This window comes from Mesorhizobium sp. KACC 23794, from assembly GCF_052180275.1.
Taxonomy (GTDB): Bacteria; Pseudomonadota; Alphaproteobacteria; order Rhizobiales; family Rhizobiaceae; genus Kumtagia.
The window spans coordinates 3,407,952-3,518,168 of record NZ_CP197465.1 but is presented as its reverse complement, the minus strand read 5'-3'; the positions used below and the strand labels follow the sequence as shown (position 1 = coordinate 3,518,168).

The 110,217-nt window shown below is 63.9% G+C and carries 113 protein-coding genes (2 of these 113 running past the window's edge); 52 read left to right on the top strand and 61 right to left on the bottom strand.

Features of this window, described 5'->3' with window-relative positions; translation table 11 throughout:
- The 6 genes from ACSBOB_RS17195 to ACSBOB_RS17170 form a co-directional block, all read right to left on the bottom strand.
- On the bottom strand, positions 1-407 hold the 5' portion of the coding sequence (locus tag ACSBOB_RS17195; RefSeq protein ID WP_442583595.1) for a DUF1801 domain-containing protein. The gene continues 31 nt to the left of window position 1, outside the view; only the first 407 of its 438 coding nucleotides appear in the window; its start codon is at positions 405-407; its stop codon lies beyond the left edge, outside the window.
- 59 nt (positions 408-466) lie between these two features.
- A complete protein-coding gene (locus tag ACSBOB_RS17190) occupies positions 467-952 on the bottom strand; it encodes a DUF1801 domain-containing protein (RefSeq protein WP_442583594.1) in 486 nt (161 codons plus the stop codon).
- Between the two features lie 33 nt (positions 953-985).
- Positions 986-1,396 (bottom strand): SRPBCC family protein, encoded by a 411-nt coding sequence (locus ACSBOB_RS17185; RefSeq protein WP_442583593.1) that lies wholly within the window; start codon positions 1,394-1,396, stop codon positions 986-988.
- Positions 1,393-1,716, bottom strand: a complete 324-nt coding sequence (locus ACSBOB_RS17180; protein ID WP_442583592.1) for an ArsR/SmtB family transcription factor — start codon at positions 1,714-1,716, stop codon at positions 1,393-1,395. Before ACSBOB_RS17180 ends, ACSBOB_RS17185 begins: the two co-directional genes overlap by 4 nt.
- Positions 1,717-1,854: 138 nt before the next feature.
- Complete coding sequence (locus tag ACSBOB_RS17175) at positions 1,855-3,741, bottom strand: ABCB family ABC transporter ATP-binding protein/permease (RefSeq protein WP_442583591.1); 1,887 nt, start codon at positions 3,739-3,741, stop codon at positions 1,855-1,857.
- A gap of 67 nt (positions 3,742-3,808) precedes the next feature.
- Positions 3,809-4,153, bottom strand: a complete 345-nt coding sequence (locus ACSBOB_RS17170) for an ArsR/SmtB family transcription factor (RefSeq protein WP_442583590.1) — start codon at positions 4,151-4,153, stop codon at positions 3,809-3,811.
- Between the two features lie 156 nt (positions 4,154-4,309).
- Between ACSBOB_RS17170 and ACSBOB_RS17165 the strand changes: the two genes are divergently transcribed.
- Positions 4,310-4,609, top strand: a complete 300-nt coding sequence (locus ACSBOB_RS17165; protein WP_442583589.1) for a putative quinol monooxygenase — start codon at positions 4,310-4,312, stop codon at positions 4,607-4,609.
- Between the two features lie 99 nt (positions 4,610-4,708).
- On the opposite strand, the gene ACSBOB_RS17160 is transcribed toward ACSBOB_RS17165, so the two are convergent.
- Entirely contained in the window at positions 4,709-6,550 is a 1,842-nt protein-coding gene (locus ACSBOB_RS17160) for a LysM peptidoglycan-binding domain-containing protein (RefSeq protein WP_442583588.1), read from the bottom strand.
- A gap of 266 nt (positions 6,551-6,816) precedes the next feature.
- Here ACSBOB_RS17160 and ACSBOB_RS17155 point away from each other — a divergent pair, with 266 nt between their 5' ends.
- The 3 genes from ACSBOB_RS17155 (at position 6,817) to ACSBOB_RS17145 (ending at position 8,973) form a co-directional block, all read left to right on the top strand.
- Positions 6,817-7,428: a TIGR00730 family Rossman fold protein gene (locus ACSBOB_RS17155; RefSeq protein ID WP_442583587.1), complete on the top strand. Its 612-nt coding sequence runs from the start codon at positions 6,817-6,819 to the stop codon at positions 7,426-7,428.
- An 11-nt stretch (positions 7,429-7,439) separates the two neighbouring features.
- Positions 7,440-7,850 (top strand): hypothetical protein, encoded by a 411-nt coding sequence (locus ACSBOB_RS17150; protein WP_442583586.1) that lies wholly within the window; start codon positions 7,440-7,442, stop codon positions 7,848-7,850.
- A gap of 100 nt (positions 7,851-7,950) precedes the next feature.
- The gene (locus ACSBOB_RS17145) at positions 7,951-8,973 is read left to right on the top strand and encodes a CorA family divalent cation transporter (RefSeq protein ID WP_442583585.1); all 1,023 of its coding nucleotides are present in this window, start codon (positions 7,951-7,953) and stop codon (positions 8,971-8,973) included.
- A 64-nt stretch (positions 8,974-9,037) separates the two neighbouring features.
- On the opposite strand, the gene ACSBOB_RS17140 is transcribed toward ACSBOB_RS17145, so the two are convergent.
- The 3 genes from ACSBOB_RS17140 to lon all read right to left on the bottom strand — a co-directional run bounded on the left by ACSBOB_RS17140 (position 9,038) and on the right by lon (position 13,540).
- The gene (locus ACSBOB_RS17140) at positions 9,038-9,850 is read right to left on the bottom strand and encodes a tetratricopeptide repeat protein (protein WP_442583584.1); all 813 of its coding nucleotides are present in this window, start codon (positions 9,848-9,850) and stop codon (positions 9,038-9,040) included.
- A gap of 811 nt (positions 9,851-10,661) precedes the next feature.
- Positions 10,662-10,934: a DNA-binding protein HupB gene (hupB, locus tag ACSBOB_RS17135; protein ID WP_442583583.1), complete on the bottom strand. Its 273-nt coding sequence runs from the start codon at positions 10,932-10,934 to the stop codon at positions 10,662-10,664.
- A gap of 197 nt (positions 10,935-11,131) precedes the next feature.
- Positions 11,132-13,540, bottom strand: a complete 2,409-nt coding sequence (gene lon, locus ACSBOB_RS17130; protein WP_442583582.1) for an endopeptidase La — start codon at positions 13,538-13,540, stop codon at positions 11,132-11,134.
- A gap of 339 nt (positions 13,541-13,879) precedes the next feature.
- Between lon and ACSBOB_RS17125 the strand changes: the two genes are divergently transcribed.
- Complete coding sequence (locus ACSBOB_RS17125; RefSeq protein ID WP_442583581.1) at positions 13,880-15,193, top strand: DUF1513 domain-containing protein; 1,314 nt, start codon at positions 13,880-13,882, stop codon at positions 15,191-15,193.
- Between the two features lie 137 nt (positions 15,194-15,330).
- Here the strand turns inward: ACSBOB_RS17125 and ACSBOB_RS17120 are convergent, their stop codons facing one another.
- The 4 genes from ACSBOB_RS17120 to ACSBOB_RS17105 form a co-directional block, all read right to left on the bottom strand.
- The gene (locus ACSBOB_RS17120; protein ID WP_442583580.1) at positions 15,331-16,794 is read right to left on the bottom strand and encodes a calcium-binding protein; all 1,464 of its coding nucleotides are present in this window, start codon (positions 16,792-16,794) and stop codon (positions 15,331-15,333) included.
- 276 nt (positions 16,795-17,070) lie between these two features.
- A complete protein-coding gene (locus ACSBOB_RS17115) occupies positions 17,071-17,805 on the bottom strand; it encodes a CatB-related O-acetyltransferase (RefSeq protein ID WP_442583579.1) in 735 nt (244 codons plus the stop codon).
- A 76-nt stretch (positions 17,806-17,881) separates the two neighbouring features.
- A complete protein-coding gene (clpX, locus tag ACSBOB_RS17110) occupies positions 17,882-19,153 on the bottom strand; it encodes an ATP-dependent Clp protease ATP-binding subunit ClpX (RefSeq protein WP_396645178.1) in 1,272 nt (423 codons plus the stop codon).
- Between the two features lie 298 nt (positions 19,154-19,451).
- Positions 19,452-20,084 (bottom strand): ATP-dependent Clp protease proteolytic subunit, encoded by a 633-nt coding sequence (locus ACSBOB_RS17105; protein WP_442583578.1) that lies wholly within the window; start codon positions 20,082-20,084, stop codon positions 19,452-19,454.
- Between the two features lie 261 nt (positions 20,085-20,345).
- On the opposite strand from ACSBOB_RS17105, the gene ACSBOB_RS17100 reads away from it, so the two are divergent.
- Positions 20,346-20,894 carry a hypothetical protein gene (locus ACSBOB_RS17100; protein WP_442583577.1) on the top strand — a complete coding sequence of 183 codons (549 nt, stop codon included), beginning with the start codon at positions 20,346-20,348 and terminating at the stop codon, positions 20,892-20,894.
- Between the two features lie 62 nt (positions 20,895-20,956).
- Here ACSBOB_RS17100 and cysE read toward each other — a convergent pair whose 3' ends face one another.
- The 4 genes from cysE to ACSBOB_RS17080 all read right to left on the bottom strand — a co-directional run bounded on the left by cysE (position 20,957) and on the right by ACSBOB_RS17080 (position 23,902).
- Positions 20,957-21,805 carry a serine O-acetyltransferase gene (cysE, locus tag ACSBOB_RS17095; RefSeq protein WP_442583576.1) on the bottom strand — a complete coding sequence of 283 codons (849 nt, stop codon included), beginning with the start codon at positions 21,803-21,805 and terminating at the stop codon, positions 20,957-20,959.
- Positions 21,806-21,970: 165 nt separating this feature from the next.
- The gene (locus ACSBOB_RS17090) at positions 21,971-22,744 is read right to left on the bottom strand and encodes an alpha/beta fold hydrolase (RefSeq protein WP_442583575.1); all 774 of its coding nucleotides are present in this window, start codon (positions 22,742-22,744) and stop codon (positions 21,971-21,973) included.
- Between the two features lie 21 nt (positions 22,745-22,765).
- The gene (locus ACSBOB_RS17085; RefSeq protein ID WP_442583574.1) at positions 22,766-23,284 is read right to left on the bottom strand and encodes a DUF192 domain-containing protein; all 519 of its coding nucleotides are present in this window, start codon (positions 23,282-23,284) and stop codon (positions 22,766-22,768) included.
- Positions 23,285-23,308: 24 nt separating this feature from the next.
- On the bottom strand, positions 23,309-23,902 hold the full coding sequence (locus tag ACSBOB_RS17080; RefSeq protein ID WP_442583573.1) for a cold-shock protein: 594 nt from the start codon (positions 23,900-23,902) through the stop codon (positions 23,309-23,311).
- Positions 23,903-24,126: 224 nt separating this feature from the next.
- Between ACSBOB_RS17080 and ACSBOB_RS17075 the strand changes: the two genes are divergently transcribed.
- Complete coding sequence (locus ACSBOB_RS17075; protein ID WP_442583572.1) at positions 24,127-24,567, top strand: VOC family protein; 441 nt, start codon at positions 24,127-24,129, stop codon at positions 24,565-24,567.
- A gap of 316 nt (positions 24,568-24,883) precedes the next feature.
- Here ACSBOB_RS17075 and ACSBOB_RS17070 read toward each other — a convergent pair whose 3' ends face one another.
- Positions 24,884-25,312, bottom strand: a complete 429-nt coding sequence (locus ACSBOB_RS17070; protein ID WP_442583571.1) for a VOC family protein — start codon at positions 25,310-25,312, stop codon at positions 24,884-24,886.
- 266 nt (positions 25,313-25,578) lie between these two features.
- Here ACSBOB_RS17070 and ACSBOB_RS17065 point away from each other — a divergent pair, with 266 nt between their 5' ends.
- The 5 genes from ACSBOB_RS17065 (at position 25,579) to ACSBOB_RS17045 (ending at position 31,285) form a co-directional block, all read left to right on the top strand.
- A complete protein-coding gene (locus ACSBOB_RS17065) occupies positions 25,579-27,111 on the top strand; it encodes an acyl-CoA carboxylase subunit beta (RefSeq protein WP_442583570.1) in 1,533 nt (510 codons plus the stop codon).
- Between the two features lie 93 nt (positions 27,112-27,204).
- Entirely contained in the window at positions 27,205-27,864 is a 660-nt protein-coding gene (locus tag ACSBOB_RS17060) for a hypothetical protein (RefSeq protein WP_442583569.1), read from the top strand.
- Positions 27,865-28,371: 507 nt separating this feature from the next.
- Entirely contained in the window at positions 28,372-29,232 is an 861-nt protein-coding gene (locus ACSBOB_RS17055) for a hypothetical protein (RefSeq protein ID WP_442583568.1), read from the top strand.
- A 162-nt stretch (positions 29,233-29,394) separates the two neighbouring features.
- Complete coding sequence (locus ACSBOB_RS17050) at positions 29,395-30,378, top strand: PfkB family carbohydrate kinase (protein ID WP_442583567.1); 984 nt, start codon at positions 29,395-29,397, stop codon at positions 30,376-30,378.
- Positions 30,368-31,285 carry a pseudouridine-5'-phosphate glycosidase gene (locus tag ACSBOB_RS17045; protein ID WP_442583566.1) on the top strand — a complete coding sequence of 306 codons (918 nt, stop codon included), beginning with the start codon at positions 30,368-30,370 and terminating at the stop codon, positions 31,283-31,285. The genes ACSBOB_RS17050 and ACSBOB_RS17045 overlap by 11 nt, the downstream gene beginning before the upstream one ends.
- 4 nt (positions 31,286-31,289) lie before the next feature.
- Here the strand turns inward: ACSBOB_RS17045 and ACSBOB_RS17040 are convergent, their stop codons facing one another.
- Complete coding sequence (locus tag ACSBOB_RS17040; protein ID WP_442583565.1) at positions 31,290-31,613, bottom strand: TfoX/Sxy family protein; 324 nt, start codon at positions 31,611-31,613, stop codon at positions 31,290-31,292.
- An 83-nt stretch (positions 31,614-31,696) separates the two neighbouring features.
- On the opposite strand from ACSBOB_RS17040, the gene ACSBOB_RS17035 reads away from it, so the two are divergent.
- Positions 31,697-32,194, top strand: a complete 498-nt coding sequence (locus ACSBOB_RS17035) for a GFA family protein (RefSeq protein WP_442583564.1) — start codon at positions 31,697-31,699, stop codon at positions 32,192-32,194.
- 296 nt (positions 32,195-32,490) lie between these two features.
- Entirely contained in the window at positions 32,491-33,444 is a 954-nt protein-coding gene (locus ACSBOB_RS17030; RefSeq protein WP_442583563.1) for an IS110 family transposase, read from the top strand.
- Between the two features lie 220 nt (positions 33,445-33,664).
- Here ACSBOB_RS17030 and ACSBOB_RS17025 read toward each other — a convergent pair whose 3' ends face one another.
- Both ACSBOB_RS17025 and ACSBOB_RS17020 read right to left on the bottom strand, forming a co-directional pair.
- Positions 33,665-34,927: a hypothetical protein gene (locus ACSBOB_RS17025; RefSeq protein ID WP_442583562.1), complete on the bottom strand. Its 1,263-nt coding sequence runs from the start codon at positions 34,925-34,927 to the stop codon at positions 33,665-33,667.
- A 176-nt stretch (positions 34,928-35,103) separates the two neighbouring features.
- Positions 35,104-35,928, bottom strand: coding sequence for a cell envelope integrity EipB family protein (locus ACSBOB_RS17020; protein ID WP_442583561.1), 825 nt, complete (start codon positions 35,926-35,928; stop codon positions 35,104-35,106).
- A gap of 138 nt (positions 35,929-36,066) precedes the next feature.
- Between ACSBOB_RS17020 and ACSBOB_RS17015 the strand changes: the two genes are divergently transcribed.
- The 6 genes from ACSBOB_RS17015 (at position 36,067) to ACSBOB_RS16990 (ending at position 41,746) form a co-directional block, all read left to right on the top strand.
- Entirely contained in the window at positions 36,067-36,531 is a 465-nt protein-coding gene (locus tag ACSBOB_RS17015; protein WP_442583560.1) for a RidA family protein, read from the top strand.
- A 10-nt stretch (positions 36,532-36,541) separates the two neighbouring features.
- Positions 36,542-37,270 carry a glycerophosphodiester phosphodiesterase gene (locus tag ACSBOB_RS17010; RefSeq protein WP_442583559.1) on the top strand — a complete coding sequence of 243 codons (729 nt, stop codon included), beginning with the start codon at positions 36,542-36,544 and terminating at the stop codon, positions 37,268-37,270.
- Positions 37,271-37,317: 47 nt separating this feature from the next.
- Complete coding sequence (locus ACSBOB_RS17005) at positions 37,318-38,544, top strand: GNAT family N-acetyltransferase (RefSeq protein ID WP_442583754.1); 1,227 nt, start codon at positions 37,318-37,320, stop codon at positions 38,542-38,544.
- 285 nt (positions 38,545-38,829) lie between these two features.
- Positions 38,830-39,255: an HIT family protein gene (locus tag ACSBOB_RS17000; protein ID WP_442583753.1), complete on the top strand. Its 426-nt coding sequence runs from the start codon at positions 38,830-38,832 to the stop codon at positions 39,253-39,255.
- A 62-nt stretch (positions 39,256-39,317) separates the two neighbouring features.
- Positions 39,318-39,878 (top strand): hypothetical protein, encoded by a 561-nt coding sequence (locus ACSBOB_RS16995; RefSeq protein WP_442583558.1) that lies wholly within the window; start codon positions 39,318-39,320, stop codon positions 39,876-39,878.
- Between the two features lie 251 nt (positions 39,879-40,129).
- Positions 40,130-41,746 (top strand): GMC family oxidoreductase, encoded by a 1,617-nt coding sequence (locus ACSBOB_RS16990; protein WP_442583557.1) that lies wholly within the window; start codon positions 40,130-40,132, stop codon positions 41,744-41,746.
- Positions 41,747-41,752: 6 nt separating this feature from the next.
- On the opposite strand, the gene ACSBOB_RS16985 is transcribed toward ACSBOB_RS16990, so the two are convergent.
- Complete coding sequence (locus ACSBOB_RS16985; protein WP_442583556.1) at positions 41,753-42,079, bottom strand: hypothetical protein; 327 nt, start codon at positions 42,077-42,079, stop codon at positions 41,753-41,755.
- Between the two features lie 40 nt (positions 42,080-42,119).
- A complete protein-coding gene (gene pdxR / locus ACSBOB_RS16980) occupies positions 42,120-43,604 on the bottom strand; it encodes a MocR-like pyridoxine biosynthesis transcription factor PdxR (RefSeq protein ID WP_442583555.1) in 1,485 nt (494 codons plus the stop codon).
- Positions 43,605-43,737: 133 nt separating this feature from the next.
- Here pdxR and ACSBOB_RS16975 point away from each other — a divergent pair, with 133 nt between their 5' ends.
- Both ACSBOB_RS16975 and ACSBOB_RS16970 read left to right on the top strand, forming a co-directional pair.
- A complete protein-coding gene (locus ACSBOB_RS16975) occupies positions 43,738-44,841 on the top strand; it encodes a mandelate racemase/muconate lactonizing enzyme family protein (protein WP_442583554.1) in 1,104 nt (367 codons plus the stop codon).
- Positions 44,838-46,328 (top strand): aldehyde dehydrogenase family protein, encoded by a 1,491-nt coding sequence (locus ACSBOB_RS16970; protein ID WP_442583553.1) that lies wholly within the window; start codon positions 44,838-44,840, stop codon positions 46,326-46,328. The genes ACSBOB_RS16975 and ACSBOB_RS16970 overlap by 4 nt, the downstream gene beginning before the upstream one ends.
- 159 nt (positions 46,329-46,487) lie before the next feature.
- Here the strand turns inward: ACSBOB_RS16970 and tnpA are convergent, their stop codons facing one another.
- From tnpA to xsc, 3 genes are all read right to left on the bottom strand, one after another.
- Positions 46,488-46,916 carry an IS200/IS605 family transposase gene (gene tnpA, locus ACSBOB_RS16965; protein WP_442583552.1) on the bottom strand — a complete coding sequence of 143 codons (429 nt, stop codon included), beginning with the start codon at positions 46,914-46,916 and terminating at the stop codon, positions 46,488-46,490.
- A 77-nt stretch (positions 46,917-46,993) separates the two neighbouring features.
- Complete coding sequence (locus ACSBOB_RS16960; protein ID WP_442583551.1) at positions 46,994-47,359, bottom strand: DUF4304 domain-containing protein; 366 nt, start codon at positions 47,357-47,359, stop codon at positions 46,994-46,996.
- A gap of 65 nt (positions 47,360-47,424) precedes the next feature.
- On the bottom strand, positions 47,425-49,203 hold the full coding sequence (xsc, locus tag ACSBOB_RS16955; protein ID WP_442583550.1) for a sulfoacetaldehyde acetyltransferase: 1,779 nt from the start codon (positions 49,201-49,203) through the stop codon (positions 47,425-47,427).
- Positions 49,204-49,567: 364 nt separating this feature from the next.
- Here xsc and ACSBOB_RS16950 point away from each other — a divergent pair, with 364 nt between their 5' ends.
- The 4 genes from ACSBOB_RS16950 to ACSBOB_RS16935 all read left to right on the top strand — a co-directional run bounded on the left by ACSBOB_RS16950 (position 49,568) and on the right by ACSBOB_RS16935 (position 53,667).
- Positions 49,568-50,695: an extracellular solute-binding protein gene (locus ACSBOB_RS16950; protein ID WP_442583549.1), complete on the top strand. Its 1,128-nt coding sequence runs from the start codon at positions 49,568-49,570 to the stop codon at positions 50,693-50,695.
- 139 nt (positions 50,696-50,834) lie between these two features.
- Positions 50,835-51,917, top strand: coding sequence for an ABC transporter ATP-binding protein (locus ACSBOB_RS16945; RefSeq protein ID WP_442583548.1), 1,083 nt, complete (start codon positions 50,835-50,837; stop codon positions 51,915-51,917).
- A 4-nt stretch (positions 51,918-51,921) separates the two neighbouring features.
- Positions 51,922-52,857 carry an ABC transporter permease gene (locus tag ACSBOB_RS16940; protein WP_442583547.1) on the top strand — a complete coding sequence of 312 codons (936 nt, stop codon included), beginning with the start codon at positions 51,922-51,924 and terminating at the stop codon, positions 52,855-52,857.
- Between the two features lie 3 nt (positions 52,858-52,860).
- Positions 52,861-53,667: an ABC transporter permease gene (locus ACSBOB_RS16935; protein ID WP_442583546.1), complete on the top strand. Its 807-nt coding sequence runs from the start codon at positions 52,861-52,863 to the stop codon at positions 53,665-53,667.
- Between the two features lie 61 nt (positions 53,668-53,728).
- Here ACSBOB_RS16935 and ACSBOB_RS16930 read toward each other — a convergent pair whose 3' ends face one another.
- Entirely contained in the window at positions 53,729-54,016 is a 288-nt protein-coding gene (locus tag ACSBOB_RS16930) for a Dabb family protein (RefSeq protein WP_442583545.1), read from the bottom strand.
- Positions 54,017-54,128: 112 nt separating this feature from the next.
- Positions 54,129-54,257, bottom strand: a complete 129-nt coding sequence (locus ACSBOB_RS16925) for a hypothetical protein (RefSeq protein ID WP_442583544.1) — start codon at positions 54,255-54,257, stop codon at positions 54,129-54,131.
- A 279-nt stretch (positions 54,258-54,536) separates the two neighbouring features.
- On the opposite strand from ACSBOB_RS16925, the gene ACSBOB_RS16920 reads away from it, so the two are divergent.
- The 4 genes from ACSBOB_RS16920 (at position 54,537) to ACSBOB_RS16905 (ending at position 58,596) form a co-directional block, all read left to right on the top strand.
- Complete coding sequence (locus ACSBOB_RS16920) at positions 54,537-55,871, top strand: NAD(P)/FAD-dependent oxidoreductase (protein ID WP_442583543.1); 1,335 nt, start codon at positions 54,537-54,539, stop codon at positions 55,869-55,871.
- Between the two features lie 12 nt (positions 55,872-55,883).
- Entirely contained in the window at positions 55,884-56,729 is an 846-nt protein-coding gene (locus ACSBOB_RS16915) for a DUF1365 domain-containing protein (protein WP_442583542.1), read from the top strand.
- 98 nt (positions 56,730-56,827) lie between these two features.
- Positions 56,828-58,084, top strand: a complete 1,257-nt coding sequence (locus tag ACSBOB_RS16910) for a class I SAM-dependent methyltransferase (RefSeq protein ID WP_442583541.1) — start codon at positions 56,828-56,830, stop codon at positions 58,082-58,084.
- Between the two features lie 80 nt (positions 58,085-58,164).
- The gene (locus tag ACSBOB_RS16905) at positions 58,165-58,596 is read left to right on the top strand and encodes a hypothetical protein (RefSeq protein WP_442583540.1); all 432 of its coding nucleotides are present in this window, start codon (positions 58,165-58,167) and stop codon (positions 58,594-58,596) included.
- 99 nt (positions 58,597-58,695) lie between these two features.
- Here ACSBOB_RS16905 and ACSBOB_RS16900 read toward each other — a convergent pair whose 3' ends face one another.
- Complete coding sequence (locus ACSBOB_RS16900) at positions 58,696-59,595, bottom strand: LysR family transcriptional regulator (RefSeq protein ID WP_442583539.1); 900 nt, start codon at positions 59,593-59,595, stop codon at positions 58,696-58,698.
- A gap of 123 nt (positions 59,596-59,718) precedes the next feature.
- Between ACSBOB_RS16900 and ACSBOB_RS16895 the strand changes: the two genes are divergently transcribed.
- Entirely contained in the window at positions 59,719-60,348 is a 630-nt protein-coding gene (locus ACSBOB_RS16895) for an FMN-dependent NADH-azoreductase (protein ID WP_442583538.1), read from the top strand.
- Positions 60,349-60,417: 69 nt separating this feature from the next.
- On the opposite strand, the gene ACSBOB_RS16890 is transcribed toward ACSBOB_RS16895, so the two are convergent.
- Complete coding sequence (locus tag ACSBOB_RS16890; RefSeq protein WP_442583537.1) at positions 60,418-62,397, bottom strand: bifunctional 2',3'-cyclic-nucleotide 2'-phosphodiesterase/3'-nucleotidase; 1,980 nt, start codon at positions 62,395-62,397, stop codon at positions 60,418-60,420.
- Between the two features lie 210 nt (positions 62,398-62,607).
- Here ACSBOB_RS16890 and ACSBOB_RS16885 point away from each other — a divergent pair, with 210 nt between their 5' ends.
- Together ACSBOB_RS16885 and ACSBOB_RS16880 are read left to right on the top strand one after the other, a co-directional pair.
- The gene (locus ACSBOB_RS16885; protein ID WP_442583536.1) at positions 62,608-64,014 is read left to right on the top strand and encodes a cytochrome P450; all 1,407 of its coding nucleotides are present in this window, start codon (positions 62,608-62,610) and stop codon (positions 64,012-64,014) included.
- Between the two features lie 100 nt (positions 64,015-64,114).
- Positions 64,115-64,723 carry a 5-formyltetrahydrofolate cyclo-ligase gene (locus ACSBOB_RS16880; protein ID WP_442583535.1) on the top strand — a complete coding sequence of 203 codons (609 nt, stop codon included), beginning with the start codon at positions 64,115-64,117 and terminating at the stop codon, positions 64,721-64,723.
- Here the strand turns inward: ACSBOB_RS16880 and ACSBOB_RS16875 are convergent.
- Together ACSBOB_RS16875 and ACSBOB_RS16870 are read right to left on the bottom strand one after the other, a co-directional pair.
- Complete coding sequence (locus tag ACSBOB_RS16875; RefSeq protein ID WP_442583534.1) at positions 64,689-65,960, bottom strand: NAD(P)/FAD-dependent oxidoreductase; 1,272 nt, start codon at positions 65,958-65,960, stop codon at positions 64,689-64,691. The genes ACSBOB_RS16880 and ACSBOB_RS16875 overlap by 35 nt on opposite strands.
- An 80-nt stretch (positions 65,961-66,040) precedes the next feature.
- Positions 66,041-66,514, bottom strand: a complete 474-nt coding sequence (locus ACSBOB_RS16870) for an Lrp/AsnC family transcriptional regulator (RefSeq protein ID WP_442583533.1) — start codon at positions 66,512-66,514, stop codon at positions 66,041-66,043.
- Positions 66,515-66,672: 158 nt separating this feature from the next.
- On the opposite strand from ACSBOB_RS16870, the gene ald reads away from it, so the two are divergent.
- On the top strand, positions 66,673-67,788 hold the full coding sequence (ald, locus tag ACSBOB_RS16865; protein ID WP_442583532.1) for an alanine dehydrogenase: 1,116 nt from the start codon (positions 66,673-66,675) through the stop codon (positions 67,786-67,788).
- Between the two features lie 196 nt (positions 67,789-67,984).
- Here ald and ACSBOB_RS16860 read toward each other — a convergent pair whose 3' ends face one another.
- The 4 genes from ACSBOB_RS16860 to sseA form a co-directional block, all read right to left on the bottom strand.
- Complete coding sequence (locus ACSBOB_RS16860) at positions 67,985-68,455, bottom strand: DUF1203 domain-containing protein (RefSeq protein ID WP_442583531.1); 471 nt, start codon at positions 68,453-68,455, stop codon at positions 67,985-67,987.
- Positions 68,456-68,564: 109 nt separating this feature from the next.
- A complete protein-coding gene (locus ACSBOB_RS16855) occupies positions 68,565-69,122 on the bottom strand; it encodes an OmpA family protein (protein WP_442583530.1) in 558 nt (185 codons plus the stop codon).
- A 92-nt stretch (positions 69,123-69,214) separates the two neighbouring features.
- Entirely contained in the window at positions 69,215-69,781 is a 567-nt protein-coding gene (locus ACSBOB_RS16850; protein WP_442583529.1) for a GNAT family N-acetyltransferase, read from the bottom strand.
- A gap of 1 nt (position 69,782) precedes the next feature.
- Positions 69,783-70,634 (bottom strand): 3-mercaptopyruvate sulfurtransferase, encoded by an 852-nt coding sequence (gene sseA, locus ACSBOB_RS16845; protein WP_442583528.1) that lies wholly within the window; start codon positions 70,632-70,634, stop codon positions 69,783-69,785.
- A gap of 102 nt (positions 70,635-70,736) precedes the next feature.
- Between sseA and ACSBOB_RS16840 the strand changes: the two genes are divergently transcribed.
- Positions 70,737-71,057 (top strand): antibiotic biosynthesis monooxygenase, encoded by a 321-nt coding sequence (locus tag ACSBOB_RS16840; protein WP_442583527.1) that lies wholly within the window; start codon positions 70,737-70,739, stop codon positions 71,055-71,057.
- A gap of 28 nt (positions 71,058-71,085) precedes the next feature.
- Here the strand turns inward: ACSBOB_RS16840 and ACSBOB_RS16835 are convergent, their stop codons facing one another.
- Together ACSBOB_RS16835 and ACSBOB_RS16830 are read right to left on the bottom strand one after the other, a co-directional pair.
- A complete protein-coding gene (locus ACSBOB_RS16835; protein ID WP_442583526.1) occupies positions 71,086-71,829 on the bottom strand; it encodes an alanyl-tRNA editing protein in 744 nt (247 codons plus the stop codon).
- Positions 71,829-72,914 carry a cysteine synthase A gene (locus tag ACSBOB_RS16830; protein ID WP_442583525.1) on the bottom strand — a complete coding sequence of 362 codons (1,086 nt, stop codon included), beginning with the start codon at positions 72,912-72,914 and terminating at the stop codon, positions 71,829-71,831. The genes ACSBOB_RS16835 and ACSBOB_RS16830 overlap by 1 nt, the downstream gene beginning before the upstream one ends.
- Before the next feature lie 227 nt (positions 72,915-73,141).
- Here ACSBOB_RS16830 and ACSBOB_RS16825 point away from each other — a divergent pair, with 227 nt between their 5' ends.
- Positions 73,142-73,786 (top strand): ChrR family anti-sigma-E factor, encoded by a 645-nt coding sequence (locus tag ACSBOB_RS16825; protein WP_442583524.1) that lies wholly within the window; start codon positions 73,142-73,144, stop codon positions 73,784-73,786.
- Here the strand turns inward: ACSBOB_RS16825 and ACSBOB_RS16820 are convergent.
- The 3 genes from ACSBOB_RS16820 to ACSBOB_RS16810 all read right to left on the bottom strand — a co-directional run bounded on the left by ACSBOB_RS16820 (position 73,783) and on the right by ACSBOB_RS16810 (position 77,572).
- Positions 73,783-74,982 carry an MFS transporter gene (locus ACSBOB_RS16820; protein ID WP_442583523.1) on the bottom strand — a complete coding sequence of 400 codons (1,200 nt, stop codon included), beginning with the start codon at positions 74,980-74,982 and terminating at the stop codon, positions 73,783-73,785. The genes ACSBOB_RS16825 and ACSBOB_RS16820 overlap by 4 nt on opposite strands.
- 271 nt (positions 74,983-75,253) lie before the next feature.
- A complete protein-coding gene (locus ACSBOB_RS16815; protein WP_442583522.1) occupies positions 75,254-76,684 on the bottom strand; it encodes a DEAD/DEAH box helicase in 1,431 nt (476 codons plus the stop codon).
- A gap of 342 nt (positions 76,685-77,026) precedes the next feature.
- Positions 77,027-77,572 carry a DUF1697 domain-containing protein gene (locus tag ACSBOB_RS16810; protein WP_442583521.1) on the bottom strand — a complete coding sequence of 182 codons (546 nt, stop codon included), beginning with the start codon at positions 77,570-77,572 and terminating at the stop codon, positions 77,027-77,029.
- Positions 77,573-77,633: 61 nt separating this feature from the next.
- Here ACSBOB_RS16810 and ACSBOB_RS16805 point away from each other — a divergent pair, with 61 nt between their 5' ends.
- Positions 77,634-78,209, top strand: coding sequence for a hypothetical protein (locus ACSBOB_RS16805; RefSeq protein WP_442583520.1), 576 nt, complete (start codon positions 77,634-77,636; stop codon positions 78,207-78,209).
- Here ACSBOB_RS16805 and ilvA read toward each other — a convergent pair.
- Positions 78,202-79,458: a threonine ammonia-lyase IlvA gene (gene ilvA / locus ACSBOB_RS16800; RefSeq protein WP_442583519.1), complete on the bottom strand. Its 1,257-nt coding sequence runs from the start codon at positions 79,456-79,458 to the stop codon at positions 78,202-78,204. The two genes, ACSBOB_RS16805 and ilvA, sit on opposite strands and share 8 nt — an antisense overlap.
- Before the next feature lie 168 nt (positions 79,459-79,626).
- Here ilvA and ACSBOB_RS16795 point away from each other — a divergent pair, with 168 nt between their 5' ends.
- Complete coding sequence (locus tag ACSBOB_RS16795) at positions 79,627-80,790, top strand: alpha/beta hydrolase (RefSeq protein ID WP_442583518.1); 1,164 nt, start codon at positions 79,627-79,629, stop codon at positions 80,788-80,790.
- Between the two features lie 102 nt (positions 80,791-80,892).
- Here the strand turns inward: ACSBOB_RS16795 and ACSBOB_RS16790 are convergent, their stop codons facing one another.
- From ACSBOB_RS16790 to ACSBOB_RS16775, 4 genes are all read right to left on the bottom strand, one after another.
- On the bottom strand, positions 80,893-81,384 hold the full coding sequence (locus tag ACSBOB_RS16790) for a GNAT family N-acetyltransferase (RefSeq protein WP_442583517.1): 492 nt from the start codon (positions 81,382-81,384) through the stop codon (positions 80,893-80,895).
- A 2-nt stretch (positions 81,385-81,386) separates the two neighbouring features.
- Complete coding sequence (gene gatB, locus ACSBOB_RS16785) at positions 81,387-82,889, bottom strand: Asp-tRNA(Asn)/Glu-tRNA(Gln) amidotransferase subunit GatB (RefSeq protein WP_442583516.1); 1,503 nt, start codon at positions 82,887-82,889, stop codon at positions 81,387-81,389.
- 175 nt (positions 82,890-83,064) lie between these two features.
- A complete protein-coding gene (locus tag ACSBOB_RS16780) occupies positions 83,065-83,706 on the bottom strand; it encodes a LysE family translocator (RefSeq protein ID WP_442583515.1) in 642 nt (213 codons plus the stop codon).
- Between the two features lie 22 nt (positions 83,707-83,728).
- Positions 83,729-84,052, bottom strand: coding sequence for a hypothetical protein (locus tag ACSBOB_RS16775; RefSeq protein ID WP_442583514.1), 324 nt, complete (start codon positions 84,050-84,052; stop codon positions 83,729-83,731).
- A gap of 386 nt (positions 84,053-84,438) precedes the next feature.
- Here ACSBOB_RS16775 and ACSBOB_RS16770 point away from each other — a divergent pair, with 386 nt between their 5' ends.
- Complete coding sequence (locus ACSBOB_RS16770) at positions 84,439-84,696, top strand: YjhX family toxin (protein WP_442583513.1); 258 nt, start codon at positions 84,439-84,441, stop codon at positions 84,694-84,696.
- 8 nt (positions 84,697-84,704) lie between these two features.
- On the opposite strand, the gene ACSBOB_RS16765 is transcribed toward ACSBOB_RS16770, so the two are convergent.
- The 4 genes from ACSBOB_RS16765 to ACSBOB_RS16750 form a co-directional block, all read right to left on the bottom strand.
- Complete coding sequence (locus tag ACSBOB_RS16765; protein WP_442583512.1) at positions 84,705-84,905, bottom strand: gamma-glutamylcyclotransferase; 201 nt, start codon at positions 84,903-84,905, stop codon at positions 84,705-84,707.
- Positions 84,869-85,057, bottom strand: a complete 189-nt coding sequence (locus ACSBOB_RS16760) for a hypothetical protein (protein ID WP_442583511.1) — start codon at positions 85,055-85,057, stop codon at positions 84,869-84,871. The genes ACSBOB_RS16765 and ACSBOB_RS16760 overlap by 37 nt, the downstream gene beginning before the upstream one ends.
- Positions 85,058-85,106: 49 nt before the next feature.
- A complete protein-coding gene (locus ACSBOB_RS16755; RefSeq protein ID WP_442583510.1) occupies positions 85,107-85,538 on the bottom strand; it encodes a CBS domain-containing protein in 432 nt (143 codons plus the stop codon).
- Between the two features lie 139 nt (positions 85,539-85,677).
- A complete protein-coding gene (locus ACSBOB_RS16750) occupies positions 85,678-86,397 on the bottom strand; it encodes a rhomboid family intramembrane serine protease (protein ID WP_442583509.1) in 720 nt (239 codons plus the stop codon).
- Positions 86,398-86,816: 419 nt separating this feature from the next.
- Between ACSBOB_RS16750 and ACSBOB_RS16745 the strand changes: the two genes are divergently transcribed.
- From ACSBOB_RS16745 to ACSBOB_RS16735, 3 genes are all read left to right on the top strand, one after another.
- Entirely contained in the window at positions 86,817-87,443 is a 627-nt protein-coding gene (locus ACSBOB_RS16745; protein ID WP_442583508.1) for a PAS domain-containing protein, read from the top strand.
- Between the two features lie 119 nt (positions 87,444-87,562).
- On the top strand, positions 87,563-88,180 hold the full coding sequence (locus ACSBOB_RS16740; protein ID WP_442583752.1) for a PilZ domain-containing protein: 618 nt from the start codon (positions 87,563-87,565) through the stop codon (positions 88,178-88,180).
- A gap of 432 nt (positions 88,181-88,612) precedes the next feature.
- The gene (locus ACSBOB_RS16735) at positions 88,613-89,218 is read left to right on the top strand and encodes a transglutaminase-like cysteine peptidase (RefSeq protein WP_442583507.1); all 606 of its coding nucleotides are present in this window, start codon (positions 88,613-88,615) and stop codon (positions 89,216-89,218) included.
- 108 nt (positions 89,219-89,326) lie between these two features.
- Here ACSBOB_RS16735 and ACSBOB_RS16730 read toward each other — a convergent pair whose 3' ends face one another.
- Positions 89,327-89,857, bottom strand: coding sequence for a gamma carbonic anhydrase family protein (locus ACSBOB_RS16730; protein WP_442583506.1), 531 nt, complete (start codon positions 89,855-89,857; stop codon positions 89,327-89,329).
- A 245-nt stretch (positions 89,858-90,102) separates the two neighbouring features.
- On the opposite strand from ACSBOB_RS16730, the gene ACSBOB_RS16725 reads away from it, so the two are divergent.
- Positions 90,103-90,837, top strand: a complete 735-nt coding sequence (locus ACSBOB_RS16725; RefSeq protein ID WP_442583505.1) for a hypothetical protein — start codon at positions 90,103-90,105, stop codon at positions 90,835-90,837.
- 65 nt (positions 90,838-90,902) lie between these two features.
- Here the strand turns inward: ACSBOB_RS16725 and ACSBOB_RS16720 are convergent, their stop codons facing one another.
- Complete coding sequence (locus tag ACSBOB_RS16720; protein WP_442583504.1) at positions 90,903-91,106, bottom strand: DUF3126 family protein; 204 nt, start codon at positions 91,104-91,106, stop codon at positions 90,903-90,905.
- Between the two features lie 134 nt (positions 91,107-91,240).
- Complete coding sequence (locus ACSBOB_RS16715) at positions 91,241-92,365, bottom strand: NAD(P)/FAD-dependent oxidoreductase (protein ID WP_442583503.1); 1,125 nt, start codon at positions 92,363-92,365, stop codon at positions 91,241-91,243.
- 103 nt (positions 92,366-92,468) lie between these two features.
- On the opposite strand from ACSBOB_RS16715, the gene ACSBOB_RS16710 reads away from it, so the two are divergent.
- The 5 genes from ACSBOB_RS16710 to ACSBOB_RS16690 all read left to right on the top strand — a co-directional run bounded on the left by ACSBOB_RS16710 (position 92,469) and on the right by ACSBOB_RS16690 (position 97,292).
- Positions 92,469-93,731, top strand: a complete 1,263-nt coding sequence (locus tag ACSBOB_RS16710; protein ID WP_442583502.1) for a cytochrome P450 — start codon at positions 92,469-92,471, stop codon at positions 93,729-93,731.
- Position 93,732: 1 nt separating this feature from the next.
- Positions 93,733-94,818, top strand: coding sequence for a hypothetical protein (locus tag ACSBOB_RS16705; protein WP_442583501.1), 1,086 nt, complete (start codon positions 93,733-93,735; stop codon positions 94,816-94,818).
- Positions 94,815-95,579, top strand: coding sequence for a transporter substrate-binding domain-containing protein (locus ACSBOB_RS16700; RefSeq protein WP_442583500.1), 765 nt, complete (start codon positions 94,815-94,817; stop codon positions 95,577-95,579). The genes ACSBOB_RS16705 and ACSBOB_RS16700 overlap by 4 nt, the downstream gene beginning before the upstream one ends.
- A 107-nt stretch (positions 95,580-95,686) precedes the next feature.
- The gene (locus ACSBOB_RS16695) at positions 95,687-96,898 is read left to right on the top strand and encodes a DmpA family aminopeptidase (RefSeq protein WP_442583499.1); all 1,212 of its coding nucleotides are present in this window, start codon (positions 95,687-95,689) and stop codon (positions 96,896-96,898) included.
- Between the two features lie 94 nt (positions 96,899-96,992).
- Positions 96,993-97,292 carry a hypothetical protein gene (locus ACSBOB_RS16690; RefSeq protein WP_442583498.1) on the top strand — a complete coding sequence of 100 codons (300 nt, stop codon included), beginning with the start codon at positions 96,993-96,995 and terminating at the stop codon, positions 97,290-97,292.
- 96 nt (positions 97,293-97,388) lie between these two features.
- Here the strand turns inward: ACSBOB_RS16690 and clpA are convergent, their stop codons facing one another.
- From clpA to ACSBOB_RS16675, 3 genes are all read right to left on the bottom strand, one after another.
- A complete protein-coding gene (gene clpA, locus ACSBOB_RS16685) occupies positions 97,389-99,869 on the bottom strand; it encodes an ATP-dependent Clp protease ATP-binding subunit ClpA (protein ID WP_442583497.1) in 2,481 nt (826 codons plus the stop codon).
- A 6-nt stretch (positions 99,870-99,875) separates the two neighbouring features.
- Positions 99,876-100,214 (bottom strand): ATP-dependent Clp protease adapter ClpS, encoded by a 339-nt coding sequence (gene clpS, locus ACSBOB_RS16680; RefSeq protein WP_442583496.1) that lies wholly within the window; start codon positions 100,212-100,214, stop codon positions 99,876-99,878.
- A 251-nt stretch (positions 100,215-100,465) separates the two neighbouring features.
- A complete protein-coding gene (locus ACSBOB_RS16675; RefSeq protein WP_442583495.1) occupies positions 100,466-100,795 on the bottom strand; it encodes a phasin family protein in 330 nt (109 codons plus the stop codon).
- 275 nt (positions 100,796-101,070) lie between these two features.
- Between ACSBOB_RS16675 and ACSBOB_RS16670 the strand changes: the two genes are divergently transcribed.
- On the top strand, positions 101,071-102,471 hold the full coding sequence (locus tag ACSBOB_RS16670; protein ID WP_442583494.1) for an SPOR domain-containing protein: 1,401 nt from the start codon (positions 101,071-101,073) through the stop codon (positions 102,469-102,471).
- Between the two features lie 92 nt (positions 102,472-102,563).
- Here the strand turns inward: ACSBOB_RS16670 and ACSBOB_RS16665 are convergent, their stop codons facing one another.
- Together ACSBOB_RS16665 and ACSBOB_RS16660 are read right to left on the bottom strand one after the other, a co-directional pair.
- On the bottom strand, positions 102,564-103,262 hold the full coding sequence (locus tag ACSBOB_RS16665) for a DnaJ domain-containing protein (protein ID WP_442583493.1): 699 nt from the start codon (positions 103,260-103,262) through the stop codon (positions 102,564-102,566).
- Positions 103,259-103,972: a VWA domain-containing protein gene (locus tag ACSBOB_RS16660; RefSeq protein WP_442583492.1), complete on the bottom strand. Its 714-nt coding sequence runs from the start codon at positions 103,970-103,972 to the stop codon at positions 103,259-103,261. The genes ACSBOB_RS16665 and ACSBOB_RS16660 overlap by 4 nt, the downstream gene beginning before the upstream one ends.
- A gap of 149 nt (positions 103,973-104,121) precedes the next feature.
- Between ACSBOB_RS16660 and ACSBOB_RS16655 the strand changes: the two genes are divergently transcribed.
- Complete coding sequence (locus tag ACSBOB_RS16655; RefSeq protein ID WP_442583491.1) at positions 104,122-105,381, top strand: DUF2865 domain-containing protein; 1,260 nt, start codon at positions 104,122-104,124, stop codon at positions 105,379-105,381.
- Here the strand turns inward: ACSBOB_RS16655 and gltX are convergent.
- A complete protein-coding gene (gene gltX / locus ACSBOB_RS16650) occupies positions 105,299-106,675 on the bottom strand; it encodes a glutamate--tRNA ligase (RefSeq protein ID WP_442583490.1) in 1,377 nt (458 codons plus the stop codon). The two genes, ACSBOB_RS16655 and gltX, sit on opposite strands and share 83 nt — an antisense overlap.
- 182 nt (positions 106,676-106,857) lie before the next feature.
- On the opposite strand from gltX, the gene ACSBOB_RS16645 reads away from it, so the two are divergent.
- A complete protein-coding gene (locus ACSBOB_RS16645; RefSeq protein WP_442583489.1) occupies positions 106,858-108,558 on the top strand; it encodes an NAD+ synthase in 1,701 nt (566 codons plus the stop codon).
- 17 nt (positions 108,559-108,575) lie between these two features.
- Positions 108,576-108,968: a GNAT family N-acetyltransferase gene (locus ACSBOB_RS16640; RefSeq protein WP_442583488.1), complete on the top strand. Its 393-nt coding sequence runs from the start codon at positions 108,576-108,578 to the stop codon at positions 108,966-108,968.
- A gap of 98 nt (positions 108,969-109,066) precedes the next feature.
- On the opposite strand, the gene ACSBOB_RS16635 is transcribed toward ACSBOB_RS16640, so the two are convergent.
- Positions 109,067-110,217, bottom strand: partial view of a low temperature requirement protein A gene (locus tag ACSBOB_RS16635; RefSeq protein WP_442583487.1) — the 3' portion only. 16 nt of this gene lie beyond the right edge of the window; 1,151 of the gene's 1,167 nt are visible here — the last part of the coding sequence; its start codon lies off the right edge, out of view; it ends in the stop codon at positions 109,067-109,069.

Below are 110,217 nucleotides of genomic sequence, written 5' to 3'. Positions count from 1 at the left end.
GCGGGGCGGGCGGTGTTCAATGCCACTGCGGCGCGAATGAGGGCCTTCAGTGCCTCTTCATCGATCTCCTCGCCTTCGCGGATGTCGATAGCGCGGCGGGTGTTGCCTTCCAGGCTGGCGTTGAACAGGCTTTTCGGGTCGTCCAGCGCGGCGCCCTTGGCGAAGGTCAGCTTGACGACGGCCTTGTAGGTCTCGCCGGTGCATATGATGCCGTCATGTTCCCACACCGGAACGCCCCGCCACTTCCACTCCTCGACGATTTCGGGGTCGGCCTGCCCGATAATATCCCGGACGCGAGCGAGCGTGGCGCCCCGCCAATCGCCCAGTTCGCGAATCCTTGCGTCGATCAGATCCGAGGGAGGTGCGGATGCCTTGGCCTGCGTCGCGGCGCTGGTGCTTTTTTTCATGGGTCGCTTTCCTGGTAAGTGCCGATCGATAGCTCTGTGCCGGCGCGGGCGTCCGGCGTTCACATCTTCTCGCCGGGCAAGTCGCTTGCCTGCTTCACCCAATCTGCAAGTTGCGCTTCGTCAAACGGATCGTCCTCGAAAATGTCGAGGTAGCGCACGTCCTTCTGCTTGGACCCGCCGGGCGGGAGCGGTCGAAGCGACGCGCCGCGGAAGAATGCCACCTTCACGTATCTCGTGAAGACGTGGATGCCGAGGAACCACCCCTGGCCTTCGATGCCGTAGAGCGGCGAGTTCCATTTGACCGCCTTGCTCACGCCGGGGACCGTGCGTTCGATGAGCGCGTCGAGGCGGCGGCCGATTTGGCTTTTCCAGCCAGGCATGGCCGCGATGTAAGCCTGCACGGGGGCGTCGCCAAAACCCTTGGCGATCTGCGGGTTGCCGCCCGAGAGGAGGACGACTTCGCCGGAATGCGGTTTCGGCGCCGCTTTGGACGGTTTCGAGGCTTTTGCCACGGTCTCTGTCCCCTTGGATGTTTTCCCGACCATGATGTTTGATGCTCCGCTTCGCGCGGGCAGACCTCACTCCATCCGCGCCAAGACCTGCCCCAAACTCTCGAGGAACCTTGGCCATCCGACCGTGGCGCCCCGGAGGTAAGGCTGCTGGTCCGGCCGGAAGCCCGACTGCTCCATGCGCAGAAGCGTGCCCGCGCCTGAGGGCGTCAGCGACCATGTGACGACGGACCGGAGATCCTTGGTATTCCACGTGTAGGACAAGGCCTTGTTCGGCTCGACTGTCCGCACCTCGCAGTCAACGGCGCCCCAGTCCGCGCTGAGATTGAAGCGGTGGCCGGCGACGGGCTCGAAATCGTTCTTCATCAGCCACTCCGCGATCAGGTGCGGCTGGGTGAGCGCGCGCCAGAGTTTTTCAGGCGGATGCGCCATCTCGCGCTCGACGATGACGGTGCGTATTTCGGCGGATGTCCCGCTCATTGGTCCATCCTTTTCAACAGGTCCTCAAGGCCGTCGAACCGGCTTTGCCAGAAACCGGACATCTCGCTCGTCCAGTCGACCAGCGGCGAGAGCGCGCCGGGCTTGGCGCTGTAATGTGTCTCGCGGCCCTGGTGCCGGCCTCGCACCAGCCCGGCCTGCTTCAGCACCCCGAGATGTTTCGAGACGACCGGCTGCGAGACGCCGGCACGCGCCGTCAGCGCTCCGACCGTCTTCTCCCCCTCGCGGCAGAGGCGCTCGAAGAGCGCCCGCCGGGTGGGATCGGCAAGCGTCCTGAACAGAATGTCCTCGACTTCCGACATTCGGGATCAATACCCCATTGGCTATGGATTAACGTATAGCCAATGAGCTATTTGTTCGTCAAGCGGGCAAGCGAGCGGGACAATCGGCCCGCATATGCATGCCGCGAGTCGTTCAAGGCTGGAGCACAAGGCGCCGCCCTACTCCACCTCCGGTGTGCGGCGGCGGACGATGACGCCGAGATCGTCCTCCTGGCGGGCGATGCGCAGGCGTTCCTCCGCCTCGGTCGCCTCGCGCTGGCGCGCCCACATCGAGGCATAGAGCCCCCCCCTGGCAAGCAAGTCGATGTGGTGACCACGCTCGGCGATCTGGCCGTCCTTGAGCACGATGATCTCGTCGGCGGAAATCACTGTCGACAGCCGGTGGGCGATGACAATGGTGGTGCGGCCGCGCGACACCATGTCGAGCGCCGTCTGTATCTCCTGCTCGGTATGCGAATCGAGCGCAGAGGTCGCCTCGTCGAGCATCAGGATGGGCGGCGCCTTCAGGATCGTTCGGGCGATCGCCACGCGCTGCTTCTCGCCGCCGGACAGTTTCAGCCCGCGCTCACCGACCATGGTGCGGTAGCCCTCCGGCAGGCGTGCGATGAACGGGCCGATCTGGGCGAGGTCGGCGGCCTGGCGGACATCTTCCTCTGAGGCGTCGACGCGGCCGTAGCGGATATTGTAGGCGACGGTGTCGTTGAACAGCACGGTATCCTGCGGCACCATGCCGATCGCGGCGCGCAGGCTCTCCTGCGTGGCACTGCTGATGTCCTGGCCGTCGATCAGGATCTGACCAGACTGGATGTCGTAGAAGCGGAAGAGCAGCCGCGAGATCGTCGATTTTCCGGCGCCCGACGGGCCGACGATCGCCACCGTCTTGCCGGCCGGCACCTCGAAGCTGATGCCTTTCAGGATCGCGCGGGCGGGATCGTAGGAGAAATGCACGTCGCGGAATTCGACGCGCCCCTCGCTAACAACCAGCGGCTTTGCACCCGGTTTGTCGGAAATCTCGGCGGGCACGTCGAGCAGGTCGAACATCTGCTCGATGTCGGTCAGGCCCTGCCGGATCTCGCGGTAGATGAAGCCGATGAAGTTGAGCGGCACGGAGAGTTGCATCAGCATGGCGTTCAAAAAGACGAAGTCGCCGATGGTCTGCGTGCCGGCCTGCACCTCGCGCGCCGACAGCAGCATGATGGCCAGCATGCCGGCGCCGAAGATGACGCCCTGGCCGAAATTCAGCCAGCCGAGCGAGGTCCAGGTCTTCGTGGCGGCGCTCTCGTAGCGGGCCATGGAATGGTCGAAGCGCTCGGCCTCCATGCGCTCGTTGTTGAAATATTTCACCGTCTCGTAGTTGAGCAGCGAGTCGATCGCCTTGGTGTTGGCATCGGTGTCGCTGTCGTTCATCTCGCGGCGGATGGCGATGCGCCAGTCGCTCGCCCAGACCGTGAACCAGGTGTAGAGCGCGACGGTGAGGGCGACGACAACGACGTAGATCCAGCCATAGGCGACGGCGAAGATCACCGCCGTCAGCGCGAATTCCAGGATGGTCGGCAGCGTGTTCAAGATGGTGAAGCGGACGATCGTCTCGATGCCCTTCACGCCGCGCTCGATGATACGCGACAGGCCGCCGGTGCGGCGTTCCAGATGGAAGCGCAGCGACAGATCGTGCATGTGGACGAAGGTCTTGTAGGCGAGCTTCCGCACCGCATACTGGCCGACGCTGGCGAACAGCGCGTCCCGCAACTGGTTGAGGCCGACCTGGATCAAACGCACGACATTATAGGCGATGACGAGGGCGGCAGGCACCAGCATCCAGTCCGGCAGCGGCGGCGTGCGGGCGTGGTCGCCGACCAGCGCGTCGGTCGACCATTTGAAGAAATAGGGTACGGCGATGAGGACGAGCTTGGAAACGACGAGATAGACCGTAGCCCAGGCGACGCGTATGCGCAGATCGCCGCGCTCGGCCGGCCACATATAGGGCTTCAAATTGATCAGCGTGCGCAGCGTCGAGCCGGACTCCGCCGAGACAGTCTTGTCGGCCAATTTTTTCTTCCCTGTTTCCGGAGCCGTTTCCGCCGCAACGGCGGCCGGCGCGGATCGTTGGTACAAACTATCCCAGACTCATGACGCGCGGTTCAGCGCACGCGGACGGCCGGGACGGACAGCAGGCGGCCGCCAGGGCGGTGACGTGTTTTGCAGTGCCGGACAGCGCCTCATGGTCGATCTCGTATATGGAACGCTGGCGCTCCTGCCGGACCCGCACCAGCCCCGCCTCGACCAGCACCTTGAGATGCTGGGACACCGTGGATTGCGCGAGGTCGAGCCGTCCGACGACGTCCTTGCAGCAGCAGCGATCGCCCTGTGACAGATGTTTCACGATCTCCAGCCGCGCCGGATGGGCGAGCGCGCCGAGCCGGACGGCCAGCCGCTCGGAAGTGGCCGGATCAGGCCTCATGGCTGAGATCGAGATCTTGCATCGTTTATCGACGATAAACGATGAAACTTGAAACAGCAACGGCTGGGAGCATGCTGTTCCAATTTTTGTCCCGCACCGCGCGGATGATCGCGCAAAGGCGCGGTTTGTGAGAAGCTTGGGCAAAGGAGGAGCGTCATGCTGCTGATCACCGGGACGTTCCGCATCCGGCCAGAGAAACTCGCAGAGGCAAGGCCGGTCATGGAGACCATGATTCTTGCCAGCCGAGCGGAGGACGGCTGCGTCAACTATTCCTACGCGGTCGACCTCCTCGACGGCGGGCTGGTGCATGTCGCCGAGGCATGGCGGCACCGCGCGGCGCTCGACGCACATTTTGCATCCGCCCACATCGCCCGCTGGCGCGCCACCTGGCCGACGCTCGGCATCACAGACCGGGATTTGACGCTGCACGAGGTCAGCGCGTCACGAGCAACGTGAGAGAATAAGGAGACCGTTTCAACGGTTCCGGGCCGCAACCGTCGTCGGTCAACAGCGGCAGATCGAAATCAACGAAGCTGTTATCGCAGTTCCGTATCCCTACTGCCGCACCACCGGCGATATCGCCTGTTCGCCAAGCGTGGTCATGTCGGCCTCCTCTCCCTTTTCCGTCTTGCTCGGCACCGAAAACACCTGGCCGGGATAGATGCGGTCCGGATCGTCGATCTGGTGCTGGTTAGCGAGATAGATGGTCGAATAGCGAAGGCCGCGGCCGTAGACGCGGTGCGAGATGCGCCACAAGGAATCGCCGCGGCGGATGATGACCGATCCGCCGACATTCTCCAGTTTTGGCGAAAGCGTCTCCGTCGGCGCGGCGGCCGTTTCGGTCTGGCCGGCGGGCGCGGGCTGGGTGGCCGCCATGCCCGGCGCGGAACCGGCGGTCTTTTCGGGCGCTGCGGCGGCGACGGCGGGCTGCGTCGCGCTGTCTATCGCCGGCGCTTCGGTGGCCGTGGGGTGAGCCTCATCCGACTTGCCCAGGCGCGGTTGCGTCCCTTTCGCGACGACCTCGCCGGCAGGCGGCGCATCGGGCTGCGGCTGGGCCGCGGCCGGCCTCGGCTCGTCGGGAGAAGCGACGGCGGCGACGTTTTCGCCGGCCTCGCGCTCGAACGGCACGGCGGCGCGCGCCACCACCTGCGCCCCGTCGGGACCAAGCGCGTCGACACGGATGATGTAGTCGCCCACCGGCAGGTCGCGTTCGGCCTCGATCAGGAAACGGCCTGCGGGCGAGGTTTTGGCGTCACCAAGCAGGATCTCGTTGGCATAGCCGCGCACGACGCGGCCCGCATCGGCGGTGCCGGCGACGAAGATGCGGCGGCCTTCGATCTCGACGGCTTCGACTGCGACCCTGGTTTTGCCCGCCGGCTGCTGCTGGGGCTTGGCAGGCGCCGGATCGGGCGTCGCCGCGGCGACCTGCTGCTCGCTTCCGGCAATTGGTTTCTGCTCCGGCGCGGCGGCATCGGGCGCGGGCTGTTGTTTTGCCGTCGTGTCGGCTGCCCCCTGGTCTGTCGTGGCGGCGTCGGCCGAAGACTTGCCTGATGCCTCGCTATCAGCGGCGGCCTGTTGATCGGCGGCGGCCTGTTGATCGGCAGCGGGCTTGTTATCCGATGCGACGGGCGGGTTGGCGTCGGCCTGGGCTGTAGAGCCGGCAGTCGAAGGTCCGGAGTCGGCAGCGGAAGTGACCGATGGATTGGCCTGCTTCGGCTCTGGCATGGTGATCAGTTGCGAGGGCTTGCCGGGCTCCTCGACCAAGGCAAGCACCTGCCCGTCCGACGAGTCGGGGATCGACACGACAGCCGTCTCGGTGGACATCGCCACGACATTGTCGGCCGTGGTCGACCGAAGCACGATCTGGTAGTCGCCGGGCTTCAGCGGCTCGTCGAGCACGATGGCGAAATCGCCGCCCGCTCCGGCGATGGCGCTGCCGATGACACGCGAGCCGATGATGGCCTCGACCTTCGCGTTGGGCGCGGCACGGCCGGCGATGACGATCGACCCGTCGGCCTCGACGCGCACCAGGTCGAAGGCCGGGGCCTCGACCTTGGGCTCGGGCTTGAGTTCAGCGGCAGGCGGCTCGGCGGCGGAGGCCGGGGCCGTTTCGCCGGCCGGCGCCGGCGGGGTTGACGCGGCGGGCGCGTCGCCGGCCGGCGGCTTGGGGACCTCGACCGAAGGCGCCTGCGTACCAGCCGGCGCGGTCGGGTTTTCCACGGTCGCTTCCGAGGGCGGCAGGGCGGCAAGTTTCTGGGCTTCCGGCGCTGCATCGGTCACCGCCGGAACCTGCGGTTTCAGGAAGGGATCGAAGACGCCCGCGACATAGGCGGTTCCGCCCACGGCAACCGATCCCCCCGCCAGGAACAACAGTACCTTGATCGGTGAAAGTGCCATATTCCGTTTGCCCCTTAGCGAACTTCCGATACAGGCGACGCCGGGCTTGACAAGGCTGTCCCGCGGCATCCTGGGGCTGCGTACCACCGTACGACCGGCCCTTCGCCTCGCGCCGCGACAAACGCCCCATTTCCCCTGGGCATGGCCTTTTTCTACAAGGTCCTTTTGCCACCTAAGCGCGGTCTAGCCTGTTTTGGCGGCAGCGACAAGGAAATGCCCGTTTTCTTCCCTTGACCGGAACGGCCGACGCACTAACCAATCACAGCATGAACACGATTCGATCCGTCTGCGTCTACTGCGGCTCGTCGCCGGGCCGGAGCGACATCTACATGAAGGCCGGCCATACGCTCGGGCGATCGATCGCCGAAGCAGGCCTGCGCCTTGTCTATGGCGGCGGCACCAAGGGGATCATGGGTGCTGTCGCCGACGGCGCGCTCCGAGCCGGGGGCAAGGTGACCGGCATAATCCCGCGCTTCCTTCTCAACCGGGAAGCGACGGAAGCAAGCCTCGGCAAGTTCGACGACATCGTCGTCACCGACAGCATGCATGAGCGCAAACACAGGATGTTCCAGGAATCCGACGCCTTTGTGGCGCTGCCGGGCGGCATCGGCACGGTCGAGGAGATCGTCGAGATCATGACCTGGGGCCAGCTCGGCCACCACCGTAAGCCGATCGTCTTCGCCAACATCGCCGGTTTCTGGCAGCCGATGCTGGCGCTGATGGACCATATGCGCGTCGAGGGCTTTATCCACACCGGCCATCTCGTGCAGCCGCTGGTGATCGACCGCGCGGAGGCGATCGTGCCGGGAATTCTGGTCGAAGCCGCCAACACCGGCACGCCGACGGAGGGGGACGAGGCGGTCATCGACAAGATGTGAAGGTGGTGGCCATGGCCGATTTCGACACGCATGATGCGATCTTCCATCGGCTGCTGGATTTTTTGGCCCGCGTGCCTGCGGTTTCTCGCAACGACACTCCGTCGCGCGGCTTTGGCACCGGCATCGACAATGGCGTGTGGTGGGTGAAGTTTTCGCTCGATATCGATCATCCGCTCGCCTGGAACGCCGTCCAGGAATTTGGCCACGTGCTGAACTATCTTTTCCTTGACGAGCCGTTGCCCACAGTGTTCAGGCCGGTTTCGCCGCCGCCCTATATGAACGGCGGACCGAGAGACTTTCTGAGCTGGGTAATCGAATGTCCGACAGAGCGAATGGCTCCCGATACGGTCGCGGAATGGCTTGAAGGCCGTCTTCCCCGCCCAATTGACGATATTTCTCAATGGTCGGTGGACGAGGAATAAGGCTGTTGGCAATCCCTTCCTTCGTCACGCATGCGAAGCGTGCGGCGTGATAGAGAGCGTCGTGTTATAGACATCTGACCGACGACGACGGACCTGTGCCATGGACGACATCACGCGATCCGAAAAACTTGCCGCCGAGCAGCGCGAAAACCTGCTTGCAAAAGCTACGCCGGACGAGCACGGGCTGTTCTTCATCTATCATTTCGACGCGAACGGTTTCCAGACTAGGGACCCGGCGGCGTCCAGCTGGTCGTGGCGCAGCTATCACATCACCGACGCCCGCGCCCGCAACGAGATCGCCGCGGAGGGCGCCCTGCCCGACCCGGTGCGCGAAGCGTTCCTGAGTTCGGGGTTCGACTGCCACATCGACCTCGAGGATGCCTGGCTCTATGGCGACCTGCCGGATCTGCGCCACGACTATTCGAAGGAAGCGCGTGGACGCGGACATTTCCGCTTCGCTTTCGACGCCAAGATGCTGATCGGCGCACGAAAGCAGCCGCTGCGCTCGGTCGACGCCATCCGGACGGTGATCGACAAGCGGTCGCGCGCCTTCCGCTCGCCGGCCGACCTGATCGAGGCGGTGATGAACCAGTCGCTCGACCGCATCAGTGCCGAGCTTGCCGAGATCGGCGACCAGCTCGACGGCATCGAGGATCGCATTGTCTGTGACGCATGGCACAATGAGCGGCAGTCGCTGGTCGACGTGCGGCGCAAGCTGGTGGTGATCCACCGGCAGATGGCCAGCCTAACCGGCCTGTTCAAACATCTGGACCACGCGCACCGGCACGACCTGTCGGAAACGCTGATCGACATGACGGCGCGCCTTTCGCACCATGCCTTCATGGTGCACCATGACAGCGAGCAGTTGCAGGCGCGCGCAAGGCTGCTGCAGGACGAGCTGATGGCAAAACTGTCGGCGCAGTCGAACCGGCTGCTCTACATCTTGTCGGTGATGACCGCCGTGCTTTTGCCGATGACCATCATCTCCGGCCTGTTCGGCATGAATGTCGGAGGCCTGCCCTTCGTAGGCTACGGCGCCGGTTTCTGGGTCGTCACGGTGCTGTCGCTTGGCGTCGCGTTCGGCACGCTGTATTTCGTGCGGCGGCTGGGCGACGGAATGTAGTGGGCATTGACCCTGCGTCCTTGAGGTTTGCCTGCCAAGGACGCACCAAAAAAACGCGGCAAATCTACTGCGTGCCCTTGGTCAGATAATCTTCCGCCAGGGCGATCGCCGTGCGGCGGTCGGACTCGGGCGCGAGCGCGAACGCTTCCTCCTGCATGCCGCGGATCCAGCCCTTGTCCGAGGCCGGGGCGCGTTCGAGCGCGGCGGTCATCATCGCAAGCCCGCGCACCACCTTGCCGCTCTGGAACAGCAGATTGCCAAGCGTCGCCTGCGCGCCGGCATGGCCCTTCTCGGCGGCAAGCTGCAGCCAGCGGCCGGCCTGCTGGACGCTCTTCTTCACGCCGTCGCCCTTGAGGAACATCTTGCCCATCTCGAACTGGGCGTTCGGATTGCGGTAGTTGGCGGCGGCCCGCATGTAATATTGCTGGGCGGCGGCCGCATTGGCCTCGACGGGGCTGCCGGGAATGCCGCTCTGCCAGTAGCTGCCCAATGCCACCAGCGCGTCGGACATGTAACTTTCCTCCGGGCTGCCGGGCTCGACGTCCTGATCGGCGATCTCGCTGAAGAACTTGAACGCCTCGTAGTCGTTACGGTCGACACCGTCGCCCTCGGCATACATGCGCGCCAGCTTCCATGTGGCGCCGAGCTGGCCCTTTTCGGCGGCGTAGCGGTACGCCTCCACAGCCTGCTCCTTGTGGCCGCTCTTGTAGGCGCTGAAGCCGAACTGGAAGACCGCCCACGGGTTGGACTGCGCTTTCACCTCGCCCTTGTCGTCGAAAATGCGCTCGTCGAAGGCGCGCGCCGGCCCGGCCGCCAGAATGGCCCCAGCCAGAAGCGCCGTCATCACACCCGATTTCACAACTGACGAACTACGCATTGCAGTCTTTTTCTGAACTCCCGGTGGCGGGCCTTGAGAAAACAAAAGCGCTCACCCCCGACGTGACATTCCCAAGGCCGACGACCCGCAACTGCCGGCCACCCGCCATGCCTGTTCCTCTCATGCGCGCCGCACCGCGACGCGAAAGGGACCGCGCGACAGCTCGCCCGGCACGGGCAAGATGCCCGCACGCCGCCGACTGCACTCCACGGTCCCCTGAAATATCGTACCGGTCACCCGAGACACGGCTGCCGAAACTGGAAAGGCTCTGGATCACGTCCAAGCCGAACCCGTCGACCACCCGACAATGCCGGTCCAATTCGACCAAAGTGGGGCGACCGCCCCTCGTGCCATGCGTATCGGCTGCAATCCTCAGGCAAGCCTTGCCGGCTACCGGGTGTTTCAGGCTTGTGCCATTACGAATCGACTGACCCAGTCGCATCGCGCTTACCGCGCCATCGCCGAGGCAGGACTTGAAAGGTACAAAACCGCGCATTCTTTTCCTGGCCGCAGTGCCGGCGGCTACGGGTCGTCCCGGGCCCCGCCGCAAGACCTCTTCCGGGTGCTCCGGGTTTATGGCGGGAAGTGGGCAATTTTGCCCTGCCCTTTTCTACCGCAATCCTTCTTGAGAAACTGTTGCTGAATCGTCACAAATCGAGCGGATGACGTTGCTTGACAGCGACTTGGCCGGGCGGCGGCACGCCGGCCTCGCTCATGGCCGCAAAAAACAAAACCCCGCCGAAAACGACGGGGCTGTCAATTTCCGGAACCGGACCAAGTCCGGCTCCAGAGAGAGAATGGTTTCAAAGGCTCAGTTGACGGCGTCCTTGAGACCCTTGCCGGCGGTGAACTTCGGCACGGTACGCGCCGGGATCTGCACTTCCGCGCCGGTCTGCGGGTTGCGGCCGGTCGAAGCGGCACGCTTGGAAACGCTGAAATTACCAAAACCGACCAGCCGCACGTCGCCGCCGGACTTCAACTCCCCGGTGATCACCGAGAACACTGCCTCGACCGCGGACTGAGCGTCGGTCTTGGAAAGCTTGGCCGACTCTGCAACCGCGGAAACCAGTTCGTTCTTGTTCATCAATAGTTCCTTCCATGAGAAATCCGGGACCAGGGATGCAACCGCCGGATAACGGACCTTATCGGAGTTTCTTGTTCCAAGTCTCCCTGCCGGGGCGCCACGCCAACGCGGCAGAAATCCCGGAGTTCCGCCGTTTGTCACATGAAAAAGCCGGGCGCAAGGCCCGGCTTTCCGATAGTCGCGCATTCCACCAAGAATTAGTGGGCGAGCGCCTTGCCTGCATCCTCGCCGGGCTTGGTTGCAACCGCCTCGACCGGCTCCGTCCACTCGATCGGCTCGGGCATGCGGACCAGCGCGTGGCGCAGCACCTCGCCGACCCGCGAAACCGGCACGATCTCCATGCCGCTCTTCACGTTGTCGGGGATCTCGGCAAGATCCTTGGCGTTCTCCTCGGGGATAAGCACCTTCTTGATGCCGCCGCGAAGTGCGGCCAGGAGCTTCTCCTTCAGACCGCCGATCGGCAGCACCCTGCCCCGCAGCGTGATCTCGCCGGTCATGGCGATATCGGCCCGCACAGGAATGCCGGTCAGCACGGAGACGATCGCCGTCGCCATGGCGACGCCAGCCGACGGCCCGTCCTTGGGCGTAGCACCTTCCGGAACGTGGACGTGGATGTCGCGCTTGTCGAACAGCGGCGGCTCGATGCCGAAGTCGATCGCCCTTGAGCGGACATAGGACGCCGCCGCCGAGATCGATTCCTTCATCACATCCTTCAGATTGCCGGTGACCGTCATCTTGCCCTTACCGGGCATCATGACGCCTTCGATCGTCAGCAATTCGCCGCCGACCTCCGTCCAGGCAAGACCCGTGACCACGCCGACCTGATCGTCCGATTCCGCCATGCCGAAGCGGAAGCGCGGAACGCCAAGATAGTCCTCAAGGTTCTTCGCCGTGATCTTCACCGACTTCTTCTTGGTCTTGATGATCTCGGTGACAGCCTTACGCCCGAGCTTCATCAGCTCGCGCTCGAGGCTGCGCACGCCGGCTTCCCGCGTGTAGGTCTGGATGATGCCGCGGATCGCCTCGTCAGCGACCGAGAACTCCTTCGGCTGAAGCGCATGGTCGCGCGTCACCTTCGGCATCAGGTGCCGCTTCGCGATCTCGACCTTCTCGTCCTCCGTGTAGCCGGCGATACGGATGATCTCCATGCGGTCCATCAGGGGCGCAGGGATGTTCAACGTATTGGCGGTGGTCACGAACATCACGCTCGACAGGTCGTATTCGACCTCCAGATAGTGATCCATGAACGTTGCGTTCTGCTCCGGATCCAGCACCTCAAGCAGGGCCGACGACGGATCGCCGCGGAAATCCTGGCCCATCTTGTCGATCTCGTCGAGCAGGAAGAGCGGGTTGGACTTCTTGGCCTTCTTCATCGACTGGATGACCTTGCCGGGCATCGAGCCGATATAAGTCCGCCGGTGGCCGCGAATCTCGGCCTCGTCACGCACACCGCCCAGCGCCATGCGCACGAACTCGCGGCCGGTCGCCTTGGCGATCGACTTGCCGAGCGAGGTCTTGCCGACGCCGGGAGGGCCTACGAGGCAAAGAATCGGCCCCTTCAGCTTCTTCTGGCGGCTCTGCACGGCGAGATATTCGACGATGCGATCCTTGACCTTGTCCAGGCCGAAATGATCGGCGTCCAGCACTTCCTGCGAAAAGTTCAGGTCCTGCTTGACCTTCGAGTTCTTCGACCACGGGATCGACAGCAGCCAGTCGAGATAGTTGCGCACGACGGTGCTCTCGGCCGACATCGGCGACATCGAACGCAGCTTCTTCAGTTCGGCTTCCGCCTTTTCCCGAGCCTCCTTGGAAAGCTTGGTCTTCTTGATGCGCGCCTCGATCTCGGCGGCCTCGTCGCGGCCGTCCTCGCCCTCGCCAAGCTCCTTCTGGATCGCCTTCATCTGCTCGTTGAGGTAGTACTCGCGCTGCGTCTTCTCCATCTGGCGTTTTACACGCGAGCGGATGCGCTTCTCCACCTGCAGGACGGAGATCTCGGCCTCCATGAAGCCCATCGCCTTCTCGAGACGCTCCTTGACGGAGAGCGTGCCGAGCATCTCCTGCTTCTCGGGGATCTTGATGGCGAGATGCGAGGCGACCGTGTCGGCGAGCTTGGAGAAATCCTCGATCTGGCCGGCAGCGCCAACCACCTCGGGGGAGATCTTCTTGTTCAGCTTCACATAGTTCTCGAAGTCGGCGATGACGGAACGCGCCAGGGCCTCGACCTCGATCTCCTCTTCCGCCGGCTCCTCGAGCACGACGGCACGCGCCTCATGGAAATCGGTACGCTCGGTGAAGCCCGATATCTTGGCGCGCGCGGTGCCTTCGACCAGCACCTTGACGGTGCCATCGGGCAGCTTGAGCAATTGCAGGACGTTGGCCAGCGTGCCGATGTCGTAGATCGCATCGGCCTCCGGATCGTCGTCGGCGGCATTCATCTGGGTGGCGAGAAGAATCTGCTTCTCGGCGCCCATCACCTCCTCCAGCGCCTTGATCGACTTTTCACGCCCGACGAAGAGCGGCACGATCATGTGCGGGAACACCACGATGTCGCGCAGCGGGAGGACTGCGTAGACGCCGTTGCCGGGTGTGCGGGGTAGTTTGGCCATTTTAAAACCTTTCTTCCGCGGCCGCGTCAGCCAACCGCGAATCTCATACTAGCGGGCACAAGCCTCTCCGCCTATTGCCGAATGGTGCGGCCCTGTTAGCACGGAAGGAAGCCCCTGACTTCACCGTGATAGTTGGCGTTGCGCCGACCAAAGATCAAGGGCGTGTATGCAGCCGTCATCGCCGGCCCAAGCCTACAAGCTTTCGGCTTGATCGCAACCGCATCTTCCGCGACACTCCGGTGCTTAGAGGGTGGCAGTGCAGAGTTCGAAGAGCATGTTCCTTTCCCGTGTTGAGTCCTGTGTCGAGCGCTGCGCTCCTCGTGCCGAAACCGCCGTCCTGTGAAGATCGACCGACGTGGACTGCTGACCGGCGGCGCGCTGCTTGGTCTCGCCGCGGCGACGCCGGCGGCGCCGGCCGCGCCTCCCGAAGCGCGAAAGCCGGGCGCCGTCCCGCGTAAGCTCAAGAACGTCGCCGTCTATGTGCCGGGCTATTACCCGGACCACGCCTTCGCCAATGGCAAGCCCGTATCGGGCAACCGGCGCTTCAACCGAGACCTTCCCGACACGAACGGCCTGCAGAAAATGCTGACGCGCATCGGCTTCGACGGCTCGATACGGCAGACGCTGCTGCCGGTCGCCGCCCACGACGTCGAGGTCGCCCCTGACCGCTCGATCGGCGTCTTATGTTCGATGGACGGCCGCAACCATACCGCCTTCGACCCCGACACGCTGGAGATGGCGGCCCTTGCCCCGTCCTTCTCGGAAGGCTGGAACGGCGGCGGCCACGCCGTCTTCATCGACGGCGGCAAAACGGTCGTCATGTCCGAGCGCGCGCCCACCGCCGTCTACCAGGGCAAGCCGGAGGCGCATTACGGCCGCCTGACCATCCGCGACCCCAAGACGCTGAAGATCGCCGACAGCTACTCGACCCACGGCATCGACCCGCACGATATAAGGCTGACGTCCGACGGCAAATACATCGTCGCGGCCAACTATGGATCGACGGTTTCGGCCAAGACCGGCGCCCATACCGTGCCGCGCACCGTCGTCGAGGCATCGATCACCGTCGTCGAACTGTCGAGCGGAAAGCTGGTCGACAAGCGCAAGACCGGTCGCGGCAAGGTCGAACTGCGCCATCTAGCCGCCGGAAACCTCGACCGCATCTTCGCGATCCAGGCGCTTTACGGCAGCGACCGGGAGGATGCGCGCATCCACGCCGAAGATAACGTCGCCTACGAGGCCGACATGACGACCGAACCCGGTCAGAACTACATGCCAGTGGCGACGCTGAAATACGACGCCTCGCGCAAGACGATCGGCAAGATGGGCGACCGCACCGCCAACAGGCTTATGCGCCACGGGCTCTCCATCCGCTACGACGAGCGCCACGACCAGGTGCTGGCAAGCTACCCCACCACGCACCAACTGATGATCTTCGACGGCGCGACGGGCGCGATCGTCGATCGCGTCGACACGCGCATCTTCGGCATGCGCTATCCCTGCGGCATCACACTGCTGCCCGACGGCGTGCACTACGCCGTCACCGGCCACTGGGAGAACCTGTTCGTATTCGAGCGCGGCTCGCACCGGCTGGTGCGCGAACTCTGCCGTTACCCGATGTTCTTCGGCCACAGCCACATCACGTCGGCGTAGCGCCGGCCGGTCAAGGCCTGCGGCTTCAGGTCAGGCCGAACCGAAACTTGTGGCGGTCTGGATCGTGCAACGTGCCCAAGGTACGGAGCGCCAAAAGCCCAAAACCCCGCCCGTTGCAGGTCTGCCTCGCCTCGATCTCAGATCACCACGAAATCCGCATTGGTGAGAATCGCGTTGTTGGTGATCGTCGCGAATTTTATCGCCGCGAAACCCGTGCCCGATCCGTCGGCGTCGTAATAGAGGTTGCCGGTGCTCTGCTTGTAGATGATGCGGTCGCTGGCATCGATCGGTGCGGCGTCCATGTTCTTGAAGGCCGAAGCCGCCAGCGTGCCGAGCGTCGTCAGCGCCGTGAAGACCACCTTGTCGAGTTGCACCGTGTCGGCGGCGACGTTGTAGTCGGTGACGGCATCGACATTGGTCGTGGCGTTCAGCTTCGAGTTGAAAACGAAGACGTCCTGACCGGCGCCACCGCTCAAAAAATCCTTGCCGCCATACCCCTTGATGATGTCGTTGCCCCCGCCTCCGGCGATGGCGTTGACGGAATTATTGCCGAAAAGCCGATCGGCAAAACCGCTGCCGGTCAGGTCCTCGACCTGGATATAGGTGTCGCCCGCGGCCTCGCCTGTGTTGATGGACGGGTTGGCAAGGCTTGCGACCACGCCCGCGGTCGCTTCGGCATAAGAGGCGGTGTCATTGCCGTCGCTGCCGTCGAGTTCGTCGGCGCCCGTCCCGCCGATCAGAACGTCGTCGCCAGAGCGGCCGGCGAGGCTGTCGCTTCCGGCAAGCCCCCGGAGCGTGTCGGATCCGAGGTTGCCGTCGATTCTGTTCGCCCCGGCATTGCCATGGAGCGTGTCGTTCAAGGTAGAGCCGCGCAAATTCTCGATCGAATTGTAGGTGTCGCCGGCAGCGTTCCCGGTGTTGAGCGTCGGATCGGTCAGGCTGACGGTGACGCCTGTTCCCGAATCCGAATAATCCGCGACATCGATGCCGGTGCCGCCGCTGAGATAATCGGCGCCCGGGCCGCCGCCGCGCAGGAAATCGTCGCCGGCGCCGCCGAACAGCTTGTTGTTGCCGCCCGCGCCGAACAGTTCGTCGTTGCCGTCATTGCCGAAAATGGTATCGGCCAGGTTCTTGCCGTGGAAGAAGTCGCCGTCGGCGCTGCCATTGTAGGTCCAGGGCAGCACGAAGAAGATATTCTCGATCGGCACGGAATTGCCGGTCTGGAAAGCTGTGATGAACGAATTGCGGAAGGTCACGCCATCAATGGCAAGGCCGGTGATGTCGAACAGCGACGAAGAGGTGACGACATTGCCCTGGGCCGTCCCGTCGAGGATGACGCCGACGCTGGTTATCGTTCCGCCGTTCGGCAGCCCGTCGGCGCCGTAGGTGATGCCGGTTCCCTTGACAACGATGCCGCCCGGCCGAATGTCGAAAGCGCCCGGCGAGCCGGCGGCATCGGCGCGGCCCCAGACGAAGCCGGTCGCGGTCTTGAACAATATGTCGCTGCCCGCTTCTTTCTGGGCGGCCTGGGTGAGTTGAAAGCTCAACATGCCGCCGAGCCCGAGCACATCGGAGTCGGCGATCTGGTTGACGGTCGGCATGCATTTTCCTCCGGCCTGCCGGTCCGGATTACAGTCGCTTCGGCCTACGCCGCCCGCGTCCGCGAAGTCCGGCACCCATGAAGTTTCAGGCGACCAGAAATTGCCGGGTTTACGGCGAAAATTGGACAGTTGCACAAATTTATGCTGCAACAGTCACATTTTAGATTATGCAGATGTCTCAAGCCGCTAACCCGCGCCTCGCCCGCGCGTCCGAGGAAAGGTATTTTCAGGGAAACCAACATCCGCTGCTACGGGAGAGAAGTCCCGCCGGCTTGCTCACCAAAGCCGGCTGCGCTGCTTTACCTCGCACGTCCCCGCACCGGTGATACGGATCACCGTGGCCGGTATCGGCTCCAGCGTGCCGGCGGCAATGCGTTTCTCGACGTCGTCCAGCGCCCGCGCAGCGTCGTTGAAGCGGACGCCCAGCAGGCTGTCGGCGGTATAGTCCCACCACTTCACGCGCTGCATGCGGGCAATGGTCGAGGCGTCGAACCGGTAGCGGATGACCTTGGCCGGCACGCCGACCGCCACTGCATAGGCGGGAACGTCCTTGGTCACGACCGCCCCCGCGCCGATGATCGCGCCGTCGCCGATCGTGACGCCTCGGGCGATGACGGCGTTGGTCCCGATCCAGACATCGTTGCCGATCACCACCTGGGCCGCGCCGCGCGGCGGCTTGAGATAGACGTGGTCCGGCTTCCTGGACCATTTCCGCGACACGGCGGCGCCTCCGTACTGGAACGGATGCGTCGACATCCAGTCGGTCGGGTGCTCGCCGCCGCCGATCACCACGCCGTTTGCAATGGAACAATAGCGGCCGATCGACCGGACGCCGCCAAGGTTGCCCCCGGCGCGCACATAGGTGTTGGCGCCAATGGAGCCGCTCATGCTGACCTCGCCGTCGAGATTTACGGGAGGCTCGCATTCCAGCGCCGCCTTTGACCAGAGCAAGGTGGTGGCGGCGAAGTGGATACCTTGCCCGGCGCAGAGTATCCTGAAGGTCTTCTCCATCCTCAGCCCCCCTTGCCCGTCCTTCAAAAAAAACGGCGCCAAGCGGCGCCGTTCCGGTCTCGTCGAGGCACCCGTATCAGGCGGTGGCGCCCTTCTTTTCCTTCTGCTCGGAATAGATGTAGAGCGGCCGGGCGCTGCCGGTCACCACCTCTTCCGAGATCACTACTTCCTGCACGCCTTCCAGCGCCGGGAGTTCGAACATCGTGTCGAGCAGGATCGCTTCCATGATGGAGCGCAGGCCGCGCGCGCCGGTCTTGCGCTCGATGGCGCGCTTGGCGATCGCCGACAGCGCATTCTCGTGGAACGTCAGTTCGACATTCTCCATCTCGAACAGCCGCTGATATTGTTTCACCAGCGCGTTCTTCGGCTCGGTCAGGATCTGGATCAGCGCCGGCTCGTCGAGATCCTCCAGCGTCGCCAGCACCGGCAGGCGGCCGACGAATTCCGGGATCAGGCCGAACTTCAGCAGGTCTTCCGGTTCGACGAGGCGGAACACCGCACCCGTGCGCCGGTCTTCCGGCGAAGCGACGGTGGCGCTGAAGCCGATCGAAGTTTTCCGGCCGCGATCGGAGATGATCTTGTCCAGCCCGGCAAACGCGCCGCCGCAGATGAACAGGATGTTAGCGGTGTCAACCTGCAGAAACTCCTGCTGCGGGTGCTTCCTGCCGCCCTGCGGAGGAACCGACGCCACCGTGCCTTCCATGATCTTCAAGAGCGCCTGCTGTACGCCCTCGCCCGACACGTCGCGGGTGATCGAAGGATTGTCGGACTTGCGCGAGATTTTGTCGATCTCGTCGATATAGACAATGCCGCGCTGCGCCCGCTCGACATTGTAGTCGGCCGACTGCAAGAGCTTCAGGATGATGTTCTCGACATCCTCGCCGACATAACCCGCCTCGGTCAGCGTCGTCGCGTCGGCCATGGTGAAGGGGACATCGATGATGCGGGCCAGCGTCTGGGCGAGCAGCGTCTTGCCGCAGCCGGTCGGGCCGATCAGAAGAATGTTCGACTTCGCCAGTTCGACGTCGTTGTTCTTGGTGGCATGCGCCAGCCGCTTGTAGTGGTTGTGGACGGCGACCGACAGCACGCGCTTGGCGTAGGGCTGGCCGATCACATAATCGTCAAGAACCTTCAGTATCTCCTGCGGTGTAGGCACGCCCTCGCGCGACTTCACCATCGAGGTCTTGTTCTCCTCGCGGATGATGTCCATGCAGAGTTCGACGCACTCGTCGCAGATGAACACCGTCGGGCCGGCGATCAGCTTGCGCACTTCATGCTGGCTTTTGCCGCAGAACGAGCAGTACAGCGTGTTCTTGGAGTCGCCGCCGCCGGAACTGACCTTGCTCATAATATCCAAGTCCTTTTAGTGCCGCCTCGCCGGCGAAGCGGCCAAGCGTCGGCATCGAGTATTAGCCGCGGAAACGCCCCAACGCCAGCGGTTTGGCGCATACGGGGCTTCCGCACGAAACCCATTTCAGAAGGTGCGGCTGCGGTCGCCCTGATTGCACGCGAAGCTAAGCCGTCGAAACTCAACATACGTTTAACGTAGGTCGCGCGCCCCGTCGAGGGAACAGCAAAATGTGTCCGAATTGCCGCAGTCCGCGTCAAAAAAGTGTCATCGGCCGCGCGTGTCGGACGTGTCCGCATTATCCCTGCTGGGCGCTTTCCGCCGCCTCGCGGCTCGAAATGACCTTGTCGATAAGGCCGAAATCCTTTGCCTCGTCGGCGGTCATGAAGTGATCGCGGTCGAGCGTGCGCTCGATCTCCTCATAGGGCTTGCCGGTGTGCTTGACGTAGACCTCGTTGAGGCGGCGCTTCAGCTTGACGATGTCCATGGCGTGGCGCTCGATGTCGGAGGCCTGGCCCTGGAAGCCGCCGGAGGGCTGGTGCACCATGATGCGGGCGTTGGGGGTGGCGAAGCGCATGTCCTTGTGGCCTGCCGTCAAAAGCAGCGAGCCCATGGACGCCGCCTGGCCGATGCACAGCGTCGACACCGCCGGCTTGATGAACTGCATGGTGTCGTAGATCGCCATACCCGACGTCACCACGCCGCCCGGCGAGTTGATGTAGAGGTTGATCTCCTTCTTCGGGTTCTCGGCTTCCAGGAACAGCAGCTGCGCGCAGACCAGCGTCGCCATGCCGTCCTCGACCGGACCGGTGATGAAGATGATGCGTTCCTTGAGCAGCCGCGAGAAGATGTCGTAGGCGCGCTCGCCGCGATTGGTCTGCTCGACCACCATCGGCACGAGGTTCATGTAGGTTTCGACGGGGTTCTTCATCGGGCGTCCGTTGTTTGGGTGAATCGCCTTCCCAGGCGGAATCGTGCTGCGTTTCGTTGTTCCGTAGATAGGATGCCGCCTCCGCCTTGCGCAAGGCCGACCATTCGAAGCGGCAAAGTAACCTTGCCCGTTAACGAAATCTTAAAATTCCACTTTCCCGCGACGCAGCCTTCACTAATGTACACGATCAGTTGCGGTAAGGCGTGTCAGGGGTAAGTGATGGCTTTCAAGCCTGTTTTTTGCGCAGCGGTCGCGGGTTCTATGATGCTCGCAGCCGTTTCAGAGTCTTTCGCCGGCGGCAAGGCTGTCGCCTGTTATGAACCCTATCAGACGGCGCCGGTCTACGACACCGTCTATGAGAACGAACTGGTCAATCCGGGCAGCCAGTATGTCGAGACGACGCCGGCGATCTACGGCACGCGCAAGCGCCAGGTGCTCATGCAGCCCGAGCAGGTCAGCTACCAGATCGTGCCGGCGGTGGTGCAGACACGCTACCGCACGGTGAAGGTCGCCGATGGCGGCTATTCGTGGGAGTGGCGCTGGATCAACGGCCGCAAGGTCCTGTGCAAGATCAAGCACAAGGCGCGCTACGAGCAGGTCGCCGAGACCGTCGTCGTGCAGCCGGAATACAAGCGCCGCGTCGTCATCCCCGCCGAATATGGCTACGAACTCGAGCAGGTCGTCCTCCAGCCCGAGCAGCGGCGCGTCGTCGACGTGCCGGCAACCTACCGCACGGTTGCCCGCAAGGTGCTGGTCGCCGAAGGCACCACCGGCTGGAAGCGCGTGAAAATCCGCCGCCATTGCGGCTGATCGCAACGCCGGGCGCATGATCCATGGAAGAACGGGGCGGCGCAGGTCCGCCCCTATCCCATTCAGATGTCGAAGCTGATGACGTGGTCCATCGTCTGCGACGGCAGGAACTGGTCCATCTGCCTCGACGGACGATCGCAGCCGGTCTCGCCGACGACCCGCGCGGGAACGCCCGCTACCGTCTTGTTGTGCGGCACGGGCGACAGCACGACCGATCCGGCCGCGATCTTCGAGCAATGGCCGACCTCGATATTGCCCAGAATCTTTGCGCCGGCGCCGATCAGCACGCCGTAGCGGATTTTTGGATGCCGGTCGCCGCCGGCCTTGCCGGTGCCGCCCAATGTCACCCCGTGCAGGATCGAGACATCGTCCTCGATCACCGCCGTCTGACCGACGACGAGACCGGTCGCGTGGTCGACGAAGATGCCCTTGCCGATCCTCGCGGCAGGATTGATGTCGGTCTGGAAGACGGCGGACGACCGGCTCTGCAGATAGAGCGCAAAATCCTGCCTGCCCTTGTTCCACAGCCAGTGCGCAAGGCGGTGGGTCTGGATGGCGTGAAATCCCTTGAAATACAGGACCGGCATCAGGAAGCGGTCGCAGGCCGGGTCGCGGTCGTAATAGGCCTGGATGTCGACGCGCACCGTGGTCGCCCAGTCCGGCGTCTCCAGCAGCATGGCCCGAAAAGTCTGGCGGATCAGGTCGGATCCGACATCCGCATGGTCGAGACGCTCGGCGATGCGGTGGATCACCGCGTCTTCCAGCGTCTCCTGGTTGATGATCGTCGAATACAGGAAGGCCGACAGCAGCGGGTCACGCGACACCGCTTCGAGCGCTTCGCTGCGCACCGAACTCCAGATCGGATCGACCGGCTGCACTGCAGTCGGCTTCATCAGGTTCATCGTGCTCATCGAATGCCTCCGTCCCGGCCGAGCTTCGCGCGCCTCTATACTCCCGAACAGAGCGCGCTTGAACTCAAATTTCTTCACCCTCTCGTCAAATGGATTGGATTGGCGGCTTTTCAAGAACCCTTGGCAGCGGCTTCCGGCGATCCTCCGGATTTCCAGACTGGATTCCTAGAGGGGATGGGCGGCCAAAAACTCCAGGACCCGCTTCTTGAAAGTGCGGTCGCCGACCGACAGCATATGGTCGCGGCCCACGATTTCGAACGCCGCGGCGTTCGGCATCAGCGCCGCAAGCTCGGCCGCCGAGCCGCCGATATCGTCCTTCGTGCCGACGGCGACCAGCGTCGGCTGCGCGATGCGCGCCATCTCGTCCTCCGTCAGCAAGGTCCGCGACGTCATGATGCAGGCCGCAAGCGCGCGCCGGTCACTCTTCGTCTGGTCGGCGAACATGCGGAATGTCTTTCCGCGCTCATGGGTTATCAGCGACGGGTCGGGGGCCGACAGCGCCTCGGCGATCGGATCCCAGTCGCCGACGCCGTCGACCATGCCGATCCCCAGCCCGCCGAACACCAGCGTGGCGACGAGCGCCGGTTCGGCCAGCGCCAGGAAGGCGGAAATGCGCGCCCCCATGGAATAACCCATGACGTGAGCCCGGCCGATCCCCAGGTGGCGCAGCAAGGCCGCCGCATCGCCCGCCATCTTCTCAGGCGTATAGTCCGCCGGCTCATAGCTCTTCGACGACTGGCCGTGGCCGCGATTGTCGAAGGCGATGACGCGGTAACCGGCCTCGGCCAGCGTCTTCATCCAGCCGGGGTTGACCCAGTTGACCTGCAGGCTGGAGGCGAAGCCGTGGACCAGCAGGATCGGCTCGGCCGCCCCTTCGCCCTGGGGCGCGCGATCGACGTAAGCGAGGTCGAAACCCTCGTGCTGGAAAAATGTCGTCAATCTCGCCTCGTTGCCTGGATGTCAGCCGGGATTGCTGGCGCCAGCCGCGTGATTGATCGCGGGGTGGCGCAGTTCGGTGCCGGCGACGATGCCCGCCTTGGCCGCTATGCCCGCCTTCACCTCCAGCACGAAACGCACGGGAACGCCCGGCGAGATCGTCGCTTCGGAAAACGGCTCCCCCTGCTTGATCGCCCGCACCGTTCCGTCCTGGGCGATGAAGATCAGATCGAGCGGCAGCGGCGTGTTCTTCATCCAGAAGCCGACCGGCTGCGTCTGCTCGAAGACGAAGAGCATGCCGCGATCCTCGGGCATGGTCTCGCGAAACATCAGCCCGGTGGAACGTTCCGCCGGATCATCAGCCACTTCGATGCTGAACGATTTCACGCCCGACGACGTGATCGCGGTCAGCGGCGTCGAGTCGACCGGCAGGCTCTGCGCCTGGCTCGTCGCGGTGATCGTCGTCTGGAAAAAGAAGAAAAAAGCAACCGCCGCCGCGACCAATGTCGCGGTTCCGGCGAAAATCCACGGCTTGCGGGGCATCGGAACTCCGTTGGTGTCCGCACGTCAGTGCGAAGACGGCAGGGTTCCGATATCGGGATGAATTTCGGCGGCCATAAGGCCTTTGTCGCCGCGGCCGAACCGCACCAGCACGACCTGGCCCGGCCGCAGTTCCGCCAGCCCGTAGCGGCGCAGCGTCTCCATGTGGATGAAGATATCCTCGGTCCCCTCGCCGCGCGTCAGGAAGCCGAAACCCTTGGTGCGGTTGAACCACTTGACCAGCGCGCGCTCCAGCCCGCTCTCGGCGGTGACGCTGACATGCGTGCGCTGTTCCGGCATCTCGGCCGGATGCACAGCGGTCGAATTGTCCATGCTGACGACGCGGAAGGCCTGCATGCCGCGCTCGCCCTTCCTGGCGAGACAGACGACCCGCGCACCCTCATGCGCTGTCTGGAAACCGTCGCGGCGCAGGCACGTTACATGGAGAAGGACATCGCCGGTGCCCTCGTCGGGCATGATGAAGCCATATCCCTTGGCCACATCGAACCATTTGATGGCGCCCGAGACCTCGACCACACCTTGAACCTCGTCACCGTCGAGGTGCTGCAGGGCGTCGCCGATTTCCAAGCCTCGCCCCATCGAAGAGGCTTTGTCCCCCATCCGAACGCACCTTTCCTGACAAAACACACGTGATTCTTGGCACAGAATAACATCGCCCGTTCGGGCCAGTGCAAGGCCTGATCTGCCATTTTTTCACCTTGGCGCAGGCGGATTGCCGGCTATCATCGCGTAACGGCAACACTTGCATAAAACACTGGTATCTGCGCGTCATCGGCCGGTCTCGGTCCAGCGTCGCATCCCGGCTTGAATAGGAAAGGAATACAATGCGTTACCTTCACACCATGGTGCGAATCACCGATATCGACGCCTCGCTCGACTTCTATTGCAACAAGCTCGGCCTGGTGGAGGTACGCCGCCACGAGAACGAGAAGGGCCGGTTCACCCTGATCTTCCTCGCCGCGCCCAAGGACAAGGGCACTTCAGCCGCCAGCCGCGCGCCCGAACTGGAGCTCACCTTCAACTGGGATCCGGAAGTCTATACCGGCGGCCGCAATTTCGGCCACCTCGCCTACAAGGTCGACAACATCTACGAGACCTGCCAGCGGCTGATGGACAAGGGCGTGACGATCAACCGCCCGCCCCGCGACGGCAACATGGCCTTCGTCCGCTCGCCCGACAATATTTCCATCGAACTGCTGCAGGAAGGCGACCCGCTGCCGCCGCAGGAGCCGTGGCTTTCGATGCCGAACACCGGCGTGTGGTAAAGCTGAAAACGGGTTGGTAAGGGCCGTCGAAAGGACGGCTCACACCCGATACGGCAAGCTCACATCAACTGGTGTTGTATTGACCGTCCGCGCGGCCCCTCACCCGCCTGCCGGCACCCTCTCCCCGTGAAGGACGGAGAGAGGGCCGCCAGCTCCGACGTCTTCGCAAATCTCTTCGGCAATGCTGGTTGGCGAAGACGGATATGACAGCCGACTTCTCCCCGTTCTTTACGGGGAGAAGTGCCCGGCAGGGCGATGAGGGGCGGCGCAGACAGTCAAAACAAGCAACCTTTGGTATCAGGCTGCTGTCTGCCGATCAGGCGGCCGCGGCGGCCTCTCCGCCCGCCACCGCGGCCGGGTCCATCCAAAACACCTCCCACACATGGCCGTCGGGGTCCTCGAAGCTGCGGCCATACATGAAGCCGTGGTCCTGGCTCGGATTGGGATCGGCCGTGCCGCCCGCCGCGCCCGCGCGCGCCACCACCGCATCGACCTCGTCGCGGCTTCCAGCCGAAATCGCGATCAGGAACTGGCTGGTCTTATGCGCGTCGGCGATCGGCCGCGCCGTGAAGCTGCTGTATTTGTCGTGCGTCAGCAGCATGGCGAAGATCGTCTCCGAAAACACCATGCAGGCACCCGCGTCGTCGGAGAACTGCGGATTCTTGGTCCCGCCGACCGCCTCGTAGAATTTGATGGAGCGTGGCAGGTCGGTCACCGGCAGGTTGACGAAGATCATTTTTGGCATTCCAGCTTTCCTCTTTTCTGCTCGCCCCATCTGGGCCTCGCGTGGTCGCGCGGCCGCGCGCCGATTGATCGATACGCCGCAAGGACGAACGCCGTTGTAGAAATCCGACACGGCGAATTGAAAAAACAATCGATGGCACGACCATAAAAAATCGAAGCCGTTGTCGGCAATCCCGAAGTGCTTGCCTTGCCAAAATGGTGCCGCTACACCCAAAACCTCGGTGGCAAGCGTTGCCCCGCATACGTGCCCCACCGGGAGGATCTGCAATGAAGGACGTCCTTGAGGAACTCGCCCGCCGCCGCGAGATCGCCCGGCTCGGCGGCGGACAGGCCCGCATCGACGCCCAGCACAAGCGCGGAAAGCTGTCGGCGCGCGAACGCATCGACATTTTTCTCGACGAAGGCTCGTTCGAGGAGTTCGACATGTATGTCGAGCACCGCTCGACCGACTTCGGCATGGCGGGACAAAAGATCGCCGGCGACGGCGTCGTCACCGGCTGGGGCACGATCAACGGCCGCCCCGTCTATCTGTTCGCCAAGGATTTCACCGTGTTCGGCGGCTCGCTGTCGGAGGCGCATGCCGAGAAGGTGATAAAGGTGCAGGACATGGCGCTGCGCAACCGCGCGCCGATCATCGGCCTCTACGACGCCGGCGGCGCCCGCATCCAGGAGGGCGTCGCGGCGCTGGGCGGCTACGCGGAAATCTTCCAGCGCAACGTGCTCGCCTCCGGCGTCATCCCGCAGATTTCCGTCATCATGGGCCCCTGCGCCGGCGGCGACGTCTATTCCCCGGCCATGACCGACTTCATCTTCATGGTGCGCGACACCAGCTACATGTTCGTCACCGGCCCGGACGTGGTGAAGACCGTGACCAACGAGACGGTCACGGCCGAGCAGTTGGGCGGCGCCTCGGTGCACACCACAAAAAGCTCGATCGCCGACGGCGCCTACGACAACGACGTCGAGGCGCTGCTGCAGATGCGCCGGCTGGTCGACTTCCTGCCCGCCTCCAACACGTCGGACCTCCCCGAGATCGAGTGCTACCAGTCGGTCACCGACCACGACATGTCGCTCGACCGGCTGATCCCGGACAACGCCAACAAGCCCTACGACATCAAGGAACTGATCCTGAAGACCGCCGACGAAGGCGATTTCTTCGAGATCCAGCCGAGTTTTGCAAAAAACATCGTTACCGGCCTCGGCCGCATCGAAGGCCGCACCGTCGGTTTCGTCGCCAACCAGCCGATGGTGCTGGCCGGCGTGCTGGACAGCGACGCCTCGCGCAAGGCGGCGCGCTTCGTGCGTTTCTGCGACTGCTTCAACATCCCGATCGTCACCTTCGTCGACGTGCCCGGCTTCCTGCCCGGCACGGCGCAGGAATATGGCGGGCTGATCAAGCACGGTGCAAAGCTGCTGTTTGCCTATGCCGAGGCGACCGTACCGAAGATCACCGTGATCACCAGAAAGGCCTATGGCGGCGCCTATGACGTGATGGCGTCGAAACATCTTCGCGGCGACATGAACTATGCCTGGCCGACCGCGCAGATCGCCGTGATGGGCGCAAAAGGCGCGGTCGAGATCATCTACCGCAAGGACATCGGCGACGCCGACAAGATCGCCGCGCATACAAAAGCTTACGAGGACCGCTTCCTGTCGCCCTTCGTCGCCGCCGAGCGCGGTTACATCGACGAGGTGATCATGCCCCACTCGACCCGCCGCCGCGTCGCCCGCGCGCTCCGGATGCTGCGCAACAAGGACCTGCAGAACCCCTGGAAGAAACACGACAACATTCCGTTGTAACGCGCGCCGGCAAATCCTGCCCCGCGTCTCGCACAAGACTGTCCGAATACAAACCAATACAATACAGTTCCTCCCGGCGAGGGAGAATCACTCATGATGTGGACGGTATTGAAGGCAGCCGCTGTGGTCGGCGTCTGCCTGGTTGCGGCGGGCTGCCAGACCAAGGGTATCTATGCCAGCATTCATGACGCTGAAATCGTCGACGTATCGGTGCAATACCAGTCCAAAAACGTTCCGCCATCTGTCGCCCCGAGATTGCGCGACAATCTCCGCGCCCGCTTTGCCGCGATGCCGAAGACCGGCCCCGAGAAATGCGTGTCGGTGGTTATCGCCGAGTATCACCTCAAGGACCCTGCCCTGTCGCTGCTGGTCGGCGATTCCAATCGCATGACCGGAACCGTGCGGTCGGTCGACAAGGCGACCGGCAAGGTCGACGGCGACGCACGGGTGATCGCCCTGGACACCTACGCCATCAACGGTGTGATCGGCGCGGTGCAGGCGGCCTCCCAGGATCCCGGCAAGGCCGAGCAAGCGCTGACCGCCGGCCTGGAGGACAAGGTCGTCGCTGCCGTCTACGGCAGCGAGGTCGCGAAAATCCGGCCGCCGCGAACGGCCGCCCCCGCGGTCCCATCGGCGCCTGCCACGACCGGCGCGGTGCAGGCCGCCTCGCAGGCGGCAGCCGCCAGACCGCAGCATCCGGCTGCCGTTGCACCGGCGACGGCGGCATGTCCCGCGACAACCGTGCAAGGTTGATACCCGGGCCTGTGTCGACGCAACCGGGCAGGTCGGACCGGCTTGGCCGGCGGATGGCCCGGCCGATGCATTTTTGGTGCGGTTCGCCGAGAAGGACGCGGCAAACGAAGCTGCCGCGCTCGCGGATGCTTCAAATCTCGACCCTCCGCGCCGCCCCTCACCTGCCTGCCGGCGTCCTTCGGACCTCCCCGTGAAGGACGGGGGCGAGGACAGCCTGCCGCACGCTCTCCGCAAATCTCCAACGGTCAAGGTTGGCGAAATCGGTGAAGCCTGGCCATCTCGCCCCGTTCTTACGGGGAGAGATGTCCGGCAGGACAGTGAGGGGCGGCGCCCACAGTCGAGGTAAGGTGCACTCGGTATGATGCTGGAATTGCAAGAGAAAGCCTCTTCGCGGATCTCCCAGCCGCCATCCCTGTCAGCATCCGTCAGGATCATTTTCCCGAATAATTTCCCCGTCTCTCCGATCACAGCGATAATCCCCATCGCCTGTGCTGGAAGGAAGCAGCGATGGACTGGAATGCGGCAGTCGACAAGAACCGGGAAGCGCTGAAGCGTGTGCTGGCCATGCTCGTCGCCATGGCCGGGCTTGGCGCTGGGGGACAGTTTACTTTCTTTCGGCAGGAAGGCCTAAGCAGTCCAGAAGTCGTGCGGGCCGAAAAAAGTAAACTGTCCCCGGCGCTTACCCTTCCCCGTAACCTGCATCGCGCCATCGCAAAACTGCTGCGACCGGCCGAGGCGGCGGTGCGGCGGCTGATCATCGTGGCGGCGCGCGGCCTGGTGGTGACCTTGCCGCCGCCGCGTCCGCAACAACCGAAGCCGAAACCCATCGAGCCGCTGCTGCGCGGTTTTGGCATCGCCGTCACCGTGCCGCGCGCTGAACTCAGGCGCATCGCTGCGGCCCGGCGAGCCGCCGAGATCCGCGCCGCCCGCCCGAAAAAACCCAGCCTGCCGCTGTTCGATCCGCTGCGGCCCTGGAGCGTCCGCCCGTGGCCGGCGGCGGCCAGCGGCGCGCCGTCCGGCATGCCGTTCCGACGCCTGCCCGGCGACGATCCGGTCGACGCGACGCGCATCGCCTTGCGCCTGCAATCGCTGACCGCTGCCCTCGACGACCTTCCGGGCCAGGCAAAACGCTTTGCCCGCTGGCGGGCGCGGGCGGCGGAGGCTATCGCCATGGAGGCACAACGCCAAGACGCCGGGATCGCGCCATTCAAACGAACCGGCAAGCCGGCGAGGTTCCAGCGGATATGGCCACTAAAGCCCGGCCGCCCTCCGGGCTGGCGGCCAAAATCCACCCATGAGGTTCAGGACGTGCTGGAGGTCGTCCACGGGCTGGCACTGTGGGCGATGGAGAAGCCGGACACGTCCTGATGACGGCGTTGCCGGACATCACAAGCGAAGCATCGACGGCCGGCGCGGATTTTTCGCGGCCTGGCGGCGATCCGTGCTGCACAGCAAGCAGCATTGCCCATCGGTTGGCGAAGCCGGCCGAACCTGCTTAGGTCCCGGCGGATCCATCGAGAATCGTTCGGCATGAGCGCAGGCAGGCAAAAGACCATCCTCGGCATAGGCGGCGCACATATCGACCGGCGCGGCCAGATGAGCGTCGACTTCGTACCGGGCGCGTCAAACCCCGGCACGATGCGCGAGGATGTCGGCGGCGGCACCTTCAACGCGCTGCGCAACGCGGTGCAGCGCGGCGTCGACGGGCGGCTGCTGTCGGTGCGCGGCGGCGACGCGGCGGGCGAGACGGTCGCCCGCGCCATCGCGGCGGCCGGCATAAAGGATCTTTCCGTCACCTTCCTCGACCGCCGCACGCCGAGCTACACGGCGCTGCTCGACCGCCGGGGCGACGTGATTGCAGCACTCGCCGACATGGGTCTCTACGAACTCGCCCTCGGCAAGCAGTTGCGCCGCGCCTCGGTGCGGTCCGCCGTGGCCGAAGCCGACGCTGTTTTCACCGACGCCAATCTCTCGGCCGACGCGCTCGCCCGCATCCCGAAACTCGCCGGCGAAAAACCCATATTCGCCATCGCCATCTCGCCGGCCAAAGTTTTGCGGCTGAGGGCGATGCTGCCGGCGCTTGCCTGCCTGTTCCTCAACATGCGCGAGGCCGGCGCGCTGACCGGGCTCGGCCCCGATGCGCCCGCGCCAGTAATGCTCGATGCCATGAAGGCGCTCGGTCTCAGGCGCGCCGTCCTGTCCAACGGACCCGGTCCGGTTGCGGCGCTCGACGGGGAGACGCTGTTTTCGATCACGCCGCCTGCCCCGCGTGCAATAAGCGACGTGACCGGCGCCGGCCACGCGCTTGCCGGCGCGGCGGCGGCTGCCCTGATGCGGGACGTGGCCTTTGTCGATGCGGTGCGCGAGGGCATGGCGGCGGCGCTGCTCGCGCTGGAAAGCGCCGACGCGGCGCCTGTGCTCCCCCGCTCCGCCTTCGACGCCGCGCTGGCCCTTGTCCCGCCGGCCGAAGCCCGGCATGAGGCGCCGAACAAAGGAGAGACCTATGTCGCCTGACACGGCCATGGCCCATATCGACATTTTCGCCCCGGTCGCCGAGGCGCTGGCGGCCGGACGCCCGGTGGTGGCGCTGGAAAGCACCATCATCACCCACGGCATGCCCTGGCCCGACAACAGCCGCATGGCCGAGAATGTCGAGCGTATCATCGCCGATGAGGGCGCGACCCCGGCGACCATCGCGGTCATCGACGGCCGCATAAAGATCGGCCTGTCGCCTATCGAGCGCGAAGCGCTGGCGAAAACGCAAGGCGCCATGAAACTGTCGCGTGCCGACATCGGCTTCGCGGTCGCCGAGCGGCGCACCGGCGGCACGACCGTCGCCGCAACCATGATCGCGGCGCGGCTCGCCGGCATCTCGGTGTTCGCCACCGGCGGCATCGGCGGCGTGCACAAGGGCGCCGAGACGAGCTTCGACATCTCGGCCGATCTCGACGAGCTTTCGCGCACCCCGGTCATCGTCGTGTCGGCCGGCGCCAAGGCAATCCTCGACATCGAGAAGACTCTGGAAGTGCTGGAGACACGCGGCGTGCCGGTGGTCGCCTACGGGTCCGACGTGATGCCGGCCTTCTGGTCGCGCACCTCGCCCTACCCCGCGCCGCTCAGGCTCGACGCGCCGGAGGCCATCGCCCATTTCTTCAAGACCCGCCGCGCGCTCGGGCTCGACGGCGGCATGCTGATCGCCAATCCGGTGCCGGAGGCCGACGAGATCCCGGCGGAACGCATGGCCGGCTACATTGCGAGGGCACAGCAGGCGATGACCATGCAGGCCGTTTCGGGCAAGCGGGTGACACCCTTCCTGCTGCAGACCATTTTGGACCTCACCGGCGGCGAGAGCCTGAAGACCAACATCGCGCTGGTGGAGAACAACGCCCGGCTGGCGGCAAGAATCGCGAAGGCGCTCTGACCGATCAGCGGGCCGCCCGCAGCCCGGCTTCATAGGATTTGCGCGCCCAGCGCGCCATTTCATCGGGATCGTCGACCGCGTCGTCGGGCACGGTCCAGTACGGCATGGCCACGCGCTTGCCATGGCGCGAGCCCGTATAGGCCCACTGCGTGCAGCCTGCCGCCTCGAACTCCGCGGCCACTTCCGCATCGGCCTTCAGCATCAGTTCGCCGCGCAGTTCTATGGCGACGATCACGCCTTCGAAATAGATGCCCTTGCCACCAAACAGCCGCTTGATCGTTATCGGGCCGAGGCGGGAAAACAGGTCGGCGATGGCGTCGTTGTCCATCGGCGTATTATGACATCGGCCTTCGCATCTGTCATCGCCGTCCCGGCCGGCGGATGCGCGAGGTCCGCAACAGGAGACATGCCTTGCCCCTTCTTCTCAAAGGTTCCTGCCGCTGCGGCGCCGTCGGTTTCGAAGTCGAGAGCCACACGCCCGTCCCCTTCATGCTCTGCTATTGTTCGATCTGCCGGAAGCAGCAGGGCGGCGGCGGATATGCGATCAACCTCGGCGCGGTATCGGAGACGCTGAAGGTCACCGGCCAGCGAAACCTCGGCCTCTACCGCGCCAAGATCGAGGACGACGAACGCACGCGCTGCGAGGTCTCGACGGGCGAACGCCGCTTCTGCAACCAATGCGGCTCGGCCCTCTGGCTCTACGATCCGACATGGCCGGACCTGGTGCACCCCTTCGCCTCGGCCGTCGACACCGACCTGCCCAAGGCGCCCGAGCGTGTCCACATCATGCTGAAATACAAGGCTTCCTGGGTCGAGCCCAACATCCGCGAGGGCGACAGGAGCTTTGACCTCTACCCCGAGGATTCGATCGCGGACTGGCACAGGAAACACGGCGTCTGGGTGGATTAGCGCAGCGCCTCATCATCCCGATCGTGCGTCCTTCGAGGCTCGCCCGCGCAAGTTGGCGTTGCATCTTCAGCGTCGTGCGGGCTCGCGCCTTGTATTAGCGAGATTGTGTATTGTTTGGGTGTTCCGTGAAGGGGACGGTGCGGCCCGGGTGGCCACCCGGGCCGCACCGCCGGCCGTCGGATCGCTCGCACCCAAGCCTTGAGGGCTGTTCCTGAGCGCGATCGCGGCCGGCTCTTCATCGGACCCGGATGGTTGAATGAACCTTGGGTTCGCATCCCAAGGCAGGGTCGAGGAAGATGGACAAGTCTAGCATGAAGGTGGCCGGCATCGATACCGGCAAGCAGAAGCTCGACGTGGCGCTGACCGGCGTCGAGGAGCAATTGACGGTCGACAATGACGCGGCCGGGCATAAGCGGCTGTCGGGCTGGCTGCGCGGCCACGGGGCCGAGCGGGTGGGCATCGAGGCGTCGGGCGGCTACGAGAGCGCCGTCGTGGCGTTCTTGCGCGCGGCCGGCTTTACGGTCATCCGCTTCCAGCCGGCGCAGGTGCGCGCCTATGCCGGCTTCAGGCTGCAGCGGGCCAAGAACGACCGTATCGACGCGGCGCTGATCGCGGCCTGCGCGGCGGCGGTCGACATCGTGCATGCCGCGCCCGATCCCAGGCTGGAGCCGCTTGCCGAGCACCTTACCCTGATCGACCAGATCGGGGAGGACATCGCCCGCTTCAAGACCCGGCGCGAGGCCGTGCGCGACGCTCAGCGCCGCAGAAGGCTCGACCGCGAGATCGCCCGGCTCGTGGCCTGGCGCACGCTCGAACTCAAGCGGCTGGGCGGCATCCTGCGCGCCCATGCCGATCTCGCCCGCCGCCTCGAGCTGGTCATGAGCGTCGACGGCGTCGGCGAACCCACGGCAATCGCCTTCCTGGTGCGCGCCCCCGAACTCGGCCAGATCGACCGCGAGGCCGCCGCCGCCATTGTCGGCTTCGCTCCCTATGACGACGACAGCGGCGGACGCCACGGCCAGCGCCATGTCGCCGGCGGTCGCAAGCGCCTGGCCAAGAGCGTCTATGCCGCCGCCCTGCCCGCCGCCTTCCGCTGGAACGCCGAGCTCATCGCCTTCTACAAACGCCTCGTCGCCAACGGCAAACCCCACAGGGGCGCCCTCGTCGCCTGCGCAAGGAAGCTCGTCATCTTCGTCAACACCGTCCTCGCAAGGGGAACACCATGGGTCGCAAAACAAGCCAGCACTTAATGGTTGCTCAGGATGAGGACCGTAGGCGCAAAGGCTTAATCTGAACCGCTTGGCTGCACTCTTGATCGCTCACCTGGTGACGATGTTGTCGGCTGCGGAGATCCGCGCCGGCCTCTCCATTCGGCGCTCAGTACTGACAGTCCTCATCCTGAGGTGCGAGTCCGCACGACGGCGGAGGCTATACAAATTACCTTGGGCGGGCGAGCCTCGAAGGACGCACCTAAAAAATTCCAAACCCTGACTGATCGAAAAACGGATTCGGATAGCTGCGCAATCCGCCGGCGTTGCTCAGATCGGCATTGATGCCGTCCAGCGCGCTTTGCAGCCGCCGGCGCAGTTCATCGATCATCCCTTCCGCATCCCCGCGAAAATCATGCACGGCGATCGGCGCCGGCACGCGGATGATTGCCCGGCGCGGGCCGACCGGCTGCGGCACGAAACGGTTCAGATTGTCGCGGAAAGTGCCCGCGCAATAATCGTTGCGGATGCGCTTGATGTGTTCCGCCGCCTGCTCCTGCGTCATGGTCGGGTCTGCCCAGGCGAACGGCCCGAGGCGGCACAGCCGTTGCAAGGTATCGGCGGCGGTCTTGACCGCTTGAGCCGTCGTCGCACCGTCCCCGCTTGAGCTTCGCAGCCACCGCCGGGCGGCGCGCAGCAATTCGGGACGGCCCGGCACGGCGGTGGTTCCGATCAGGTCCGCAAGCCTTTGGGAAAAATCCACGATCAGCGCTTCCAGCCGCCCGGCGACAGGCTGGGCGCGGTCCGGGGCCACACCGGCTTTCGCCTCGTCGCGCGCCAACAGCGCCTCGTATATGGCGTAGACGCGATCGGCCGGAGTAGCATCGCGATCAATGTTTTCAATCGACAGCCGCTGCTCGACATAGGCGCATTCGGCCCGCAATCCGGCGTCGGCATCGTGCAAAAACACCAGTTTCCAGACGACGGGCGCAATCCACGCCTCGAATGCCGGGTCGGCGACGCGCCCTTGCGCCAGCGCCGCGACCGCCATCTCGGCGGCACCGGGCAGCAGCGGCGCGACCCAGTCGCCATGCCATCCGACGGCCCCCTCCGGATGCAGCAGCACGCCCTTGCCCTGCACCGCCCAGTCGACCGAATGCCGGCGGGCGCTGTCGCTGTTGCCGGGAATCTGCGCGATCAGATTGTTGGCCAGCCAGAATTTCTGCGCGAGGCCGCCGAGACCGTTGACGACACTGTTGGTCGCCCAGGAGGCGGTCAGCGGCGCGACCTTCGATACGATCTCCTTGTCGATCATCCAGTCGGTGAAGAACTCCGGATGGTTGGGCGTCAGGAAGGTCGCTCTGCGCTCACCGCACACCGCCGCCAGCCGCGCCCTGTCGGCATCCGGAAAATCGATATGGCGCACATTGGCGATGCTGCGGATGCCGGCGACGCGGTTGAGCACCGGCACGTCGCGCAGCAGCGGAAGGCCCTTCAGCATCAGCGCCCGGTTCACGGGCGTCATCAGCCTGATCAGAAAACGATTGGGTCTCGGCGCGACGAAAGTGTTGAGACGGTTCTGCTTTTCCCCCACACGCCGCCCCCTATCCGCGCCGGTTCAAGAGCACCGGCTCACGTCCTGCGAACGGCAGGCCCGGCGAGACGATGCGGAAACGGCCCAAGCAGGCGTGCCCGCAAAAGCTATTTGCAGGTCTGCTGCGGCGTGTCGAACACCGACAGGTTGACCAGCTTGCCGGTCATCGAGAAGTCGCCATAGTCCATCGTCAGGTCGCGGGTGATGCCGTTCTCGTGCAGCTTGAAGGCTATCCGGTACTCCGGCACCTCTTCGCCGCCATCGTTGGCTTCATCGAAATACGCGATGTCGACCGGCCAGTACTTGTCCGTGGCAAGCTTGTTCAGGGCTCCGAGCTCGGGATCGTTGGCGGCGGCGTCCGTCTTCTTGCCGACGATGACCGTCGTGGTCATCACCTTGTCGCCATTCTCCGAGCCGTCGAAGAGATTGGTTTCGTAGAAGGTTTCGCCGGTGTTGGCCTTGTTGATCAGTTCCTCGAGGTGCTGCGTCGGGAACTGCGTCTTGCGCAGGTCGATGCTGTTCTTCTCCGGCTTGTCGATCTCGACCTTCAGGCCGTCGGCCTCGCGCGTCGCCGTGCCCTTCAGCTCCTTCTCGAGCGCCTGGTCGGTGAAGGATTTTGTGACGAAGGAGAAGGATTTGCCTCCGCCGTCCTCGAAAGTCGTGGTCTGCTGGTCGGTCACGCGCGAATTCTCGCCCGTGTCGATGCGGGTGACGAAGCGGAAATTGACCGTATAGCCCTCGCAGGGCGAGCCGTTGAACTCATAGACCATCCGGCCCTGCAGGCCGGTGATGCCGGAGCGGTCGGATGCCTTGTCGAGTGCGAGGTCGTAGACGGCGCGATGCGAGATCAGCGGCGCGGCGGCGAGCGCTGAAGTCGCCGCAAATGCGGAGGCTCCGATGGAGGCAAGGGCGACAAGGCGCGATGCGCGCATGAAAAACTCCGATCGGTCCGACAAGAACAGCCCTCGATTTAGGCCGATACTTCTAAAAAAGTCATGGCGGAAGCGAGGCAAAAGTTGCAGGTTCCTGCCTCGAAACGACCTGCTTGAAGATAGAGATAAGGAATGACGATGGGCGACACAATCGAAAAGCGGCTGGGCGAACTCGGCGTGGTCCTGCCGGTCGCCGCGGCACCCGCCGCCAACTACCTGCCTTTCATGCGCAGCGGCAATCTGGTCTTCACCGCCGGCCAGCTCCCGTTGAAGGACGGCAAGCTGGTCGCCAGCGGCCTGCTCGGCCGTGACGTCGACGTGGCGACCGGCAAGGAAGCCGCAAAATACTGCGCGATCAACATTTTGGCGCAGGCCAAGGCCGCGCTCGGCTCGCTCGAAGCCATCGGCAAGGTCGTGAAGATCACCGTCTTCGTCGCCTCGGCGCCCGATTTCACCGAGCAGCACCTGGTTGCCAACGGCGCCTCCGATTTCCTCGTCGCAGTTCTTGGCGACGCTGGAAAACATGCGCGTTCGGCGGTCGGCACGGCGTCGCTGCCGCTCAACGCGCCGGTCGAGATCGAAGCCATCATCGAAGTCGCATAAGGCCTTGATCATGAATGATATTTCATGGCTGACCGAGCGGCCGATCGCGCATCGCGGCTATCATGACCTGAACAAGAATATCTGGGAGAACACGCTTTCGGCATTCGGCCGCGCCATCGACAACGGCTATGCGATCGAGTGCGACGTTCACCTGACTTTGGACGGAGAAGTCGTCGTTTTCCATGACAACGACCTGCGCCGCCTTGCCGGACAGGAAGGTTTTGTCTGGCAGAAGACAGCCGCCGAGTTCGGCGCGCTGCGGATCGGCGGGACGAAGGACCATGCGCCGACGCTCAGGGAAATGCTGGATTTCGTCGCGGGCCGGGTGCCGATCGTCATCGAACTCAAGGGCATTCCCGGCCACGACGAGGGTCTTGTCGCCAAGGTCGGGGCCTTTCTGAAGGGCTATAAGGGCGAGGTCGCGATCATGTCGTTCGACCATTGGCTGATCCGCGATTTTCCGCGATACATGCCCGGCGTGCCTTCAGGATTGACCGCCTGGGGACACCAGCAGCAGGAGATCGAGGCGCATTTTTCCATGCTGGCCTACGGAATTTCCTTTGTTTCCTACGCCGTCGAGCAGTTGCCGAACCCGTTCGTCAGCTTCGTCCGCGACCGGCTCTCCATGCCGGTGATCAGCTGGACGGTGCGCGACCAGGCGGCGGTCAGGCACAGTTTCGAGCACGCCGACCAAATGACCTTCGAGGGTTTCGAACCGCAAAAGGTTGGGCTTGCGTGAAATGGCCCTTGCCGCGCCGCTTTCGCAGTGCACATAACATTGCGATGATGCAGCGCAGCACAGACGGCGGCGACGCTTCCGCCACCGGCCATACGATCCGCATCGCCGGGTCGATGGGCGATTTTTCCCGGACGGAATGGGAAAACCTCGCCGGAACCACCCGCGATCGCGCCGAAGGTTCTGGGTACAACCCATTCCTTTCCTTCGACTTTCTTCGATCCCTCGAAGAATCCGGCTGCGCCGTCGCCCGCACCGGCTGGCAGGCAAGCCACCTGCGGCTGGAGGATGGCAAGGGCGCCCTCCTGGGAGCCGTGCCGGCCTATCTGAAGTCGCATAGCCAGGGCGAATACGTGTTCGACCAGGGCTGGGCCGACGCCTTCGAACGGGCCGGCGGAGACTATTACCCGAAATTGCAGGTCTCGGTGCCGTTCACGCCTGCGACAGGACCGAGATTGCTTGTTCGTCAAGGGCTTGACGAAGATTCCACGCGCAAGACTCTAGCCGGCGGATTGCGGGCGGTGACGGACAGGCTCGGCGTTTCGTCGGCCCACGTCACCTTCGCCAATGATGAGGATATGAAGGCCCTGACCGACGCGGGATATTTGCGCCGCACCGACCAGCAATTCCACTTCTTCAACGACAACTATCTGAACTACGACGATTTTCTGGCCTCGCTGGCATCGCGCAAACGCAAGGCGCTGAAGAAGGAGCGGCGCGAGGCGGTGGCCGCCGGCATCACCATCGACCGGCTGACCGGTAGCGACCTGACGGAAAGGGCATGGGACGATTTCTTCGGTTTCTACACGGACACCGGGGGACGGAAATGGGGACGGCCCTATCTAAACCGCAGATTTTTCTCGCTGATCGGCGAGCGGATGGGAAAAGATATCCTCCTGGTGATGGCAAAGCGCGCCGGGCGGTATGTCGCGGGCGCAATCAATTTCATCGGATCGGACACGCTCTATGGGCGCAACTGGGGCTGCATCGAAGACCATCCGTTCCTGCATTTCGAGGTCTGCTACCACCAAGCCATTGATTTTGCGATCGAAAGAAAACTTCGCGTGGTCGAGGCCGGCGCCCAGGGCGAGCACAAGCTGGCGCGCGGCTATCGTCCGGTGACGACGCAATCGGCGCATTACATCGCCCATCCCGGATTGCGCAACGCGGTCGACGACTATCTCAGGCGCGAGCGGCAGGAAGTGGCGCGCACCAGCGAATATTTCGAGCACCACACGCCGTTCCGCAAGGAAAATCAGGAGCTTGAGCGGGAATAGCAAGGAGCGCACCAGTCCCCCGTAGGGCATCGTTTCGGCAGTTCCGAAAATCCGTGAAGTCCGGAAGATCGTTGTTTTCCAGCCTCTTGGCAGAGAGACGGCTGTGTTTCACCGCACCTGGCTTCATTCCGGGCTGCTTTTCGCCGCGACTCTCTGCGCGTCGGTGCGGAAATGCTTCGCGCCACAGCCCGAAACATTGCCGCGGCATTATGGTTGCGGCTGGCGGCCGGCGGCGCGATTCGTTATTGCCAAAAACACCGCTCCCCGTTGCCCGAAGGTTCTGCCATGACCGCCGCCTACGACCCCGACAACGTCTTCGCCAAAATCCTGCGCGGCGAGATTCCCTCCCACAAACTCTACGAGGACGACGCAACCATCGCCTTCATGGACATCATGCCGCGGGGCGAAGGGCACTGCCTCGTGATTCCGAAGGAGCCGTCGCGCAACATTCTCGACGTCGCGCCGGACAGCCTCGCGGCGGTGGTAGTCACAACCCAGAAACTCGCCCGCGCGGTGGTGAAGGCGTTTTCTGCGGACGGCGTGACGGTCCAGCAATTCAACGAGCCGGCCGGCGGCCAGGTCGTCTTCCACCTCCATTTCCACATCATCCCCCGCTTCGATGGCGTGGCGCTGAAGCCGCATACCGGGCAGATGGAGAAGCCTGAGGTGCTGGCGGCGAATGCAGAAAAAATTCGGCAGGCGCTTGCTTAAGAATAGCTTCCTAATCGTCATCGGGCTGCCTGTCGGCAGCGGACAAAGGCGGGGAGTCTCGGGTGGCTGAAACTGAATCCTACCTGTCAGAAGACGACCTGACAGAGATACTTGTCGAACTGGTGGAAATGGGCGCCAGAATTGCTTTCGACATGACTGCAGACGAAAAGATTGAGTACCTAGACCAGACCAACATTTCGAGGGCGGTTGCCAAGACATCCAATAATATGGCGGTGAAAATGGAGTCGTTTGCAACCGACGAGCCAAAACTCATCGTCTATCGAAGGGAGGTCACGTGGCATCAGTTTTCCGACCGCGAGGGCGACGGGCATATTAGAATACGTTCGTACTCAGTCGACGCCAATCCAGAGAGATTGATATATCTTAGTATTGGATATATTTCATTTTATACCAGAGCAAATGGAGAACATATTTCTCCGCACCCCAACCTGATCGCTGTATACAAAACGATATCGGGAATAATCAAAAGAAAATGCAAATTAATTAAACGCCAGGACATAAGAAATATTCATGTATCCAAGCGAATCATCTCGTCCAATGACGATTTTCTGAATACCATCATTATGCATGGCGTCGTTTATCTCGGGCATAGACGGCAATAAAATCGACTTCCTGTATCGACCGGGCGCCCGACGCCAACCAAGCTAACCACTTCCCTTCTTAGCCCTTCCGCGACTGGGCGTGGTCGCTCGCCGACAATGACTACCAGCCCCGCCATGCGTTGACGGAAGCTCTCCGCCCGTTCCGTGCCCCATCTCAAGCGGCTTGATCTTTTGCCGGGAATGGTTGGCCACGGGTGGACGCGGGCGTTCTATGTCACGCTGGCAGGATCGGTTGGCCAGCGGTATTCGGCATGGAGCGTTTCGACTTCGTCATCGTCGGCGGCGGCACGGCCGGCTGCCTGCTTGCCGACCGGCTGACGGCATCCGGTAAGTTCACCGTGCTTCTGCTGGAGGCGGGCGGCAGCGACCGGCGCTTCATGGTCCGCATGCCGATCGGCTATGGCGACAGTTTTTACAATCCAAAAGTCAACTGGATGTATTCGACTGGTCCGCAGGAAGCGCTGAACGGCCGCTCCAGCTACTGGCCGCGCGGAAAAATCCTCGGCGGGTCGAGTTCCATCAACGCCATGGTTTTCGTGCGCGGGCAGCGGCGGGATTTTGACGACTGGAAGGCGGCCGGCAATCCGGGCTGGGGTTTTGACGATGTACTGCCGTATTTCCGGTCCTTCGAGACGTTCCATGGCGCGCCTGATTCCGCGCGCGGCCGCGACGGGCCGCTGAGCGTCATCGATCCGGCGGCGCAGGTTCATCCGCTCTGCCGGGATTTTCTGGCCGCCGCAGAGCAGGCCGGCTATCCGCGAACGCCGGATTACAATGCGGCGCGGCAGGAGGGTGTCGGAGTCTACCAGATCACTACGAAGTCCGGCATGCGGGCGTCGTCGGCGACCGCCTTCCTCGCGCCGGCCATGCGGCGGCGGAATTTGAAGGTCGTGAGCGGCGCCTTCTCGACCCGCGTCCTGTTCGAGGGACGCCGTGCGGTCGGGATCGACTATGTCCTGGCCGGCCAAAAGCTGACGGTTCGCGCCGGTCGCGAGGTGATCCTGTCGGCGGGCGCCGTCAATTCGCCGCTGCTGCTCCAGCATTCCGGCATCGGCCCCGGCGCCCTGCTCCGGCGCCATGGCGCGCCGGTCGTCCACGACCTGCCGGCGGTCGGCGAAAACCTGCAGGACCATCTCGGCATCGACTACCTCTACCGGTCGCGCAAGCCGACGCTGAACCACGAATTGCGCGGCTGGCTCGGGCGCGCAAGGCTCGGCCTGCGCTACCTGCTGTTCCGCGACGGGCCGCTGTCGCTCAGCGTCAACCAGGCCGGCGGTTTCGTGCGCACCGATCCCGCGCTGCCCGATGTCGACATGCAGCTCTATTTTTCACCGGTCAGCTACAGCAAGCCGAAGCCGGGCGTGCGGCGGCTAACCTTGCCCGATCCTTTTCCGGGCTTCTTCATCGGCATATCGCAATGCCGCCCGAAGAGCCGGGGTTTCGTCGCGCTCGGCTCGCCCGATCCCTTCGCGCCGCCGGTGATCGAGCCCAACTACCTTTCCGACCCAGACGATATGCGGGGCCTGCTGGCCGGCGTCCGCCTGATCCGCCGCATCGCCGCCCAGCCGGCGATGCGCGAGCTGACCGCCGAAGAGATGCTGCCCGGTCCTGCCGCCGTCGACGAGGATGCACTTGTGGACGATATCCGGGCGCGCTCCGGCAGCGTCTTCCACGCCTCCTGCACATGCCGGATGGGGCCGGACGACCGCGACGCCGTGGTGGACCACCGGCTGCGGGTGCACGGGCTGGCCGGCCTACGGGTGGTCGATGCCTCGATCTTCCCGACCGTCACCTCGGGCAACACCAACGCGCCGACCTTCATGGTGGCGGAGAAGGGCGCGGCGATGATTTTGGAAGACAATGAATAGGCAGGTCTAAGCTCTGGCGGCCGTCAGAAGGTAGGCGTCTATCACTTCGGGATCCTCGTCAATCGAATCGACGCCTTGGAGATTTGTTTCGGCAACACGGTCGATGTCGACGCGATTTCTCGACCAAAAGGTGCGGGAGTCGGGCGTTACGCCGTACGGCCCACGCGAGCCGCCTTCGAGACCAAGCATCTGGAAACCGCGCTCGGCCGCCATCATGCAAATCATGCGGCTTGCATCCCGCGTGAACCATTCGTTGGAAGGCCCTTCCCAACGGAAATAATCCTCCGGGTCAGCCCGCAAGCGTTTTGAAAATGGCCAATCCTCAGTCATCATACACGATATGATGGAATGGCGAAAACGGCCATCCGCCCGTTCATATCGTCTCCAGTACCCGCGCCAGTGTCTCCACCCCCTTGCGGATGGCGCGCGCGCCGATGGCGCTGACCCCGAGCACAAGACCCTTTTCGGCGATCGGCTCGATGCAGAATCGGCCGAGCGTCGAGACGGTGAGCCCTGCCCTGCCCGCCGCGGCCTCGACCAAATCCTCTTCGTGGCGCGGCTGGACAAAACGGCCGACAACGTGGAACCCGGCGGCCGACGGGGCGACGTCGAGCAATCCACTGAGGTGTTTTCCGGCCTCCTCATGGAAAACCGCGTGCCGCTCGCGGTAGATGTCGCGCATGCGGCGCAGATGCGTGGCGAAATGCCCTTCGCTCATGAAGGCCGCCATGACCGCCTGCATGCTTGACGGCACGCCGTGCAGGAAGGCGCCGGAGATGCGCTGGAAGATCGGCACCAAGGGTTTTGGCGCAAGGTAGAACCCCAGCCGCAGCGACGGGAACATCGACTTCGAAAACGTGCCGACATAGATGACCCGTTCGGCGTGGTCGGCGCTTTTCAGCGTCGGCAGCGGCCTGCCGTCGTAGCGGAACTCGCCGTCATAGTCGTCCTCCACCACCCAGGCGTCGCGGTCGTTGGCCGCCCTCAGCAGATGCGCGCGGCGATCGAGGCTCATCTCGGCGCCGGTCGGGTGCTGGTGCGAGGGGGTGACGAAGGCGAGGCGGAAATCCGGTGCAAGGCGCAAACCGGCTTCTACTGACAGCCCCTCCCGGTCGACCGGCACCGGCACCATCGAGGCGCCGCAGGCGATGAAGGAGTTGCGCGCGCCTATGGCGCCCGGGTTCTCGAACCAGACGGCGTTGCCGCGATTGAGCAGCACACGGCCGATCAGGTCGAACGCTTGCTGCGCGCCGTTGACGATGAAAATCTGTCCGACGTCGCAGGCGATGCCACGGCTGCCGCTCAAATGGTCGGCGATCGCCTGGGGAAGCGACGCAAGGCCGTTGGGGTCGGAATAACCCATGACGGTTTCGCGGGGCTCGCGCCAGTGTTTCGCCGACAGCCGCGACCACACCGCGAGCGGGAAGGCATCATAGTCCGGCAGGCCGGTGATGAAGGCGCGCGGCTTGCTCGGATGCGCCAGCCGCTGGAAGAATCTCGGCGAGGCTTCCGCGATCAGGTCGGCGAGTTTTGTCGTGGCCGGCCGCTCGTTGTCGACAACCAGCCGGGCGTTGGGTTTTTGGGCTCCCGCCGTGTCGGAGACAAAGGAGCCGGAGCCGGTGCGCGAGACGATCAGCCCTTCCGATGCAAGCCGCTCGAACACGGCGATGGCGGTTGTGCGGGAAATGTCGAGTTCGGCGGCGAAGGTCCGGCTGGACGGCAGGCGCTTGCCGGCCGCCAGGCCGCCTGAGACGATGAGTTGCTTGACGGCGTTGTAGACCTGCGTGGTCACCGATTTGGCCGAGGCGCGGTCGACCGAGATCGCGAACAGCAACTCGCCCCCCGAACGCTTCACCATTCCTGCCTGCACCCATATGCCCGCGCGCGCAAAAGATCGGTTCGCGCAATTTTCGAAAATGGACCTTACACGCGGCCCATATCGCCGGGATAGAGCCTAGGTCCGGCCCCGACGGGCGACAGGCGAGCGAAAAATGCGCATAGACCGCATCGAAACCTTCTCGACCCAATTCATCGGCTTCGTGCGCATCACGACCGAGGACGGCGGCCAGGGCTGGGGCCAGGTCTCGACCTACAATTCCGACATCACTTCCGCCGTGCTGCACCGCCAGGTGGCGCCCTATGTGCTCGGCGTCGAATTCGACGACATCGACGCGCTGACCGACCGGGTGATCGAGCGCGAGCACAAATTCCCCGGCTCCTACATGAAACGCGCGCTGGGCGGCCTCGACACCGCGATCTGGGATCTTCGCGGCAAGCAGGCGGGATTGCCGGTCACGAGCCTGCTCGGCGGTTCGCCGGGCCGGCTGCGCGCCTATGCGTCCTCGATGAAGCGCGACATCACGCCGGCGCAGGAGGCCGAGCGGTTCAGGCGGCTGCGGGGCGAGTTCGGCTTCGACGCCTTCAAGTTCCGCGTCGCCGCGGAATACGGCCATGACGTCGACGAATGGCCGGGCCGCACCGAGGAGATCATCCCGACGATCCGCAAGGCGCTGGGCGACACGGCGGCGCTGCTGGTCGACGCCAATTCGGGTTTCTCACCGCGGCGGGCGATCGAGGTGGGCGGGATGCTGAAGGGCAACGGCATCGAGCATTTCGAGGAGCCGTGCCTCTACTGGGAACTTGAGCAGACGAGAGAGGTCGCGGATGCACTCGACATCGCCGTCTCCGGCGGCGAGCAGGACTGCGAGATCGCCACCTGGCGGCACATGATCGACATGCGCGCCGTCGACATCGTGCAGCCCGACATCCTCTATCTCGGCGGCATCAGCCGCACGCTGCGCGTCTGCCGCATGGCGCAGGCGGCCGGCTTGCCGATCACCCCGCATGCCGCGAACTGGGGACTGGTGACGCTGTTCACCATGCACCTTTTGCGCGCCATCGAAGGAGCAGGAAAGTATCTGGAGTTCTCGATCGAGGGGCCGGATTATTATCCGTGGCAATACGGCCTGTTCCGAAAATTCCCCTATGACGTGGTGGACGGCCACGTGACGGTTTCCGACGAGCCAGGATGGGGCATCGAGGTCGAGCCGGAATGGCTGGCGAAGTCGACATACCAGGTAAGCGAACGCGCATGAGCGAAGACCATCTGTTGCGGGAGGCGCAGCGTGCCGGCAAATTGCCGGGACTGCCCCAAAACCATTTCATCGACGGCGCGTGGCGGGCCTCGGCCGGCGGCGGCATGATGGAAAGTTTCGATCCCGGCAGTGCCAGCCCGCATGCATCGTTCGCCGCCGGCGACGCCGACGACGTGGCGATTGCCGTCGCCTCCGCGCGGCGCGCCGGCGAAGGCGCATGGAAAAAAATCCTGCCGCGCGAGCGCGGGCACGTCCTGTCGCGCACGGCCGACCTGATCCGCCAGCACGGCGAACGCCTCGCCATCGCCGAGGTTTTGGACAGCGGCAAGACGATTTCGGAGGCGCGCGGCGACGTGGCGGGCGCGGCGCGCTGCTTCGATTATTACGCCGGCGCCGCCGACAAGAACGAGGGAAAGAGCTTTCCGCTGGGCGAGGATTACGCCTCGTTCTCGATCAACGAGCCGGTCGGCGTGACCGCGCATATCATCCCTTGGAACTACCCGCTATCGACCACGGCCCGCAGCGTCGCGCCGGCGCTGGCCGCCGGCTGCACGGCGGTGGTCAAGCCGGCCGAGCAGACGCCGATGACGGCGCTGATCCTGGCCGAACTGCTGCATCAGGCCGGACTGCCGGACGGCGTCTGCAACGTCGTGACCGGTACGGGCGCGGCAGTCGGTGCGACGCTCGCCGCGCATCCGGATATCAGTCACATCACCTTCACGGGATCGACCGCGACCGGCATCAACGTCATGCAGGCGGCGGCGCGCAATGTCGCCTCCGTCACGCTGGAGCTTGGCGGAAAATCGCCCAATGTCGTGCTGGCCGACGCCGACCTCGACCTTGCGCTCGACAACGTCGTCGGCGCGATTTTTGAGAATGCCGGCCAGATCTGTTCGGCAGGGTCGCGGCTGGTGATCGAACGCTCGATCCACGCCGAGTTCATCGAACGCCTGGTGCAGCGCGCCAAAACCCTGCGCATGGGGCACGGCCTGTCGGAACGCGTCAATTTCGGCGCGATCAATTCCGCCGAGCACCTGGCAAAAGTTTCTTCCTTCCTCGACGGCGCCAGGGCGCGCGGGCTTTCCATCGCCACCGGCGGCCGTGCGACAGTCGACCCAGGCACTGGAAAAGGCTGGTTCTTCGAGCCGACGGTCGTCGACAATGCCGGCTGGGACGATCCTGTCGTACAGGAAGAGATTTTCGGCCCCGTGCTGGCGGTACAGGTGGTCGACGACTTCGACGAAGCCATCGCCGCCGCCAACTGTACCCCGTATGCGCTGGTCGCCGGCATTTTTACGAGGGACCTGTCCAAGGCGCACCGCTTCGCGCGTGACGTCGATGCCGGCCAAGTTTACGTCAACGAATATTTTGCGGGCGACATCGAGACACCGTTCGGCGGCAACCGAAAGTCCGGCATAGGCCGGGAAAAGGGGCTGATCGCGGTGCAGAGCTACTGCAAGGTAAAGTCGGTGACGATCAGGGTCTGAGCGCTAGCGCAACTCGATCCCCTCAAGGCGACCATGACGGCTTGAACCACGAATCAAGGGAACCCCTTCGCTTGTGAATGCTCCACCGCCTAAGAGGCGGTGGCTTCGGGTTACGGCTCAAAGCCGGATCGGTCCGCCGTCGGCGGACGCGGCATTCACTCACGTCACGTTGAACTCGTCATCGGGCTCGGGTGGCATCTGGTTCTTAATGTACTCCATCCACATCTCGTCCGTGACGTTGCCGCTCGTCGTCACCCAATAGCCCCGCGCCCACAGATGCTGACCCCAGTAGCGCTTGCGCAATATCCCGAACTCACTCAGCAACTTGTGCGAACTGCGCCCTTTCAGGTGCTGCACGGCGCGCGATACAGACAGGCGCGGCGGGATCGAAAACAGCATATGCACATGGTCACGGTTGATCGACCCGGCGTGAATGACCATCTCGTGCGCTCGCGCAGTCTCCCGTAGCAATTCTCGGCAGCGGTTGCCGACATCACCGCCAAGCACCGCGTAGCGGTACTTCGTCACCCACACCAGATGATACTTACAGTCCCAAGCTGTGGGGCTGCCACGCTTGTACGCTTCCATAAAGCCAATCTACACAGGATGCGACTCAATCCCAGCCGCCTAAAGGCGTGGGGTTTCCTGATCCCCTATCGGGGACTCTAAACTTGGCCATCGAGAAGCCTTTGCAGTGGTAGCGTCGCCAATCCCAGCACATTCTCCGAAAGCATTGCTTGGCGCAGTTCATGCAGCGATTGCAACCTGTCCGCCAGGGCGAAGAGGTCAGCTGAATCGTCCACGCGCATCCTAAAATGGAACTTGCTCGCGGCAATAGATGGCGGCTCACCGAACGCGAGAGGCCAGAGTGCGAAGTTGAGGTAGTTGGCACCGGTTGACCATGCTGACTTTTGCAGATTGACCAGTTGCACAAAATCGCCGGTCCTTCGAACCCAGTTCTGCTTTCCGCGCCTGACGAAACCATGGCCGATTGCATCGGCATCCAGTCTTTTAGGGTCTATCCAAGCCACGGTACGCTCCAGGCAAGGCGATAGCCTCCAACTGTGCTCGTTTGATCTAGGCCGAAAGCCGCCCCTCACCCCATACGCTGCCGCTTCATGTCCCCCGGCTCGATCCCCGCCACCACCACCGGCGCCTTCATCGCGTCGCGGCGGAAGGGTTCGCCGAGTTCCTGGTTGAGGATCACCTCGATGAAGGTCGTTTTGTTCTCCTTCATTTGCGCCTCGACGGCCGCGCGCAAAGCCCCCGTCAGGGCGTCCATGCTGCGGACCTGCACGCCCTTCAGCCCGCAGGCTTCGGCGATCTTGGCATACTGCACGTCGGGCGAAAGCTCGGTGCCGACGAAATTGTCGGCGTACCAGAGCGTCGTGTTGCGCTTCTCGGCGCCCCACTGGAAATTGCGGAACACCACCATGGTGATCGCCGGCCACGGGTCGCGCCCCACCGCCGTCATCTCGTTCATCGAGATGCCGAAGGCGCCGTCGCCGGCGAAGCCGACCACGGGCACGTCGGGGCAGCCGATCTTCGCGCCGACGATCGATGGAAAACCGTAGCCGCAAGGGCCGAACAGGCCGGGCGCCAGATATTTGCGGCCCTTTTCGAAGCTCGGATAGGCGTTGCCGATGGCGCAATTGTTGCCGATGTCGGAGGAGATGATGGCATCCTTCGGCAGCGCCGCCTGGATGGCGCGCCATGCCATACGCGGCGACATGCGGTCGGGCTGGCGGTTGCGGGCGCGCTCGTTCCAGGTCGTGCCGGGGTCGTCGTCCTCGTGATCCATGGAGGAGAGCTGCTGCAGCCAGGCCGAGCGCGTGCGGTGGATTTCCGCCTCGCGCTCGGCGCGGTCGGCGTCGCCCGCCTGCGGCCCGAGCCGATCCAAAATCTGCTCGGCGACCTGGCGCGCATCGCCCTGGACGGCGACGGTCACCTTCTTGGTGAGGCCGATGCGGTCGGAATTGATGTCGACCTGGATGATCTTCGCGGTCTTCGGCCAGTAGTCGATGCCGTATCCCGGCAAGGTCGAGAACGGATTGAGCCGCGTGCCCAGCGCCAACACCACATCGGCCTTGGCGATCAGTTGCATGGCGGCCTTGGAGCCGTTGTAGCCGAGCGGCCCGACGGCCAGCGGATGGCTGCCTGGAAAGGCGTCATTGTGCTGATAGCCGCAGCAGACGGGCGCCGACAGTTTTTCGGCGAGGCGCCGAGAGGCGTCGATTGCATTGCCGAGCACCACGCCGGCGCCGTTCAGGATCACCGGGAACTTTGCCTCCGACAGCAGTTTCGCCGCCTCGGCGATCGCCGCCACGCCGCCGGACGGACGCTCCAGCCGCACCATCTGCGGCAGTTCGATATCGATCACCTGCGTCCAGAAATCCCGCGGCACGTTGATCTGGGCGGGCGCCGAGCCGCGCCAGGCCTTCTCGATGACCCGGTTCAGCACCTCGGCGATGCGCGAGGGATCGCGCACCTCCTCCTGGTAGCAGACCATATCCTTGAACGCCGCCATCTGCTCGATCTCCTGGAAGCCGCCCTGGCCGATGGTGCGGTTGGCGGCCTGCGGCGTCACCAGCAGCAGCGGCGAATGGTTCCAGTAGGCGGTTTTTATCGGCGTGACGAAATTGGTGATGCCCGGCCCGTTCTGGGCGATCGCCATGGCCATCTTGCCGGTGGCGCGGGTGTAGCCGTCGGCCATCATGCCCGCATTGCATTCATGCGCGCAGTCCCAGAAGGTGATGCCGGCCTTCGGGAAGAGGTCCGACACCGGCATCATCGCCGAGCCTATGATGCCGAAGGCGTTGTCGATGCCGTGCATCTGCAGCACCTTGATGAAGGCCTCTTCCGTGGTCATCCTCATAGGGTCGTCCCTCCCGCATCCGCCGTCCGGCGCATTGTTTTGCGCAAGGCTATGGCCCCGCGCCAGCCGTTGCCAGCCCTTTTTGCAGCTTATCCCGCCGCTGATTGAGCACTGACCGCCATTCGTCTTCCAAGTGCCGCGATTGACTTTCGCAGTGGTCTGTCATTTTGTTGGGAATGGCAGTGTCTGGAGGGTAAATCCGCTACCAGACTGTCGAATGGCAAGCTTCGCCGGCTTGCAGGGAGCGTCACGGCGTCGTTATCGAAAGACGCCATAACAAAAGCGCCAAGGGAACGCGCGCTTTCGACCAGCCGGCTGCACGAGGCACGAGAACTGATCTCTGGAACCCAATGGGAGACTTCAAATGACTAGATTTATCAAAACCGTAAGCCGTCGCACCTTCCTGCAGACCACCGCGGCAGGCGTCGGCATGCTGGCGGCGCCCGCCATCATATCGAGCAAGGCGCTCGCCTCTTCCGGCGAAGTGAACTTCACCGGCTGGGCCGGTTATCCCAAGCTCGCCGAAGTGGTGTTCCCCGCCTTCACCAAGGCGACCGGCATCAAGGTCAACTTCACCGAGCTTCCCGACCAGGACGCCATGTTCGCGCAGGCCAAGGTAGCGCTCGAGGCCGGCGGCATCGACGTGATCGAGCCGACGATCGACCGCTGGGGCGGCTGGAACTCGAACGGCCTGCTGCAGCCGCTGGACGAGACGAAGCTGGCGATGGCCAACTACCTGCCGGGCCTGGCCGACGGTTCGGCCGGCGAGCGTTCGCGCCTCGACGGCAAGCTTTATTACGTGCCATCCAACTGGGGCACCGAGTCGCTGGTCGCCAACGAGGCGAATGCGAAACTGTCGTCGCCGCCTTCGCTTGGCGACCTGTTCAAGGCGGAAAACCAGGTGGTGCTGCGTCCACATTCGACGCTCGCCGCGATGGGCCGCTATCTCGACGCGCAGGGCAAGCTGCCGCGCCCGTGGATCGACAGCTATTCCGACATGGGCGCCATGGTGCAGTTGTGGGACATCGCGCTGGCCGAGGCGATCAAGGCCAAGGGCAACGTCGTGCAGTGGTGGTCGGGCGAGAACGAGGCCAATGCCGGCTTCACCGCCAACGGCGCGACGCTCGGCCTGTGCTGGGATTCGACCGGCTACAATCTTCGCAAGGACGGCTACAAATACATCTCGCCGACCGAAGGTGCGTTCGCGTGGCACCAAGGCTTCGTGATGATGAAGAACGCCAAGAACGTCGAGCAGGGCCTTGAGTTCATGAAGTTCGTCTCCACGCCGGAAGGCGCGGCGGGCTGGGCTACGGCCTTCTCGTCCAACCCGGTGGGCAAGGGCGCGGCCGATCTGATGGATCCCGACGTCAAGGCCTACTACAACGGCACCTTCAACGACGAAGCGTTGGCGAAGCTGTGGTGGTGGCCGGAGCAGACGGCCGAGTTCATCTCCAAGCGCGGCGAATATGCCGACAAGTACAAGGCCGCCTAAACAGCGATCTCATGATGCCGCCGGATTTGGAGGGAAATCCGGCGGTTTTCATGTTGCACTGCGAAATACTTCTGCGATAGCCTGACCTATAATTAGAACGGCGGACACAAGCCCGCGGCCAAGAGGGGTACGCGCACGCATGAGCGCGGGTATTGAGCTCGACAATGTGAGCTGCGACTTCGGCCGCTTTCGCGCCGTCGACCATGTCAACGTTTCGATCAAGCCAGGCGAGTTCTTCTCGTTCCTGGGGCCATCGGGATGCGGCAAGACGACGATCCTGCGCATGATCTCGGGTTTCACCGAGCCGTCCGAAGGCGTCATCCGCATCGGCGGTAAGGACATGCGCGGCCAGCGCCCCAACCAGCGTCCGACCGCCCTCATCTTCCAGAATCTCGCGCTGTTCCCGCTGATGCCGGTGTGGGAGAACATCGCCTTCGGCCTGGAGGTGCGCGGCGAGGACAAGGCCAAGCGCCGCGCCCGCGCCGAGGAATTGCTGCGCTTGGTCGATCTGCCGGGCGCAGGCGACAAGATGGTCGGCCAGCTCTCCGGCGGCCAGAAGCAGCGCGTCGCGATCGCCCGCGCGTTAGCCGTCGAACCCTCCGTCATGCTGCTCGACGAGCCGCTGTCGGCGCTGGACCTGAAGCTGCGGCAGCACATGCGCGCCGAACTGCGCGCTATCCAGAAGCGCACCGGGGTCACCTTCATCTACATCACGCACGACCAGGGCGAGGCGCTGGCCATGTCGGATCGCGTCGGGGTGATGAGCCATGGCGTGCTGCAGCAGGTCGCCGGTCCGCGTGACATCTACAACAGCCCTGTCAACGGTTTCGTTGCCAGCTTCGTCGGCGAGATGAACATCTTCTCGGGCGACGTCGGACAGGCGGCGAATGGCTATGCAATGTTCGCGACGCCGCACGGCGCGTTCCGCGCCCGGCTGGGCGAGGACGCACGTGGCGCGCCGGTAAAACTCTACGTCCGCCCGGAGCATATCGTCGTGTCCGCCGATGGCGGCGGCGAGAATGTGGTGGCGGCGACGGTGGGCGAGATCGCATTCGAGGGAAACTTCATCACCGTGTCGGCGGTGACGGATTCCGGCGCGAACATGACCGCGGAACTGCGCAACGACGGTTCGGGCATCATGCCCGAACGGGGCGCGCGCATATCCATGCGCTTCGATCCGGCGCATGCCATGATCCTGCCGGACGAAAGCAGGCGGGCATAGGACGATGGAGCACCTGCTTCGCCGCTACGGCGCGACGCTTACCGGGGCCTTCTTCCTGCTCACCGCATTCTGGCTGCTGGCGCTGGTCGTCCTGCCGAACATAACACTGTTCGAATCGTCGTTCCGTCCCTATCTGCCGGTCGTCGACGTCGGCGGGCCGAAGGATGTTTATACCTTCGCCAACTACCAGAAATTCCTCAACAATCCGGTGGATACAAACATTCTGGGCATAACGTTCCAGATGCCGATCCACATGAAGACGTTCTTCAACACCGTCATCTTCTCGGCGATCGTCACGGTCATCACCTTCCTGATGAGCTACCCGCTGGCCTATTACCTCGCCAAGGTGGTGTCGCCGGCCTCGCTGCCGACGCTGATCTTGCTCCTGTTCATCCCGCTCTGGGTGTCGGAAGCGCTGCGCGCCTTCGCTTGGTACATCATCCTGACTTTCAATGGGCCGCTCAATGCTTCGCTGGTCGGTCTCGGGCTTCTGGACCAGCCGATCCGCTGGCAGAATGGAGTGCTGACCCCCTACGACGCGATCGTCATCGGACTGGTCTACACCTACGTGCTGTTCATGCTGTTCCCGATCTACGGCTCGATACAGTCGCTGGACCGCAACCAGATCGAGGCGGCCGAGGATCTCGGCGCGAAATGGTGGCAGACGCATTGGCGGGTTGTCCTGCCGCACTCCAAGCCGGGCATCGCGTCGGGCTGCGTCATCGTGTTCATGCTGGCCGCCGGCTCGCTGCTGGTTCCGACGGTTCTGCCCTCGACATCGTCCAACTGGTTCACCCAGACGATCCAGGTGCTGATGCTGGAGAGCCAGGACTGGAACTCCGGCGCCGCCTATTCCTTCCTGTACATCGTGCTCTGTACGGTCGTCGTGACGCTGGTCATGTGGCTGTTCAAGGTCAAGCTCAGCGACATCGCGAGGTAGGCCATGAACCAGCGGCGCAACCTGCTCGGCCAACTCTATCTCGGCGCCTTCCTGCTCTATCTGTTCGTGCCCCTGGTGATCATGGGCGGCGCGGCCTTCAACGACAATCGGCTGCCGTCGATCTATCCGTGGAAGGGTTTTACCCTCCGCTGGTTCTCCGACCTGTTTAACGATCAGGTGATGTGGACGTCGCTGGTCAACACGATCCTCGTCGCGCTGGCGGTCGTAGTGATCTCGCTTCCGCTCGGCCTGGCCGGCGCCATCCTGGTCAACTCGATCTCGGGCAAGGTACGCGGCCTGCTCTACGGCCTGCTGGTGGCGCCAATCCTGATGCCGGGCGCGGTCATCGGCATCTCGACGCTGCTGTTCTGGAACCAGTTCAGCGTGCCGTCCGGCCTGCACCTGTCGGTGCTCGGGCAAGTGTCCTACATCGCCGCCTTCGTGATGCTGCTGGTGCTAGCGCGGCTGCAGAGTTTCGACCCCGCGCTGGAGGAAGCAGCGCTCGATCTCGGCGCCAGCCACGGGCAGGTGCTGCGTCGCATCCTGCTGCCGCATCTCTATCCGGCGCTGGGCGCGGGCGCGGCGATCGCCTTCTTCCAGTCGATCGAGAATTTCAACGTGACGCTTTTCACGCGCGGCACTTCGAATACTTTGACCGTCTACGTCTTCTCCAAGGTGCGCAGCGGCATCACCCCGACCATCAACGCGCTGGCGCTGATCCTGATCAGCGTCACCATCGTCTGCGCCATCTGGTACGAGATTTCCAGGCGCCGCGCCGAACGGAGGGCGCTCGCACTCGAACGGGCCTAGGACCACGGTCCAACCCGTATAACCCGACCTTACCGACCGGATTGCGGACGGCAGCCGCGCTTCAGCGCGCCACGATGTCGGCGGAGAACCGCAATTCCCTGAGCGGTCTGACCTTGCGCGTCGTCTCCGCATAGGTCGGGTGAGACTTGTAGGCGTTCAGCGCAGCCTCGTCGGCGAACTCGGCATAGACGACAACATCGACCGTGTCGCAGAGCGGATCGACATTCATGTTCCGGCTCACTTCGAAGTGGCTCGAATGCGGGATGCCAGCCAGGTTTCGAAGGCCAGCCTCGACCGCCGCGACATCCTCGGGACGCTTGGCACTGAAGAATACGATGTGACGGATCAACCCAGCCTCCGCGATGGTCGCGTAGCGTTCTTTTGATGCGCCAGCGCCGGGGCGTCAATGCGGTCGGTCCCCGCGATCCTGCGGCGGAGAGGCGCAGCAGCGTGGACCAGGATCACCCGGTCACGGTGCGCACCACCGAACTCACCGCACGAAGAATGCCGTCCAGATAGCGGCCCTCATAATACGCGCCGTCCCAGATGATTAGGAAGGTGAGTATGCAAACTCCGATCACCCAGCGCATGTGCGTTCCCGTCCAGCTCGCAGGCCGAAAGGTGGCCGGGAGCAACAATGCCACGGCAACGGTAAAGCTTCCGTCATCGACCGGAATCGCATCGGATCGGCTGGCTCGATCCGTCGATGGTTTTGCCGCCGATCCCTCGCCTGATCGGAAGGCTCGCCACCTGCGAACTCGTCTTGCGTATCGCGGCGGCGGCCAAATCCACTTTACCAGCCCGCGCGTATGAAACTTGCCGGCAACAGTTCCGTACCTGTTGTCGACCACAGGCACACGGGGACAAGCATGAATGTACGGCCGCTATTTCACAGGGGAACCGGAGGCCGGCAGCGCGTTGCCGTTGTCGGGTCCGGCATTTCCGGTGCGGCCGCGGCCTGGGCTCTGCACCCATCCTGTGACGTCACCCTCTACGAGGCCGCGGCGCGGCCGGGCGGCCACACCGCGACGGTCATCGTCGATTACGACGGCACGGCCGTGCCGGTCGACACCGGCTTCATCGTCTTCAACGAGCTGAACTATCCCGAGCTCACGGCGCTCTTCGAGCATCTCGGCGTGGCGACGCATGCCAGCGACATGGGCTTCTCGCTGTCCGTCGACGACGGCCGGCTCGAATGGTGCGGCCAGAATATTCGCGGCATCTTCTCGCAGAAGCGGAATTTCTTCTCGCCTGGCTTCCTGTGGATGCTGCGCGAGATCCTGCGCTTCAACCGGCAATGCGTCATCGACCGCGATTCCGGTTCGCTTGGAAATGCGACGATCGGAGAATATCTCGAAAGCCGGCGCTTCTCAGCGGCATTCCGCGACAACTACCTGATCCCGATGGCCTCGGCGATCTGGTCGACGCCACATGCAAAAATGCTCGACTATCCGGCGGCGCGTTTCATCGGCTTCTTCGAAAACCACCGCCTGATCCACCGCGAGCGTCCGCGCTGGCGCACCGTGACCTTCGGCGCGCACAATTACCTGAAAAAGCTGCTCCAGCCGCTGGGCGGCAGGGTCCATCTCGGAGCAGCGGTGCGCTCGATCGTCCGCGATGCGTTTGGCGTCACGGTGTGGACATCGGACGAACCCGCCCAGCGCTTCGACCAGGTGATCGTCGCCGCCCACTGCGACCAGGCGCTCGCCATGCTCGGCGACGCATCGGACCTCGAGCAAAAAATCCTGTCGGCAATCCCCTACCGGCCGAACCGCGTGGTGCTGCACTGCGACCCGCGGCTGATGCCGAAGCGGTGCAGCGCCTGGTCGGCATGGAACTACATCGGCACGTCGCGCCCCGGCGCCAGCCAGGACGTCAGTATCACCTACTGGATGAACAGGCTGCAGGGGATCGCCGAGGAAAGGCCGCTCTTCGTCTCGCTCAATCCGATCGTGGAACCCCGCGCCGAACTCGTCTTCGGCGAATGGAGCTTCGATCATCCGCAGTTCGACAAGGCGGCACTTTCCGCACAGGCGCGGCTGAGCGACATCCAGGGCGTGCGCCGAACCTGGTTCGCCGGCGCCTGGACCGGCCAGGGGTTCCACGAGGACGGGCTGCGCTCCGGCCTGGATGCTGCCGTCGCGCTGGGCGCGGAGGTTCCCTGGCGCAAGACCCCTGCCCCGCTGCCGCTGGCGGCGGAATAGCGGGAGTTCGCGATGGCCGGCGGCACGCGCATAAGCACCATGGCGGAAAATGGCCCGCCGCCCGCGGCGGCCGGAACGCTTTATCCCGGAAAAGTCATGCACGCGCGGCTGAAACCGTTCGGCCACCGCTTCGTCTATTCGGTGTTCTCGCTGCTGGTCGACACAGACCGGCTGGACGAACTCGCCCGCACGTCATGGCTGCTCGGCGTCAACCGGGCGGGCATCGCCTCTTTCCACGAGAGCGACCACGCAGAGCGCGAGGGCGAGACGGTGCGGCAGTTCGCCGACCGGCTGCTCGTTGAAGCAGGACTGGACGAGCCCGCGGCGAGAATCCTGCTGCTGGCCTATCCGCGCATCCTTGGCTACGTCTTCAATCCGATCTCGGTGTATTTCGCCTATGACGGCGACGGCAGGCTGCTGGCGCTGATCTACGCGGTGCGCAACACGTTCGGCCAGCGCCACACCTATGTTGCGCCGATCCGTCCAGGCGACGTCAGCCCGGCGGGCGTGCGCCAGACGCGCACAAAAATCTTCCACGTCTCGCCTTTCGTCGAGATGGGCGCGCGCTACCACTTCCGCATCCTGCCGCCCGGAAGGATTGTTCGCCTGCGCATCCACGAGATGGCGGGCGGCGAACCGCTGCTGTCGGCGACCTTCAACGGCCACGCCACGCCGCTGACCGGCGCGAACCTTGCGAGATGCCTGGCGCGGTTCCCGCTGATGACGCTGAAGGTCATGGCCGGCATCCATTGGGAGGCGCTGAAACTCTGGCTGAAGGGGGCAAGGTTTCGTCGCAGCCCGCCGCCGCCGTCCCCCGCAAGTTTTCGCGATGAGGGAGCCATCGAAGCCGGCGAATAAATGCGACGCAAGACGAGGTTGCAGGAATCCCGCTCTCATATCATTGTGCGCTCCGGGCAGCATCCTGGATGCGCACGGGTTTGACACAGGAACGGGCAATGAGCAGGGAAGGCAACACGGGCGATATCGCCGGCAACGCAGTCGACCTTACGGAGCATAATTTCGCCGAAGTGGCGCGCACCCTGCCGGGCAAGGCACGCCGCGTCCTGGCGACCGCGCTCCACCTGCCGCGCGGATCGCTGACCATCAACACGCCGGAAGGCCGCCGCTTCAAGATCGAGGGCAAGGCCGAGGGGCCGACCGCCGAGGTCGTCCTGCACAATTGGCGTCTGCCCGGCCGCGCCTTCACCGGCGGCACGATCGGCGTTGCTGAATCGTATTTCGACGGCGACTGGGACAGCCCCGACGTGACCACCTTCCTCGAGCTTTTCGTGGTCAACATGGAGATGGGCGAGAAGGTCGCCGGCGGCGCCAGCCGGCTGCTCACCGTCTTCCAGCGCTTCCGCCACTGGCTGAACGCCAATACCCACAAAGGGTCGAAACGAAACATCTCCGCCCATTACGATCTCGGCAACGCTTTCTACAGCGAGTGGCTCGACCCGACGATGACTTATTCCTCGGCGATCTATACGGAGGGCGCCAACGACCTCGAAAGCGCCCAGCGCGCCAAATACAGGGCGCTGGCGACCGACATCGGCATCACCGGCAAGGACCATGTGCTGGAGATCGGCTGCGGCTGGGGCGGCTTCGCCGAGTTCGTCGCCCGCGAGATCGGCGCCCGCGTCACCGGCCTGACCATCAGCCGCGAGCAGCACGACTTCGCGCAGAAACGAATCGCCGATGCCGGGCTTTCCGACAAGGTGACCATCAAGCTGCAGGACTATCGCGACGAGACGGGAACTTATGACCGCATCGCCTCGATCGAGATGTTCGAGGCGGTCGGCGAGAAATACTGGCCGGTGTTCTTCTCCAAGGTGAAGCAGTGCCTGAGGGCCGGCGGCACGGCCGGCATGCAGATCATCACCATCAACGAAGAAGCCTACCCGATCTACCGCGCCCGCCCGGACTTCATCCAGCGTTACGTCTTTCCCGGCGGCATGCTGCCGACGCCGCGCATCCTGAAGGCGCTCGGCGCGGAGCAAGGGTTGAGGCTGGCGCGCGAGCGCATCTTCCCGCAAGACTATGCGCGCACGCTGGCGGAATGGCGCGACCGGTTCCTCTCCTCGTGGGAGCGCATCGTGCCACTCGGTTTCGACGACCGCTTCCGCCGCCTGTGGGAGTTCTACCTGCATTACTGCGAGGCCGGGTTCCGCGCCGAATATATCGATGTCAGACAAGTGATCTACCGCAGCTGATCCCGGCTGAAACCAAGCCTGCCCCGGCGCGTTGCCTTCTGAAGCGGTTCGAAGCCGCATGACAGAATCAGGAGGTTCCCATGAGAATGACTCTTGCTGCAGCGGCGATCCTGCTGGCCGGCGCCGGTGCCGGGTGGGCACAGACGCCAGGCGGTTCCTGCGGCGACGTGATCAACAATCCGGCTGCAACTTGCCCGTCAGTGATGGCGCCCAGCGCCGGTGGATCGTTCAATTCGGGAACGGCGAGTTCAGGCGGATCGGGCGGCCCTGTCATCGACAATGAGGTGACCGGTTCGATCATCGAAGACGACACGCCGAACCCCACCCTTCCCAGCGTGGGCGCATCCAGGGAAATGCCGCCGCTTGAGGTGCCCATCGACCCGCTCGGCCAGAATGTCGGACAGAACCCGTATGGCGGCGGCAACCAGATCGGCATTCCGAGAACCGCGCCCTTCGGCAACAATGGGATAGGCTTGTCCTCGGGCGGAATCACCTCGCCGTCGATCAAGTAACCACACCTACCTTCGTGGGGCGGACTGCTGGCCGGATGCCGGCGGCTTTTGCGGCAAGCGCAATCTCATACCAACGGTCAATGCCAAAGGCCGTTGGTATCACATGTCCCCGAGCCGCTGCTTGAACCGGTCGATCAGCCAGCTGGCTGCCGGGCCCGGCGGCTTGTCGGCGCGATGGAAAGCGTAAAGCGAATAGGGCCTGACAGGATAGGGCTCGAGGTCGAGCACGACGAGGCGACCAGCGGCCACGTCATCGGCGATCATCCATGACGGCAAGCCGCCCCACCCGAGGCCGGACAGGATGAGCCGGTATTTCGTGTTCATGTCGGTCATGCGCCACGTGCGATAGGCGAACACGCCGAAGTCGCGGCCTTTGGTCATCTTCGTCGGATCCGAGACGACCAACTGGATATGCTCGCGAGCCGCCGACAGCGGCACTCGCCCAGGATAGACTGCCAGAGGATGACTAGGCGCCGCCACTGGTGTCATGGAAGCGCTGCCGATCCGGATGGAGACGAGGCCTGGCGCCAGCACCACGGGCGGACCGCCGAAGGTGACGTCGCTCTGCCGCTCCAGAAGCTGATCCCACACGATGCCGAGCGCGCCGACGCTGAGAACCAAGGCAACGGTAGGGAACTGGGCTTCGAAGGCGTTCAAGACATCGATCAGCGCAGGCGACGGCAGGGTCACGTCGACGGCGATGGAGAGCTCGGCTTCCAGCCCGGCATGCAGCCCCTCCGCAAGAGCACGGATATCCTGAAGGACGCCGATCATGCGACGGGCATCAGGCAACATCGCCTCGCCCGCCGCCGTCAGCGTCGGTTCGCGCGTGCCGGCACGGGAGAAGAGTTTCAGCTCCAGCTGCGCCTCGAGGTTGGCGATGGTGTAGCTGATCACCGACTGCGCCCGGTTCAGACGGCGCCCTGCAGCCGAGAAACTGCCTGTCTCGGCAATGGTCAGGAATGTCAGCAACTGGTCGAGGGTCGGATTGGCCTGCATGATGCATCCAAAATATCGATATGTTGGATAGAGATTTTCCCGATTTTTATAATGGATAGCGCCTCCTATCTCAATGCCTGGCGGCCCGAGACGTTGGCCGGTCATGATTGAAGGAAAACGGCAATGTCCATTCTGCTTGTCACATCGAGCCCGCGCGGCGAAGCCTCGCTCTCCACGAAGGTTGCAACCGAACTCGCCGAGGAACTGCACAAGGCCCTGCCCGGCAGTTCCGTCGTCACCCGCGATCTCGTGAAGAACCCGCTTCCGCATATCGAGCCGGCCTATGCGTCCGGCATCTATACGCCGCCCGAGTCACGCGACGCCCACCAGTCGGAGGTCGTAGGCGTGTCCGACCACGCCATCGACGAATTACTGTCTGCAGATCACATCATCCTGTCGACCGGCATGATCAATTTCGGCATTTCCTCGACGCTGAAATCATGGATCGATCACATCGCCCGCTCCGGCAAGACGTTCTCCTATGGCGAGAACGGCCCGAGGGGCCTCGTGACCGGCAAGAAGGTCTATATCGTGCTTGCGTCGGGGGGCATCTATTCCGAAGGCCCGTCGGCGGTATACGACTTCGCCATTCCCTATCTGAAGTCCGTCCTCGGCTTCATCGGCATCACCGACGTCGAAGTGATCCGCATCGAAGGCGTAGGAATGGGCGAGGATGCGGTCAGCCAGGCGCTGGCGAAGGCCACCGCCTCGGTCCGGGAACTGGCGGCAAGGCCCTTTGCAAAGGCGGCCTGACCGGAGAGGACTTGCCTCCCCGGCCCGTTGCTGCATCCCGGCTGGGAATTGCCTTGCAACTCGCTTCCGTCACCCAAGCGTGATGCGGTACTTCGCAAACCCGTTCTCGCCGTCGCCGGCCGCCTCGATCTTCACCGCCTTCTGGTCGGCGATGAAATCCTTGGCCTTGGGGCCGGTCTCGAACAGCACCGAGGTGTTCGCCAGCGGCGAAAAGCTCCAGTTGGCATCAGCCGAGGGATTGATCGTGCCTTCGGCGATGATGTAGCGCACGATCACGTCGCGATTTGTATCCGGCGCCTCGAAGATGATCTTCGAGGCGTTGATCTCCGGGAAATTGCCGCCGCCGCCGGCCCGGTAATTATTGGTGGCGACGACGAACTTTTGGGCCGGGTCGATCGGTTTTCCGTCGAACATCAGGTCGGCGATGCGCTCGGACGAGGCATTTACCACCCCACCCTTCGGATCGTATTTCGGCGGCTGCGACAGGTCGATCCTGTAGGTAACGCCGTCGATCACGTCGAAATTGTAGGACGGGAAATCGAGGTTGATCAGCGCCTGGTCGGCTTTGCCGGCCTCGACCGTGTTGAAGATGCCGGCCGACATCTCCAGCCACTCCTTCACCTGCGCGCCGTTGATTTCCACGGCGCGCACCGTGTTCGGATAGAGATAAAGGTCCGCGACATTCTTGATTGCGATGTCGCCGGCGGGGACATCGGTATAATAATCCGGCCCGCCGCGCCCGCCCGACTTGAAGGGCGCCGCTGCCGACAGGACCGGCAGGTCCTTCCACTGCGTTTCCTTGAGCAGGTCCTTGATGTACCAGGTCTGCGCCTGGCTGACGATCTGCACGGACGGGTCGTCGGCGACCAGCGCGAAGTAGGAATAGAGCGGCGCGGAGGTCTTGCCGACCGGCCGCCTGACATAGGCGAGCGTCGCCTCGTGGTCTTCTTTCAGCGCCTCGACGATGCGCGGATCGTCAGCGACGGTGGCCTTGTTCTTGTTCTCGACGCGCTCATAGATCGGCCGCGCTTCCGACGTCGCCGAAACGATCCTCCATTTCGAGCCGTCGCGCTCCAGCAAGAGGTCGATCAGGCCCATATGCGAGCCCCAGAAACCGCCCATCACCGCGGGCTTGCCCTGCAGCGTGCCGGCGGCCGTGTCGACGCCGGCCAATTCCTGAAAATCCTTCTTGCCGGGGAAAACAAGATGCTGGTGACCGGTGAAGACGGCATCGATGCCCTCCACGCCGGCGACGAAGAAGGAAGCGTTCTCCATCATGTCGCCCTGCTTCACGTCGATGCCGGAATGCGACAGCGCGATCACGACGTCGGCGCCCTCCTCCCTGATCTGCGGCACCCAGGCTTTCGCCGCCTCGACGATGTCGCGGGTGACGACGTTGCCGGTCAGGTTCTTGGCGTCCCACAGCATGATCTGCGGCGGCACGAAGCCGATGACGCCGATTTTTATCGGCTGTTCAGAGCCGGAGCCGTCCTTGATGGACTTTTCGAGGATGACATAGGGCTTGAGATAGAGCTTGTCCTCGCGCGGATTGGCGGCGAGTTCGGTTCCGCGCACCAGATTGGCGCAGACGAAGGGGAAATTCGCTCCCGCCAGCACCTTGTCGAGGAACGACAGGCCGTAGTTGAACTCGTGGTTGCCGAGCGTCGAGCATTCGTAGCCGAGCAGGTTCATGCCCTTCATGACCGGATGGAGATCGCCCTCCTTCATGCCCTTCTCATAGGCGATGTAGTCGCCCATCGGATTGCCCTGCAAAAGATCGCCATTGTCGATCAGCATGGCGTTGGTGGCTTCCTTGCGCACCGCGTCGATCAGCGAGGCCGTGCGCGACAGGCCCATCGTGTCGTTTGGTTTGTCGGCGTAGTAATCGTAGGGCAGCACGTTCACATGGATGTCGGTGGTCTCCATGATGCGCAGATGCGCCTGGTTGGCCTGGGCGCGGGCCGAAAACGGATGGAGCACGATGAGCGCCGTCGCGGCGGCACCGCTCGCCAGGAACGAGCGGCGGGAAAGAGACAAGGAACCGGACATGTTTTCTCCTCGAAGATAAGTCGGCAAACGACCCCAGCCTGAAGCCCAAGTCTTGCGCCGATCATCGCCCGAGTCCAGCAGATACGGGTGACCATGGCGTGACAGCGGACGACTTGTCGACCGCGCGGGAGCCAGTACGGGCCTTGTTGACACCGGCAAATGCGTGGCCCAGTCTCCGTTCCTCCAGGGTGACAAAGCGAGGCGCCGCACGTGACCCAGCTTTCTCCGCAGGTCAGCCCGACCTTACTGCCGCGTCGGCCGCAACCCAGCCGCCCGCCCGGCCCGCGCGGCATTCCGCTGCTCGGCAACTCCTTGCAGTTCGGCCGCGACGAACTCGGCTTCCTCACCCAGACGCAGCGCATCTTCGGCGACCTGGTCAGCTACGATCTCGCCGGATGGCCGTCGGTACTGGTCAACAGATCGGACGACATCGAAAAGATCCTGGTCAAGGATCACCAGAATTTCATCAAGAACCGGGTCATCTGGCGGCATGTGACGGCGGTGTTCGGCAAGGGATTGCTGACCGCCGAGGGCGAATTGTGGCAGCGCAACCGCCGGCTGGCGGCACCCGCCTTCGCAGGCCAGCAGTTGCAAGGGTATGGACCCGACATCGTGGCGCTGGCGAGGAGTGCTGCCGGCGGATGGAAGGCTAGCGAAATCCGCGACATGCATGCGGAGATGATGGCGCTGACGCTGCGGATCGCGGCCAAGGCCTTCATGAACTCCGAGGTGGAGCAGGACATCGCCGACATGGACCATGCCGTCCACGACCTCACGGTCGAGATTGCTTCCAGGTTCAAGCGGCCCGTGGTCATTCCGGACTGGGTGCCGCTACCCGGCCACATCCGCTACCGGCGCGCCATCGCCACCGGCGAGCGGATCATCGCCCGCATGATCGACGAACGCCGCGCCCACGGCTACCACGGCCGCCAGGATTTCCTGTCGCGGCTGATGGCGGCAAAAGACGAATCCGAACAAGGCATGTCGGACAGCCAGTTGCGCGACGAGACCCTGACGCTGCTGCTGGCCGGCCACGAAACGACGGCGCTGGCGCTTTCGTGGAGTTTTTACCTGATCGGCCAGGACGCCGAGGTAGCGCAACGGCTCGCCGCCGAAATCGACGAGGCGCTGGGCGGCCGCGACGCGACGGCGGAGGACCTGCCGCACCTGAAATTTACGGAAAGCGTGGTGCTGGAAGCCATGCGGCTCTATCCGCCGGCCTGGGCGATCGGCCGCGAATCCACCGGCCCGTTCCATCTCGGCGGCTATGAGTTCGGCCCCGGCACGACCATCTTCATCTCGCCCTGGGTGCTGCATCGCGACCCGCGCCATTTCGAGGATCCGGAAACTTTTCGGCCGGAACGCTGGCTGGACGGGCTGGCGCGGCGGCTGCCGAGGTTTGCCTACATGCCGTTCGGCGGCGGCCCGCGCATCTGCATCGGCCAGCGCTTCGCCATGATGGAAGCCATCCTCGTCCTCGCGACGATCGTCCAGCATTTCGGCGTGGAATGGCAGCGCGACCGGCCGACCACACTGTTTCCATCCATCACCTTGCGCCCCAGGGACGGAGTGTGGGTAAAGCTGCTGCCGAAAGAGGCGGCCAGCCGGCCGCACTGACCGGACCGCTGGCAAGGTCGACCTGCGACGTCGCAAACACGACCGCGGCGGGGCGGCCCGACGCCTAGGCTCCGCAGGTCAATTGGCGGAGCCGGTCACGATGTCGCAACAGGCTGGACAGGATCGCGTGACAGGGACGTCCGACCTGTCGCGCTGGCGAAAAGCCGAACGCGAGCGGTTGATCGGCGAGCGCCTCGCCATCGCGGCGGACGCGCGGCAGGCCATGTCCGAACGCATCGCCGTCCTGCTGAGCGAAACGATTGGCGATCTCGAAGGACGGACCGTCAGCCTCTACTGGCCGTTCCGCGGAGAGCCCGACCTGCGTCCGTGGATGAGGACCGTCATCGCCGGCGGCGGACGGATCGCGCTTCCGGTCGTCATCGAAAAGGCGCACCCGCTGGTCTTCCGCGCCTATGCGCCGGGCGATCCGCTGGAAAAAGGCGTATGGAACATACCGGTTCCGGCCGCCGGTCCTCCGGTCATCCCGGACATCGTGATTGCGCCGCTGGTCGGCTTCGATCCGCAGAACTACCGGCTCGGCTATGGCGGCGGCTTCTTCGACCGGACGCTGGCGTCCCTGCCGGCAAAGCCGCTGACGATCGGCGTCGGTTATGCGATGCAGGCCGTTCCGACGATCCGCCCGCAGCCGTACGACATACCCATGGACCGGATCGTCACGGCGACCCCGGTGACCGGCTCCCCTGGGTGATCAGCCGGGCGCTGCGCTGGCCGGTCGCGTAGATCCACAGCCAGCTCAGGCTCACCGCGAGACGATAGCGGAAACCGATCAGGTAATAGATGTGGGCGATGCCCCACAGCCACCAGGCGGGCCAGCCGGTCATCCGGAACCAGCCGAAATCGATCGCGGCCGCCCGTTTGCCGATGGTGGCGAGGTCGCCGCTGTGTTTGTAGCGGAACGGACGCGACGCGGCGTCGCCGCCAAGCCTCGCCCGCACGGTCGCGGCGACATGACGGCCCTGCTGTTTTGCCGCCGGCGCAACGCCGGGAACCAGCTTTCCGTCTTCCCACGCGACGTGCGCGGCGTCGCCGACGACAAAGACGTCCGGGTGGCCCGGAACCGAAAGGTCCGCCTCCACCAGCGTGCGCCCGGCGCGGTCGCTCTCGGCGCCCAGCCATTGCGCCGCGGGCGAGGCGGCGACGCCGGCGGCCCAGATGATCGTCCGGGCGGGCAGCAGCCGGCCGGCAAACGTCACGCCCTCGGCGCTGCATTCGGTGACGGGATGACCGAACTCGATGGTTACACCCAGCCTTTCCAGGGCCGTCCTGGCATAGGCGGAGAGCACCGGCTTGAAACCGGCGAGAACCCGCTCGCCGGCTTCGATCAGGACGACCCTCGCCTCCCGCGTGTCGATATTACGGAACTCCTCCCGCAACGTCTCGTGCGCCAGTTCGGCAATGGTGCCGGCAAGTTCCACGCCGGTCGGGCCGCCGCCGATGATCACGAAAGTCAGCAGAGCGGCACGAACTTGCGGGTCCGGCTCGCGCTCGGCCTTCTCGAACGCAACCAGGATGCGCCGGCGAATGGTGGTGGCATCCTCGATCGTCTTCAACCCGGGCGCGAACGGCTCCCATTCGTCATGGTCGAAATAGGCATGCCGCGCCCCGGTCGCCAGCACCAGCGTATCGTAGGCGATGGAGCTTCCGTCATCCAGCAGCACGCGCTTGCCCGCCGTGTCCACACCCGTGACTTCGGCCAGCAGCGTGGTGACATCCTTGCGCTTCCTGAGCAGGTGGCGGATCGGCCATGCGATTTCGGATGTCGCAAGTGACGTGGTCGCGACCTGATAGAGCAAGGGCTGGAACAGATGGTGGTTGCGCTGGTCGATCAGCGTGACGCGAGCCCCCGAGTTTTTCAGGCCTGCGACGGTCTCCAATCCCCCGAAACCCGCACCGACAACGACGACATGGTGTTGCTGCGCGTTCATCGCATTATCCGATCCTGGGTTCGTACCGTCACTCAGATAAGGATTTTGTGCAATGCAACAAGAGCCGACTCTGTGCGTCCCTAGGCCATGTCGGGCTTCAGCCCCAGCGCGGTGCGATCGACGATCTCGCGCAGCGCGAAGGACGAATTGATCTTCGTCACATGTGGCATGGCCGACAGCCATTCCTTGTGGATACGCTCATAGTCGGCAAGATCTTTTGCCGCGATGCGCAGGATGTAGTCGTATTCGCCCGACATCAGGTGGCAGGACAGCACGTTCGGGCAGCGCTTGATCGCCGCCTCGAAATCCGACAGCGTCTTCTCGAACTGGCCCGACAGCGAGATATGGACGATGGCCGTCATCTGGTGGCCGAGCGCGGCGTTCGACAGCCGCGCGTGATAACCGCGAACGACGCCGTTCTTTTCGAGATTGTCCAGCCGCCGCGAGCAGGCCGATTGCGACAGCCCGACCCTCTCGGCCAGCGCGGCGTTGGGAATGCGGCCGTCCTTCTGCAGCGTGTCCAATATTGCGATATCGATCCTGTCGAGCGGCACCGTTCGAACTTTCTTCGACGTTAGGCGGATTTCACGCAACGAATAGCGGCCGAACCAGCTTGAAGCAATGCACTTCGCAAACTCTTTCGGCCGCAAGGCGCGTATCCTTGCAGGATACAGGGAATAAGCCGTCAAGGCGTCAAGCGAGGAACAGAACCATGCGCGTCGGTTGTCCGAAGGAAATCAAGAATCACGAGTATCGTGTCGGCCTGACGCCCGGGTCGGTCCGCGAATATGCGGCGCACGGCCACGAGGTGCTGGTCGAGACCGGCGCGGGCGCCGGTATCGGCGCTGACGACAACGCCTATCGCGCCGCGGGCGCCAGGATCGCCAAGACGGCGGAAGAGGTGTTCGCCAAGTCGGACATGATCGTGAAGGTCAAGGAGCCGCAGCCGAACGAATGGGTACAGTTGCGCAGCGACCAGATCCTCTACACCTACCTCCACCTCGCGCCCGATCCGGACCAGACCAAGGGCCTGCTGGCCTCCGGCGTCACGGCAATCGCCTATGAGACCGTTACCGACGAGCGCGGCGGGCTTCCCCTGCTGGCGCCGATGTCGGAAGTCGCGGGCCGCCTGTCGATCCAGGCCGGCGCGACCGCTTTGCAGAAGGCCAATGGCGGCCGCGGCGTGCTGCTCGGCGGCGTGCCGGGCGTGCTGCCGGGCAAGGTGACCGTGCTCGGCGGCGGCGTCGTCGGCCTGCATGCGGCCAAGATGGCGGCCGGCCTCGGCGCCGACGTCACCATCATCGATCGCTCGATCCCGCGCCTGCGTCAGCTCGACGACATTTTCAACGGCCGCGTCCACACGCGCTACTCGACCGTGGAAGCGCTGGAAGAAGAATGCTTCTCCGCCGACATCGTGGTCGGCGCCGTGCTGATCCCCGGCGCAGCAGCCCCAAAACTCGTCACCCGCGAGATGCTATCCGGCATGAAGAAGGGCGCGGTGCTGGTCGACGTCGCCATCGACCAGGGCGGCTGCTTCGAGACCTCACACGCCACGACCCATGCCGACCCGACCTACGAAGTCGACGGCATCATCCACTATTGCGTCGCCAACATGCCAGGCGCGGTGCCGGTCACCTCGGCGCATGCGCTGAACAACGCGACGCTGCATTACGGCCTGCAACTCGCCGACAAGGGCCTGAAGGCGCTGGTCGACGACCACCACCTGCGCAACGGCCTCAACGTCCACAAGGGCCGCATCACCAACCGCGCGGTCGCCGACGCGCTGGGCTACGAAATGGCCGAGCCGAAGCAGGTGCTCGCCGCCTGAACAAACCCCTTGCCTGCCAAGCAGCAATCCCGCCTTCGCGGAGGGATTTTTGTTGTGGGCAATAAAAAAGCGGGGCAAGCCCCGCTTTTTTTGCAATCGGATTTCCGCCAGTCCATCCGTGGTCGGAACTCGATTGGTGAATGAAAGCTAAGGTATGGATCGTTAACAAAAGGTTAACGACAAGCATTTGCCGTCCTCAAGCGCGCTCGACACGGCACTGATAGCAATTGTTCCTAGCCGAGCGCACATGCACATAGGCGATGTCGTCGCGCTCCAACAGTTCGTGCGCCCTGCCGCAGATGCTCTGCGTCGGCGTCACCGCACCGGAGCCGTAGACGATGCGGTCGTCGGCGCCATACCCCCTGACGATATAGTCGGGCGTCGGGCGGAAGATGTCGGGCAGGACATCGGTTTCCGGAGCGCGCTCGCATTCCTCGGCGCAGAGGAAGATCGGGCCGGTCTCGGCATAGGGCTGGAGCGCCGGGAACGGCCGGTAGGCCAGGATCAGATAAGGCTTGCCGGCAGCGACGGTGCGCAGGCAATGGCGGCAGGGCACGCCGTCGCCGTCCGAGATATTCCGTTCCGGAACGAAACCATAGGCATCGGCGCCGCCCCGCTGCAACGCGCGGACGGCGTCGGTCGGCAGGGCTTTGAATCGGATAAGCATCGGCTGGCTCCTCATTTTGCGATGACCCGAAATTATGACGCCGCCGCCCTGCCCTCCACCCGAAACCTGCGCGCCGCGCTTCGTTGGCCGTCCCGTGGGTCTCCCTGCGCTACTGCAGGAAATCGTCGATGCGACGCAACGTGACGCGGCGGTTGCGCCAGTTTTCGTTCTGCGTCGGCACCAGCAAAAATTCCTCGCCGTAACCGACGGTCTCCAACGCGCGGCGCGGAATACCGAACTCGCGCACCAGCACCCGGCGCAGCGATTCGGCACGATCCTCCGACAGGATCTGGTTGGAGGCAGCGGAGCCGACAGCGTCGGTATGGCCTTCGATCAGCACCTTCGTGCCCGGCCGGCGGCGCAGCAGGCGCTCCAGCGCGGTCGCGATGGTCTCGACCTTGCCGTATTGCGAATCCGGGACGTCAGCCGAGCCGAAGGCGAAATTGATCGACTGGATGTCAATCGACGGCGCGGCGCGGCGAAGGTCGGGCCGCCGCTTGAACTCGCGGACGGTGACACGCTGGCTGGGGCGGATCCTTCGCTCCGCAGGAGCATCCAGCCTCCGCTCGATCTGCGCGGACGACGGCATCGCCGACTGGGCGGATGCAAATGTCGGGAAGGCAAGGAGGGCGAAAGCGAGGGCGGCGAACTGGCGTCGTGTCGGCATGGAAAACTCCTGGAAGCGGGTCATCGAATGAGACCCGATTCTGGCTTTTCCAAGCTGAATTGACGCTGAACGCCGTGTTCAGCGGAGCCGAGTTATGGCCGGGCGATCACTGCCGCGCGTTCTTCCAGGGTCATCGGCCGCACCACCTCCGGCATCTGCCCCACCGGCGAGAAGCCGAGTTTCTGGTAGAGCGGCAGCGCGGCGGGATGATCGAGCGTGCAGGTCTGCACAACGACTTTTTCCGGCTTGTACGACCACGCCGCCTCGATAGCCGCGCTGAGGAACCAGCGGCCGAGCCCCTGCCCGGTCGCATGGTCCATCATGCCGAAATAAGCGAGTTCGGTGGCCTCGGGTAGATGCTGCTTGATGTCGAAGAAACCCGCCGGCGCCCCGTCGAGATAAAGCACGCGGATATCGCGGTCGGGCTTGCTCAGCCCGTCCGCCATTTCCTCGTCGGACAGCCTGAGCGCGTTCACCCAATGCCATTTGCGGCCGACCCGGTCGATCAGGTAGCGGTAATAATGGACAGGGATGTTGCGCACGCGAAGCAACGCGATCTGGCGGTTGTAGGGCAGCGACGCATATTGCGCGGGCGGCCGCGTCATTTCGAGAAACGTCACCGTGACCGGGATCGTCTCCGGCGCCTGTTTTTTTACCATTTCAGTCCTTGCCTGTTACGACGGCCGTGTCGCCGCGGCCGCCCCATTCCGTCCACGACCCGTCATAGAGCCGGTTGTCGCCGTGGCCGACGCTTTGCAGCGCCAGCGTGATGACCGCCGCCGTGATGCCGGACCCGCAGGAGGTGATGACCGGAGCGTCTAGGTCGAGCCCGGCCTGCTCGAGTTTGCGGCGGAGTTCCTCGACCGGCAGCAGATAGCCGTTTTGGGAGAGCGACATGGCCGGCACGCTTTTCGCCCCCGGCATGTGACCGCCACGCACGCCCTTGCGTGGTTCGGGGTCTTCTCCGGAGAAACGACGGGGCGGCCGGGCATCGGCGATCTGGCTGTCGCCGGTTGCGATCGCCTTGCGCACATCGTCTATGCCGGCGACGCGCTTTGCGTCGAAATCGGTATGAAAGACGTTGGGAGCCGTCTTCGTCGGTTCCGAGGTAACCGGACGGCCCGCCGCCTTCCAGTTGTCGAAACCGCCGTCGAGGATGAACACTTCCGGCGCACCCATGGTGCGGAACATCCACCAGACGCGCGGAGCGGTGAACATGCCCGGTCCGTCATAGACGACAATGGTGTCGTCGGCAGAAATGCCCATCGAACCGATATGCTGGGCGAACAGCCCCGGTTTCGGCAGCGTATGCGGCAGGTCCGACTCTGGATCGACGACAAGGTCCTGGTCGAAGAAGATCGCGCCATGGATATGCGCGGCATCGTATTCGGCTTTAGGATCGCGGTTCTGCGCCGGCAGGTACCAGGAGGCATCGACGATCGACAGGCCAGGCCGGCCCAACTGTCCCTGCAGCCAATCGGCATCGACGACGAATGGGCTCTTTTCGGGCATGCAACGATCTCCCTGTCGATCTCGGCGCCAAGCTTGTTACATATCGGTGCAGAGCAAAAAAGGGCCAGCCTCTGCAAACAAGAATGTCCCTGGAGCAATGCCATGATCAAGCGAATCTGGAACGGCTATACGAACCGCGAAAACGCCGACGCCTATGAGCACCTTCTCGACACTTTTGTATTTCCGGGCATCGAAGCGAAAAAAATCCCCGGTTATCGCTCTATCGAACTGCTGCGACGCGAGGCAGGCGACGAGATTCAATTCACCACGGTGATGAGCTTCGATTCGCTCGACAATGTCATCGCCTTCCAGGGCGCCGATTACGAAGCCGCCTATGTGCCGGAGGAAGCCCGGAAGATTCTCAAACGCTGGGACCAGCGCTCGACACACCACGAGGTGCTGCAGACGAGGATGTACGGCTGAATTCAGAGCGAAACGAGGCGATCCGCAGTCACTGTGCCGGCATCGGCCCGAAGCGGATGCGGAAGCGGCGGTTCTCCCGGCCCTTCTTCTCGATCTTGCCGATATGGATCTCGCCGACCTCGCCTGTTGCCGCGACATGCGTGCCGCCGCAAGGCTGGCTGTCGATGACTGCATTGTCGCCGATGCACACCAGCCGGATGCGGCCGGTGCCGGACGGCGGACGGACGTTCTTCGACTTGACCAGCGTCGGATTGGCGGCAAGGTCCTCGTCGGTGATCCAGCGGATGAAGATCGGATGGTTGGCGTTCACAAGCTCCAACAGCCGCGCCGTCACCAGTTCCTTGGTGTAGCTCGGATCGGGAATGTCGAAATCGACGCGGCTGTCATCCTCGCTGACCGCAGCACCTGTGATCGGGAACGGGCAGACGACACTGAGGAGATGGCAGGCCGTGTGCATGCGCATCAGCAGAAGGCGGCGCGGCCAATCGATCGCGAGTTTTACGGATTCGCCGACCGCCGGCAAACTTTGGCCAGCGTCGGGAACATGGATGATCTCGTCCTTGGTCTCGCCGGCCACCGTCGCGGCGACCGCCAGGCGGGTGCCATCGGCGCGAACGATATGCCCGGTGTCGCCGGGCTGGCCGCCGGACGTCGCATAGAAGATCGTCCGGTCCAAAATGACGCCGCCGCGGTCGTTGACGCCGACCACCTTCGCCTCGGTCTCGCTGAGATAGGCGTCGTCGCGGAACAGCGTCTCGGTATGGAACGGCATCAGGCGACCTGCTCGAACGGCACGTCGATCTTTGGCGTCCGGTCCATCCAATCCGGGACCGGCAGGTCTTTTGTCCGCAGGAATTCGGGATTGAAGAGTTTCGACTGGTAGCGCGTGCCGTAGTCGCAGAGCACCGTCACGATCGTGTGGCCGGGGCCGAGGTCGCGCGCCAGCCGGATGGCGCCGGCGATGTTGATGCCGGTCGAGCCGCCGAGGCAGAGCCCCTCCTCCTGCACCAGGTCGAAGATGATCGGCAGCGCTTCCTCGTCGGGGATCTGGTAGGAAAAATCGGGCGTGAACCCATCGAGATTGGCGGTGATGCGGCCCTGGCCGATGCCCTCGGTGATCGAACTGCCCTCGGCCTTCAACTCGCCCGAGGTGTAGTAACTGAACAGCGCGGCGCCGAGCGGATCGGCGATGGCGATCTTGACGTCCCCGCTCTTCTCCTTCAGCCCGGCCGCGACGCCGGCCAGCGTACCGCCGGTGCCGACCGCCGACACGAAGCCATGCACCTTGCCGCCTGTCTGTTTCCATATCTCCTGCGCGGTGGTCACGACATGGCCGTCGCGGTTGGCGACATTGTCGAACTGGTTGGCCCAGATCGCCCCACTGCTCTCGCTGCGGGCGATCTGTTCGGCCAGCCGGCCGGACAGTTTCACGTAATTGTTCGGGTTCTTGTAGGGCACTGCCGGCACTTCGATCAGTTCGGCGCCGAGCAGGCGCAACGCGTCCTTCTTCTCCTGGCTCTGGGTGTCGGGGATGACGATGACGGTGCGGTAGCCCAGTGCCTTGGCGACGAGGGTCAGGCCGATACCGGTGTTGCCGGCGGTGCCCTCGACGATGACGCCACCGGGCTTCAGCAGCCCGCGTTTCTCGGCATCGCGGATGATGAACAGGCCGGCGCGGTCCTTCACCGACTGGCCGGGATTCATGAACTCGGCCTTGCCGAGGATCTCGCAGCCGGTCTCTTCCGAAGCCCGGCGCAGCCTGATCAGCGGCGTGTTGCCGATCGCGTCGATGACGGAACCAAACATGAGATCATTCCCGTTGTCGCCGGGCGGGCCGTCAATCTGCGCCGCCGCCATTGATGGACAAACCGCAGCCGCGGCCGGCCACAGCGTTGCCAGACTTCCTGCCAGAGACCGCCGGGACATTCAACATGCGCATTGCCGGCGAAAATGCTTGGCCTATCCGATTTCAGGCCCCCGGTTGCGTCGAGATTGTCGAAAATAAAACGGAATTTGATCTGGCTGGACAGATTCGGCGTAAACGTGACAAATGCCGCTGCCATCATGCGGCCTTCAATGGATCAATGACTCCCGACGCCCGAGAAACCCTCGACGTGCTGCTCGCCCGCTATGTTGCGGGCGGCCTGCCCGCGCCGGTGCGCGTGCTGGTCGAGAGCCATCTGGCGATCAAGCCGGAGAGCCGGACTTTCGTCTCGCGGCTTGAGGCGCTGGCGGGCGCTGGGCTGGCCGACGCGGAGCCGGTCCCGCTGGCAGACCGCCAGCACCGACTGGACGCCATCTTCGCCAGTCCGTCGCATGCCGTTGAAGGCCGCCGTCCCGAGACCGGTGGCGTGCTGCCCCGGCCGCTTGTCGATTTCATCGGATTCGACGTGGCGGAGGTGCCCTGGCGCACAAAACTGCCGGGATTCAAGGAATACAGCCACGGCGAGATCGACGGCTGCAGCGCCAGCCTGTTCTGGCTGCGGCCGGGCCGGGCGATCCCCGACCACACACATGAGGGCTCGGAGCTTTTCCTGGTCCTCGACGGCGCGTTCAACGACCGCTTTGGACGCTATGCGCGCGGCGACATCTCGATCGCGGACGAGACGGTCGACCATCGTCCGGTCGCCGAGACAGACCGGCCTTGCATCGGCTTTTCGGTGACCGACGGCGCGCTGAAGCTGACCGGACCTCTGCATCGCCGGATCGCAGACATCGTTGGTTTCTAGGCTACGTGGCTCGGCTTGGCGTCCCGCGAAAACAGATAGATCGCTAGGGCAACCGCCAGCACCAGCGCGATGAACAGGAAAAGCGCTGAGTAAGCTACAGCCGGCTCATCGGGCACGATGTTGTGCGTGACCACCGCGCCGGTGGCGAACTGCATGACGCCGACGCCGCCGATCGAAAAGAAGTTCATGAGCGTGACGCCGCGCCCGATCAGATGGTGCGGCAGGAAGGCGCGGGCATGCGCCATCAGCAAGCCGTAGCTGCCGCCCGCCAGGCCTATGACGACGAACAGGCCCGTCGAGAACGGGACAGATACCTGCGGGTAGAGGCCGAGGCAGATGACGGCCATCAGGCTGATCGTCGTTCCGCCGACCGCAACCCATTTGCGCGTGCCGAAGAACTGGTCGAGCGGCCCGTAGAGGAAGGCGCCGGCCACCATCGACAGCGCCATGAACAAGGTCACGCTGCCGATCTGCAGCACATCGGCCGAAAACACGTCGGCAAGGTAGGGGCCAGCCCACAGGCCGCGAATGCCGACGGAAGGCGCGTAGGCGATTGCCGTCAGCGGAATGATCGCCCACAGCACACGCATGCGGAACAATTCGGCAAAACCGGCAAATCCCCTGCGACCCGCCTGCGTGTTATGGGGATGATCCGGATCGCGGACCAAAACCAGCAAGGCCGCAGCCACAAGCAGCGTGAGCAGGCAGAGACCGACCATGACTGCCCGCCAGCCATAGGCCTGCTCCGCATAGGCCAGCGGCGCGGTGCCGATGACATTGCCCGCCGTTCCGAAGGCGACCAGCCACGAAGTCAGCATGGCGAAGCGGACCGGCGAATACAGCCGCGCGAAGATGAACAGCGAAGCCATCAGCACCGGCGCGCAGCCGATGCCCATCAGTCCGGTCGCAGTGATGATCATCAACGGCGTGGTGGCCAAGGAGAACAGAAGCGTGCCGCCGCCTGCCCCGACGGCGAGCAGGACGGCCGCCGTGCGGCGCGGCCCGATACGGTCGAGCGCCACCCCAATGGGAAACTGCGAAACCGCGAAGGTCAGGAAGAAGGCGCCGGAGGCAACCGAGAAATCGCCCTTGGTGACGCCGAGTTCGCTGCCCAGAACCGGGGTCAGCACCGCCAGGAACGAGCGGTAGAATTGCGAGAGCACATAGGCGATCGCCAGTGCCGCTATGCCGGCCATCCCTACCTCCCATAGAAGAACGGCGGCCGAAGCCTTCGCCTCGACCGCCGTATTTTATCGGCCAACCGGATGCAATTGGACCAAACGAGGGTTCGGTCGGCACAAAGGGAGGGCAGTCGGCAGTCGGCAGTCGGCAGTCGGCAGTCGGCAGTCGGCAGTCGGAACAAGTTGAAACGCGGAAGCAACCCGTCCAGCCCTGAATGGCCCACCTACTGCCGACTGCCGACTGCCGACTGCCTACTGCCTACTGCCGACTGCCTACTGCCTACCATCAAGCAGCCCGAGGTGCGTTGCCGCGACCGCGGAACGGCCGCTTCTTGCCGGCGAAACGCTTCTCGCCGGCTGGCTGGCCGGCAGGACGGCCCTCGCCCGCAGGCTGGCCGCCGAAGCGTTTCTCGCCACTTGGCTTGCCGGAAAACGACTTCTGGCCAAAGCCCTGGCGCGGCCTGTCGCCGCCCGGACGGCCGGCGCGGTGGTGTTCGCGCGGCTGCGCGGCGTCCCGGTCCTGGCGCGGCTCGTGGCTGCGCGGCTCGCCCTGCGGGTCCGGTTCGCCGAGATGATCGGCCAGCACCGGCAGCTTCATGCGGATGATGCGCTCCACTGAGCGCAGCTTCGCGTTCTCGCTCGGATCGCACAGCGTGATGGCGATGCCGTCGGCGCCGTTGCGGCCCGTGCGGCCGATGCGGTGAACGTAGCTCTCGGCCTCGTCCGGCAGGTCGAAGTTGATGACATGCGAGATGCCGGGAACGTCGATGCCGCGCGCGGCGATATCGGTGGCGACGAGGATGCGCACGGAACCGTCACGAAAGCCGTTGAGCGCCTTCTGGCGGGCGTTCTGCGACTTGTTGCCGTGGATGACCGCGGCCTGGATGCCGTCGCGCTCGAGATCGCGCACGACGCGGTCTGCGCCATGCTTGGTGCGGGCAAACACCAGCGCGGAGCTGATCGCCGGGTCGGCCAGCATGGTCGACAGCACCTTGCGCTTCTGCTTCAGGCGGGCGAGCACGACGCTCTGCCTGATCTCGGCGGCCGTGGTGCCTTGCGGGGCGACCTCGACATGCACCGGGTCCTTCAGGATGCCGCGCGCCAGCTGCTCGATTTCGGCCGGCATGGTGGCTGAGAACAGCGCCGTCTGGCGCTCGGCATGCGTCGCCTTGGCGATGCGCTTGACGTCGTTGATGAAACCCATGTCGAGCATGCGGTCGGCTTCGTCGAGCACCAGCCAGCGGGTCTCGCTGAGCTTCACCTCGCCCTCGCGAACGAGGTCGGTGAGACGGCCGGGCGTGGCGATCAGGATGTCCACGCCCTGCGCCATGCGCTTGACCTGGCTGTTGCGCGACACACCGCCGAGCACCAGCGCCGTCGAGATATGCATGCCCTTGGCGAGCACGCGGATGGTGTCCTCGATCTGCACGGCAAGTTCACGGGTCGGCGCCAGGATCAGCGCGCGGGCGGTGCGCGGCAGCCGTTTGGTGCCGAGCGCAGTGATCCGGGCGAGAATCGGCAGGCTGAAGGCGGCTGTCTTGCCTGAACCGGTCTGGGCGACGCCCAGAATGTCGCGGCCGGCAAGCTGCGGCGGAATGGCCTGCGTCTGGATCGGCTTCGGCATGTCGAAGCCGGCATTTTCGGTGGCCTTCAACAGCGCACCGGTAATTCCAAGGGATGCGAAACCGTCAAGGTTCGCGGAAATTTCGATATCCAAGTTCTTCTTCTTTCGCGCGGCCCAATGGCCGCGAATGACCCGCCGCGGCGGGGCGCAACCCACCATCGACGATAATTTCATGAAACGACAAGGCGGCGGGCAATCTTTGCCCGCGCGGCTGCGCTGTCGTGCCCGCGCTTCAGAAATCGCGGGGCTTCGTCTCCAGACCGATTTATTCGGGAAGGAGAACTACAGACGCAACCAGTCCCATCCGATGAGGAGAGCCGCAAATCGCGCAGCCCAAGCGCCTTGTGAGTGGGCATATGGCGCATGAGAGACAAAATTGCAAGCGGCGATAGTGCATCGCAGCAATGCTCCGGCCAAGACGCAGCCGGATTGCGGTCAGCCCGAAGCCGCCTTCTTCGCCAGTGATTCCAGCTTCAACACTGAATTCCAGTTGCGCGCCGTGTTATCGACGCCGATCAGCTTGTCGAAACGCTCCGCCATCTTCGACGTGCCGAAGCCGACCGGCGTATGGAGATAGGCGACCTTGCCGACGATCTCGATCCTCTCGCCTTCCTTCGCATAAGCTCGGATCGCCTCGACATTCTTGTCCTCGGGCACTTTTTCCAACACCGCCGCATGCAGGAATTTTGGCACGGAGGCCGCATCCGGGAACGGATTCCTGGCGATCAGTTCGGACCATTCATCAAGCGTCGGCGCGTGGATCTTCTTCTCGAAGCCGAATTCCCTGCTTGCGATCGCCGCCACCTTGGCGATCATTTTTTCCCGCGCCATGCCGGTGCGGAGTATCGCGTTGCCGCTGTTGATGTAGGTCGCGACGTTCTCGAAGCCGGCCGCAGTCAGCGCTTGCCTCAGCGGGCCGGTGGGCAGTTGCGTCGCGCCGCCGACGCCGCGGAACAGGAGAATGAAAACGGTCTTGTGCAATTCTAAATTATCCTGTTGTATAGAATATAATCGTTTAACTGACAATTTTGCAGCATAGAAAATGCCTGAGAGTTGGAAATTTGCCCTCGAAATTGCCAAGCTTTTGGTGGGCGCTTCCGTTCCTGCGATCATAGCTTACTACGGTACAAGCCTAAATAAGAGGCTAAAATCGATTGATCAGGCACAATGGCAAAATCGCAAGATAATTGAAATACGTCTAGATATATACAAAGATGTATCGCCAAAGCTGAATTCCATGTACTGCTTTTGCCGATGGGTTGGCGACTGGAAGGAAACAACACCCGTCGATATGATAAAATTAAAACGGCAGACAGATAAAACCATAAATGTATATAGGCATTTATTCAGCGAAAGCTTTTATAATGCCTACAACGCCTTTATCCATACTGTATTTAAGACTTTTACAGGAGCTGGCGAGGACGCGAAGATCCGATCCGAGGTTAGCGGAGGGAACGGTGACCGCCGCGTTGTCTTTAAAGACAGTTGGAAGCCGGAATGGGATGGCATGTTCTCACCCGGCAAGATGCCATCCCGCGTTGAGCTTGAAACAAAATACCTGGATTTGATGCAAGAATTTCGATCTTGTATTGGTCTCAAAGAAATCGAGATCAAATGATGAACCCTGCCAGGGTCTCGTTCTCGGTGATGTCCTGATAGGCCCAGCCGGCCTCGTGAAACCGTTTCGCCAGCACGCCAAAGTTCCTGGAATCCCTGGTTTCGATGCCGATCAGCACCGAGCCGAAATTGCGCGCCGATTTCTTCAGATATTCGAACCGCACGATGTCGTCGTCGGGTCCGAGCAAGGCGAGGAAATCGCGCAGGGCGCCCGGCCTCTGCGGAAAGCGGAAAACGAAATATTTCTTCAGCCCCTCGAATCGCAGCGCCCGCTCCTTCACGTCGGGCAGCCGCTCGAAGTCGAAATTGCCGCCGGATACGACCGCCACGACGGTCCTGCCCTTCAGTTCGCGCTTCGAAAAGTCCTTGAGCGCGTCGATCGCCAGCGCGCCAGCAGGCTCAAGCACGACACCCTCGATGTTCAGCATCTCGATCATGGTGGCGCAGAGCCGGTTCTCGGGGATAAGCCGGACAGACTCTTCCGGAAAATCCTTGAGATAGCGCAGCGGCTCGCGGCCGATCTCGGCCACCGCCGCGCCATCGACGAAATTGTCGACTTTCGCCAGTTTCACACGCTTTCCGGCCTTGAGCGCCTCTTTCAGGCTCGGCGCGCCGGCCGGCTCGCAGAAGACGAAGCGCGATTTTTTGCCCTGCCCGCCGAGATAGCGGGTGACACCGGCCGCCAGCCCGCCGCCGCCGACCGGAAGGATGACGATATCCGGCGTCGCGCCGTCCGGCATCTGCGCGGCGATCTCGTAGGCAACGGTCGCCTGCCCCTCGACGATGTCCTTGTGGTCGAAGGGCGGCACCATGTGACCGCCGCTCTCCTCGCAGAACGCGAGCGCCGCCTTCAGGCAATCGTCGAAGAAGTCGCCGACCAGCCTGATCTCTACGAACTCGCCGCCGAAATGCCGGGTCTTGTCGATCTTCTGCTGCGGCGTCGTCACCGGCATGAACACCACGCCCCGCTTGCCGAAGTGACGGCAGACAAAGGCAAAACCCTGCGCATGATTCCCGGCCGACGCGCAGACGAACAGTTCCGCCCGGTTGCCGGCCTTCAGCGCCTTGCGGAAAAAGTTGAAAGCACCGCGGATCTTGTAGGAGCGGACTGGCGACAGGTCCTCGCGCTTCAGGAAGATGCGCGCGCCGGTCTTGTTGGAGAGATAGATATTCTCCTGCAGTGGCGTCTCCGGGAAAAGATCGCGCAACGCGCTCGCCGCTGCGGCGACGCCTTCGACAAAATCCGTCATATTCATCGCTCCGGCGATCCAGCGCCGCCATTCACACCTAACATGAGGGCGCTATGGCATATCCGCACCTAAGGTTCAGCAATAAATGAATCGAGGCGGCATGTGCTGGACCATGGCGGTGCATCGGGATAACAGGAATGAAGAGTTCTCCGTTGTCGCCGAGGGGTCATGCGAGGGGGTCGTCTGCCGAGGCTGATGTTGATTGCTTGTGCGCTGGCGTTTGCCGGCTGCGCCAGCGACGCGACGCGCGACCTCATCTCCGCCAACGTCACCGCCGTGCCGGCCACTCAGATCGCCGCCGAACATCAGATCTTCGTCGCCACGACCCGCGCCAAGTCCGAACGGGTGGAGGAGATTTTTGACGGCAGGCGTTCGCCGACGACCAGCTATGCCAAGGTCGATATAACCGTCCCAGCCATCCACAAGACCGGCGAGATCGAACGCCGCAAGAAGAACCAGCCCGCCGATCCGTCGAAGTTCATGGTGGCCCAATCGGTCACCGCCTACGACGAAGCCGCGTTCAGCAAGGCGCTGCGCGCCGATATTGCGAAACATGGCGGACGCGCCTTGGTCTTCGTCCATGGCTACAACACCGCCTTCGACGGCGCCGTGTACCGGATGACGCAGATCGTCAACGACTCGGATTACAGCGGCACGCCGGTGCTGTTCACCTGGGCATCCGGCGGGCGCACGCTCGACTATGTCTACGACAACAACAGCGCGAGCGCGGCGCGCGACGCCCTGGAAGCGACGCTTCGGCTGGTGGCCAAATCCGGGGCCAAGCGCGTCGACATCATCGCGCATTCCATGGGCAACTGGGTGACGATGGAGGCGCTGCGCCAGTTGGCGATCTCGGGCGACCGCGATCTCGGCAACAAGCTTGGCGACGTCGTGCTGGCCTCACCCGACATCGACGTCGATGTGTTCAAGTCGCAGATGGCCCGCTACGGGGTGCCGGACAAGCCGTTCATCCTCTTCCTGTCCGGTGACGACAGGGCGCTGCGCATCTCCGGCCTCATCGCCGGCAAGCAGCCCCGGGTCGGCGACTATGGCAATGCCGCCGATCTCGCCAAGCTGGGCGTCGTGGCGGTAGACCTGTCCAAGGTCAAATCCGGGGACCGCCTCAATCACACGAAGTTCGCCGAAAACCCCGTGCTGATCAAAATCCTCGGCGAGCGGCTGAAGCAGAACAGCAGCCTCGTCTCCAACCAGGAAGAGGCCGACCAGCGCCTCGCCTCGCTGACCGGCGGCATCACCGGCACGCTTGCTTCCGCCGCCGAGGTCATCATCACCACCCCGTTGAACGTGGTGAGGATTGCGGTAGGCCAGTAGCGTCCTTGGCTGCGACGATTTGACCGCAGCCGCTTCCCGATCTGCGTTTTCCTGGCCCGGCCGCGGCGCAGCCGATGATCGGTTGACCGTGAAAACCAGCCTTCAGCCCAGGCGCTTCTCGTAGACGAGCGCCGGGATGGCGAAGGCCGAACCGCCGCAATTGACTATATCGCCCTGCGGCGCGAAGCCGTTCTTGCGATAGAAGGCGATCGCCGCAAGGTTTTGGGCCTCGACTTCGAGCCGGATCGTCCTCGCGTCCGGAAAACTGTCCTCGATATCGTGCAGCAGCAACTGGCCAAGCCCACGCCGCTGAAACGCCGGCCGCACATAGAGCTGATGGAGGATCACGATCTTCGGCTCGCTCGTCGCCGCCGCATAGGCCATGCCGCCGAGGTTTTTGCCGTCGTCGGCGACGATGAATTCGGAATTCGGCCGGACCAGACGCGCCTTCAGCGAGGCGATCGAATGCCAATCGTCGGTGATCTCGGTGACCTTGGCGGCGCCATAGATCGAATCGTAGGTGGCGTGCCAGGTTTCGACCAGCAGCGCGCGGACCGCCGGCAGGTCGCGATCGCTGGCGGTGCGCAGGAACATTTTTATCCCTCGACGCCGAGCTTGGCCTTCACCAGGTCGTTGACGGCCTGCGGGTTGGCCTTGCCGCCCGTCGCCTTCATAACCTGGCCGACGAACCAGCCGGCCAGCGTCGGCTTGGCCTTGGCCTGCTCGGCCTTTTCCGGGTTGGCGGCGATCACGTCGTCGACTGCCTTCTCGATGGCGCCGGTGTCGGTCACCTGCTTCATCCCGCGGCTCTCGACCAGCGCCTTCGGGTCGCCGCCCTCGTTCCAGACGATCTCGAACAGGTCTTTCGCGATCTTGCCGGAGATCGTGCCTTCCTTGATCATGTCGATGACGGCGCCGAGCTGGGTCGACGAAACCGGGGACTCTTCAAGGCTTTTGCCGGCCTTGTTCAAGGCGCCCAGCAGATCGTTGATCACCCAGTTGGCAGCGAGCTTGCCGTCGCGGCCGGCCGCTACCTGCTCGAAATAATCGGCGATCGCCTTTTCCGAGACGAGCACCGAAGCATCGTAAGCCGACAGGCCGAGGCTTGAAATCAGCCGGGTGCGCTTGTCGTCCGGCAGTTCCGGCAGGTGCTCGGCCAGCGCGTCGACATAGGCCTGATCGAACTCCAGCGGCAAAAGGTCAGGGTCGGGGAAATAGCGGTAGTCGTGCGCCTCTTCCTTCGAGCGCATCGACCGCGTCTCACCCTTGTTGGGGTCGAACAGCCGCGTCTCCTGGTCGATCTTGCCGCCATCCTCGAGGATGGCGATCTGGCGGCGCGCCTCGTATTCGATCGCCTGGCCGATGAAGCGGATGGAGTTGACGTTCTTGATTTCGCAGCGCGTGCCGAAATCGCCGCCCGGCTTGCGCACCGAGACGTTCACGTCGGCGCGCATCGAGCCCTCGTCCATGTTGCCGTCACAGGTGCCGAGATAACGCACGATGGTGCGCAGCTTGGTCATAAAGGCCCTAGCTTCGTCGGACGAGCGCATGTCGGGCTTCGACACGATCTCCATCAGCGCCACGCCGGAGCGGTTCAGATCGATATAGGACATTGTCGGATGCTGGTCATGCATCGACTTGCCGGCATCCTGCTCCAGATGCAGGCGCTCGATGCCGATCTCGACATCCTCGAATTTTCCTTCGCGGTCCGGGCCGACGGAAACCTTCACCGTGCCCTCGCCGACGATCGGCTGCTTGTACTGGGAAATCTGGTAGCCCTGCGGCAGGTCCGGAAAGAAGTAATTCTTGCGCTCGAACACCGACTTGTGGTTGATCTGCGCTTTCAGCCCGAGCCCGGTGCGGATCGCCTGGCGCACGCACTCCTCGTTGATCACCGGCAGCATGCCCGGCATCGCGGCATCGACCAGGCTGACGTTGTCGTTGGGCGCGGCGCCGAACGACGTCGAGGCGCCCGAGAACAGCTTCGCCTCGGAGGTCACTTGGGCATGGACTTCCATGCCGATGATCACCTCCCAGTCGCCTGTGGCGCCGGGGATAAAACGTTTCGGGTCGGGCGTGCGTGTATCGATGAGGGTCATGTCGGCCTGGATGTTTCGATTGTCGCGTGCGGTTTTCGCACGGCGGACTGTCGTCTTTCGCTAGTGCAAAGCAGGGAGCTAGGCAAGACTCGGGCGGCGTCTCGGGTTGAATGTCGGCTATGGGTGAGAAGCGGTCGATGGCCGCCATTGGAACCATCTTAAGGTGGGCCCAAAGTTAAATTCGGCTTGTCAGCATCTTCAGACCGGCGAAAGCATAGAACGCGCCGAGCGACGCCTGGATCGGTCGTCGCGCTTTCGCGTAAAGTCTGATCATGGGAGCGGACGAGAAGATCAATGCGTAGCCGAGATGGATCAGAATGGAGAGCAGGGTTGTGCCAACGATGATAGCGACGGCAACCCAAGCTGGCGCGTCCGGTTGCAGGCCAAGCGAAATGATCGCGATCCACGCCAGCGCGGCCTTAGGATTAGTCATCTGCACGGTGAGACCGCGTCCATAGTGCTGGAGTTCGGTGGTTGGGTCGCTGTCGAATACACGACCTTCAATAGTCTGGCTTGACGACGCTGCCCGGAACGCCTTGTAGGCAAGCCACAACAGATACAGGCCACCAACAATCTTCAAGACCGTCAGCGCAAGTGCATAGGTTGCAAGCAGCGTCGAAAGCCCCACCGCTGCAAGCGTCCCCCAGATGAAAGACCCCGTCGAGATGCCGAGGGCCAAGGCCACCCCCTGGGATCGACCAAAGCTCATGGAAGTGCCCATCACAGCCATGACATTTGGCCCGGGGCTTATCATCGCAATGAGAAAGGCCGTATAGGCCATCAGGATGCTCGACAGGTAAACGACTATCTGGTCCATATTTTGTCTCAAATTTCGCGGGCTAGAAGTAGGGCAGAAACGGAACTCGTTCGCGCCGGGATGTTTTCGGTAGGAGCTCTTCTATCGTAGCTCTTCTATCGTAGCTTTGAAGTGAGCCGTTTCCTGACGCTGATGCCATCCTGCCCATCGACATAGAGTTCATAGAGAAAGAAACTCGCAGGATTGGTGGCAAGAAGAGCCTGACGCCAGGCTCCGCCAAGGTCGGCGCAACCATCCCTTGAATGAGAGCCGCAACGGCGTCCTCTTCGCCTTCCTCTTCTTCGATATCGATGGCGACCACGAACCCCGTATTCAGGTCAGTAGGCGTGTAGGATTGCTTCTTCATCGGTCTCCCTCTGTCGCAGCCTGTAGCATGGGAAAACATGCCGATGCTTCGGCGAAGATCGAAGTGTTCAATCACTCCTGACATCGGCAACGACTGGCGTTTGGCGACAAAGGGTCTCTCGGCTCGTCGACGTCCTCAACGACCGATACCGCACCTTCAAACCGAAACGCTATCAAGACTCGGCCCCACTGGCTTTCTCCCGCCTTTTCGATTATAGACGCCGTCCTCCCCGATGGAGTGTGGATGTCCACCTACGCTGAGACCCGCTGAAGCCCTGCCTTTTCGGCAAGGCAGGGCCTGAAAACCTGAACCCCGTGCTGCGAGCAATCGCGGCTGCGGCTTTTTGTTTTGGCCATACGGCCAGGTTTTCCCGGGACATTTTTCCAATGGACATCTCGCGCACGGAACAGCGCATATTGCATCTGCTCGCCCAGGGCGGGCGCATCGAAATCGAAAAGGACGGACGCAAGCGGATCGCGGCGGCGCATTGCCTGACGCGCGACGGCTGGCGTTATCCGGGCTTCGATCTCGACCTCTTCCGCAAGCTGAAGCGCAAGCGGGCGGTTTCCTCGTCGCAAGGCGGCCCCTATCGCATCACCCGGCGCGGGCTGGAACTGGTGCGGTCGGAACTGGACAACCGATAGGCGAAGGGTCAGCTGTCGGCGTCGACATAGACGAACGCCTCGGCACCCGAATTCAGCCTGACCGCGATCCGCTTGTAGTCGGCGACCTCGTATTGGTCGGCGGCTGCCAGTTCCGCCTCGGTGATCGCAAACACCGTGCCGGCGATCTCATCTTCGGGATCGCCGGTGCGTCTCAGGATCGGATGGCTGGATTGACCACTGGTCGCCACCACAGCCGGATCGGCATCGCGATCATCGACAGCGCAAAGCCGGGCAGCGTGTCCTCGCGGCCCTCCAGCAGCCTGCCGAACGTCGCCAGTTGCACATCGGCAAGACGCAGCGTGCCATAGGAGAACAATTTTTCCGAAGCGTCGCCGCTCATCAAGGCCCTTTCCGGTCACTAGGCTGGCAACGACGCAACGACCAAATCCTCACGCCGTCGCGATATATTCCCGAATCTGGTCGGCCTCGCGCTCGACATCCTCGATCCGGCGCTTCACCACGTCGCCGATCGAGACGATGCCGTCGAGTTGGCCGTTCTTCTCGACAGGCAGATGGCGGAAGCGGCCCTTGGTCATGATCTCCATGACCTCGTTGACGGTATGGTTCTCGTTGCAGATGCTGACCTTCGGCGTCATCACCTCGCGGATCGTCCGTTCCAGCGCCGCAGCACCCTCCCTGCCGATCTGCCTTACGATGTCGCGTTCCGACAGGATTCCGACGATCTTGCGGTCGCCATTGGTGACGACCAATGCGCCGATGCGGTGGTCCGCCAGCATCTGGACGGCGGTGGAGAGTTTTTCGTTGGGGCCGACCGTCAATACGTCGTGGCCCTTGCGTTCCAGGATTGCCTTCACCGTCATGGCGTCCTCCACCTGTCGTTGACCTGGCACGGCGGCGCGATCAGCCCACGCCGAGCCGTGGATGCATCGTGCCTGTCGCGCCCGGCCATTGCAAGTGTTTGAACCCTGGCGGCGTGCCGGCTACTTTCGTCGCCAAGGCCTAGCGGCGCCGGCCCAGGAAATACGGAATACCGAGGAAGCCGGCGACGAAGCCGCCTATATGCGCCTCCCAGGCGATCGCCGCGTCGGCACCGGGACCAAAACCGTAGAACCCGGTCGCGAGGTTGATGATCATCCAGAAGGCGAGGAAGGTGACCACCGTGCGCGAGCGAAGCACCAGCGCGACCGGCAGCGCCGGTCCGCCGAATGCGGCGCGGCCGCCCCGGCGCTCGATGCGGAAGGCGAAGCGGGCGGCCGCCCCCATCATGCCGGAAATCGCACCCGAGGCTCCGATGAGCGGCCCCTGGGCAAGCGGATGGATTGCCCAGTGCAGTGCCGCGGCCGCCACGCCGGTGACCGCCCAGAACAGGACGAACCGCGCCACTCCGATCCGGTTGGCCAGCGGCGAGCCGAAGACCGCGAGCCATATCATGTTGATGCCGAGATGCAGCCAGCCGCCGTGCAGGAAGGTGTAGGTGAACGGCGCGGTGAAGACGTAGATGTCGATCTCGAAGATGCCGGAATAGCGCACCGGTATGAAGGCCGTGCGCAGCAGCAGGGCGGTGTCCTGATCGATGGTCAGCAGGTAGACCCGGATGATGTGCACCGCCGCGCAGAGCGCGACCAGCAGGAGCACGATGCCGGGAATGTTGAAGACCGGCTCGCGTGGCGGGTTTTGCGGCAGTGCCGGGGTGTCGTGTGGAGATTGCTCGTTCGTCATACCTGCTTGCTAGCGCATGCGTGGCCAAAGCTGAATGGCCGGGTGATGCGAAGTTCTCGGATTCTGCAGGCTGCGCCGCGCGCCATCGCTCCGAATCATCGTCGCGCCGGCGAATCAAAAAAATGGCCGCCCCGGAAAATATCCTGGGCGGCCGGTTCGAGCCCCCGCTCTCCCCAAAATCTTTGACTGAAGTGGCGCCAGTCGATGTCTGCGACCGCGCCGTGGAGTGACTACAGTCATCTCACGCCCTCCGGCGGCGCGCAATCTAAACCGAAAATTAACCCTAACGGGCCCGAGCCGTGAACAACCGGAAGGCATGCTGGCACGCTTCCTGCTCCACACCGCATGTAGGCAACCAGCGGACGCTGTTTTGTCTGTGCCTGACACAGGGGACGACAAAGCGCGTGGAGTGGAGCGGTATGAAACGGGAAGCATCGGTCAACCTGTTCCAATATTGGAACCGACTGCGGGATGGGCGTGCGGCGCCCAGGCGCACCGAAATAGAACCCGCGGACATCAAGGCGCTGCTCGGCGACACGTTCATTCTCGAGAGCGATGCGCGCGGCGAAGCCGTCTTCCGGCTGGCCGGCACGCGGCTCTGCGCGATCTACGGCCGGGAACTGAAGGGTTTCGCCTTTTCCTCGCTGTGGAGGGAAAAGGACAGCCGCATGGTGATGCGGCTGGTGCGCGGCGTCTTTCAGGACAAGGCCGTGCTGGTCATGACCTATGACGGCATCTCCCGCACGCAACGCACCGTGCCGATGGAACTCCTGCTGCTGCCGCTGGACGGCGGCGAGCAGAACCGACGCGCCCTCGGCATCGTCTCGTCCGAGACCAAACCCTACTGGCTGGGCGCGGATCCGGTCAGCGACGCCGCCGTCGAGACCGTGCGGATCGTCGATCCGGATCGCGAGCCGATATTCCTGAAGAACCGGCCGCCGGTCCGCATGCCAGCGCTGGACAGGGGCATGTCGGACGATCCGCTGCGATTGGGGGCGCGGCGCATCCGCCACCTGCTGGTCCTGCCCGGCGGCCGAACTGAATAGTTGGTCCAAACCGCAAAACACCGGGCGCGATTACCGCCCGTTAACCTATCCGGCGATATCTAGTTGCCATCCAGCTAATATTGCGCGGATTTGGACGGTCGAGCGGAGCAGGAAGAGTGATCAGGGCGACGGGAATAGACCAATCGCCATCCAAGGTCGAGCGGCGCAACTTCCAGCGGGTGCGCGTGAAGATCTACGGCCGCTTCATGCTTGAAGACCGCACCGAGCATGCATGCCAGGTGATCGACATGTCACCGGGCAATGTCGCGTTGCGCGCCGACAAGGTCGGCCAGCCCGGCGAGAAGGTCATCGCCTATATCGATCATATCGGGCGCGTCGAAGGCGTCATCACGCGGACTCTGGAAGACGGTTTCGCGATGACGGTCATCGCGTCCGACCGCAAGAAGGACAAGCTGGCCGCCCAGCTGACCTGGCTGGCGAACAAGCACGAACTGGACCTGCCGGAAGATCGCCGCCACGAGCGCATCGCGCCGCGCAATCCGGTCAGCATGCTGCAGCTCACCGACGGCCGGCAATACCAGTGCCGGATCATCGACCTCTCGCTCTCTGGCGCAGCCGTGGAGATCGACGTCAAGCCGGCTCTCGGCGTGCAGGTCATACTCGGCACCATGCGCGGCCAGGTCGTCCGTCATTTCGACGACGGCGTCGCCGTGGAATTCGCCGTCGTCCAGCGCACGGAAACCCTCGAATCGGAATTCGCCGGCGACGACGAGTAGGCTAACCCCTCTCCTTCCGCCGCGGACTGCACAGCGGAACTGCCTATCCAACTTTCAGCGCTTGCCGGATTTTTGACGGCTCGCGACAGTGCGCCGAGTTTTGCCAGGAGGCAAGGCGAACAGCCACTGTTTGAGCGTCGATCAAATTCCATTTGTCTCCGATAGCCTAGCACGTTCCGATCCACGCTCGGAACGTCAGCGGAAGCTGCATTCGATGCCCGCTTTTGTTTGCCGGTCGTGGAGAGGCCCTTGAGCGGCAAGCCCGGCGGTTGCCATACTTAACGATTTCCAACCAAAACGATTCAAATTATATACTTATACAAATTAAAATATATAAGAATTCACTTCAGTTTCTATTCAATATCTACTTCGTCGCTTTGCGTCAAATAAATCCGCCTCTGTCATTGTCTCTTGGAACGGGGAGACGGGACGATGATGACAACAAAGGGAATGCCGCTGCTGTTCGCGGCGGTCTTCGGCGCGATGACCGTGACGGGCGCCGCCGAGGCGGCGGGATCGTTCATGAAGACCGGTGGGCGTACCACGCAGCCGGTCGGGCACTACGAATTCTGCCAGAAACTTCCTGCCGAGTGCCGGCAGAAAACCGCGCGGCACGCGCCAATGGAATTGTCGCGACGCCTGTGGTCGGCAATCGTCAGCGTCAACAGTTCCGTGAACGCGGCGGTCGCGCCCAAAACCGACATGGAGATGTGGGGTCGCGAGGAGGTTTGGTCCTATCCCAACGGCCAGGGCGACTGCGAGGACTATGTGCTTGAGAAGCGCCGTCAACTGATGGCGCTCGGCGTCCCGGCCGGCGACCTGCTGATAACGGTCGTCCGCCAGCCGAATGGCGACGGCCACGCAGTGCTGACCGTCCGCACCAGCCTCGGCGACTTCGTGCTCGACAATCTCGAGCCGCGGGTGCTCGCCTGGGACGAGACCCCCTACACCTACCTCAAGCGCCAGTCGGATTCCAATTCGGGCGTCTGGGTCAAGATCAATGACGGGCGCGCCGAGGCGGTCGCCAGCGTCAAATAGCCGAATTCCAGGAAAACCCGGTCGAATCCCCACCCTCCCCGTCCCCACGACCGGGTCTAGGAGCCGGCCCCCGTCCCCGGGGCCGGCTCCGTCTTTTTCGGGGTGCGGTTACGGCCGTTCCTTCAGGCCTGCCCGGAAGCGCCTGCCGTTGCTCACGTAGTGGTCCGCGGACTGCGTCACCCTTGCCACGCCCTGTTCGTCGAGGGTGCGCACGGCTTTCGCCGGGGAACCGACAATCAGCGAGTTGTCCTCGAAGATTTTTCCCTCGGTGACCAGCGCGCCGGCGCCGACGAGGCAGTTCCGGCCGATCCGCGCGCCGTTGAGCACGATCGCACCCATGCCGACGAGGCTGTTGTCACCAATGGTGCAGCCATGCAGGATGGCGCGATGGCCGATCGTGCAGCCGGCGCCGATGTCGAGCGGGAACCCCGCATCCGTGTGCATGACGACATGTTCCTGGACGTTGGTACGGGCACCTATGGAAATGCGCTCATTGTCGCCCCGGATGACCACGCCGAACCAGATGCCGGCATCCTTGCCGACCAGTACGTTGCCGATGATCGTCGCGTCGGGAGCAATCCAGTTGCTCTCCTCGTCCTCGAATTCGGGTGATTTGCCGTCGATCGAATAAAGAGGCATCAAACTCTCCGCGCTGGCGTTTCCTGTCGTCCGTGAGAAGCCGGATCGACCGAAATCCGGACCCTCATAGAAGTCCGGACGTACGCTGCGCAAGACCGATCGCGCAAAGGCGATTTCCGCGATCCTACCCGTGCGTTTACGGCTCGTTTACCATGCCGATGCACAGTCGCGATGGATGAGTCAGCAACACTCGCGCCGCTGCCGAACGTGCCGGAACCGGGCAGCACTGCAATGAAGGCCCCGCAATGACCGCAGCCACGGCCGACACCGCCGCCGACGAGAGCGGTCCGATCAGTTCGCGTCTGATGACGCGGATCTTCATCACCTTCGCGGTGCTGGCATTGCTGTCGCTGGCGTTGGGCATGGCCGGCAAATGGTTCGGTTCGTCGATCGCGCTTGCCGGCTACACGGACGATCCCTCCCCCAGGAAAGTGGTGATCGGCAACAATGTGATCGTCGCGCCGGCCAACACCATCCGTTTCGAGCGGGCGCGCCGCGACGGCATCGCTTCCCGGCTGGACCTCTATTTGCGCTGGCCGCTGCTTGACGGCTACAGCGAGGCAGCCCGCAACGATTTCAACAATGTCGACGGCGCGCGGAAGATCCTGTTCCTGGGGTTCGAGGAGCGCATCATGTCGCGCGACATGAGCGGCCGCTTCGCACCCATCTACCGCTCGCTGATCGTCACGCCCGGCAGCAAGGGACCGGCGGGGCTGACCATTTTCGAATTCACCAAGAAGTCCGGCTATCTGAACGAGGTTCTGGCGGTCGCGTCGCGGGGATCGAGGGAACCGTTCGTCGCCCGCTGCCTGAGTGGACAGAGCGCCGAGGAATCGCTGGCGCCCTGCGAGCGCGACGTCGATTTCGGCGACAATCTCAGCCTGACCTACCGGTTTCCACGCGAGTTGCTGGCCGACTGGAAGACGCTCGACGCCATGGTGATGGAGAGAGCGGCCGGGATGCTCAGAACCGCCCGATAGACGCGGTTTCCCGTAAGCGCTTTTAGGCCGCCTGTGCCTTTGCGCGGCGGCCCGGGCCGAAGGTCTCAGGCGAGGTCGATATCGAGGATCGCCATCGAGAAATTATAGTCGCCGTCGTCCTCGTCCTTGAACACAAGACCGAGGAACTCGTCGCCGACATAGACCTCGGCCGAATCGGTCTTGCGCGGGCGCGCCTTCACCTGCATTTCCGGGTTGCGGAACGTACGTTTGAAGAAGGCGTCCAGTTTCTTGATCTCGTCGGGCTTCAAGCTTTTTCTCCCCGTTGTGGGATTGATTGCGAATGGAGCGCGCTTCTGGCACGGGGGAGAACGGAGTGTAAAGGCCACCGTTCCGCTTTGCCCCGCCGGCAGATCGCCGGCGATCTGCCGCACGCCATCCCGCCCTATCCGGCCGCAAGCGGCGGCACGGGCTCTTCCGCCCGCAGCCAGCGCTTCAATCCCTCGACATCGCCGTCCCCCACGGCGGCGGCGACGCGCCGTCCGACCGCCGCACCGAACTTGTAGCCGTGCCCCGAACAGGCCGAGACGATCAGGCACTTGCCCTTTTCGGTGGCGAAGAAGCGCTCGTCCTCGGTGAAGGTGTAGGCGCAGGTGACCACCTCGGTCACCCGGTATTCCTCCACCCGGGCGATCGGCGGCGCGAACAGGTTGCGGATCGCCTCGCCCTCGCCTTCCACAGGCTCGCGGTTCCAGTCGGCGTCGCTGGTCTCGACCTTGTGCAGGCCCGAGCCGAACTTCATGCCGGCGCCGCCTGACGGCGGGATCATGTAGCCGTCGGTCTTGCCGCCGACGTCGAGGATGACCGGCGCTTCGTCCCAAGCAGCCTTCAGATCCGCCGGCGGCTCCACATAGGCCAGCGCCGTGCGATAGGTCTTGAGCGTCCCCTCCAACTCCGGGAACAGTTTCAGTACCCAGGCGCCCGCCGTCACCACGATGCGGTCGGCAACGATCTCGCTGCCGTCCTCCAGCGCGACCGACCCGGCATCGGCATCCACCGAGACGACCTTGCTGTTCTCGTAGAGATTGGCGCCGTGGGCGCGCAGCCATTTCGCCAGCCAGGCCGCGATTTTTCGGCAGTGCAGTGCACCGCCTTCCGTCGAGAAATAGGCGTAACGGAAGGTGCCCGCTTCCAAAAACGGCCATCGCGCGACCGCCTCCTCCGGCCCAAGCAGGTCGAACGGATAGTTCCCCGCCTCCAGCCCTTCCCGATGGATCTCCGCCTCGTCGCCTTCCTCGCGCGAAACACACATGAACCCGCGCGGATCGAGATGGGTTTCGCCAAGATCAGCCCACATCGCGTCCCAGGCGTCATAGGCCTCGGTGATCAGCCGCCCATATCCCGCCGCCTTGCCATAGGCGCGGCGGATGATGCGGTGATGATCGCCAGACGCCGCAAGTGGATTGGGGATCGGCCCCTGCTCGACTAGGGTGACGTTATGGCCCGCCTTCACCAGCGACCAGGCCGTGGACAGGCCGGCAATGCCGGCACCGACGATTACGATCTGCATGCTTGGTTCTCCATCATCATCCGAGATAGCGCCATCGAACGGAAAGCCAAAAGCGCATTACGACAATCTTCCCTGTCGGCATAATTCCGCCTAGTGAATCGCCATGCAGTTCCCCTGTCCCCAATACCTTACTTTTGACCTCGCCACGCGCCGGCTCATCCTCGCTCCGCACGCGCCTGCCTTCGTGCAGGATCCTTACCAGGCCTATCGCTGGATGCATGCGGACGCACGTTGCGTTTTCTGGGAGAATTACCGCTTCTGGTGTTTCGCCGGTTACGATGAGGTCAACCGGCTGTTCCGCGACAGGCGGTTCGGGCGCGAACGGCCGGGCGGCTATCGCGCGGCGGTGGCGGCTACCGGTGAGCGCTGCCACCTCGCCGATTTCGACGCCGTCGAGGCCGGATCGCTGCTGGAACTGGAACCGCCTGCGCATACCCGCTTGCGCACGCTGGTCAACCGCGCCTTCGTGTCCCGCCAGGTCGAAAGGCTGCGGCCGAAGATCGAAACTCTTGCGCATGCGCTGATCGATGGTTTCGAGAGCGCAGGCCGCGCCGAATTGATCCGCGACTTCGCAACGCCCCTGCCCGCCGCCGTCATCGCCGAGATGATGGGCCTGCCGGCGGAGAGCGGCCTGCAGCTCGTCGCATGGTCCAACGACATGGTCCGCATGTACATGCACAAGCCAAGCCGCGCCCACGCGGAACACGCTAACGCCTCGGCCCGCGCCTTTGCCGACTTCATCCGCCGGCACGCGGCCGAGAAGCGCAGGCAACCCGGCGACGACCTGCTCAGCCTGCTCACAGCCGCCCATGAGGACGGCCAAAAGCTGAGCGAGGACGAACTCGTCTCCTCGGCGATCCTGCTGCTCAATGCCGGCCATGAGGCGACGGTGCACCAGACCGGCAACGCGGTGAAGGCGATCCTTTCGCAAGGCGGCGATCCCTGCCGCTTCTTCGCGACGCCGGAGCTTTCCGCCGCGACGGTCGAGGAATGCCTGCGCTACGACGCCCCCCTGCACATGTTCACGCGCTACGCCTACGAGGATGTCGACTTCGGCAATGGCGCAACGGTGCGCGCAGGCGACCAGATCGGCCTGCTGCTCGCGGCGGCCAACCGCGATCCCCTGGCCTTCTCGGACCCGGACGAATTCCGGCCCGGAAGACCCGACCAGAAAAACGTCTCCTTCGGCGCCGGCATCCATTTCTGCATCGGCGCGCCGCTGGCCCGGCTCGAGCTCCAGATCTCGCTGAAGACCCTGTTCGACCGCCTGCCGCAATTGCGGCTTGCCGACGCTCCGCAATTTGGCGACACATACCATTTCCACGGCCTGAGCAGGCTCGACACCACATTCGACAGACAGGCCTGATATGGCATCGCGCACGCTAAAACTGGTCGCCGCGCTTTTCTTCGTCGCAGCTGCCGCCTTTTCCGCTCCCGCGCTAACACAGGAAGGCGAAACCCGGTTGGAACTGATCGACGCGCCGTCCATGCAGCGTTTCATCGCCAGCGTCTTGCTCGCGCGCGAGGTCGGCGGGCCGGTCGACGAAAACGGCATCGCCTACGAGAGCCTCTCGATCAACGGCTACGGCTTTCCCGAACTGTTCGTCTACTCCGAACAGGCCGCGCTCTGCCCCGGCGGAACATGCCGGGTCCGGCTTTTCGCGCTTGTCGACGGCGAGTTCCGCGACCTTCTCGCCGGTCTGGGTCCAAAGGCCGAAGTCGCGCCCGACCAGATCGCTATCCTCGGCGAGACCAACGGCGGCTACAACCAACTGTCTTTCGCCGACAACGTGTTCATGTGGACCGGAGAGCGCTATGTCGAGAAGGCAACCGTGGCGCCGACAAAACTCGACAGCGCCGCGTTCCGCGACGTTTGCAGCCGCTATCTCAACCTCGACGCTGCGATCAGGATGAATGGCGGAACGCCGGAAGACCAGGCAGCGGTTTGCGGCTGCATCGCCGACGGCTTCAGCCAGCGCGGGCTCGGCGGAGAGGTGCTGGACCTTTTTACCCGCGAGATCGACGGCACCATTTCCGACGAGGAAAAACGACAGCTCGGCAAGACACACGAATTCGCTTCCACCAACGGCTACGAGCTACAGACCCTCTGCATGGCGGCGCGCGGATGGGAATCCGAGCCCAGTCCTCCGCTGCCGGCAAATCCGCCCGCCCCCATCGCCAGCGACGTCGCGGGTTTCGTCGCCGCCTGCCGGGCGCAGGACTGGATCGTATCGAACGGCAAGATCGGCTCCGACGACCGCGCCCTCGCCTTCTGCGCCTGCGCTGCGACGGCCATGTCGGCGAAGGGACTGATGCAGGAGGATTTCGAGGCGCTGGTCCCGTTCTACGAAGGGTCGGTGTCCGACGACGAGCTTTCGGAGCAGCGGCCCGACACCTTGCTGGCCAACGACGAGGTCTCGGAGACCTGCCTGCAGGAAATGCCGGCGCGATGACCGGCCTATCGCGGCATGACCCGGCGACGCCGGACGGAGTGGTGATCTTCGCCTTCCTCCAGGAGCCGCCTTTCTGCTTCACCGACGCATCGGGCGCGGTGACCGGCTGCGACGTGGAACTGGCCCGCGCGGTCTGCGACAGGCTTGGCCTGCGTTTCCGACCGGTCGAGACCGAGTTCGCCGCGCTTCTGCCGGGCCTCATCGACGGCCGCTGGACCATGACCACCGGCCTCTTCGTCTCCGAGGAACGCAGCCGGCTGGTCGATTTCACGCGGCCAGTCTGGGCTCTGGCGGACGGCCTGCTGGTTGCCAGGGACAATCCGCTCGGGTTCGCCGGCTATCGCTCCTTCGCGGAGGATAGCGGCGCCTTGCTCGGCGTCATCACCGACCAAGTGCAAGGCATGACTGCGCTTGGGAACGGCATTCCCGCCAGCCGGATCAAAACCTTTGCGACACAGGCCGATGTGGCGGACGCCGTCGCCACGGGCCGGGTGCATGCCTATGCCAGCGTCGCCATGGCGCATCGCGGCTATCTGGCGCGGCTGCCGGACGCCCCCCTTGCCGTGGTCGACGTGCCGTCGTCGGAGAAAGCCCCGGCCTTCGGCGCCTTCGCACTCAGCAAGGCCGACGCCACACTGCGCGAGGCGGTCGACGCGCACCTGGGCGACCTGCTGGGCAGCGGTTGGCATCGGGGCATTATGGCCCGATACGGATTTTCCGATCGCGATATCGAGCACGTCCTGGCGACGAAGCGGCGCTAGCCGCGCCCTCTCCCCGGATGGCACAATGCAAACGCGATGGCGGGCCATAGGTGCCAGGCAATCGTTCGACTAGGCTTGGCATCGCATCGATCATGCAGGGAGGGATCATGAAAATTCTGGGAAAAGGTTTTGCCGCGGCGCTGCTGGCGGCTTGTGCCGCGACAGGCGTTCACGCGGCGGAGCGGGCGCGCGATCTCGGCGTGCCGTTCGCCGGCAAGGCCGGGCCGCTCAACGCCATCACCGACGTCAAGGGCGTCGAGGTCGGCCATGTCACGCTGATCACCGGCGAGGGAAAGCGCGAGAAGGGTATCGGGCCGGTGCGCACCGGCGTCACCGTCGTGCTGCCACGCGGCAAGGAAAGCGGCAAGCCGGTCTACGGCGGCTTCTTCAACCTCAACGGCAATGGCGAGATGACCGGCCAGTCCTATTTGCAGGATTTCGGCATGGTCTACGGTCCGATCGGCATCAGCAACACCAACGCCATCGGTCAGGTCTATGCCGGCATCCAGCAATGGACATCCAACAAGTTTGGCGACGCTTTGTGGCCTGTGGTGGCCGAGACCTATGATGGCGGGCTGAATGACATCGAGGGTTTCCATGTAAAACCCGAGACGGCGATGCAGGCGATTGACAAGGCGGCCGGCGGCGCGGTCGCGGAGGGCAATGTCGGCGGCGGCACCGGCATGCGCTGCTTCGGCTTCAAGGGCGGCATCGGCACCGCGTCGCGCGTGATCGAGGTGGAGGACAAGTCCTACACGGTCGGCGTGCTGGCGCAGTGCAACACCGGCCTGCGCACGGTGCTCAGGATCGCCGGCGCGCCGGTCGGCGAGGAACTGGCCAAGACCTGGCTGCCCTGCTACGCGGCCGACGTTGCGGGCTCGGAGGAGAAGAAGCCGAAATGCGCCGCCGACGGCAAGGGCGGCACCCCTCCCCCGGATGACGGCTCGATCATCATCGTCGTGGCGACCGACGCTCCGCTCCTCCCGCACCAGCTCAACCGCGTGGCGCGCCGCGCCTCGCTCGGCCTCGGCCGGCTGGGCTCGTTCTCCGGCAACACGTCGGGCGACCTGATCGTGTCCTTCTCGACCGCCGAAGGCGCCAACGACGTGTCCGACGACGAGGTCGCGCCGTTCAAGCAGGTGTCGCAGGGCAATATGGACCCGATCTTCACGGCGACGGTGGACGCCACCGAGGAAGCGATCGTCAACGCCATGGTCGCGGCGGAGACCATGACCGGCGGCAACGGTTATCGACTGTTCGGTCTGCCGCATGATGAATTGAAGGCGATCTTGAAGAAGTACAATCGGGCTGCTGAGTAGGAGCATCCAAGCCTGCCTGGTCGAGGAGGTCGGCGGTTGAACCCGTCCTTCATTATTTTCTGTCAGGATCATGCCCGAGAACGACGTTTCGGGCATGAACAAGAAAACAATCGATCTTCTGCTGCGTTGGATGCTGCCCCCAGCGATGAGTGTCATCGGCATCGTCTGGGGTCGTCACCACCGATATGAACTTGCGTGGTTCTTTTTCGTCTTCTCTATTGGCTTAACTATGTACCTAGCCTGGGTGGCCTACAAGAACTGGCCATCACAAGCTCAGTGGCGGCAGAACAGGTCCAACGCCTACGGGCAGGTGTCGATATTCTTGGCTGTCGTGCTTTGCGGGATCTATTTGACCTACCTGAGCCTCAGGCTTGTGCTCATGGAAGCAGCATAGAACCATTCTGGGAAACCAGCCGAGACGGATAGGCGACCGCTAACAAAAACGGCCGCCTCGCGGCGGCCGTTTTTGTTCCGATATCGTCAGCTCGAACTACCCTTTCCTTGGCAACTGCGGGACGAGGCTGCGCTTGGCGCCGCCGTCCTTGGCGGGAGGCGCCAGCTTCGGCTTCTGCGCGGCGGCTTTCTTCGGCGCGGTCTTTTTTGCCGAGGCCTTGCGGACAGGCTTGCTGAGCGGCTCCTCTTCCTTTTTCGGCGTGACCGGAATCTCGTCGGCGATGGTCTCGAGCTTGATGCCCGTCTCGCCGGATTCCTTGGTCTCGACGGTGACGCGCACCGTGCCGCCCTTCTTGAGTTTTCCGAACAGCACCTCGTCGGCCAGCGGCTTCTTGATGTGCTCCTGGATGACGCGGCCAAGCGGCCGGGCGCCCATGCGTTCGTCGTAACCCTTGTCGGCCAGCCAGGCGATTGCCTCCGGCGCGAGGTCGAAGGTGACGCCGCGGTCGGAAAGCTGGGCCTCCAGCTGCATCACGAACTTCTGCACCACCTGGTGGATGACCGGAACCGGCAGCGAGCCGAACGGGATGATCGCGTCGAGGCGGTTGCGGAACTCTGGCGTGAACAGCCGGTTGATCGCCTCCACATCGTCGCCCTCGCGCTTGGTCGAGCCGAAACCGATCGCCGCGCGCTGCGCGTCCGACGCGCCCGCATTGGTGGTCATGATCAGGATGACGTTGCGGAAGTCGATCGACTTGCCGTTGTGGTCGGTCAGCTTGCCGTGATCCATGACCTGCAACAGGATGTTGAACAGGTCCGGATGCGCCTTCTCAACCTCGTCGAGCAGCAGCACGCAATGCGGATGCTGGTCGACGCCGTCGGTGAGCAGGCCGCCCTGGTCGAAGCCGACATAGCCGGGAGGCGCGCCGATCAGGCGGCTGACCGTGTGGCGCTCCATGTATTCCGACATGTCGAAGCGCAGCAGCTCGACGCCGAGCGACGAAGCAAGCTGCTTCGCCACCTCGGTCTTGCCGACGCCGGTTGGGCCGGAGAACAGGTAGCAACCGATCGGTTTTTCCGGTTCGCGCAGGCCGGCCCGTGCCAGCTTGATCGCCGAGGATAGCGCCGAAATCGCCGTGTCCTGGCCGTAGACGACCCGGCGCAGTTCGGCGTCGAGCGTCTGGAGAACCTGCTCGTCGTCGGCCGACACGGTCTTCGGCGGGATACGCGCCATGGTGGCGACGGTCGCCTCGATCTCCTTGATGGTGATCGTCTTCTTGCGCTTGGCCTCCGGCAGCAGCATCTGCGAAGCGCCGGTCTCGTCGATCACGTCGATCGCCTTGTCCGGCAGTTTTCTGTCGTTGATGTAACGCGCCGACAGTTCCACCGCCGCCTTGATGGCTTCGTTGGTGAACTTCACCTGGTGGAAGTCCTCATAATAGGGCTTGAGCCCTTTCATGATCTCGATCGTGTCCTCGATCGTCGGCTCCTTCACGTCGATCTTCTGGAAGCGCCGCACCAGCGCGCGGTCCTTCTCGAAGAACTGGCGGAATTCCTTGTAGGTGGTGGAGCCGATGCAGCGGATCGCACCCGACGACAAGGCCGGCTTCAACAGGTTCGACGCATCCATCGCACCGCCGGAGGTCGCGCCGGCGCCGATGACGGTATGGATCTCGTCGATGAACAGGATGGCGCCCGGAAATTCTTCGAGTTCCTTGACCACCTGCTTCAGGCGCTCCTCGAAATCGCCGCGATAGCGGGTTCCGGCGAGCAGCGTGCCCATGTCGAGCGCGAAGATGGTAGCGCCGGCCAAAACCTTCGGCACGTCGCCCTCGACGATGCGCTTGGCCAGCCCCTCGGCGATCGCCGTCTTGCCGACGCCGGGATCGCCGACATAGAGCGGGTTGTTCTTGGACCGGCGGCACAGGATCTGGATGGTGCGGTTGATCTCGTCGGTGCGGCCGATCAGCGGATCGATCTTGCCCGACCTGGCCTTCTTGTTGAGGTCGACGCAATAGGCGGTCAGCGCGTCCTGCTGCTTCTTCTTGCCGTTGCCGGTCTCTTCCGCCTCGCCGCTGCCCTGCGCGCCGTTCTGTTCTTCCTCGGCGCCGCGCGGCGTACGGCTTTCGCCTGCGCCGGGGCGCTTGGCGATGCCGTGCGAGATGTAGTTGACCGCGTCGTAGCGGGTCATCTGCTGTTCCTGCAGGAAATAGGCGGCGTGGCTCTCGCGCTCGGCAAAGATTGCGACCAGCACATTGGCGCCCGACACCTCGTCGCGGCCGGACGACTGCACATGGATCACCGCGCGCTGGATGACGCGCTGGAATCCGGCAGTCGGCTTGGAATCCTCGTCGTAGCCGGTGACGAGGTTGTCGAGCTCGGTGTCAATGTAGGTCAGCACCGTGCGGCGCAGTTCGTCGAGGTCGACATTGCAGGCGCGCATGACAGCGCCCGCCTCGGAGTCGTCGATCAGCGCCAGCAGCAGATGCTCCAGCGTCGCATATTCATGGTGGCGCTCATTGGCGAAAGTGAGGGCCTGATGAAGGGCTTTTTCAAGACCTGGGGAGAAAGCCGGCATGTTACCTCACTTCTTTTCCATCACGCATTGCAGCGGATGCTGGTTCTGACGGGCGAAATCCATGACCTGCGACACTTTGGTCTCGGCCACCTCGAAAGTATAGACCCCGCACTCGCCCACCCCGTGATTGTGGACGTGGAGCATGATGCGCGTGGCAGCTTCGCGGTCCTTCTGGAAAAAACGCTCCAGGATATGGATCACGAACTCCATTGGCGTGTAGTCGTCGTTGAGGATCAGGACGCGATACAGGCTGGGCTTCTTGGTCTTCGGTTTGGTGCGCGTGATGACGGCGGTCCCGCGTCCGGGGCCTTGCCCGTCACGGTCGCCGTTCTGATTTCTAGCCACTCGATGCGCCGTGGCTTCCCCGCCTTGTCTCACAGGTCCTTTCCTTCCGCGGGCTTTGCTCCCGCCCGTCACATGTAGGTCGCTGCGTGGCGATTTTAAGCCCTTCTATTGGGGAGACAATATGGTTGAGTCCCTGGCCGGGCCGTTCACCGACGATTGATGCCTCGGCGGGCAACAAAAAACCCGGCCGCGAGGCGCGACCGGGTCTGCCGGCGAACCGGCGATCGGAAACGATGACTGACGGTAAGTCGTCACTTGGCCTTGGCGACGAGCGATTCGAACGGCTTGTAGGCTTCCTTCGCCATGTCGGCGTAGAGGCCGGAAAGCTTGCTCGACTCGGCGACGAAGCCCTCATAGGCCTTCTTGGCGTAGTCGGTCTGGATCTCGACGGCGGTCTCCAGCGACTTGGCCGAAAACAGCTTCTCGAAGGTGGCGGCGCCGGTCTCGTAGGATTTCTTGGTGTAGTCGGTGGCCTCGGTGACGATTGCCTGGGCTGCCTTCGAAACGGAGGCGAAGCTCTTCAGGCCGTTGTCGACGAACTCCTTGCCGTACACGCCGGCATCTTCAAACATCGGGGTCATGAACAGTCCTCGTGCGGGGTGGGCGGAGCAATTATATGCGCCGCACGATTATTTATTGTGCAACGCACAAATTGTCAAGGCAGCCTTGCTTCACAAGGCTTTGAGCCGCACCAGACGGCTCGGATTTGAATCATTCTGGGCTAAAGCCCGAGCGAATTTCTGAACGATCTGGTTACCATAAACGGATTGGTAACGCGCGGCGCCTACTCTCAGGATTCGAGGCAGGAACCTTTGCCGCCTCGCGCGTGCAACCACGATCTCAAAGGGTGTCAACAGTGCGTCAGGCGACTGCGATCCGTTTCTTCAAGGCCTTGTGCTCCCCCGCAACGATTGCAGCCGGTATCATCGCCGCGGCGATCGGTCTGACGCCGATAGCCGCATCCGCGGCGGATTCGCGGTATGCCGCGATCGTCATCGACGCCAACACCGGCAAGACCCTGTTCTCGGCCAACGCCAATTCGCGGCGCTATCCCGCCTCGCTGACCAAGATGATGACGCTCTATTTGACCTTCGAGGCAATGAAGCGCGGCAAGATCAAGAAGACGACGCCGGTGACCTTCTCGGCGCAAGCCGCCGCGCAGCCGCCGACCAAGCTCGGCGTGAAGGCCGGCAAGTCCGTGACGGTCGAGACCGCGATCTATTCGCTGGTCACCCGTTCGGCCAATGATTCCGCCGAGGCGCTTGCCGAACTGATCGGCGGCTCGGAAGCCGGATTCGCCCGCATGATGACGGCCAAGGCCCGCGCGCTCGGCATGGAAGGCACGATCTTCCGCAATCCGCACGGCCTGCCCAACACCGGCCAGTTCACCACCGCGCATGACATGGCGACGCTGGGCATCGCGCTGCGCGAGCATTTTCCGCAATACTATTCCTATTTCTCGGTCCGCTCCTTCACCTACGGGAAGCAGCGCATCGCCAACCACAATCGGCTGCTTGGCAAGATCAAGGGCGTAGACGGCATCAAGACGGGCTATACGCGGGCGTCCGGCTTCAACCTTGTCTCATCCGTTTCCGACGGCAACCGCCGCGTCGTCGCCGTCGTGATGGGCGGCCAGAGCGCTGCAAGCCGCGACCGCCAAATGGCCGAACTGCTTGAGGAATACTTGCCGAAGGCGAGCGGCCGCAAAGGCGGCCCGCTAGTGGCCAAAGCCGACAGCGGCACGGTTCTCGACATCGCCAAAGCGATGTTGCCGCAGAAGAAGCCCACGCAGGTCGAAACCGGCCCGGCGGACGACCAGGACGAGGAAGTCGCGGCGTTCGTCGAGCGCACCGAGGAGGCGCGCCCGACGGCGAAGGCCGTTGCCAAGCCAACCGCCAAGGCTGTTGCCAAGGAGACCACGACCGAAGCCACGATGGAGCAGGCCTATGCCGCGCCGGCTCCTCGCCCGTCGGTCGAGGTCGATGCGGTCAAGACCGCTTCGGTGGAGCCGTCAGGCTGGGTGATCCAGGTCGCCTCCTCGCCGAGCAAGGCGGAAGCCACCAAGGCGCTGAAAGCCGCCACCCGCAAGGCGCCGCAGGTGCTGGCGTCGGCGTCCGGCTACACCGTGCCGTTCGACAAGGATGGCGTCACCTATCATCGTGTCCGCTTTGCGGGCTTTGACACCAAGGCCGCGGCCTGGAAGGCCTGCAGCCAGCTGAAGAAGAAGGACGTCGGCTGCTACGCCGTCCAGAACTAGGGCCAGTTCTAGCGCAGCTGGTGAACGCCAGTTCCTATTCCTGGCCCTAGCGTTTCTTACCTGTTCCGAATGTGTACCGAGTATCGGGAGAGTTAGTGGTGATTGGCGAGAAGGACATCCTTGGCTTCGTTGATGCGCGCCGCGAGGAACGACGTCCCCCCGAGGTCGGGGTGCAGGCGCTGCATCAGGCGGCGATGCGCCTTGCGGATATCCGCCGGGGAAGCCCCCGCTTCAAGACCAAGGATCTTGTAGGCCTCCTGCTTAGTCATGGCGCCCGCTCCTGGCGCAACTCGCTCCCCGTCGCCAGCCTGCGCCTTCGCGTGTTCGCGCCAGACGGGAAACCGGCCATCAAGATACGTCTCAAGTAGCTGCCGGCTCTCCCAGTCCTCCTTGAGGTCCTCGTAGAGTTCGCGAAGCTCCTTGAGCGACATGGTGCCGAGCATGCGCTGCTCATGCCGCCCGGCCAGCACCAGCCCTTCCAGCCCGCCCGTATCGTGGTCGAGTTCCATCTCCAGCGCAGCCGTGCGCACACTGGAGCGCTTGCCAGCCGTCTTAGGGCGCGAAGGCCCCGCCATGCGCGAGGCGCCATACCAGGCCAGCGCCAGCGACAGCATCATGCCGCCGACCCCTGCCCTGCCGAGCAGTGCCAGGCCGAGCCCCAGCAGCCCGAGCACCAATGGCCCGGAGGAACGCAGGCCCCGCGCCAGATTTGCGGCGTCCAGTCTGAGGAACGCGGTCAGCACCAGCAGGATGACGAGCAGGACGGCGACGCCGCCGATCGCATAGGTCATCTGGAGCCGCGCATATGTTCGATCAGCAATCGGTCCTCCGGCAAATTGCGCGCCTCCAGCGCCCTCAAGCCCCCGGCCGCGAACACTGCCACCGAAGACAGCAGCTTCGCAAGCTTGGCGGCGGCTGACCGGTCGAAGCGGAACCACGCGCCTTTCGACAGCCGCGCGATCTCGCGGAACGCGGATTCGGCTGTGGTGTTGGCGCCCTCCTGGAAGACGAAGACCGGCACGCCGCGCAGGCCGAGCTTGCCCGCCTGCTCGGCCAGCGTATCGATCTCCTCCTCGAAGGCATCGCCAATATAGACCAGCGCGTCGACCTTCCGGCGCGCCGTCTCCTTGAGCGTATGGGACAGGATTTTCCCGATCTGAGTATGTCCGGCGCGGCAGTCGATGCGCGTCATCAGGCTTTTCAGCGCCCCGGTATCGCGCACGAAGGCGGAGGAGCGGCATTCGGCCAGGCCGCGGAAATAGGCGAGCTGCACCGCCAGGCTGCCTGCCTTACCGGCAGCATCGAACATCTCGCCTTGCAGGCGGCAGGCGAGATCCCAGGTCGGCTGCCGGCTCATCGTGGCGTCGAGCGCAAGAATCAGGCGGCCGGTCTCAGGCCCCTTGGCGGCGGCCACGGTCCTGGCCAGCTTTACGAAATCGTCGATCTCGCGCGAGCCTGAAATGTCGAGCGACTTGCCGGAGCCTGTGTTGTCCTTGTCCATGCGGACAAAATGTGTCGGCGCGGCGCGGCTTGCAAGGCTGGCGACAGGCCGTAAGGCGCAATTTCGCCCATCATTGCGGGCGCCGACAGGCGGGTGATAGATTCGAGAATCGCTGCAATGCCGGGCTGCGCGGCGGGCCGGGAGACGGAATGAGAGGTTTGCGGATCGGGTTCGGCGGTGTCGCCTTGCTGGCGTGGCTTGCCGTGCTCGTCCTCACGATGGCCGAACCGGTCGGGGCGAGCACACGGCTCTGCCGGCAGCTTGAGGCCGAACTGGTAAGCGCGGGCGATGGCGGGGGTGCGCGGGCCCGCAAATATGACGACGCGATTGCGCGGCAGCGCGAGCAGATCGCGATCGCCCGCGAACAGGCAAAGGACGCCGGCTGCGGTTTCGCACTGCTCGGCCGCAGCGTGCGGCAATGCGCAGCGCTGAATGCCACGATCGACCGCATGGGGCGCAACCTCGACGCGCTGCAGGACCAGCGCGGCAAGATGGCGGGCGGTGGCGGCGGAAAGCGCTCGCGCGCCAAGGTCCTGGCCGCGCTGGAAGCCAATGGCTGCCGCGACGAGGCGGTAGCGGAGCGCCCGAGAATGGATGAGCCGCTTGAGGCGCTGGCCGATCCTGATGACGACGGGCGCGCCAGGACGCCGCTGGAACTGATGCTGGAAGAAGGCGGGCCGGACGAGGCGCCGCAGGCCCGGGCGGGCGAATCCTACCAGACCATGTGCGTGCGTACTTGCGACGGCTATTTCTTCCCGATCTCCTATGCCTCGACGGTCGGCGATTTCGACCGCGACCAGAAGAATTGCGAGACCTCCTGCCCCGGCACCGACATGCAGGTGTTCTTCGGCCCGAGCGGCGTCGACGAGCCGGCCGGCATGGTGTCGACGGCGACCGGCCGGCATTATTCCGACTTGCCGACCGCCTTCCTGCACCAGCAGGCGTCGGTTCCGCAGCCGGTGGGCTGCAGTTGCAATCCCAAGAAGGATTTCAAGGTGATCGCCGGCACGCCGCCCCCGCCGGTGATGAGCCGGCCGGTCGAGCCGGTGGCGCCGCAAGGCAGCATGGATGGCGCGGCGCAGGACGGCAGCGCCGAAGGGCCGGCCCTGCCCTCGCCGCGGCCCGATCCTTCCGCCTCGCCGGCGGTGGCGAGCGTACCGGAGCCTGACGAGACGGTACCGCCCTTCGAGATGAAAACGCCGGACGTGCCGGAATCGAGCATCGTCTCGATCCCGCTGCCAAAGGCCGCCGAACCGAAGCCGCCTGCTGCAGTCCCGCCCGTTGCGGCCGTGCCGGATGCGCCGGTTCAGCCGGTCGAGCGGAAAGTCAGGGTCGTCGGGCCAGCGTTCCTTCCCGACCCAGAAGCGGCAGGAGTTCCGCAAGCTCCGGACCCGACGCCAGTCCGGTAAGCGCCAGCCTGAGCGGCACGAACAGCGGCTTGCCCTTGCGGCCCGTCGACTGGAACACGGTCTTCGTCCAGGCCTTCCAGGTCGCGCCATCCCATGGCTCTTCCGGCAGCAGGTCGAAAGCGGAGCGCAGGAAGTCGCGATCCTCGTCCGAGAATTCCGGCGTCGTCGCCGGACCGTCCTGCACAACGCGCCACCACGAGACTGCGGTGGCCACGGTGTCGATGTTGCCGCGCACCGCCAGCCAGAACGGCTCGGCCTTGTCGCCGGACACGCCGAGCACGGCCAGCCGGTCGCGTGCCTCGGCGAACGGCATCTGCTGCAGCAGCGTGCGGTTCAGCGTGACGAGATCGGCGGGGTCGAACTTTGCCGCCGACTTGGAGGCCGTATCCGGTTCGAAACGCTCGGCAAGCGCCGTCATGGTCGGCACCGCCGAAATGTTCTCCGAGGTGCCGGTCAGCACGGCCAGCGAGGCGACCGCCATCGGCTCGATGCCCTGCTCGCGCAGGCTGCCGATGGACAACGCGCCGGTGCGCTTCGACAAGCCCTCGCCCGTGGTCGTCGTGAGCAGATTGTGGTGGCCGAAGGCAGGCGGCTCGGCCCCAAGCGCGTGGAACAGCGCGATCTGCACGCCGGTGTTGGTGACGTGGTCGTCGCCGCGGATGACGTGGGTGATTCCCATCTCGATGTCGTCGACTACCGACGGCAGCGTGTAGAGATAGGTGCCGTCCTCGCGCACCAGCACCGGATCGGAGAGGGAAGCAAGGTCGACGGTCTCTTCGCCGCGCACGATGTCGGTCCAGGAGATCTCGGTGCGCACGGTCTTTTCCGGATCGCCGTCTTCATAATTGGGCAGCAGGAAGCGCCAATGCGCTTTCCGGCCTTCCGATTCGAAGGCCGCCATCTCGGCCGAGGTCAGCGCCAGCGCCTCGCGCCCGTAGACCGGCGGCAGCTTTCGCGACAGCCGCACTTTCCGACGCAGCTCAAGCTCTTCCGCCGTCTCGTAGCAGGGATAAAGTAGGCCTGCCGCTTTCAGCCGCTCCACCGCCTCATCGTAATGCTCGAAGCGGCGCGACTGGTAGTCGGTGGCATCGGGATAGATGCCCAGCCAATGCAGGTCGTAGAGGATGGCGTTGGCATATTCCTGCTTCGAGCGGGCGACGTCGGTGTCGTCGAAGCGCTGGATGAAACGGCCCTTGTGCTTCAGCGCGAACAGCCAGTTGAACAGCGCCGTGCGAGCGTTGCCGATATGGATGTTTCCCGTCGGTGACGGGGCGAAACGAACGGTAACGGTCATGGCGGCGGGTTAACGGAAGAAACGGGCCATTTCAAGTTCCGCGTGGTCGCAGACGGCATGGTGCACAACCGATCCTCCCGCCCGGCATATCTTCGGCTGGATCAAAAGCAAGCGCAACCTGACGCACTCCCCGCCCCGGCTTCGCGTTGCACGCTGCGCGCCGCCACGCTACATCCGCTGGCATGAGCACCGAGCCCGCCCCCGATGTCCTGCGCATCGCCGTCGCCCAGTTGAACCCGATCGTCGGCGACGTCGCCGGCAATCTCGCCAAGGCACGCGAGGCGCGCGCCGACGCCGCCCGCCAGGGCGCGGACCTCGTGCTCTACACGGAACTGTTCCTTGCCGGCTATCCGCCGGAGGATCTTGTCCTGAAGCCGGCCTTCCTGGCCGCCTGCGAAAAGGCGGCCAACGACTTCGCCGCCGACACGGCCGACGGTGGCCCGGGCGTGATCGTCGGCACCCCGCTGAAGCGCAAGAGCGGCACCCACAACTCGATCATCGTCGCCGATGGCGGAAAGATCATCGCCGAACGCTACAAGCTCGACCTGCCGAACTATGGCGAATTCGACGAGAAACGCGTGTTCCAGGCCGGTCCGCATATGCCGGGACCGGTGAATTTCCGCGGCGTGCGCCTCGGCATCCCGATCTGCGAGGATATTTGGGGCGAACTCGGCGTCTGCGAGACGCTGGCCGAATCGGGCGCAGAAATCCTGCTGGTGCCCAACGGCTCACCCTACTACCGCGCAAAAGTCGACGTGCGCCACCAGATCGTCCTCAAGCAGGTGATCGAGACCGGCCTGCCGATGCTCTACGCCAACCAGCTTGGCGGGCAGGACGAATTGATCTTCGACGGGGCCTCCTTCGCCATCAACGCCGACCATTCGCTGGCCTTCCAGATGAGCCAGTTAGAGGAGTTCGTCGCCATATCGACCTGGAAGCGGCAAGCGGCGGAAGGATCGGACCACGGCGTCTGGGCCTGCGTCGACGGGCCGATGTCGAAGATCCCGGAAAAGCAGGAGGCCGACTACCGCGCCTGCATGCTGGGCCTGCGCGACTACGTCAACAAGAACGGCTTCAAGAACGTCGTTCTCGGCCTGTCGGGCGGCATCGATTCGGCGATCTGCGCCGCGCTCGCCGTCGATGCGCTTGGCGAGGAACGCGTGCGCTGCGTGATGATGCCCTATCGCTACACGTCGAATGACTCGCTGAAAGACGCCGAGGACTGCGCCCGCATGCTCGGCTGCCGCTACGACATCGTGCCGATCTTCGAGCCGGTCGAAGGTTTTCTGCACGCACTGACTCAACTGTTCGAGGGCACGAAGGAAGGCATCACCGAGGAGAACCTGCAGAGCCGGGCGCGCGGCACCATCCTGATGGCGATCTCCAACAAGTTCGGCTCTATGGTGGTGACCACCGGCAACAAGTCGGAAATGTCGGTGGGTTACGCCACGCTCTATGGCGACATGAACGGCGGCTTCAACCCGATCAAGGACCTGTACAAGATGCAGGTCTACGCGCTGTCGGCCTGGCGCAATACGACCGTGCCGCCCGGCGCGCTCGGCCCTTCCGGCGAGGTGATCCCGCAGAACATCATCGACAAGGCGCCCTCGGCGGAACTGCGCGAGAACCAGACCGATCAGGATTCGCTGCCGCCCTACCCCGTGCTCGACGACATCCTCGAATGCCTGGTCGAGAACGAGATGGGCGTCGAGGAGATCGTTGCCCGCGGACACGACCGCGCCACGGTGACGCGCGTCGAGCACCTGCTCTACATCGCCGAATACAAGCGCCGGCAGGCAGCGCCGGGCGTGAAGATCACCCGCAAGAACTTCGGCCGCGACCGCCGCTATCCCATCACCAACAAGTTCCGGGACCGGAACTGACCGCGGCTGAAAGCACCATGGAAATCACGCACGATCCTGCCCAGCTGGATTTTGCCGCGACCTCGGCGTTGCTGAAGGCTACCTACTGGGGAGGCGAGCGCACCGACGAAGTCAACCGGCGCGCCTTTGCCAATTCCGTTTGCGCCGTGGCGCTGATCGACGGGCAGCAGGTGGGGTTCGCCCGCGCCTCGGGCGACCGCGCCGTGTTCGCACGGATCTCCGATGTGATCGTCTGGCCGGAGCATCGCGGCAAGGGCGTCGGCAAGGCGCTGCTGCGGGCGCTGCTGGACCATCCCGAATTCAGTTCGGTCTCGACCTGGATGCTGAACACGTCCGACGCGCACAAGCTCTATGCGCAGTTCGGTTTCCGCCCCATCACCGACGGCAACGAGATGCGGCTCGATCGCTGAGCAGCGTCGGGCGACCCGACGCCCAGCCGTGGACCAAGGCACTCCGGCCGGGAGCAACCGGCGCACCGTCGTCGCAGCGGAACGGCGATGCCCCTCAATCAGTCCGCCGCATCCTGCCTTATGCGCAGTGCGAGACAGAGCGTCAGCAGCAGGCCGGCCAGCAGCACCCCGAAGCCGGCTAACGGCGTCAGCAGCACCAGCACCGCGAAGACCGGCAACTGGAAGCTGCGAAAGCCGCCCCGGCGCGAGCGCCGGTCATGAGCGAACCAGACCGACAGCAGGTAGACCGCCGCCGGTATTGTCACCGACGCGCTGGCGACGGCAGCCGAGATCTCGGAATGATGCGTCGCCTGGTCGACGGCAATCGCTATGCCGGCACCCACGGCGGCGGCCGACGCGAAGATGAAATAATGCGAATAGCCCCAGAGGAAAGCGCCGCGCAGCGTGTCGAGCGCCGAGTGGTAATGTTCGCCGAAATAGATCCACCACATCGTGAACAGGATGAGGAAGGAACCGACCAGCACGGACCAGACGGCCGGGTTGGCGAAGGCCTCTCCGTCGATGGCGGAAATCGCCGCCGCCGCCGAGACCAGCGATTCGCCGAAGACGATGATGGTCAGGAGGCCGTAGCGCTCGATGATGTGATGGCGATGCCAGGGCGTCGGCACGCGCGCTTCGGCAAAGGCGGGCACCGCCATCTCGGCAAGCATCACCGGCAGGCCGGCCAGGATGAAATAGTCCCTCGGCACCAGCGTGAAGACGGCCAGCCAGGCGACCTGGCAGACCGCGATGCCCAGCGCGTAGCGGTAGGCGCAGGACGCGCCGTCCGGATTGGCGCGCGCCGCCCGCAGCCACAGCACGATCATGCTGAACCGCATGACGATGTAGCCGGCGAGCGGCAGGGGCGTGAGCGCGCCCTCCGAGAAATCCTTGACGCCGACCGCCGTCATGAGCGCGCCGACCATCTGCACGAAGACCAGGCAGCGGTAGATCACGTCGTCATTGTCATAGGCCGAGGCGAACCAGGTGAAATTCACCCAGGGCCACCACAACGCCCAGAAGACAAACAGATAGATGACCACGCCCTGGCCGACATGGTTTTCGTTGACGGCGTGGTGCAGCCCGGCGGCGGCAGCCGCTACCGCGATGACCAGCACGAGGTCGTAGAGCAGTTCCAGCGGCGTCGCCGCGCGGTGATGCTCAGCCGGGTCGCGCGCCACCAGGCGCCTGATCATCCCATGCGAACCCG

Excerpts from the sequence above, each read along its gene's own strand:
- ACSBOB_RS17190 (WP_442583594.1), bottom strand. The coding sequence starts at position 952 with ATGGTCGGGAAAACATCCAAGGGGACAGAGACCGTGGCAAAAGCCTCG.
- ACSBOB_RS17185 (WP_442583593.1), bottom strand. The coding sequence starts at position 1,396 with ATGAGCGGGACATCCGCCGAAATACGCACCGTCATCGTCGAGCGCGAG.
- ACSBOB_RS17180 (WP_442583592.1), bottom strand. The coding sequence starts at position 1,716 with ATGTCGGAAGTCGAGGACATTCTGTTCAGGACGCTTGCCGATCCCACC.
- ACSBOB_RS17170 (WP_442583590.1), bottom strand. The coding sequence starts at position 4,153 with ATGAGGCCTGATCCGGCCACTTCCGAGCGGCTGGCCGTCCGGCTCGGC.
- ACSBOB_RS17165 (WP_442583589.1), top strand. The coding sequence starts at position 4,310 with ATGCTGCTGATCACCGGGACGTTCCGCATCCGGCCAGAGAAACTCGCA.
- ACSBOB_RS17160 (WP_442583588.1), bottom strand. The coding sequence starts at position 6,550 with ATGGCACTTTCACCGATCAAGGTACTGTTGTTCCTGGCGGGGGGATCG.
- ACSBOB_RS17155 (WP_442583587.1), top strand. The coding sequence starts at position 6,817 with ATGAACACGATTCGATCCGTCTGCGTCTACTGCGGCTCGTCGCCGGGC.
- ACSBOB_RS17150 (WP_442583586.1), top strand. The coding sequence starts at position 7,440 with ATGGCCGATTTCGACACGCATGATGCGATCTTCCATCGGCTGCTGGAT.
- ACSBOB_RS17145 (WP_442583585.1), top strand. The coding sequence starts at position 7,951 with ATGGACGACATCACGCGATCCGAAAAACTTGCCGCCGAGCAGCGCGAA.
- ACSBOB_RS17140 (WP_442583584.1), bottom strand. The coding sequence starts at position 9,850 with ATGCGTAGTTCGTCAGTTGTGAAATCGGGTGTGATGACGGCGCTTCTG.
- hupB (WP_442583583.1), bottom strand. The coding sequence starts at position 10,934 with ATGAACAAGAACGAACTGGTTTCCGCGGTTGCAGAGTCGGCCAAGCTT.
- lon (WP_442583582.1), bottom strand. The coding sequence starts at position 13,540 with ATGGCCAAACTACCCCGCACACCCGGCAACGGCGTCTACGCAGTCCTC.
- ACSBOB_RS17120 (WP_442583580.1), bottom strand. The coding sequence starts at position 16,794 with ATGCCGACCGTCAACCAGATCGCCGACTCCGATGTGCTCGGGCTCGGC.
- ACSBOB_RS17115 (WP_442583579.1), bottom strand. The coding sequence starts at position 17,805 with ATGGAGAAGACCTTCAGGATACTCTGCGCCGGGCAAGGTATCCACTTC.
- clpX (WP_396645178.1), bottom strand. The coding sequence starts at position 19,153 with ATGAGCAAGGTCAGTTCCGGCGGCGGCGACTCCAAGAACACGCTGTAC.
- ACSBOB_RS17105 (WP_442583578.1), bottom strand. The coding sequence starts at position 20,084 with ATGAAGAACCCCGTCGAAACCTACATGAACCTCGTGCCGATGGTGGTC.
- ACSBOB_RS17100 (WP_442583577.1), top strand. The coding sequence starts at position 20,346 with ATGATGCTCGCAGCCGTTTCAGAGTCTTTCGCCGGCGGCAAGGCTGTC.
- cysE (WP_442583576.1), bottom strand. The coding sequence starts at position 21,805 with ATGAGCACGATGAACCTGATGAAGCCGACTGCAGTGCAGCCGGTCGAT.
- ACSBOB_RS17085 (WP_442583574.1), bottom strand. The coding sequence starts at position 23,284 with ATGCCCCGCAAGCCGTGGATTTTCGCCGGAACCGCGACATTGGTCGCG.
- ACSBOB_RS17080 (WP_442583573.1), bottom strand. The coding sequence starts at position 23,902 with ATGGGGGACAAAGCCTCTTCGATGGGGCGAGGCTTGGAAATCGGCGAC.
- ACSBOB_RS17075 (WP_442583572.1), top strand. The coding sequence starts at position 24,127 with ATGCGTTACCTTCACACCATGGTGCGAATCACCGATATCGACGCCTCG.
- ACSBOB_RS17070 (WP_442583571.1), bottom strand. The coding sequence starts at position 25,312 with ATGCCAAAAATGATCTTCGTCAACCTGCCGGTGACCGACCTGCCACGC.
- ACSBOB_RS17065 (WP_442583570.1), top strand. The coding sequence starts at position 25,579 with ATGAAGGACGTCCTTGAGGAACTCGCCCGCCGCCGCGAGATCGCCCGG.
- ACSBOB_RS17060 (WP_442583569.1), top strand. The coding sequence starts at position 27,205 with ATGATGTGGACGGTATTGAAGGCAGCCGCTGTGGTCGGCGTCTGCCTG.
- ACSBOB_RS17055 (WP_442583568.1), top strand. The coding sequence starts at position 28,372 with ATGGACTGGAATGCGGCAGTCGACAAGAACCGGGAAGCGCTGAAGCGT.
- ACSBOB_RS17050 (WP_442583567.1), top strand. The coding sequence starts at position 29,395 with ATGAGCGCAGGCAGGCAAAAGACCATCCTCGGCATAGGCGGCGCACAT.
- ACSBOB_RS17045 (WP_442583566.1), top strand. The coding sequence starts at position 30,368 with ATGTCGCCTGACACGGCCATGGCCCATATCGACATTTTCGCCCCGGTC.
- ACSBOB_RS17040 (WP_442583565.1), bottom strand. The coding sequence starts at position 31,613 with ATGGACAACGACGCCATCGCCGACCTGTTTTCCCGCCTCGGCCCGATA.
- ACSBOB_RS17030 (WP_442583563.1), top strand. The coding sequence starts at position 32,491 with ATGGACAAGTCTAGCATGAAGGTGGCCGGCATCGATACCGGCAAGCAG.
- ACSBOB_RS17025 (WP_442583562.1), bottom strand. The coding sequence starts at position 34,927 with ATGACGCCCGTGAACCGGGCGCTGATGCTGAAGGGCCTTCCGCTGCTG.
- ACSBOB_RS17020 (WP_442583561.1), bottom strand. The coding sequence starts at position 35,928 with ATGCGCGCATCGCGCCTTGTCGCCCTTGCCTCCATCGGAGCCTCCGCA.
- ACSBOB_RS17015 (WP_442583560.1), top strand. The coding sequence starts at position 36,067 with ATGGGCGACACAATCGAAAAGCGGCTGGGCGAACTCGGCGTGGTCCTG.
- ACSBOB_RS17010 (WP_442583559.1), top strand. The coding sequence starts at position 36,542 with ATGAATGATATTTCATGGCTGACCGAGCGGCCGATCGCGCATCGCGGC.
- ACSBOB_RS17005 (WP_442583754.1), top strand. The coding sequence starts at position 37,318 with ATGCAGCGCAGCACAGACGGCGGCGACGCTTCCGCCACCGGCCATACG.
- ACSBOB_RS17000 (WP_442583753.1), top strand. The coding sequence starts at position 38,830 with ATGACCGCCGCCTACGACCCCGACAACGTCTTCGCCAAAATCCTGCGC.
- ACSBOB_RS16990 (WP_442583557.1), top strand. The coding sequence starts at position 40,130 with ATGGAGCGTTTCGACTTCGTCATCGTCGGCGGCGGCACGGCCGGCTGC.
- ACSBOB_RS16985 (WP_442583556.1), bottom strand. The coding sequence starts at position 42,079 with ATGATGACTGAGGATTGGCCATTTTCAAAACGCTTGCGGGCTGACCCG.
- pdxR (WP_442583555.1), bottom strand. The coding sequence starts at position 43,604 with ATGGTGAAGCGTTCGGGGGGCGAGTTGCTGTTCGCGATCTCGGTCGAC.
- ACSBOB_RS16975 (WP_442583554.1), top strand. The coding sequence starts at position 43,738 with ATGCGCATAGACCGCATCGAAACCTTCTCGACCCAATTCATCGGCTTC.
- ACSBOB_RS16970 (WP_442583553.1), top strand. The coding sequence starts at position 44,838 with ATGAGCGAAGACCATCTGTTGCGGGAGGCGCAGCGTGCCGGCAAATTG.
- tnpA (WP_442583552.1), bottom strand. The coding sequence starts at position 46,916 with ATGGAAGCGTACAAGCGTGGCAGCCCCACAGCTTGGGACTGTAAGTAT.
- xsc (WP_442583550.1), bottom strand. The coding sequence starts at position 49,203 with ATGAGGATGACCACGGAAGAGGCCTTCATCAAGGTGCTGCAGATGCAC.
- ACSBOB_RS16950 (WP_442583549.1), top strand. The coding sequence starts at position 49,568 with ATGACTAGATTTATCAAAACCGTAAGCCGTCGCACCTTCCTGCAGACC.
- ACSBOB_RS16945 (WP_442583548.1), top strand. The coding sequence starts at position 50,835 with ATGAGCGCGGGTATTGAGCTCGACAATGTGAGCTGCGACTTCGGCCGC.
- ACSBOB_RS16940 (WP_442583547.1), top strand. The coding sequence starts at position 51,922 with ATGGAGCACCTGCTTCGCCGCTACGGCGCGACGCTTACCGGGGCCTTC.
- ACSBOB_RS16935 (WP_442583546.1), top strand. The coding sequence starts at position 52,861 with ATGAACCAGCGGCGCAACCTGCTCGGCCAACTCTATCTCGGCGCCTTC.
- ACSBOB_RS16925 (WP_442583544.1), bottom strand. The coding sequence starts at position 54,257 with ATGCGCTGGGTGATCGGAGTTTGCATACTCACCTTCCTAATCATCTGG.
- ACSBOB_RS16920 (WP_442583543.1), top strand. The coding sequence starts at position 54,537 with ATGAATGTACGGCCGCTATTTCACAGGGGAACCGGAGGCCGGCAGCGC.
- ACSBOB_RS16915 (WP_442583542.1), top strand. The coding sequence starts at position 55,884 with ATGGCCGGCGGCACGCGCATAAGCACCATGGCGGAAAATGGCCCGCCG.
- ACSBOB_RS16910 (WP_442583541.1), top strand. The coding sequence starts at position 56,828 with ATGAGCAGGGAAGGCAACACGGGCGATATCGCCGGCAACGCAGTCGAC.
- ACSBOB_RS16905 (WP_442583540.1), top strand. The coding sequence starts at position 58,165 with ATGAGAATGACTCTTGCTGCAGCGGCGATCCTGCTGGCCGGCGCCGGT.
- ACSBOB_RS16900 (WP_442583539.1), bottom strand. The coding sequence starts at position 59,595 with ATGCAGGCCAATCCGACCCTCGACCAGTTGCTGACATTCCTGACCATT.
- ACSBOB_RS16895 (WP_442583538.1), top strand. The coding sequence starts at position 59,719 with ATGTCCATTCTGCTTGTCACATCGAGCCCGCGCGGCGAAGCCTCGCTC.
- ACSBOB_RS16890 (WP_442583537.1), bottom strand. The coding sequence starts at position 62,397 with ATGTCCGGTTCCTTGTCTCTTTCCCGCCGCTCGTTCCTGGCGAGCGGT.
- ACSBOB_RS16880 (WP_442583535.1), top strand. The coding sequence starts at position 64,115 with ATGTCGCAACAGGCTGGACAGGATCGCGTGACAGGGACGTCCGACCTG.
- ACSBOB_RS16875 (WP_442583534.1), bottom strand. The coding sequence starts at position 65,960 with ATGAACGCGCAGCAACACCATGTCGTCGTTGTCGGTGCGGGTTTCGGG.
- ald (WP_442583532.1), top strand. The coding sequence starts at position 66,673 with ATGCGCGTCGGTTGTCCGAAGGAAATCAAGAATCACGAGTATCGTGTC.
- ACSBOB_RS16860 (WP_442583531.1), bottom strand. The coding sequence starts at position 68,455 with ATGCTTATCCGATTCAAAGCCCTGCCGACCGACGCCGTCCGCGCGTTG.
- ACSBOB_RS16855 (WP_442583530.1), bottom strand. The coding sequence starts at position 69,122 with ATGCCGACACGACGCCAGTTCGCCGCCCTCGCTTTCGCCCTCCTTGCC.
- ACSBOB_RS16850 (WP_442583529.1), bottom strand. The coding sequence starts at position 69,781 with ATGGTAAAAAAACAGGCGCCGGAGACGATCCCGGTCACGGTGACGTTT.
- sseA (WP_442583528.1), bottom strand. The coding sequence starts at position 70,634 with ATGCCCGAAAAGAGCCCATTCGTCGTCGATGCCGATTGGCTGCAGGGA.
- ACSBOB_RS16840 (WP_442583527.1), top strand. The coding sequence starts at position 70,737 with ATGATCAAGCGAATCTGGAACGGCTATACGAACCGCGAAAACGCCGAC.
- ACSBOB_RS16835 (WP_442583526.1), bottom strand. The coding sequence starts at position 71,829 with ATGCCGTTCCATACCGAGACGCTGTTCCGCGACGACGCCTATCTCAGC.
- ACSBOB_RS16830 (WP_442583525.1), bottom strand. The coding sequence starts at position 72,914 with ATGGCGGCGGCGCAGATTGACGGCCCGCCCGGCGACAACGGGAATGAT.
- ACSBOB_RS16825 (WP_442583524.1), top strand. The coding sequence starts at position 73,142 with ATGACTCCCGACGCCCGAGAAACCCTCGACGTGCTGCTCGCCCGCTAT.
- ACSBOB_RS16820 (WP_442583523.1), bottom strand. The coding sequence starts at position 74,982 with ATGGCCGGCATAGCGGCACTGGCGATCGCCTATGTGCTCTCGCAATTC.
- ACSBOB_RS16805 (WP_442583520.1), top strand. The coding sequence starts at position 77,634 with ATGCCTGAGAGTTGGAAATTTGCCCTCGAAATTGCCAAGCTTTTGGTG.
- ilvA (WP_442583519.1), bottom strand. The coding sequence starts at position 79,458 with ATGACGGATTTTGTCGAAGGCGTCGCCGCAGCGGCGAGCGCGTTGCGC.
- ACSBOB_RS16795 (WP_442583518.1), top strand. The coding sequence starts at position 79,627 with ATGCGAGGGGGTCGTCTGCCGAGGCTGATGTTGATTGCTTGTGCGCTG.
- ACSBOB_RS16790 (WP_442583517.1), bottom strand. The coding sequence starts at position 81,384 with ATGTTCCTGCGCACCGCCAGCGATCGCGACCTGCCGGCGGTCCGCGCG.
- gatB (WP_442583516.1), bottom strand. The coding sequence starts at position 82,889 with ATGACCCTCATCGATACACGCACGCCCGACCCGAAACGTTTTATCCCC.
- ACSBOB_RS16780 (WP_442583515.1), bottom strand. The coding sequence starts at position 83,706 with ATGGACCAGATAGTCGTTTACCTGTCGAGCATCCTGATGGCCTATACG.
- ACSBOB_RS16775 (WP_442583514.1), bottom strand. The coding sequence starts at position 84,052 with ATGAAGAAGCAATCCTACACGCCTACTGACCTGAATACGGGGTTCGTG.
- ACSBOB_RS16770 (WP_442583513.1), top strand. The coding sequence starts at position 84,439 with ATGGACATCTCGCGCACGGAACAGCGCATATTGCATCTGCTCGCCCAG.
- ACSBOB_RS16760 (WP_442583511.1), bottom strand. The coding sequence starts at position 85,057 with ATGAGCGGCGACGCTTCGGAAAAATTGTTCTCCTATGGCACGCTGCGT.
- ACSBOB_RS16755 (WP_442583510.1), bottom strand. The coding sequence starts at position 85,538 with ATGACGGTGAAGGCAATCCTGGAACGCAAGGGCCACGACGTATTGACG.
- ACSBOB_RS16750 (WP_442583509.1), bottom strand. The coding sequence starts at position 86,397 with ATGACGAACGAGCAATCTCCACACGACACCCCGGCACTGCCGCAAAAC.
- ACSBOB_RS16745 (WP_442583508.1), top strand. The coding sequence starts at position 86,817 with ATGAAACGGGAAGCATCGGTCAACCTGTTCCAATATTGGAACCGACTG.
- ACSBOB_RS16735 (WP_442583507.1), top strand. The coding sequence starts at position 88,613 with ATGATGACAACAAAGGGAATGCCGCTGCTGTTCGCGGCGGTCTTCGGC.
- ACSBOB_RS16730 (WP_442583506.1), bottom strand. The coding sequence starts at position 89,857 with ATGCCTCTTTATTCGATCGACGGCAAATCACCCGAATTCGAGGACGAG.
- ACSBOB_RS16725 (WP_442583505.1), top strand. The coding sequence starts at position 90,103 with ATGACCGCAGCCACGGCCGACACCGCCGCCGACGAGAGCGGTCCGATC.
- ACSBOB_RS16715 (WP_442583503.1), bottom strand. The coding sequence starts at position 92,365 with ATGCAGATCGTAATCGTCGGTGCCGGCATTGCCGGCCTGTCCACGGCC.
- ACSBOB_RS16710 (WP_442583502.1), top strand. The coding sequence starts at position 92,469 with ATGCAGTTCCCCTGTCCCCAATACCTTACTTTTGACCTCGCCACGCGC.
- ACSBOB_RS16705 (WP_442583501.1), top strand. The coding sequence starts at position 93,733 with ATGGCATCGCGCACGCTAAAACTGGTCGCCGCGCTTTTCTTCGTCGCA.
- ACSBOB_RS16700 (WP_442583500.1), top strand. The coding sequence starts at position 94,815 with ATGACCGGCCTATCGCGGCATGACCCGGCGACGCCGGACGGAGTGGTG.
- ACSBOB_RS16695 (WP_442583499.1), top strand. The coding sequence starts at position 95,687 with ATGAAAATTCTGGGAAAAGGTTTTGCCGCGGCGCTGCTGGCGGCTTGT.
- ACSBOB_RS16690 (WP_442583498.1), top strand. The coding sequence starts at position 96,993 with ATGAACAAGAAAACAATCGATCTTCTGCTGCGTTGGATGCTGCCCCCA.
- clpA (WP_442583497.1), bottom strand. The coding sequence starts at position 99,869 with ATGCCGGCTTTCTCCCCAGGTCTTGAAAAAGCCCTTCATCAGGCCCTC.
- ACSBOB_RS16675 (WP_442583495.1), bottom strand. The coding sequence starts at position 100,795 with ATGACCCCGATGTTTGAAGATGCCGGCGTGTACGGCAAGGAGTTCGTC.
- ACSBOB_RS16665 (WP_442583493.1), bottom strand. The coding sequence starts at position 103,262 with ATGACCTATGCGATCGGCGGCGTCGCCGTCCTGCTCGTCATCCTGCTG.
- ACSBOB_RS16660 (WP_442583492.1), bottom strand. The coding sequence starts at position 103,972 with ATGGACAAGGACAACACAGGCTCCGGCAAGTCGCTCGACATTTCAGGC.
- ACSBOB_RS16655 (WP_442583491.1), top strand. The coding sequence starts at position 104,122 with ATGAGAGGTTTGCGGATCGGGTTCGGCGGTGTCGCCTTGCTGGCGTGG.
- gltX (WP_442583490.1), bottom strand. The coding sequence starts at position 106,675 with ATGACCGTTACCGTTCGTTTCGCCCCGTCACCGACGGGAAACATCCAT.
- ACSBOB_RS16645 (WP_442583489.1), top strand. The coding sequence starts at position 106,858 with ATGAGCACCGAGCCCGCCCCCGATGTCCTGCGCATCGCCGTCGCCCAG.
- ACSBOB_RS16640 (WP_442583488.1), top strand. The coding sequence starts at position 108,576 with ATGGAAATCACGCACGATCCTGCCCAGCTGGATTTTGCCGCGACCTCG.